This is a genomic window from Pseudomonas sp. NPDC096950, from assembly GCF_044762525.1.
Taxonomy (GTDB): domain Bacteria; phylum Pseudomonadota; class Gammaproteobacteria; order Pseudomonadales; family Pseudomonadaceae; genus Aquipseudomonas.
In genome coordinates this window covers 1-106247 of record NZ_JBIWEL010000005.1, presented here as the reverse complement: position 1 = coordinate 106247, position 106247 = coordinate 1, and the positions used below count along the sequence as shown (strand labels likewise).

The 106247-nt window shown below is 53.1% G+C and carries 153 protein-coding genes and 3 tRNA genes; 111 read left to right on the top strand and 45 right to left on the bottom strand.

Features of this window, described 5'->3' with window-relative positions:
• Positions 1-513: 513 nt before the first annotated feature.
• From ACIQY3_RS11365 to ACIQY3_RS11340, 6 genes are all read left to right on the top strand, one after another.
• The gene (locus tag ACIQY3_RS11365; protein WP_403019381.1) at positions 514-1056 is read left to right on the top strand and encodes a hypothetical protein; all 543 of its coding nucleotides are present in this window, start codon (positions 514-516) and stop codon (positions 1054-1056) included.
• A 2-nt stretch (positions 1057-1058) separates the two neighbouring features.
• Positions 1059-1466, top strand: a complete 408-nt coding sequence (locus tag ACIQY3_RS11360; protein ID WP_403019380.1) for a hypothetical protein — start codon at positions 1059-1061, stop codon at positions 1464-1466.
• A gap of 11 nt (positions 1467-1477) precedes the next feature.
• Entirely contained in the window at positions 1478-1852 is a 375-nt protein-coding gene (locus ACIQY3_RS11355) for a hypothetical protein (RefSeq protein ID WP_403019378.1), read from the top strand.
• Between the two features lie 19 nt (positions 1853-1871).
• On the top strand, positions 1872-2612 hold the full coding sequence (locus tag ACIQY3_RS11350) for a hypothetical protein (protein ID WP_403019376.1): 741 nt from the start codon (positions 1872-1874) through the stop codon (positions 2610-2612).
• 67 nt (positions 2613-2679) lie between these two features.
• Entirely contained in the window at positions 2680-3117 is a 438-nt protein-coding gene (locus ACIQY3_RS11345) for a hypothetical protein (protein WP_403019374.1), read from the top strand.
• A 64-nt stretch (positions 3118-3181) separates the two neighbouring features.
• Positions 3182-3661 carry a ParB/RepB/Spo0J family partition protein gene (locus ACIQY3_RS11340; RefSeq protein ID WP_403019372.1) on the top strand — a complete coding sequence of 160 codons (480 nt, stop codon included), beginning with the start codon at positions 3182-3184 and terminating at the stop codon, positions 3659-3661.
• Between the two features lie 85 nt (positions 3662-3746).
• Here ACIQY3_RS11340 and ACIQY3_RS11335 read toward each other — a convergent pair whose 3' ends face one another.
• Positions 3747-4391: a DNA-binding protein gene (locus ACIQY3_RS11335; RefSeq protein ID WP_403019370.1), complete on the bottom strand. Its 645-nt coding sequence runs from the start codon at positions 4389-4391 to the stop codon at positions 3747-3749.
• Positions 4392-5339: 948 nt separating this feature from the next.
• On the opposite strand from ACIQY3_RS11335, the gene ACIQY3_RS11330 reads away from it, so the two are divergent.
• The 14 genes from ACIQY3_RS11330 (at position 5340) to ACIQY3_RS11265 (ending at position 15345) form a co-directional block, all read left to right on the top strand.
• Complete coding sequence (locus tag ACIQY3_RS11330; protein ID WP_403019369.1) at positions 5340-5654, top strand: hypothetical protein; 315 nt, start codon at positions 5340-5342, stop codon at positions 5652-5654.
• A gap of 308 nt (positions 5655-5962) precedes the next feature.
• The gene (locus ACIQY3_RS11325) at positions 5963-6373 is read left to right on the top strand and encodes a hypothetical protein (RefSeq protein ID WP_403019367.1); all 411 of its coding nucleotides are present in this window, start codon (positions 5963-5965) and stop codon (positions 6371-6373) included.
• A 604-nt stretch (positions 6374-6977) separates the two neighbouring features.
• On the top strand, positions 6978-7511 hold the full coding sequence (locus ACIQY3_RS11320; protein ID WP_403019366.1) for a phospholipase D family protein: 534 nt from the start codon (positions 6978-6980) through the stop codon (positions 7509-7511).
• Between the two features lie 126 nt (positions 7512-7637).
• Positions 7638-8630, top strand: coding sequence for an SIR2 family NAD-dependent protein deacylase (locus ACIQY3_RS11315; protein WP_403019365.1), 993 nt, complete (start codon positions 7638-7640; stop codon positions 8628-8630).
• 72 nt (positions 8631-8702) lie between these two features.
• A complete protein-coding gene (locus ACIQY3_RS11310; RefSeq protein WP_403019364.1) occupies positions 8703-10646 on the top strand; it encodes a helicase in 1944 nt (647 codons plus the stop codon).
• A gap of 143 nt (positions 10647-10789) precedes the next feature.
• Entirely contained in the window at positions 10790-11323 is a 534-nt protein-coding gene (locus ACIQY3_RS11305) for a hypothetical protein (protein ID WP_403019363.1), read from the top strand.
• Between the two features lie 221 nt (positions 11324-11544).
• Complete coding sequence (locus ACIQY3_RS11300) at positions 11545-11820, top strand: hypothetical protein (protein ID WP_403019362.1); 276 nt, start codon at positions 11545-11547, stop codon at positions 11818-11820.
• A 44-nt stretch (positions 11821-11864) separates the two neighbouring features.
• Positions 11865-12083, top strand: coding sequence for a hypothetical protein (locus ACIQY3_RS11295; RefSeq protein WP_403019361.1), 219 nt, complete (start codon positions 11865-11867; stop codon positions 12081-12083).
• Positions 12084-12167: 84 nt separating this feature from the next.
• The gene (locus ACIQY3_RS11290; RefSeq protein WP_403019359.1) at positions 12168-12422 is read left to right on the top strand and encodes a hypothetical protein; all 255 of its coding nucleotides are present in this window, start codon (positions 12168-12170) and stop codon (positions 12420-12422) included.
• A gap of 479 nt (positions 12423-12901) precedes the next feature.
• Entirely contained in the window at positions 12902-13159 is a 258-nt protein-coding gene (locus ACIQY3_RS11285; protein WP_403019358.1) for a hypothetical protein, read from the top strand.
• Positions 13160-13198: 39 nt separating this feature from the next.
• Complete coding sequence (locus ACIQY3_RS11280) at positions 13199-13531, top strand: hypothetical protein (protein WP_403019357.1); 333 nt, start codon at positions 13199-13201, stop codon at positions 13529-13531.
• A gap of 12 nt (positions 13532-13543) precedes the next feature.
• On the top strand, positions 13544-13789 hold the full coding sequence (locus ACIQY3_RS11275; protein ID WP_403019356.1) for a hypothetical protein: 246 nt from the start codon (positions 13544-13546) through the stop codon (positions 13787-13789).
• Positions 13790-14113: 324 nt separating this feature from the next.
• Positions 14114-14509 (top strand): helix-turn-helix domain-containing protein, encoded by a 396-nt coding sequence (locus ACIQY3_RS11270; RefSeq protein WP_403019355.1) that lies wholly within the window; start codon positions 14114-14116, stop codon positions 14507-14509.
• Between the two features lie 77 nt (positions 14510-14586).
• Positions 14587-15345 (top strand): hypothetical protein, encoded by a 759-nt coding sequence (locus ACIQY3_RS11265; protein ID WP_403019353.1) that lies wholly within the window; start codon positions 14587-14589, stop codon positions 15343-15345.
• 37 nt (positions 15346-15382) lie between these two features.
• Here ACIQY3_RS11265 and ACIQY3_RS11260 read toward each other — a convergent pair whose 3' ends face one another.
• The 4 genes from ACIQY3_RS11260 to ACIQY3_RS11245 form a co-directional block, all read right to left on the bottom strand.
• Positions 15383-15736: a hypothetical protein gene (locus ACIQY3_RS11260; RefSeq protein ID WP_403019352.1), complete on the bottom strand. Its 354-nt coding sequence runs from the start codon at positions 15734-15736 to the stop codon at positions 15383-15385.
• A 34-nt stretch (positions 15737-15770) separates the two neighbouring features.
• Entirely contained in the window at positions 15771-16535 is a 765-nt protein-coding gene (locus ACIQY3_RS11255; RefSeq protein WP_403019350.1) for a hypothetical protein, read from the bottom strand.
• A gap of 79 nt (positions 16536-16614) precedes the next feature.
• Entirely contained in the window at positions 16615-17448 is an 834-nt protein-coding gene (locus ACIQY3_RS11250; protein WP_403019349.1) for a hypothetical protein, read from the bottom strand.
• Between the two features lie 44 nt (positions 17449-17492).
• Complete coding sequence (locus tag ACIQY3_RS11245) at positions 17493-18368, bottom strand: hypothetical protein (RefSeq protein WP_403019348.1); 876 nt, start codon at positions 18366-18368, stop codon at positions 17493-17495.
• A 266-nt stretch (positions 18369-18634) separates the two neighbouring features.
• On the opposite strand from ACIQY3_RS11245, the gene ACIQY3_RS11240 reads away from it, so the two are divergent.
• The 8 genes from ACIQY3_RS11240 to ACIQY3_RS11205 all read left to right on the top strand — a co-directional run bounded on the left by ACIQY3_RS11240 (position 18635) and on the right by ACIQY3_RS11205 (position 22757).
• The gene (locus ACIQY3_RS11240; protein WP_403019347.1) at positions 18635-19534 is read left to right on the top strand and encodes a hypothetical protein; all 900 of its coding nucleotides are present in this window, start codon (positions 18635-18637) and stop codon (positions 19532-19534) included.
• Positions 19527-20066 (top strand): hypothetical protein, encoded by a 540-nt coding sequence (locus ACIQY3_RS11235; RefSeq protein WP_403019345.1) that lies wholly within the window; start codon positions 19527-19529, stop codon positions 20064-20066. Before ACIQY3_RS11240 ends, ACIQY3_RS11235 begins: the two co-directional genes overlap by 8 nt.
• 208 nt (positions 20067-20274) lie before the next feature.
• A complete protein-coding gene (locus ACIQY3_RS11230; protein WP_403019342.1) occupies positions 20275-20565 on the top strand; it encodes a hypothetical protein in 291 nt (96 codons plus the stop codon).
• A gap of 78 nt (positions 20566-20643) precedes the next feature.
• Positions 20644-20853 (top strand): hypothetical protein, encoded by a 210-nt coding sequence (locus ACIQY3_RS11225; protein ID WP_403019341.1) that lies wholly within the window; start codon positions 20644-20646, stop codon positions 20851-20853.
• Positions 20854-21238: 385 nt separating this feature from the next.
• Positions 21239-21544: a hypothetical protein gene (locus tag ACIQY3_RS11220; RefSeq protein WP_403019340.1), complete on the top strand. Its 306-nt coding sequence runs from the start codon at positions 21239-21241 to the stop codon at positions 21542-21544.
• A 58-nt stretch (positions 21545-21602) separates the two neighbouring features.
• Positions 21603-21968 carry a hypothetical protein gene (locus ACIQY3_RS11215; RefSeq protein WP_403019339.1) on the top strand — a complete coding sequence of 122 codons (366 nt, stop codon included), beginning with the start codon at positions 21603-21605 and terminating at the stop codon, positions 21966-21968.
• A 90-nt stretch (positions 21969-22058) separates the two neighbouring features.
• Positions 22059-22301, top strand: coding sequence for a hypothetical protein (locus ACIQY3_RS11210; RefSeq protein ID WP_403019338.1), 243 nt, complete (start codon positions 22059-22061; stop codon positions 22299-22301).
• Positions 22302-22370: 69 nt separating this feature from the next.
• The gene (locus ACIQY3_RS11205; protein WP_403019337.1) at positions 22371-22757 is read left to right on the top strand and encodes a hypothetical protein; all 387 of its coding nucleotides are present in this window, start codon (positions 22371-22373) and stop codon (positions 22755-22757) included.
• Positions 22758-23279: 522 nt separating this feature from the next.
• Here ACIQY3_RS11205 and ACIQY3_RS11200 read toward each other — a convergent pair.
• Complete coding sequence (locus tag ACIQY3_RS11200) at positions 23280-23411, bottom strand: hypothetical protein (RefSeq protein ID WP_403019335.1); 132 nt, start codon at positions 23409-23411, stop codon at positions 23280-23282.
• 16 nt (positions 23412-23427) lie between these two features.
• A complete protein-coding gene (locus ACIQY3_RS11195) occupies positions 23428-24135 on the bottom strand; it encodes a GNAT family N-acetyltransferase (protein ID WP_403019334.1) in 708 nt (235 codons plus the stop codon).
• 592 nt (positions 24136-24727) lie between these two features.
• Here ACIQY3_RS11195 and ACIQY3_RS11190 point away from each other — a divergent pair.
• From ACIQY3_RS11190 to ACIQY3_RS11135, 12 genes are all read left to right on the top strand, one after another.
• Positions 24728-25153: a LexA family protein gene (locus ACIQY3_RS11190; protein WP_403019332.1), complete on the top strand. Its 426-nt coding sequence runs from the start codon at positions 24728-24730 to the stop codon at positions 25151-25153.
• Positions 25146-26420 (top strand): translesion error-prone DNA polymerase V subunit UmuC, encoded by a 1275-nt coding sequence (umuC, locus tag ACIQY3_RS11185; protein ID WP_403019330.1) that lies wholly within the window; start codon positions 25146-25148, stop codon positions 26418-26420. Before ACIQY3_RS11190 ends, umuC begins: the two co-directional genes overlap by 8 nt.
• 162 nt (positions 26421-26582) lie before the next feature.
• A complete protein-coding gene (locus ACIQY3_RS11180; protein ID WP_403019329.1) occupies positions 26583-26963 on the top strand; it encodes a hypothetical protein in 381 nt (126 codons plus the stop codon).
• A 38-nt stretch (positions 26964-27001) separates the two neighbouring features.
• On the top strand, positions 27002-27232 hold the full coding sequence (locus ACIQY3_RS11175) for a hypothetical protein (RefSeq protein WP_403019327.1): 231 nt from the start codon (positions 27002-27004) through the stop codon (positions 27230-27232).
• A 38-nt stretch (positions 27233-27270) separates the two neighbouring features.
• Complete coding sequence (locus ACIQY3_RS11170) at positions 27271-27873, top strand: hypothetical protein (RefSeq protein WP_403019325.1); 603 nt, start codon at positions 27271-27273, stop codon at positions 27871-27873.
• A gap of 403 nt (positions 27874-28276) precedes the next feature.
• A complete protein-coding gene (locus ACIQY3_RS11165; protein ID WP_403019323.1) occupies positions 28277-28690 on the top strand; it encodes a hypothetical protein in 414 nt (137 codons plus the stop codon).
• Positions 28691-28769: 79 nt separating this feature from the next.
• Positions 28770-28988, top strand: coding sequence for a hypothetical protein (locus ACIQY3_RS11160; protein WP_403019322.1), 219 nt, complete (start codon positions 28770-28772; stop codon positions 28986-28988).
• Positions 28989-29073: 85 nt separating this feature from the next.
• Positions 29074-29313, top strand: coding sequence for a hypothetical protein (locus ACIQY3_RS11155; protein ID WP_403019321.1), 240 nt, complete (start codon positions 29074-29076; stop codon positions 29311-29313).
• A gap of 364 nt (positions 29314-29677) precedes the next feature.
• On the top strand, positions 29678-30265 hold the full coding sequence (locus ACIQY3_RS11150) for a hypothetical protein (protein WP_403019319.1): 588 nt from the start codon (positions 29678-29680) through the stop codon (positions 30263-30265).
• 48 nt (positions 30266-30313) lie between these two features.
• Entirely contained in the window at positions 30314-31552 is a 1239-nt protein-coding gene (locus ACIQY3_RS11145; protein WP_403019317.1) for a DNA methyltransferase, read from the top strand.
• 90 nt (positions 31553-31642) lie between these two features.
• Positions 31643-32056, top strand: coding sequence for a hypothetical protein (locus ACIQY3_RS11140; protein WP_403019315.1), 414 nt, complete (start codon positions 31643-31645; stop codon positions 32054-32056).
• A 9-nt stretch (positions 32057-32065) separates the two neighbouring features.
• Positions 32066-32575 carry a hypothetical protein gene (locus ACIQY3_RS11135; RefSeq protein ID WP_403019313.1) on the top strand — a complete coding sequence of 170 codons (510 nt, stop codon included), beginning with the start codon at positions 32066-32068 and terminating at the stop codon, positions 32573-32575.
• A gap of 49 nt (positions 32576-32624) precedes the next feature.
• Here the strand turns inward: ACIQY3_RS11135 and ACIQY3_RS11130 are convergent, their stop codons facing one another.
• The 3 genes from ACIQY3_RS11130 to ACIQY3_RS11120 are packed head-to-tail and all read right to left on the bottom strand — an operon-like array spanning position 32625 to position 35615.
• On the bottom strand, positions 32625-33245 hold the full coding sequence (locus ACIQY3_RS11130; protein WP_403019312.1) for a hypothetical protein: 621 nt from the start codon (positions 33243-33245) through the stop codon (positions 32625-32627).
• Between the two features lie 3 nt (positions 33246-33248).
• Complete coding sequence (locus tag ACIQY3_RS11125; RefSeq protein ID WP_403019310.1) at positions 33249-33728, bottom strand: hypothetical protein; 480 nt, start codon at positions 33726-33728, stop codon at positions 33249-33251.
• Positions 33729-33785: 57 nt separating this feature from the next.
• Positions 33786-35615 (bottom strand): DNA cytosine methyltransferase, encoded by a 1830-nt coding sequence (locus ACIQY3_RS11120; protein WP_403019308.1) that lies wholly within the window; start codon positions 35613-35615, stop codon positions 33786-33788.
• Between the two features lie 423 nt (positions 35616-36038).
• Here ACIQY3_RS11120 and ACIQY3_RS11115 point away from each other — a divergent pair, with 423 nt between their 5' ends.
• Positions 36039-36653, top strand: a complete 615-nt coding sequence (locus ACIQY3_RS11115) for a hypothetical protein (RefSeq protein WP_403019307.1) — start codon at positions 36039-36041, stop codon at positions 36651-36653.
• A 7-nt stretch (positions 36654-36660) separates the two neighbouring features.
• A complete protein-coding gene (locus ACIQY3_RS11110) occupies positions 36661-37077 on the top strand; it encodes a hypothetical protein (RefSeq protein ID WP_403019305.1) in 417 nt (138 codons plus the stop codon).
• Between the two features lie 37 nt (positions 37078-37114).
• On the opposite strand, the gene ACIQY3_RS11105 is transcribed toward ACIQY3_RS11110, so the two are convergent.
• Positions 37115-38110 carry a DNA-binding protein gene (locus tag ACIQY3_RS11105; protein WP_403019304.1) on the bottom strand — a complete coding sequence of 332 codons (996 nt, stop codon included), beginning with the start codon at positions 38108-38110 and terminating at the stop codon, positions 37115-37117.
• Between the two features lie 441 nt (positions 38111-38551).
• Here ACIQY3_RS11105 and ACIQY3_RS11100 point away from each other — a divergent pair, with 441 nt between their 5' ends.
• The 5 genes from ACIQY3_RS11100 (at position 38552) to ACIQY3_RS11080 (ending at position 42308) form a co-directional block, all read left to right on the top strand.
• Positions 38552-39505: a hypothetical protein gene (locus ACIQY3_RS11100; RefSeq protein WP_403019302.1), complete on the top strand. Its 954-nt coding sequence runs from the start codon at positions 38552-38554 to the stop codon at positions 39503-39505.
• Between the two features lie 52 nt (positions 39506-39557).
• The gene (gene rdgC / locus ACIQY3_RS11095) at positions 39558-40478 is read left to right on the top strand and encodes a recombination-associated protein RdgC (protein WP_403019301.1); all 921 of its coding nucleotides are present in this window, start codon (positions 39558-39560) and stop codon (positions 40476-40478) included.
• 50 nt (positions 40479-40528) lie between these two features.
• Positions 40529-41605, top strand: a complete 1077-nt coding sequence (locus ACIQY3_RS11090; protein WP_403019300.1) for a hypothetical protein — start codon at positions 40529-40531, stop codon at positions 41603-41605.
• 162 nt (positions 41606-41767) lie between these two features.
• A complete protein-coding gene (locus ACIQY3_RS11085) occupies positions 41768-42070 on the top strand; it encodes a hypothetical protein (RefSeq protein ID WP_403019299.1) in 303 nt (100 codons plus the stop codon).
• A gap of 10 nt (positions 42071-42080) precedes the next feature.
• A complete protein-coding gene (locus ACIQY3_RS11080; protein WP_403019298.1) occupies positions 42081-42308 on the top strand; it encodes a hypothetical protein in 228 nt (75 codons plus the stop codon).
• Between the two features lie 58 nt (positions 42309-42366).
• On the opposite strand, the gene ACIQY3_RS11075 is transcribed toward ACIQY3_RS11080, so the two are convergent.
• A complete protein-coding gene (locus tag ACIQY3_RS11075; RefSeq protein WP_403019296.1) occupies positions 42367-43410 on the bottom strand; it encodes a hypothetical protein in 1044 nt (347 codons plus the stop codon).
• 381 nt (positions 43411-43791) lie between these two features.
• On the opposite strand from ACIQY3_RS11075, the gene ACIQY3_RS11070 reads away from it, so the two are divergent.
• Positions 43792-43974 (top strand): hypothetical protein, encoded by a 183-nt coding sequence (locus ACIQY3_RS11070; RefSeq protein WP_403019294.1) that lies wholly within the window; start codon positions 43792-43794, stop codon positions 43972-43974.
• A gap of 246 nt (positions 43975-44220) precedes the next feature.
• The gene (locus ACIQY3_RS11065; RefSeq protein ID WP_403019293.1) at positions 44221-44988 is read left to right on the top strand and encodes a hypothetical protein; all 768 of its coding nucleotides are present in this window, start codon (positions 44221-44223) and stop codon (positions 44986-44988) included.
• Here ACIQY3_RS11065 and ACIQY3_RS11060 read toward each other — a convergent pair whose 3' ends face one another.
• From ACIQY3_RS11060 to ACIQY3_RS11050, 3 genes are all read right to left on the bottom strand, one after another.
• Positions 44989-45450, bottom strand: a complete 462-nt coding sequence (locus tag ACIQY3_RS11060) for an RES family NAD+ phosphorylase (protein WP_403019292.1) — start codon at positions 45448-45450, stop codon at positions 44989-44991.
• On the bottom strand, positions 45447-45902 hold the full coding sequence (locus ACIQY3_RS11055) for an antitoxin Xre/MbcA/ParS toxin-binding domain-containing protein (protein ID WP_403019290.1): 456 nt from the start codon (positions 45900-45902) through the stop codon (positions 45447-45449). Before ACIQY3_RS11055 ends, ACIQY3_RS11060 begins: the two co-directional genes overlap by 4 nt.
• 266 nt (positions 45903-46168) lie before the next feature.
• Positions 46169-46753 carry a hypothetical protein gene (locus ACIQY3_RS11050; RefSeq protein WP_403019289.1) on the bottom strand — a complete coding sequence of 195 codons (585 nt, stop codon included), beginning with the start codon at positions 46751-46753 and terminating at the stop codon, positions 46169-46171.
• Positions 46754-47107: 354 nt separating this feature from the next.
• Here ACIQY3_RS11050 and ACIQY3_RS11045 point away from each other — a divergent pair, with 354 nt between their 5' ends.
• The 5 genes from ACIQY3_RS11045 to ACIQY3_RS11025 all read left to right on the top strand — a co-directional run bounded on the left by ACIQY3_RS11045 (position 47108) and on the right by ACIQY3_RS11025 (position 51298).
• A complete protein-coding gene (locus tag ACIQY3_RS11045; RefSeq protein ID WP_403019287.1) occupies positions 47108-48055 on the top strand; it encodes a ParA family protein in 948 nt (315 codons plus the stop codon).
• Entirely contained in the window at positions 48052-49194 is a 1143-nt protein-coding gene (locus ACIQY3_RS11040; protein WP_403019286.1) for a ParB/RepB/Spo0J family partition protein, read from the top strand. Before ACIQY3_RS11045 ends, ACIQY3_RS11040 begins: the two co-directional genes overlap by 4 nt.
• Positions 49195-49205: 11 nt before the next feature.
• Positions 49206-49619, top strand: coding sequence for a hypothetical protein (locus tag ACIQY3_RS11035; protein ID WP_403019284.1), 414 nt, complete (start codon positions 49206-49208; stop codon positions 49617-49619).
• Positions 49620-49640: 21 nt separating this feature from the next.
• The gene (locus tag ACIQY3_RS11030) at positions 49641-50027 is read left to right on the top strand and encodes a hypothetical protein (protein WP_403019283.1); all 387 of its coding nucleotides are present in this window, start codon (positions 49641-49643) and stop codon (positions 50025-50027) included.
• 68 nt (positions 50028-50095) lie between these two features.
• Positions 50096-51298 carry an acyltransferase family protein gene (locus tag ACIQY3_RS11025; protein ID WP_403019281.1) on the top strand — a complete coding sequence of 401 codons (1203 nt, stop codon included), beginning with the start codon at positions 50096-50098 and terminating at the stop codon, positions 51296-51298.
• 43 nt (positions 51299-51341) lie between these two features.
• Here the strand turns inward: ACIQY3_RS11025 and ACIQY3_RS11020 are convergent, their stop codons facing one another.
• From ACIQY3_RS11020 to ACIQY3_RS10990, 7 genes are all read right to left on the bottom strand, one after another.
• Positions 51342-52175: a restriction endonuclease gene (locus tag ACIQY3_RS11020; RefSeq protein WP_403019280.1), complete on the bottom strand. Its 834-nt coding sequence runs from the start codon at positions 52173-52175 to the stop codon at positions 51342-51344.
• A gap of 43 nt (positions 52176-52218) precedes the next feature.
• Positions 52219-52404 (bottom strand): carbon storage regulator CsrA, encoded by a 186-nt coding sequence (gene csrA, locus ACIQY3_RS11015; RefSeq protein WP_403019279.1) that lies wholly within the window; start codon positions 52402-52404, stop codon positions 52219-52221.
• Positions 52405-52488: 84 nt separating this feature from the next.
• A complete protein-coding gene (locus tag ACIQY3_RS11010; protein WP_403019278.1) occupies positions 52489-52842 on the bottom strand; it encodes a hypothetical protein in 354 nt (117 codons plus the stop codon).
• 46 nt (positions 52843-52888) lie between these two features.
• Positions 52889-53791 carry a hypothetical protein gene (locus ACIQY3_RS11005; protein WP_403019276.1) on the bottom strand — a complete coding sequence of 301 codons (903 nt, stop codon included), beginning with the start codon at positions 53789-53791 and terminating at the stop codon, positions 52889-52891.
• 211 nt (positions 53792-54002) lie between these two features.
• The gene (locus ACIQY3_RS11000; RefSeq protein ID WP_403019275.1) at positions 54003-54386 is read right to left on the bottom strand and encodes a hypothetical protein; all 384 of its coding nucleotides are present in this window, start codon (positions 54384-54386) and stop codon (positions 54003-54005) included.
• Between the two features lie 58 nt (positions 54387-54444).
• Positions 54445-55698, bottom strand: a complete 1254-nt coding sequence (locus ACIQY3_RS10995) for a type II toxin-antitoxin system HipA family toxin (protein ID WP_403019273.1) — start codon at positions 55696-55698, stop codon at positions 54445-54447.
• A complete protein-coding gene (locus ACIQY3_RS10990) occupies positions 55676-56020 on the bottom strand; it encodes a helix-turn-helix domain-containing protein (protein WP_403019272.1) in 345 nt (114 codons plus the stop codon). The genes ACIQY3_RS10995 and ACIQY3_RS10990 overlap by 23 nt, the downstream gene beginning before the upstream one ends.
• 127 nt (positions 56021-56147) lie before the next feature.
• On the opposite strand from ACIQY3_RS10990, the gene ACIQY3_RS10985 reads away from it, so the two are divergent.
• The 12 genes from ACIQY3_RS10985 (at position 56148) to ACIQY3_RS10930 (ending at position 66335) form a co-directional block, all read left to right on the top strand.
• Positions 56148-56474, top strand: coding sequence for a hypothetical protein (locus ACIQY3_RS10985; protein WP_403019270.1), 327 nt, complete (start codon positions 56148-56150; stop codon positions 56472-56474).
• A 58-nt stretch (positions 56475-56532) separates the two neighbouring features.
• Positions 56533-59880: a hypothetical protein gene (locus ACIQY3_RS10980; protein WP_403019268.1), complete on the top strand. Its 3348-nt coding sequence runs from the start codon at positions 56533-56535 to the stop codon at positions 59878-59880.
• Between the two features lie 14 nt (positions 59881-59894).
• Complete coding sequence (locus ACIQY3_RS10975) at positions 59895-60326, top strand: hypothetical protein (RefSeq protein ID WP_403019266.1); 432 nt, start codon at positions 59895-59897, stop codon at positions 60324-60326.
• Entirely contained in the window at positions 60323-60595 is a 273-nt protein-coding gene (locus ACIQY3_RS10970) for an HU family DNA-binding protein (protein ID WP_403019264.1), read from the top strand. The genes ACIQY3_RS10975 and ACIQY3_RS10970 overlap by 4 nt, the downstream gene beginning before the upstream one ends.
• Positions 60596-60694: 99 nt before the next feature.
• Positions 60695-61186, top strand: a complete 492-nt coding sequence (locus tag ACIQY3_RS10965) for a hypothetical protein (protein ID WP_403019262.1) — start codon at positions 60695-60697, stop codon at positions 61184-61186.
• A 20-nt stretch (positions 61187-61206) separates the two neighbouring features.
• Positions 61207-61575, top strand: a complete 369-nt coding sequence (locus ACIQY3_RS10960) for a hypothetical protein (RefSeq protein ID WP_403019261.1) — start codon at positions 61207-61209, stop codon at positions 61573-61575.
• A gap of 71 nt (positions 61576-61646) precedes the next feature.
• Positions 61647-62102 (top strand): hypothetical protein, encoded by a 456-nt coding sequence (locus tag ACIQY3_RS10955; protein ID WP_403019260.1) that lies wholly within the window; start codon positions 61647-61649, stop codon positions 62100-62102.
• A gap of 17 nt (positions 62103-62119) precedes the next feature.
• Positions 62120-62968, top strand: coding sequence for a hypothetical protein (locus ACIQY3_RS10950; protein WP_403019258.1), 849 nt, complete (start codon positions 62120-62122; stop codon positions 62966-62968).
• A 561-nt stretch (positions 62969-63529) separates the two neighbouring features.
• Positions 63530-64417 (top strand): hypothetical protein, encoded by an 888-nt coding sequence (locus ACIQY3_RS10945; protein WP_403019257.1) that lies wholly within the window; start codon positions 63530-63532, stop codon positions 64415-64417.
• 28 nt (positions 64418-64445) lie between these two features.
• Positions 64446-64748 carry a hypothetical protein gene (locus ACIQY3_RS10940; protein ID WP_403019256.1) on the top strand — a complete coding sequence of 101 codons (303 nt, stop codon included), beginning with the start codon at positions 64446-64448 and terminating at the stop codon, positions 64746-64748.
• A 37-nt stretch (positions 64749-64785) separates the two neighbouring features.
• Entirely contained in the window at positions 64786-65877 is a 1092-nt protein-coding gene (locus tag ACIQY3_RS10935) for a tetratricopeptide repeat protein (protein WP_403019255.1), read from the top strand.
• 107 nt (positions 65878-65984) lie between these two features.
• Complete coding sequence (locus ACIQY3_RS10930; protein ID WP_403019254.1) at positions 65985-66335, top strand: hypothetical protein; 351 nt, start codon at positions 65985-65987, stop codon at positions 66333-66335.
• 382 nt (positions 66336-66717) lie between these two features.
• Here the strand turns inward: ACIQY3_RS10930 and ACIQY3_RS10925 are convergent, their stop codons facing one another.
• The 4 genes from ACIQY3_RS10925 to ACIQY3_RS10910 form a co-directional block, all read right to left on the bottom strand.
• Entirely contained in the window at positions 66718-67317 is a 600-nt protein-coding gene (locus ACIQY3_RS10925; RefSeq protein ID WP_403019253.1) for a hypothetical protein, read from the bottom strand.
• A gap of 157 nt (positions 67318-67474) precedes the next feature.
• Entirely contained in the window at positions 67475-67909 is a 435-nt protein-coding gene (locus ACIQY3_RS10920; RefSeq protein ID WP_403019251.1) for a hypothetical protein, read from the bottom strand.
• Between the two features lie 14 nt (positions 67910-67923).
• Positions 67924-68163, bottom strand: coding sequence for a hypothetical protein (locus tag ACIQY3_RS10915; protein ID WP_403019249.1), 240 nt, complete (start codon positions 68161-68163; stop codon positions 67924-67926).
• A 54-nt stretch (positions 68164-68217) separates the two neighbouring features.
• Complete coding sequence (locus tag ACIQY3_RS10910; protein ID WP_403019248.1) at positions 68218-68499, bottom strand: hypothetical protein; 282 nt, start codon at positions 68497-68499, stop codon at positions 68218-68220.
• Between the two features lie 341 nt (positions 68500-68840).
• On the opposite strand from ACIQY3_RS10910, the gene ACIQY3_RS10905 reads away from it, so the two are divergent.
• The 11 genes from ACIQY3_RS10905 to ACIQY3_RS10855 all read left to right on the top strand — a co-directional run bounded on the left by ACIQY3_RS10905 (position 68841) and on the right by ACIQY3_RS10855 (position 75453).
• A complete protein-coding gene (locus ACIQY3_RS10905; protein WP_403019698.1) occupies positions 68841-69047 on the top strand; it encodes a hypothetical protein in 207 nt (68 codons plus the stop codon).
• Positions 68977-69492, top strand: coding sequence for a DUF6283 family protein (locus tag ACIQY3_RS10900; protein WP_403019695.1), 516 nt, complete (start codon positions 68977-68979; stop codon positions 69490-69492). Before ACIQY3_RS10905 ends, ACIQY3_RS10900 begins: the two co-directional genes overlap by 71 nt.
• Before the next feature lie 179 nt (positions 69493-69671).
• Complete coding sequence (locus ACIQY3_RS10895) at positions 69672-70082, top strand: hypothetical protein (RefSeq protein WP_403019247.1); 411 nt, start codon at positions 69672-69674, stop codon at positions 70080-70082.
• A gap of 9 nt (positions 70083-70091) precedes the next feature.
• Entirely contained in the window at positions 70092-70400 is a 309-nt protein-coding gene (locus ACIQY3_RS10890) for a hypothetical protein (protein WP_403019245.1), read from the top strand.
• A 294-nt stretch (positions 70401-70694) separates the two neighbouring features.
• Entirely contained in the window at positions 70695-71138 is a 444-nt protein-coding gene (locus ACIQY3_RS10885) for an Arc family DNA-binding protein (protein WP_403019243.1), read from the top strand.
• A 1-nt stretch (position 71139) separates the two neighbouring features.
• On the top strand, positions 71140-72243 hold the full coding sequence (locus ACIQY3_RS10880) for a hypothetical protein (RefSeq protein WP_403019242.1): 1104 nt from the start codon (positions 71140-71142) through the stop codon (positions 72241-72243).
• A gap of 3 nt (positions 72244-72246) precedes the next feature.
• Positions 72247-72816 carry a LemA family protein gene (locus tag ACIQY3_RS10875; RefSeq protein ID WP_403019241.1) on the top strand — a complete coding sequence of 190 codons (570 nt, stop codon included), beginning with the start codon at positions 72247-72249 and terminating at the stop codon, positions 72814-72816.
• An 88-nt stretch (positions 72817-72904) separates the two neighbouring features.
• On the top strand, positions 72905-73510 hold the full coding sequence (locus tag ACIQY3_RS10870; protein WP_403019240.1) for a hypothetical protein: 606 nt from the start codon (positions 72905-72907) through the stop codon (positions 73508-73510).
• Positions 73511-73678: 168 nt separating this feature from the next.
• Positions 73679-74047, top strand: a complete 369-nt coding sequence (gene mvaT, locus ACIQY3_RS10865) for a histone-like nucleoid-structuring protein MvaT (protein ID WP_403019238.1) — start codon at positions 73679-73681, stop codon at positions 74045-74047.
• Positions 74048-74474: 427 nt separating this feature from the next.
• A complete protein-coding gene (locus tag ACIQY3_RS10860) occupies positions 74475-74915 on the top strand; it encodes a hypothetical protein (protein WP_403019236.1) in 441 nt (146 codons plus the stop codon).
• 211 nt (positions 74916-75126) lie between these two features.
• Positions 75127-75453 carry a hypothetical protein gene (locus ACIQY3_RS10855; RefSeq protein WP_403019235.1) on the top strand — a complete coding sequence of 109 codons (327 nt, stop codon included), beginning with the start codon at positions 75127-75129 and terminating at the stop codon, positions 75451-75453.
• Between the two features lie 438 nt (positions 75454-75891).
• On the opposite strand, the gene ACIQY3_RS10850 is transcribed toward ACIQY3_RS10855, so the two are convergent.
• From ACIQY3_RS10850 to ACIQY3_RS10815, 8 genes are all read right to left on the bottom strand, one after another.
• Positions 75892-76389, bottom strand: a complete 498-nt coding sequence (locus ACIQY3_RS10850) for a hypothetical protein (RefSeq protein WP_403019233.1) — start codon at positions 76387-76389, stop codon at positions 75892-75894.
• A 43-nt stretch (positions 76390-76432) separates the two neighbouring features.
• Positions 76433-77446 carry a nucleoid-associated protein YejK gene (gene yejK / locus ACIQY3_RS10845; protein ID WP_403019231.1) on the bottom strand — a complete coding sequence of 338 codons (1014 nt, stop codon included), beginning with the start codon at positions 77444-77446 and terminating at the stop codon, positions 76433-76435.
• 98 nt (positions 77447-77544) lie between these two features.
• The gene (locus ACIQY3_RS10840; protein ID WP_403019230.1) at positions 77545-77997 is read right to left on the bottom strand and encodes a hypothetical protein; all 453 of its coding nucleotides are present in this window, start codon (positions 77995-77997) and stop codon (positions 77545-77547) included.
• Between the two features lie 96 nt (positions 77998-78093).
• On the bottom strand, positions 78094-78273 hold the full coding sequence (locus ACIQY3_RS10835) for a hypothetical protein (protein WP_403019229.1): 180 nt from the start codon (positions 78271-78273) through the stop codon (positions 78094-78096).
• A gap of 85 nt (positions 78274-78358) precedes the next feature.
• Positions 78359-78688: a hypothetical protein gene (locus tag ACIQY3_RS10830; RefSeq protein WP_403019227.1), complete on the bottom strand. Its 330-nt coding sequence runs from the start codon at positions 78686-78688 to the stop codon at positions 78359-78361.
• Positions 78689-79017: 329 nt separating this feature from the next.
• Entirely contained in the window at positions 79018-79656 is a 639-nt protein-coding gene (locus ACIQY3_RS10825) for a uracil-DNA glycosylase (protein WP_403019226.1), read from the bottom strand.
• Positions 79657-79691: 35 nt separating this feature from the next.
• Complete coding sequence (locus tag ACIQY3_RS10820) at positions 79692-80765, bottom strand: coiled-coil domain-containing protein (RefSeq protein ID WP_403019224.1); 1074 nt, start codon at positions 80763-80765, stop codon at positions 79692-79694.
• A gap of 76 nt (positions 80766-80841) precedes the next feature.
• Positions 80842-81240: a hypothetical protein gene (locus ACIQY3_RS10815; RefSeq protein ID WP_403019222.1), complete on the bottom strand. Its 399-nt coding sequence runs from the start codon at positions 81238-81240 to the stop codon at positions 80842-80844.
• Between the two features lie 116 nt (positions 81241-81356).
• Between ACIQY3_RS10815 and ACIQY3_RS10810 the strand changes: the two genes are divergently transcribed.
• From ACIQY3_RS10810 to ACIQY3_RS10660, 31 genes are all read left to right on the top strand, one after another.
• A complete protein-coding gene (locus ACIQY3_RS10810) occupies positions 81357-82001 on the top strand; it encodes a hypothetical protein (protein ID WP_403019220.1) in 645 nt (214 codons plus the stop codon).
• Between the two features lie 23 nt (positions 82002-82024).
• The gene (locus ACIQY3_RS10805) at positions 82025-82492 is read left to right on the top strand and encodes a hypothetical protein (protein ID WP_403019219.1); all 468 of its coding nucleotides are present in this window, start codon (positions 82025-82027) and stop codon (positions 82490-82492) included.
• A gap of 109 nt (positions 82493-82601) precedes the next feature.
• Positions 82602-82820, top strand: coding sequence for a hypothetical protein (locus ACIQY3_RS10800; RefSeq protein ID WP_403019218.1), 219 nt, complete (start codon positions 82602-82604; stop codon positions 82818-82820).
• An 80-nt stretch (positions 82821-82900) separates the two neighbouring features.
• Positions 82901-83473, top strand: a complete 573-nt coding sequence (locus tag ACIQY3_RS10795) for a hypothetical protein (RefSeq protein ID WP_403019217.1) — start codon at positions 82901-82903, stop codon at positions 83471-83473.
• Positions 83454-83789, top strand: coding sequence for a hypothetical protein (locus ACIQY3_RS10790; protein ID WP_403019216.1), 336 nt, complete (start codon positions 83454-83456; stop codon positions 83787-83789). Before ACIQY3_RS10795 ends, ACIQY3_RS10790 begins: the two co-directional genes overlap by 20 nt.
• Before the next feature lie 85 nt (positions 83790-83874).
• Positions 83875-84330: a hypothetical protein gene (locus ACIQY3_RS10785; protein ID WP_403019214.1), complete on the top strand. Its 456-nt coding sequence runs from the start codon at positions 83875-83877 to the stop codon at positions 84328-84330.
• Positions 84331-84378: 48 nt separating this feature from the next.
• Complete coding sequence (locus tag ACIQY3_RS10780) at positions 84379-84876, top strand: Arc family DNA-binding protein (RefSeq protein ID WP_403019213.1); 498 nt, start codon at positions 84379-84381, stop codon at positions 84874-84876.
• A 136-nt stretch (positions 84877-85012) separates the two neighbouring features.
• Complete coding sequence (locus tag ACIQY3_RS10775; RefSeq protein WP_403019212.1) at positions 85013-85639, top strand: hypothetical protein; 627 nt, start codon at positions 85013-85015, stop codon at positions 85637-85639.
• Positions 85640-85753: 114 nt separating this feature from the next.
• Positions 85754-86215: a GntR family transcriptional regulator gene (locus ACIQY3_RS10770; protein ID WP_403019209.1), complete on the top strand. Its 462-nt coding sequence runs from the start codon at positions 85754-85756 to the stop codon at positions 86213-86215.
• 226 nt (positions 86216-86441) lie between these two features.
• Positions 86442-87206 (top strand): GIY-YIG nuclease family protein, encoded by a 765-nt coding sequence (locus ACIQY3_RS10765; RefSeq protein ID WP_403019207.1) that lies wholly within the window; start codon positions 86442-86444, stop codon positions 87204-87206.
• A 154-nt stretch (positions 87207-87360) separates the two neighbouring features.
• Entirely contained in the window at positions 87361-88239 is an 879-nt protein-coding gene (locus tag ACIQY3_RS10760) for a phage Gp37/Gp68 family protein (protein WP_403019205.1), read from the top strand.
• A gap of 121 nt (positions 88240-88360) precedes the next feature.
• Positions 88361-88564 carry a hypothetical protein gene (locus ACIQY3_RS10755; RefSeq protein ID WP_403019204.1) on the top strand — a complete coding sequence of 68 codons (204 nt, stop codon included), beginning with the start codon at positions 88361-88363 and terminating at the stop codon, positions 88562-88564.
• A gap of 91 nt (positions 88565-88655) precedes the next feature.
• Entirely contained in the window at positions 88656-88919 is a 264-nt protein-coding gene (locus ACIQY3_RS10750) for a hypothetical protein (RefSeq protein WP_403019202.1), read from the top strand.
• Between the two features lie 109 nt (positions 88920-89028).
• Positions 89029-89442 carry a hypothetical protein gene (locus ACIQY3_RS10745; RefSeq protein WP_403019200.1) on the top strand — a complete coding sequence of 138 codons (414 nt, stop codon included), beginning with the start codon at positions 89029-89031 and terminating at the stop codon, positions 89440-89442.
• 226 nt (positions 89443-89668) lie between these two features.
• The gene (locus ACIQY3_RS10740; protein ID WP_403019693.1) at positions 89669-89959 is read left to right on the top strand and encodes a LexA family protein; all 291 of its coding nucleotides are present in this window, start codon (positions 89669-89671) and stop codon (positions 89957-89959) included.
• A gap of 388 nt (positions 89960-90347) precedes the next feature.
• Positions 90348-90587 (top strand): hypothetical protein, encoded by a 240-nt coding sequence (locus ACIQY3_RS10735; RefSeq protein ID WP_403019198.1) that lies wholly within the window; start codon positions 90348-90350, stop codon positions 90585-90587.
• A 1-nt stretch (position 90588) separates the two neighbouring features.
• Positions 90589-90927 (top strand): hypothetical protein, encoded by a 339-nt coding sequence (locus ACIQY3_RS10730; RefSeq protein ID WP_403019196.1) that lies wholly within the window; start codon positions 90589-90591, stop codon positions 90925-90927.
• 52 nt (positions 90928-90979) lie between these two features.
• Entirely contained in the window at positions 90980-91195 is a 216-nt protein-coding gene (locus ACIQY3_RS10725; RefSeq protein ID WP_403019195.1) for a hypothetical protein, read from the top strand.
• 55 nt (positions 91196-91250) lie between these two features.
• On the top strand, positions 91251-91802 hold the full coding sequence (locus ACIQY3_RS10720; protein ID WP_403019193.1) for a hypothetical protein: 552 nt from the start codon (positions 91251-91253) through the stop codon (positions 91800-91802).
• Between the two features lie 67 nt (positions 91803-91869).
• Complete coding sequence (locus ACIQY3_RS10715; protein WP_403019192.1) at positions 91870-91992, top strand: hypothetical protein; 123 nt, start codon at positions 91870-91872, stop codon at positions 91990-91992.
• A 49-nt stretch (positions 91993-92041) separates the two neighbouring features.
• Positions 92042-92314, top strand: a complete 273-nt coding sequence (locus ACIQY3_RS10710) for a hypothetical protein (RefSeq protein ID WP_403019191.1) — start codon at positions 92042-92044, stop codon at positions 92312-92314.
• Positions 92315-92496: 182 nt separating this feature from the next.
• Entirely contained in the window at positions 92497-92949 is a 453-nt protein-coding gene (locus tag ACIQY3_RS10705; protein WP_403019189.1) for a phage protein NinX family protein, read from the top strand.
• Between the two features lie 18 nt (positions 92950-92967).
• A complete protein-coding gene (locus ACIQY3_RS10700) occupies positions 92968-93303 on the top strand; it encodes a hypothetical protein (RefSeq protein ID WP_403019188.1) in 336 nt (111 codons plus the stop codon).
• Between the two features lie 349 nt (positions 93304-93652).
• On the top strand, positions 93653-93985 hold the full coding sequence (locus ACIQY3_RS10695; protein ID WP_403019186.1) for a hypothetical protein: 333 nt from the start codon (positions 93653-93655) through the stop codon (positions 93983-93985).
• A 150-nt stretch (positions 93986-94135) separates the two neighbouring features.
• Positions 94136-94492, top strand: coding sequence for a hypothetical protein (locus ACIQY3_RS10690; RefSeq protein ID WP_403019184.1), 357 nt, complete (start codon positions 94136-94138; stop codon positions 94490-94492).
• Between the two features lie 22 nt (positions 94493-94514).
• Positions 94515-94751 (top strand): hypothetical protein, encoded by a 237-nt coding sequence (locus ACIQY3_RS10685; RefSeq protein ID WP_403019182.1) that lies wholly within the window; start codon positions 94515-94517, stop codon positions 94749-94751.
• Between the two features lie 13 nt (positions 94752-94764).
• Positions 94765-95112 carry a hypothetical protein gene (locus tag ACIQY3_RS10680; RefSeq protein ID WP_403019180.1) on the top strand — a complete coding sequence of 116 codons (348 nt, stop codon included), beginning with the start codon at positions 94765-94767 and terminating at the stop codon, positions 95110-95112.
• A gap of 339 nt (positions 95113-95451) precedes the next feature.
• The gene (locus tag ACIQY3_RS10675) at positions 95452-95799 is read left to right on the top strand and encodes a hypothetical protein (protein ID WP_403019179.1); all 348 of its coding nucleotides are present in this window, start codon (positions 95452-95454) and stop codon (positions 95797-95799) included.
• An 11-nt stretch (positions 95800-95810) separates the two neighbouring features.
• Complete coding sequence (locus tag ACIQY3_RS10670; RefSeq protein WP_403019177.1) at positions 95811-96083, top strand: hypothetical protein; 273 nt, start codon at positions 95811-95813, stop codon at positions 96081-96083.
• Positions 96080-96256 carry a hypothetical protein gene (locus ACIQY3_RS10665; protein ID WP_403019176.1) on the top strand — a complete coding sequence of 59 codons (177 nt, stop codon included), beginning with the start codon at positions 96080-96082 and terminating at the stop codon, positions 96254-96256. The genes ACIQY3_RS10670 and ACIQY3_RS10665 overlap by 4 nt, the downstream gene beginning before the upstream one ends.
• A gap of 13 nt (positions 96257-96269) precedes the next feature.
• A complete protein-coding gene (locus ACIQY3_RS10660) occupies positions 96270-96497 on the top strand; it encodes a hypothetical protein (protein ID WP_403019174.1) in 228 nt (75 codons plus the stop codon).
• A 102-nt stretch (positions 96498-96599) separates the two neighbouring features.
• Here the strand turns inward: ACIQY3_RS10660 and ACIQY3_RS10655 are convergent, their stop codons facing one another.
• The 11 genes from ACIQY3_RS10655 to ACIQY3_RS10605 all read right to left on the bottom strand — a co-directional run bounded on the left by ACIQY3_RS10655 (position 96600) and on the right by ACIQY3_RS10605 (position 104504).
• On the bottom strand, positions 96600-98180 hold the full coding sequence (locus ACIQY3_RS10655; protein WP_403019173.1) for a hypothetical protein: 1581 nt from the start codon (positions 98178-98180) through the stop codon (positions 96600-96602).
• 47 nt (positions 98181-98227) lie between these two features.
• Entirely contained in the window at positions 98228-99346 is a 1119-nt protein-coding gene (locus tag ACIQY3_RS10650) for a phosphoadenosine phosphosulfate reductase family protein (RefSeq protein WP_403019172.1), read from the bottom strand.
• The gene (locus ACIQY3_RS10645) at positions 99343-100392 is read right to left on the bottom strand and encodes a type IV pilus twitching motility protein PilT (protein ID WP_403019170.1); all 1050 of its coding nucleotides are present in this window, start codon (positions 100390-100392) and stop codon (positions 99343-99345) included. The genes ACIQY3_RS10650 and ACIQY3_RS10645 overlap by 4 nt, the downstream gene beginning before the upstream one ends.
• Before the next feature lie 348 nt (positions 100393-100740).
• Positions 100741-101196 (bottom strand): hypothetical protein, encoded by a 456-nt coding sequence (locus tag ACIQY3_RS10640; RefSeq protein WP_403019168.1) that lies wholly within the window; start codon positions 101194-101196, stop codon positions 100741-100743.
• Positions 101193-102044 carry a TraX family protein gene (locus tag ACIQY3_RS10635; RefSeq protein ID WP_403019165.1) on the bottom strand — a complete coding sequence of 284 codons (852 nt, stop codon included), beginning with the start codon at positions 102042-102044 and terminating at the stop codon, positions 101193-101195. The genes ACIQY3_RS10640 and ACIQY3_RS10635 overlap by 4 nt, the downstream gene beginning before the upstream one ends.
• Positions 102045-102260: 216 nt before the next feature.
• Positions 102261-102713 carry a hypothetical protein gene (locus ACIQY3_RS10630; protein ID WP_403019163.1) on the bottom strand — a complete coding sequence of 151 codons (453 nt, stop codon included), beginning with the start codon at positions 102711-102713 and terminating at the stop codon, positions 102261-102263.
• Between the two features lie 142 nt (positions 102714-102855).
• A tRNA-Arg gene (locus ACIQY3_RS10625) sits at positions 102856-102932 on the bottom strand.
• A gap of 39 nt (positions 102933-102971) precedes the next feature.
• Positions 102972-103050 (bottom strand) — tRNA-Arg (locus tag ACIQY3_RS10620).
• 135 nt (positions 103051-103185) lie between these two features.
• Positions 103186-103249, bottom strand: a tRNA-OTHER gene (locus ACIQY3_RS10615).
• A gap of 107 nt (positions 103250-103356) precedes the next feature.
• Positions 103357-104172: a class I SAM-dependent methyltransferase gene (locus ACIQY3_RS10610; protein WP_403019161.1), complete on the bottom strand. Its 816-nt coding sequence runs from the start codon at positions 104170-104172 to the stop codon at positions 103357-103359.
• Between the two features lie 23 nt (positions 104173-104195).
• Positions 104196-104504: a hypothetical protein gene (locus tag ACIQY3_RS10605; protein ID WP_403019159.1), complete on the bottom strand. Its 309-nt coding sequence runs from the start codon at positions 104502-104504 to the stop codon at positions 104196-104198.
• A 425-nt stretch (positions 104505-104929) separates the two neighbouring features.
• Here ACIQY3_RS10605 and ACIQY3_RS10600 point away from each other — a divergent pair, with 425 nt between their 5' ends.
• From ACIQY3_RS10600 to ACIQY3_RS10590, 3 genes are all read left to right on the top strand, one after another.
• On the top strand, positions 104930-105502 hold the full coding sequence (locus ACIQY3_RS10600; protein WP_403019157.1) for a hypothetical protein: 573 nt from the start codon (positions 104930-104932) through the stop codon (positions 105500-105502).
• Positions 105503-105552: 50 nt separating this feature from the next.
• Positions 105553-105840 carry a hypothetical protein gene (locus ACIQY3_RS10595; RefSeq protein ID WP_403019155.1) on the top strand — a complete coding sequence of 96 codons (288 nt, stop codon included), beginning with the start codon at positions 105553-105555 and terminating at the stop codon, positions 105838-105840.
• Between the two features lie 175 nt (positions 105841-106015).
• The coding region (locus ACIQY3_RS10590) for a class I tRNA ligase family protein (protein ID WP_403019154.1) at positions 106016-106247 on the top strand (232 nt) is incomplete at its 3' end.

Genomic DNA, 106247 nt, shown 5'->3' with positions numbered 1-106247 from the left:
AGAAAGTAAATCTGTGCAAGGTCGCTATGGCTGTTTCTCCGGTGCGGGCGGAAGGTGTGCGACGAAAACCTGCGCTTATTCTAGTGCGCCAACCGATTAGCCTCAAGCCCATTTTGCAGAGCCGGGCGTAGTGCGCCGCCTTAGTACGAAAAGGGCTGCGCGACAGTTCTAATTCCCCGACACCACTGGTCTTGAACAATAAAAACAGTCGCAGAGTTGCCGTCTCAGCCTAAGGGGGGCGGTCACGTGGCAACCCAGCGGCAGACTCCATGCATTTGGAGGTTACCGCCGAACTAATAACGAAACCCAGCAAGCCCCTGATACTCAGGTGAGCTTTGCCCTCCCCGCCACTTTCTGGAGATCTAATTTTACTCGGGGCGCAGAGTTTTACGCTGCTAGGAAATATACTTCTTTACCGATCTGGAAATATACTTCACAATATTGAAAGTTCATTGGCTGTTCTCGATCTTGGACGCCCTGCCAATTCAACCCAGTTTGAAATAAGGATTCGCTATGCAGTTTCAAATCACTCTCGCCGGTAAACCAATTTGGGTTGAGTCCGAAAATGAGTCACAAGTTTTAGAAGTGATCAAGGATACTGCCGCCACTTATGGGCCGCTACCAGGCAACGAAGACGGCATTAGCGTCCACGCACCTGCGTCGGTAATCGACTATCGCTTGCCGATGGAAGCCAAGGGCTTAACGGCTGAGCTTGCCTCAATCAGTAACGTGCTTCTTCAAGATAGCGAATGCGCCTACGCCATCGCTTCAGGTTTGCCTGACGCCACCGAACGGCTCAACAAGCTACTCGCCGCATCGGTGGCATTCTCAGTCGCCCCGTTGCCTGAAGGTGAATTCCTTATCTCTGTAACTGAAGAGCATCACGAGCTGGTTCAGGATTGGAAACAGTTTCTGTACAACGATAGCCGCTGGGCTTTCGGCTCGGCCGAAGTAGCCGAATGGGACGAGGAAGAGAAAGAATTCCACTTTCACTCCTACCACGGGCTTTCCAAACCAAGCGTAACATCAGTAATTGAGTACCTTGCCGGGCTGTGAAATTGACGCTGCTGTCGGCATTGTCCGCCAGCAGCATTTTAGATCGACGAGACATGGTCGCCGCGCTTATGAAAATCTTAGCGAAACAAACGGAACATCCGAATTTCCACAAAGTAGGATTAGCGGTATCCGTTGCGTGTGTGCTGGCTGCCATCTTCTACGTACCAGTCTTGATCGAGGACGTTTTTCTTTACCGCGCGGTGGTGAGCCAGCGCAGTTGCTGTGGATTCGTTCCTGAATCGTGGCTTGAAAGGCCGATTACCTACCTGATGGTCGATGACTGGACAGCACCGGTTTGGTCTGTAAACGCAGCTAAGACACAGCGCTGGCTAACCACTGATGGACTGGTCAACGGCGAAACAAAATTCTGGCGGCTTTTGCAAAAAGAGCCCATTGAGAATCATCTCTAAGGAGCGATCAGATGGCTGGGGTGATTGGAATATACCTATTTGTAGCCGCTCTTATTGCAATCACAATCAACAATCTTTGGGTCTTTGCTGGCGCGTTGATTCTGTTGGTGCTTGTCGGGCTGTACACCGGAATGGTCTCACCGATTATCGAAGATCGGCAGCGAAAACGCCGTATCGCAGAGATGCAGAGGCTTGACCGCGAGAGCATTGATCTGCATTCCGGGTGGGTTAAAAAGCCATGGCAGCATGAAGTTGGTGAATGTACGCGGCAAAGGAAAATCCTGGATGAACGCATTGAGTCTTTTGCACTGAAGTCGGCGACTGCGGAAAGTTCCTGTAATCACCTCTTAGCTCCGCGATCCTCAGGCATTGACGGTTCTGAATAACTGACTTAGGGAATGAACCATGTTTTACGGAAGCCTCAAGGCGTCGTGGCTAGAAGGTAGAGTGAGGATCAGCCTTCCTCCATTTGGTTGTGACGGACACAGCACAATTGAGGCATCGGGCCTTTGCCGGCTTAAGGCCGTTTTCCTCAATCAATCAGAGCGTGAGCTGTTAGTCCTTTTGGCCAAGCTTGATGCTGTGTTGGTGATGCAATGCCAAAACCGTCCCGTTAATACCTGGACGACGGAGCAACGTGTAGCAGTCAAAAGATCAATACAAACTCATGGACTCGGAGACGACAGAAGTCCGCAGCGCGCGTTGATAGATCATATTGGCGTTCAGGTTTTTCAAGCACCGCGACACAGTGAAGGATTCGGTCGAGGCGGTGGCAAGGGAAAAAGCGATCCAGAGCTAGCCCATTTCAGCATGCTGCTTGAAGAATACCGGCATGCGCTAGTGAAAGGGCTGGGGGCTTCGGGAGCCGATTACAAAATCGCCTGCATTCCAACTCTCGCGGGGATACGCCACGCGGGCGTTGCGGTTCGCCTCGAAGATCAGCGCGCCTACCTGCTCATTGACGGGACAGATCAAGGCCTGCCGGAGTATTTGCCTGCGCTCTTGGCGAAGGACGTGTCAGCGTTTTTGCGGACTCGTGCCGTACCGGATGCAATTTCGAAAAGCCGGTGGCCGGGCCTGAATCGTGGCCCAATTATCGCGTACAAATTCAGGCTGACGGAGTTTCCAACTTGCCTGCACTTCTAGGCGATGCTTACCACTCGGCCGCGCGTCTTACTCATCACAGAAAAGCTAATTTAGAAGGTATTGAGTCATGCGAGTTGACCCCACCCAAGGGCAAGAAGCAAAGCAACTCCCAAGCGATTCACCATTCGGCTGGGTTGTGAACAGCCCACACAACCTGGAGCCCGTTGAGGGTTTCACACGCGATTTGCAGGAAGCTGAAAAGTATCGAGCGTCTGGCTGGACAGTGACTGAAGTGTTCAATCGCGAGACCTGCCATAAGCTTCAGACTGAACTCAGTGACTCCCACAGGGCTTACCACCGTCTGAATGAACATACCAATGAAACTGAGCAGTATTTGGATGAAGCTGCCGAGCTGCTACGTGCTATCGCAAATAGTGAACAAACCTATCGCGAATGCACCGACACGAGCAGCCCAACAGGCCAGCGAATCTCCCGAGTGGTGAATTACACAGCGCAGTTTCAACCTGAGACGCATGCAGTCGAGCCCACGTCCACATTGAGCTAGTGAACCCTGCTAGCACATGCCTGCATCGACCGTGGCGGGGATTTGATGATCCAGAGAGCATCGTATGACTAAAAACAATCACCCTACAGCTACACATATCTCCAAGCTGAGAAGAAATCCTCTCAAGGCACAGATCCCTTCAGAAAAACAAATTAATGCAATGGCTCGGAGCATAGAAGCGAACGGGATACTCGACCCAATTGATGTGCGGCCGGTGCGAGATGGTTTCGAGATCGTAAACGGTGAGGTTCGATGGCTAGGCGCGAAGTCACTGAACATTGATATCGTGCCGATCAAGGTGCTGGACATCGACGACGAAAGTAGCCATCTATCCTCACTAATGATTGACATGACCCCTGAAAAGATGGATCCGGTTGACAAGGTCAGCGGGCTAGAGCGTCTCGTTGATGCGTACGGAAATGATGCAGTTGAGATTGTACTTGAGAACATACAAGGGTTAATGAGCCAAGCTCCTTTTGACCCTAATCTTCAAACCCGCATTAACGCATTGCTTGCACGGTGTGGACTTCACCCTCTCCCGTAGACGTTTCTAGCCCGCACAGCGCGGGGTTTTTTCGTGCCTTGGTTCCAGCACTATCAGCTGCGTTCGTATCAGGCACCAGCAGCTGTCATTGGCCGATCCGTGTTTGAACTGCTGGATCGCTCTTTTCATGGCTGTCTCTACCCGGCGTCATTGCAGAGCGATCAGCAGCCTTGGGCCTGGCATCGTTACTCAGCAAACTTTGTTCGAAAGCTATGCATGCACTCAGCAGCGCGTATTGCTGGCGCTGAATTTTGATCCACTGGACTAATGCGTTTAAAAGCCAGGTGTTCATGGATAGCTGACGACTGCCAACCTTCTTCTTGGCCAGTTCTTTCAAGTCATCGCGTACCCTGTCGCGAATTTCATCTGGGAAGCGAACCACGAATTTTTTCCGTGTCTCGCAGAGACCAAGATCAAATGTCGGCACCTCATCGAGCACGTTCTGAGCAAGCTCATCACCAAGATTGCGCTTGAGTATCTTGGTTAAACCATCTGACCGGGTATAGCCGTCAATGGCTTCCAGAATGGCCGCGACTGTTTCTGAGTTTGCGCTGCGACCTTGGTAAATCCCTATCGCAGCCATTTCGTGAAACAGCTCTACGAATCCACGGATAACAAACTTATCGGCAGTGGTACTGAGCGTTTTCTTCCTGGGCGTTGGTGCTGTTCGGGAAGCACGAAGCGCCCTTGCATATGCTTGCTGTGCTATGGGGTTGGAAATCGACTTCATGCGTAATGCCTTGAATGCGTTTTAGCGCTGACGGCGCTTTATGGTGTGTTGTGCGCTTTTCTAACACATCATCAACTGCCTTGCTGATGCGATCATCGAAAATTCAGCGCCAGAATTTTGCCTTGGGGGAAGGACGAAACACATAGCGCATAGGAGCAGCCCTCCTCGGGAAGTATATTGCTTTACAGAAAAAGAAATATACTTCAGTATTCAAGCCTCCGAAATGACCAGGTTAAGACCCATGGCAGCGACAGAGCTCACAGTAGTCCCGCACCCCAAGTTGAAACGTGACTACAAAGGAAAACGCGTACGTACACTCAACGAGCTGGAGAATGGGTGGGGAATCATTCCTGCGGGGGCGCTCGCCATTATCAACTATCAGGGCCCGAAAGGTTCGTCTCTGACAATCGACCCTTGTGGCTGCTGTGGGGTCAAGGCGATCATTAGCGGAGTTCAATCCAGCGATATCGAATTTATCGAGTAACCGCCGCCGCTGAGCACGTCTGGGTAGAAATGAAGGCTTTGGCTACAGGTGAGTTATCTGCGGATGCATTTTCAAACGTCCTCTATGCCACGATCCCGGACGGTGAGACTTCTGCAATATGGAAGTCGTGCCACGGTCGCATTTTCGATCATGAACCGAGTTGAAGGAGTTCTAATGACAAATCAGGAAAATTCGGACGACCTGTCCGATGGTGAGCGGGCCATCCTCCGGCGACTGGCCAAAGCACCTTTAGCTTTGCGCTGGGGACGAAACGGTTGGTGTGCCGATTACCTCCCGAAACCTGCAAAGCGCGCTGACTTTGATAGCCTATGCACGCGCAGGCCGTCACTCGTTGAGATTCATACCGCATCTCTTCACTTGGCAAGCGAAGAAGACTGAACGGTTTATTGCCCGTAACCTCCGCCGCCTTTATTACTCTGCATTTCACTACCAAGAGAACGTTCATGACCTACCCGGCATTCAGTGATGAAGCGAAGCAACAAAAAATCAGCGAACTCAAGGCGGCCCTCGCCAAGCTTGAGTCCCGGAACGGGGTTACAAAGAAATATCAGCTGGGCATCTTTAAAGGCCGAGTCCACGAACTGGAATCTTTGGGGCTGCTGACCTGGGAAGAGCGCGCCGCGTTCGATGATGCAGCTCTGACAGTATGCGGGTTCCCTGTGTCGTCGACTCCAGCGGTTCAGTTGGTGCGAGAGCAGCTAACCGAAGCTCGCACCGCGTCGCTGGATTCCGTGGAAAAGCTTCTGGAGGCAGAGTGATGACCACTCAGCGAGAGCAGATTCAACGTGTCATCGCCAACGGGTTGAATGCCCGCCGAAGCAATCCGCAAAGCCACTCTCAACACTCCACCTTTTCTGCCCCGATTTATATTGTGAGCATGTGTGAGGCTCTACTCACGCAGATCAATGGTTCGAACAACCACCCGGTCACACTTCAAGAGCTCCTCCTGCTTGAAAGGACGTGCACTGGCGCTGACTACTCTGAAAAGCTCGCCTTACGGTGCCTCGCGCTGCTCGAAGGTGCATCCACATCCCAAGCCACACATTAACCTTGCCTAAGAGTTGCCATGCCCACGTCCAAACTTGCTAAAAAAACAGGGAAGTTGCTTGGCTGGGCAATCGCCCTTGGCCTGATCTACTACTCCATCTCCCCAAAGTCCACAGAATGGGTTATGGCCCAAGAAACCACCGCCGGGGGGTACGCCATTATCGCAAAGGAATACCCGACACTCTCACCAGGCAGTCAGGCGTTGGTTCGCTCCCATAACGACAAGGGATATCTCTCACGCAAAGATGTTTCCGACCTTCTAATGATCATCACTAGCGAGCGCCCCGGTGGTATTCAGGTTTACCCAGCGCCGGATTTCGGCGATCCAAAAGAAGACACAACTTCAGTGCTTTGGCGGTCATTCATTGGGGAACAGAGCACCTACAAATCAAAGGCGATTCTGAATGAGCTGATTGCAAAATCGCTGTGAACACAACGCCCCGGTGGAACCATATCGGAATGGCAGATTAGCGTTCTTTGCATATCGCAGACACAACACCAGCGCAGTGTTGATGCCAGATCTCTCGCGGAACATTTGATGCTCGGTTCGACGCCCCACGCCGCCGGGGCACCAGAACGATCTGGATATATAGCAGATGCTTCAGACGCTTGTGCTTTCACCTAAAAGGTTTTCGTCGAACGCATCGCAGGGAATCACTACCCCCCCACCATTCCAATGCCTTTTCCCTGAACATAGCCCACTCACTTCTACTCGGCTTTCCATGAGTGCACAGGCGGCACTGGGGCATACCAAGCATCTGCTCCGTCACCGTGTTATGGAGATCAACACCCATCTTCCCGAACCGGCCTACTGTGGATCCGTCCGAGGCATGTATCCAGACAGCGTCTCGACTCAGTGCGGTCTGAACTTCGTATCGAATGGAGGCGCTCTGGCCAGCCTTGGGCTTCATCATTTAAGCATCCTAAATGCCTATATTATCCCATGGGATAATTTTAGTTTGATTATAATTGCGCGCACAGATAATATCCTGAAAATCGATTCTGTTCGAACCCTTAATCAAACGAGACTCTCTATGCGCCTGCCTAACTTGCTCGCCACCGGCTTTCTTTGCCTCTGCCTGAATACCGTCGCACTCGCCAAGCCAGAAATGGAGGTCGGGTTCTCACCAGCGAACGGCGGTCAAAGCGCGGTCAACATCGTGCTGGACGGAATTTCGAACGCACAGAGCGAAATTCTGGTCGCTGCGTACTCGTTTACCAGCAAGCCAATTGCAGCTGCCCTCGTTGATGCTCAGAACCGTGGAGTTACCGTGCGTGTCTTGGCCGACAAGAAAGGCAACAGCGCCAAATACTCAGCGGTCACATTCCTTGCGAACAAGGGGGTTCCGGTTCGTCTGAATGGCAAGTACGCGATCATGCACGACAAGTACATGGTCATCGATGGGCTGCACGTCCAAACGGGGTCGTTCAATTACACCCAGGCGGCAGTCAAGAGCAACGCCGAGAACGCCCTGCTTCTTCGCGGTGTTCCTGACCTAGCCGCGACCTACACCCAAAACTTTCAAAGACTGTGGTCTGAGGGCGATACACTCGACGCTGCCTATTGATCAGGCAAAGGTCACTTCACCTCCACTCCGGCGCAACCGACGTGGTCGCCCTCCTGACTCAGCTTTTTTGAACCACCGTGCGGCCGTGGCAAATATGCGGCCCCATTGAATAGCGAAGAATTGGCGATGATCGAAAAAATCCCAGATCAACAAGATGCGGTGTACGCCCAAGCGGCTTCATCGTCCTTTTTCAGTGAAATTGCTTTGCTGATTGTGGTTCTCGCCGTTCTCCTTGGAGTCAGCTGGGTTATAAGAGCTCGGCGGACTCGGACAAAGGACACGCGACGCGAGGACGTCCCCCCTGAAGGACAAGCCGACTACCCTTCTAGGGTTCCGCTCGAAATACCTGAAACCATCGCCGAAGAAGTCCAGTTCGATTTTGCCATCGCTGCAATCAAACGAGCGAAGTCAGTTCTGATCATCACCGGGGCTGGTATTTCTGCTGACTCAGGCCTTCCCACTTACCGAGGCGCTGGCGGCCTCTACACAGGTTCATCTCCTGAAAGCAGTCCATTATCTGCAATCATGCTGCATCGGAGCCCAGACGCCGTTTGGAGGCATCTCAGCTCGATTGAGCGAGCAAGTCGCACTGCGCTTCCTAACTCCGCTCACCTGGCTATCGCCGAGTACCAACGGAAGAACCCCAACTGCTGGCTGATGACACAGAACATCGACGGCCTGCACCTCAGGGCTGGAAGCCCACCAGAACGGGTGTTAGAGGTTCACGGCAACGTTCGCGAGGTTTCATGCATGTCTTGCGGGGCAATATGCAAGTGGCCTGTAAACCTAGGCGACGCGGCCTACCCGCTCCCCTGCGCAATCTGCAATGGACAGATTCGCCCGTCGGTTGTCCTCTACGGCGAGATGATTCCTGAAGCCACACAGGACACAATGCAATCCAAGATTTCAACAGGGCAGTTCGATGTTGTTGTGGCCATAGGTACGACCTTGTCCTTTCCGTACATCAAACGTCCCCTACAGAAGACTCGTGCGAATGGCGGCGCGTGTATCGAGGTCAACCCCGGCGAAAGTGAGGGTGGTGCTTTGGTACACGCACACATCAAAGCCCGCGCAGCAGAGTTTGTCCCTATTCTGCTGAGTTATTCAGACCTCGGCTGACCTCTTTAAGCAGGCGCTCCCAAGGTAATGATGCATTAAGAAAACACTGACACAGGCAGCTCCATACCCAACATGGCCGAATACGTCCTCTATCTACCGATGTCTGAGGCGCAAGCTGATCTACTTGCTGACCCGACCGTCTCTATACACGAGACGCTGGGTCGGTGGGATACGCATGAGTTGGCAGCAGTGGCAGTCGTACAAAACCTCAAATCGCTGGCGGGAAAACCGAAGAGCAGCATGCTTATCGAAAAGGGTGTTGCAGATCTGATTGAGGCCGGCGCTGACCTCAGAGACACCCATACGCCTGGCACATTTACAGACTTGATCATTCAGCGCTTCAACCGCGAGGCCTTCATCGGCGGGCGGGCGCTCATGAGCAAGCTCAAACTACGCTTTATGGATGAGGAAACACTTGCTGGACGTGCTTACCTGGTTGGCAACTATTGGGACTTGAGGTTCTGCCAGCGTCATAGCGACCACTTGAACCCGGCCAAGGAAGAATTTCAAACTGTTACGGGGGATCGATTCACGCTATCCAGCCAACAGGCGCGAACCTTTCGAGTACTCCAAGCTGAACACGACGAAAGCATTCACATCCAAGCTCTCGCGGGCACTGGCAAAACCCACCTGATCGAGCGGATGATCAACACCCTCACTAACTGCCACCCATTGCTGCTGGCATTCACGCGAGTGCAGCTCGACTCGCTCATGCTGCGGGTGGGAGTTGACCGTGTTACCGGTATGACGTTCGGTGGATTCGCCAATCACGTTCTCAGGCGCGACCGATCAAAGCCCTATCGACATCCCGGCAGGCGCTCTATGCCGCGCCATCAAGTTACGCCTGAAGAAGTAGCCTTGCGCCTGGGTTTGATGGCCGTTGGCAGACTCAACCCCAGCCAAGTGGCTTCGGCCTGCGCGAAAATGGTCATCCGGTTCTGCCACAGCAGTGACTCCGCCATCCATGAGGGGCACATCCCTAAGCTTGGGTTTACCCTCGACACTGTTGAACAGGCGGTGCTGGCTCAGTACGCGCACGAGTTGTGGACTCAAACAATTGATCCGACGGATGCACGGTTCGATTTGCCCCTGCGCGGTTACCACTGCATCAAGCAAATGTCGCTCCTTCCGGATGCGTTTATCGGGCACGAGTTCACTCACATCATTGTTGATGAAGCGCATGATCTAACTTGGCCGATGGCATCTTTCCTTGATCGATGCCCCCAGCCGGTTATCTCCTTGGGGGACGCCTGCCAGCGGCTTGATGGCAATGTCAGCACGCGGGCGGGGAACATTCGCCACCGTGAAATTACTCACTCGATAAGGGCCGGGCGGCAGATCGAAGGCGTGATCAATTCTCTGATCGACAAAAACCCCCTGTTCCAACTGGGTTTCATTGAAGGTAACAGTGACAAGGACACGAAGGTCGAGTTCTACGACAGAGCTGAGATCCCGACTTCGCCAACCACCATTCTGGTTAGCTCCGAATGGGGTCTGTTCGAGTGGTTTCAGCGACTTGGCAAAGCTGGCGTAAGTTTCAGCCTTTTGCCTGGCGCGGTCTCCACGTTTCGTCGCTTCATCCTCGACTGCATTGAGTTATTCCACAGTCAAACCCGGCCGACCCACAGCGCCCTCTTCCGCTACTCAAACTGGGATGACCTGCATGCCGATATGGATCCCGGTAACACGAGTTTCCATCGCGTAGATCGGATGCTCAGGAAAGGCTACAGCGCCATTGACTTCGAAGCATCACTGCTGACGCTTGATACCTCGGGATGCGCCCCAATCAAGCTCGGGCGAGTTGTGGATGCAAAGAACATGGAGATCGATACCGTCATGCTCGCTCCGGATCTGCTTGGGGACGTTCGGCCGGGTGATCGAATCGCGACCGGCAGCGCCTTTGCGGCACTTTACACCGCCGGAACGAGAGCCCGCCATCAGCTTATCGTCCCAGGCAATCTGAAAGACTGGGCTTCAGATGCGGCCAGACCAGCGAACCGCAATGTCAAAGATTGAGCGCTTGGAAGTAGTGCCAAACGAAATATATTTCTTTACTGGCTGGGAAATATATTTCATTATTGAAACCATCTAAACCGCTTCACTCCAAATGGCGACGATGAGCGCCAATCATCCTATCGACACGTAAGGAGGCACAACTCATGCCGTTTGATGAAACCAACCAGGCCGAGTTCGATGAGCTGCACACGCAGATCCATGAGGCGATCCACGCCGACCATGAAGCTCGTTGGATGCAGACCGTAGGCGGTTTTTCCGGACGCCGCACGCCCAAACAAGGAATGTTCGTCAAGACCGGCCCGCATGGGGGCTCGAAGCGCGGCTCAATCGGTTGGGTTGCCCAGGTGCGTTTGAAGCAGGGCCAGTTCGGTTCGGACAACTACATCTTGTGTCATGCGGGGAACGGCGGATGGTTGATGCAGCACGCAAACAACGTTTTCTATCCGCTCACCCCTTCCGAGGTTGAGCTGGTGCGTCCTTTTTTTGCTGATCGTCTGCCAGAGAACGAGGATTTCACTCGTGGATATACCCTCGGCAGCGAAGAAACTCGCGCATTTGGCTTCCTGATCGATCCGCCTGAGGGGTTCCAGACTCGCGGCGGCGAAGGGGCACGGATGCGGATCACCACCATCGACGCAGATGGCAGCAAGACCCTTACTGACACCGTTTTCTTATAGGGACGATCATGGCAGTTCGTAAAAGTGGTTCGCCGGGTGACGTTGTAGCCCGTGAGTTGAGACAGTCGATTGCTCAGCAGGTCAAAGAGCGAACCGGGTTGGATCTGCCGAGCAGCCAGACTATTGACCAAATGGTCAGGACGGCCGCGAAACATGGTGTTCGATTCACTCTTGTTTCGTACATCGTGCAGTCCCATTCGGATTAAGAAGGAAAACACCGCATGACCGAGCTTGAGAAAACGGGACAACCTGAGTTCCTAGCACTTGATGTACAGAAGGCCAGCGCAAACTTTCCTGAGGGTTGGGACTCTTCCTTCGGACGATTTTCATCGCAGGACGAGGTAAGTGACTTCCTCAAAGGAAAGCGAATTGCCGCAGTCGAGTTCACTGGCCATCGCACTATCAAGTTTGTCCTTGAGGGCGGCGTGGCTGTCTCACTAACGCCTTCTGGCACTGAAGGTGATGACCTCGAAATGACGGTTGAAAAGCCGGCGTGAACAAATAGGAATTCGCTGCACTCCCCACCGTTGAGAAGAAGATTATGAAGTTGAAAACAATCGCCCATAAAGCAATTTCTGTACCGATTGGCCGCTGGGTTATTTCAACGATGCTGATGGCCATCATTTTGGGGCTGGTATGGCATTTTCTAGGCAGTGATCCGGAGCTGTACAAGAAAATCGCTATTGCGACCACCCTGATCATCGGTATTTCAGGGGGTTACCTTGTTCTCAGCGGCAAAGCTTTTGATCCGAACCGTTAAAGGGAACTAGCGTGCCCTCGGGCTTGCTGGTCGGTGCCAGCCAGGGCGACAAATCAACGATGATGACTTATAGGAAAGATCGCTATGGCTGTTTTCAAAAGGCAACGAAAAAATTCCAGTCGTAGCGTAACACCACCAGCTTTGGAAACTTGGCCATTTTGGGCAAATTGGTGTGCACTCGATCCGCTTGGCTATTGGATTTTCTTTGAAAACAAGCCAGCGCTTACAGACCAAGGTTGGCTGCCTGATGGGGTGAAATGGGGCGAGCCCCGTGAAGCCTCCGGCAATATTTCTGCCTTATGGAAATCCCTGTTGTTTTCGTCGCCGAGAGCGAGTTAGGAAAGATCGACTGCTGTACCTTAGCCCCAACTCTCTAAAAGCCGGTGGCGAGAACGTAGAAACTGTTTGGCGGATTGAAGCAGGTACAAGGCAAGCAACTCCGAACCATTTTCGCTGCAACTACCCAGAAGCAGGCAGCAGAACTTTTGGGTGTATCGGCTTCTTTTTTAAAGGACTAGTTCGCCGTCACCGGCACAAACGCCGAGGTTGCAGCTGCGTTGGCAGCTCTAGGGGTCGTTTTGCAGGCCACAGGTGAACGCAGTACGGAATACTTGCCAATCAATGCAGCTATCGAATCTCGGAGGAAAAAGATTACCAATTATGCCAATCGACATATTCGCCGTATCGGTCAAATTTCAAGAACTGTACGCTGCTTATCCCGGTGTCTTTCATAGCACAGGAATAGTGCTGACAGTCGTGTTCGCGTACTTCGCCGTAATCGAAATCGCGGCCCGCGTAGCCAAGCAGGAAAAGAGTCGATGACCATAAAAATCAATACAGCAGAGTGTAAGCACGTACAAGTTGATCCAGAAAAGGTCGAAAAGCTCGCCCGCCGCCTCGCCAAATGCGCGGCAGATGCCAACGCTTTGGGGCTGTCGATTTTTGGAAGTGGAATTGGTGATCTGCGCACAAAGGATGAACCTGGCTTCATCGTTGCTTACCTCGGCCCTGGGTTCGAGGGGGGAGCAGGACACACGAAAATCGATGAAAACGGCCTTACCCGTGGCGAAAGCTAAACCATCGAAGTCCAAGAAAAACTTACCGAAGGCTTCGGGATGATTATTACTCAATCAGATTTTATTGCTGGTTCAGCCATTTTTGTTGTGCTCCTTTTGGGCTACGTGGTCAAGATCGGATGGCTTGGAAGTCGGGAACCCAATGACGACGCGGATATTGAAGTGTTGACCTGGAGGAAGAGTCGGCTCGTTGGTAAGGCTCGGGAATCAAACAAGGTGGTTGTTGATTGCCTGAAGAAAGGATTGTCTTTGGAGTATGGCAATGCGCGGCGATCTCGCATTCGCCTGATGAAGGAGGCGCGCGATCTTGAATCTATTATCCGGAAGATTCGATCAGAGCGACCCTTTCCAAAAACCAAGATAGATGCGTAGGAAAATGCGCCAATGAAGAAGATCCAGCTCGACGCCATAAAGCAACTTGAGGGCGCGTTTAAGCTTTGCAAGCAATCAGGGCTTGCTTTGGTTGGCATTGACGGCAATCTCTTCGCGACTGTGGCTGACAGCGCGTTCAAAGCCGAGTGCCGCGCCATGTCGAGCTGTGAAGCTGTGCTGAATAGATCCAACGACGACCACGCTGGGACTGTGACGATTGAAACGCACAGGGCCTACCTCGATAGCGGCGCAACTTAGGAAAGAGATCATGGAAAACTCAATTTCGGAAAGTCACAAGCGATATTGCACAAGCATTGTGCCGGATGCAGGTGCAGGGCACCTTGCTCAACAGCCCCACGGAAATCCAGGCGAAGTTTACCCCTGCCCCGCGCACTCTGGCAGCGCCTGCGAGCTTTGCGGCGGAACCGGTTATCGCGCTGTGTGCGATAGTACCGCTTGCCACGAACATGGTTGCCAATTTGGTTCGTGCGGTCGGTCGAAGGATGATTTTCTACGTAGCCAAAATTCGGTAAGACCAGCCCACCCCAGCTAACGTAAACAACTGGCTCCAGGGAATCCAAATTGACCTTTTCGATTGAAGCACTTACCTCAGCTTGGAACCGTCTCGATGCTGCTGTCCGGAAGATACAAAGCGCGAAAATGAGCGAAGTGTCTGAAACACTGCATGAGCTTGAGCTTGCGCGTAAGAACTATGCGCATTTGCAACGATTGATTCCTCATCATTTAAGATTAACCGTACCAGTTAGTGACGTAGTCAATGGCGGTAACACGTTCGGCGAACGCCTTCTGTATTGGCGCTCCAAGGTGCAACTTACTCAGCTTGAGCTGGCCAATCTCAGTGGCGTCAGTCTTCCGCAATTGACGCGGTACGAGACTGGACGGTCGACACCGCGCTTAGGCGCAGTTATGAAGCTTGCAAAAGCCCTCAATATAGAAATCGAAGCCCTCCAACCATGATCAGCAAATTGCATTCGCTCGCAGATTTGCACCGAAAACCACGGCCCAAAAACTAACGGCAAACCTGGAGCACTCATATGCCTGACCACTACAAAATACCTGCCGAAATTCAAGCGGCCGTCGCAGCCCTAAAAGCGATTGAACCGGTTGTGACCTGCCTCCAGCATGCACGAACGATAGGCCTCGAAATCGTTGTACCCCAGGCAATCGAAAAAGCATATGTGGAGATTCATGGCGATGAAGGCCAGCGTTTTCTGGATCTTCTGCTCGGTCGAACTATTTCATTGGCGTCTTCTAACACCAAAATTTTCATGAGATTGGAGGATTGCGAAGGCAATGAACTAGCGCTACTGAACGAGCCGGTTGAAACCGTCAATCAGAAGACACACCCCATCCTCCCGCAACTGGAACAGACTATCGTTGATGTCGCCGGCGGCCACCTAGAATCGTATAAGCATGCGGTACGCAGCCCATACAACCATGAGTGGGCGAGCTCCATGTCGCAGGAATATTGGATGCTCAATTCGCTGCTGTTCCTGGGCCATCTGGCGAACAGCGGGCTAAGTGATTCGGCGAAGGACAAGCTCGGAGAGATCGAGCGAACGCTTGGCAAAGTCGACGGCAAGCAGGCTCTCGTGAAAGGGTCACCGCTATTCCATTTGCAATTTGAAGGCGGCGACTCGCTTCCCATACACCACGTAGAAAAACTTCCAAATGAAACGGGGTATTCAACACTGCTCAGCATTCAGCAATGGGAAGACGGCGGCACGTTACTCACGGTGAATGATTCCCTGTTTCCTAACCCCAATGCATTAAGCATCTCAGCGAAACCATAACCGAAGCGGGCCTGCGAGCGCTGCGGGCCCGACGGTTTCATTCAGCGGTAGTTTGAGCTTCCGACTTGATAGCAATCCCGAGCGAGCGCAGCCAGGCAACGATCTTCTCGTTGCAAAACTCAGAGCTCGATGCCACGGCGTAGCATTCGCCTGTCTGTAACAGAACCAGCTGACTGTCATCCTTGAAGGTGAAAATCGCGAGCTCGACGGCGATTTCAAGCCTGATGGCTTTTGCCAGTTTCTTTGACTCAGCCAAAAGCCAGTCAAACCCCTTTTCCTTTCGATCCGCTAGCTGATTAATTAGAGCAACAGAAATTGGGATTTGTGGATCCTCAACTGCTCCACTGAATAGCGCATCGATCCGCGCCATAACCTTGTGGCCATCATTCATTTGCTGCGTCCTCGTAGCCCGCTTCTGCGTGCGCTCATGGAAGGTGGGACTTTTGGTATTCATGGACGCGGATCGCGCGGTCTACGCCGAATTCAACTTCCAGAATTCCAGCCCGCGCAAGAAAGGTCCATTGCTGAGCTAAAGTATGAAGCTTGCTTAGCTGGTTGGCTCTTTTGTACGCCGGGTATTCGGCTAGAAGAGCATTGCGCCACATTGGCCAAAACGTCGTGTCGTCCTTAAACATTTTGACCATCTCTCTGGCCCAATCCTCAATTTCCGCGTCGGACATTGGTTCGTCAGCCTCCGTCACCAGAAGAGCGCCGTCGGCTTCAACCCCCACGTCTAAAAAGCCTCGCGAGGCGATACTTTCCCATCTCCCCGCAATCGTCCCCACCGTCATGTCAGGGAAGACAGCTTTGTATGCTTCATGAGCCCCCAGTACGGCCGACCGCCACACCATCCAAAACGGTGACTTATTTGGGAGCAACTCGGCGAGTCGCTTACATCCGGATACGAGCTTCCATTCCTCAAACCTATCGGGCGGGATGTCGAAATCGATCCCTCGTTTCCACGACTCAACAGCGCCGACAGTTTTCTCTTCATCGCTTGCGGTTAGCGAAATCCGGTTCCGGACGACTTCCATCCCGAAGGTTGGATCGTAGCCACATTTACAGACGAGAAAGACCTCACATTGCTCGGCAGTCATGGGGGCTGTCGTAACAATGAACAGCTGATCATTCCTGCAAATGGGGCACGCAACGACTTTCCCCTGAAGATCCGATTTCACCAGTTTACTCATGCCCTACTCCACGGTTGCCCCAAAGCAATAATGAAGTATATTTCCCTAGAACACCAGCGGAACGATTGCACTCGGTTATTCAAGGCAGTCCCATTTGTAACCGTCGCAAAAGCGTCCGGGCTGTAATCAGCGTGAGGTGGAGCTTGTATGTGGAGTGTTCCTCATCAGACAACCCCGGATGGGATCCGTCGCTATGCAGCATTCGAAGCAGGCCTTGTATGAAACCCTTGCCGTCCTCAGCCCATTCTCCGCGCGCCAGCGAAAAGAACCCTACTCTCCCCAACAGCTGAACCCGGTTGTTCATGGTAAATGTCGGCGCATCCTGTGACGCGAAGCCTATCGCAGTGATGTTGTTGATCAGTTGTTCCATGAATGTACGGAATTGCGCATTGGCGGCCGCCCAGTCTCCACGAGTGTGGCAATCGATTGCCTGATCCAGGTGAGCGGTGGCCATCTGCATGCCATAGCGCTTGAGCAAGGCGTGCAGTTCATCATCGCTCTTGGGCATGTCTACGCTCATTGGGAGCGCGCTTCGCAACCACGGTGGTGATCCTTGAGCGCATTCGCCAGCCTCCCACGAAACCACAAAACCATCTCTGGCTAGGCTTCGCCGAAAGTACTCTTGGCTGGGTTCATCTGCGCCGTTACTCATCAATGCAACAGCTTCGCGTACAAGCGCCTCTCCGAGCGAAACAACACCATCTCTTGTCAGCACCTGCTGCGTTGGATTCAGGAGCACCTGGTGACTTAGCTGTACGACCTTCTTCGGAACGCTCAACGCGTCCCCGAAAGGTATAACCGCATTGAGACCCAGCCTCTGAACCATCTGATCGAATTTCGCCTGCGTCATGCGCTCAAGCAATACTGCCGCCGCGAGCATCGTAGGACGCGTGAAGGTCAACACCTCTGACATTTTATTCTCCGTTGAGTGGGATCCGGCTTGTACACCGCTCCTCACTAGCTGTGCTCCGTATTCGCCGCACCTGACGCAGGGGTTTCCCTTAGTCTGCGCGGGTAATCCCCTACAGTCGAAACCCCTTTCCAATCCTCGTGACCAAAATCGTCTGGGAGCAGATCAATTTTTTGAGAGAGGTCGACGAGATCGATCTTGTTATGGTTACGCGTAAAAAGATGAATGCGGGCACCGCCGTCAGGGTTGTACATCCCCCTCCAATTGGGGCGATGCATAGTGAATTGGTTGACCCGGCACCACTCGGCACGCTCGGCGGCCAAACGCGGCTCGATTCTGTCCAGGTACGGTTCATCAGCAATCACGTAGCTTTTCGAATTCGGGTCAAACCAGATGCTCACGTGATCCTGACCAGGTATGAGTTGAGGGTCATAAAAGTTCGTGCCCAAGTACGCCTGCTTCTTGCGAGGGTATGCAAGCCCGGCTCGGTTCACAGGAATCAGTCCTGTAGCCTCAATGAACATCAAAGCGCGCAGCGCTTCCACCGCCCAGCCTCGGGCCATGTCCTGACTGGCTCCATACTCTTTCGTCGTGAGTACATCCGGACTGCCAAGATAGAACATAGCCAGTCGAGAGCCTGCCTTGCGTGGATCGAACATTTCGGTCACATGCTTGGCAAATGGATATGTGAGTGTCTCGACACCCTGCCGCCCGCCTTCAATATCCACCCAACGGGCTTCAATACGCGTTAATGGCATCGATTCAGGGAGTGTCCGCCGTGCAGCATTCCAGTTGGCTGCGCCAGCGAGTTGCGATGCGAGATTCAGTGCCTCGGCGCGAGTACAGCCTTCGGCTTTTGCAATTTGGGATGCGCGATGCTTGATCCCGTTGAGGGTGCGAGGCGTTAGAACTGAAGGTGTCATAGCTGCATTCTCTGGCCTCATGGCGAGCGTCACCCGTTTACCGCCCACGTCGGGCCCTTGAAAGCGCTAGACGCGAGATAGTGAGGTTGAAGCAGCAGGGTGCCGGAGGCACTTGGCGATAACGGGTGGCCGGCCACTGCAATGACCGCGCTCAGGGTGCCAGAGCTGAGTGCGCAGATCAACCAAGGCGGCGCTGTGTATGCATACAGCAAACCCCAAAAAGAGTTATTCTGCCACTATCAACTCCAGGCAAAAGGACATCGCAATTGGGCCAAGACATCCCCTTGATTCGTTCCTATGAAGATTTACTTCAGCGCCCCCTTTATGCGCCCTCACTCCACTTCCATCCGAAGGCGAGTCGCCGATTTGGAAGCGTGATTTGCCCGACCGACTTTGCTGATAGCGCACCATGCGGTATTGCCTCCTGCCGCACCCCGCACCTGCACGGCTACCTGATCACCACCAGCGATGGGCAGGAAACGAACATTGGAAGCCATTGCGGTAAAAAACACTTCGGCATCGAGTTCACGCAAGAGCGACGGCGCGTTGATCAAGCCTTAATTCGAACCCGGCGAATTGCATCGATCCGCGAGCTTCAAGCTGTTCTGCCAACCCTCATTGAACAACTGGACAGTCTTGAAGCTGGCCACAAGGCTTTGGTTGAATTGAAGCAGCGATTGATGGGGGCCATCGGCACTGATGTTTTTTCGGTGCTTAAAATCCGAGCTGACCGTGGGGACAACGTGGTTACACGCCCACGGCCGATGACTAAAAAAGAGGCTGACATTTTCTTTGAAACCTCGAACCGTCATCCCGGCGATGGATTGGGCTGGCCTACAAAGGATGAACCGGTGGCCACACTTGAAGGCCTCGCTTACATCAAAGCCAGAGCCAAAGACATCATCTTGCTCAACTTGGTGGAACCATTGAGAACGCTCGCGCAGATCAAGGGTACCGATCTCGAAACGATGAAATCGCGCGAGCTCGGCATGTGGTCAAAGTTGGTTGGTGATCTTCCTGTCCGCATTGCCCAAGCCCAAGACGTCGTTCAAGCTGGCTGGCGCTTCTTCAATCCAGCGAATATTGGGTCGTTGACCTTCATCGGAGCGGACGGGAAGACCTTGAAGCCAATGATTCAGGCGCTGGAGCAGGAAGTCCATGGGTAGCGCTGACGTCGACGTGTTCTACGCTCGGGGCATCCTGAGTAACGAGCAAGTAGATGGCGTTCTCTCGCTGGGTATGGCCGATTACCTGGACGCGTACCGAATTGATTCAGCGGAGGTGACGTCGGAACACATGTTTAAAGCCAAAACAGCTTGGGACGTGGAACTATCGAGGCACATCGGGGATATTCAGTTTCATGCTCAAGCGGGCACCGTAAGGCCCCCGGTCAATCTGATCCTCGCGCAAGACATCAGCTGCGCGGTCGTTGGCTTCCTTTTGGCGAACCAGCTCGACCACCCGCAAATTCGGGACATCCGATTTGTTGTCGTGCAGACGGAGTATCGACACCATGGGATCCTCAACAGGATGATTCGCGCACTTGTTGAGGAGTATTCTGTAATCACGCTTGATTGCAAAAACGAGAGTTACTTCCGCAGCGCGGGCTTTGTGGTTACCGGCAAACTTGGCAATCACACGACTATGCAGCTCGGCGCTTTGTCGGGCAGCGTAAGTCCGCCAACTTCAAATCTATAGCCCGTCAGATCGGATAACCACCAACCCAACTGGCCAGCAATTTAGGGGCATCCATACCGCTCGGCACTAAGGAAATATACTTCTTTACACGCAGAGAAATATATTTCAGAATCTGGCTTCAACGATTCACTCGGCTTTTAGCGTCTGACACCGGGGTGAACACCAAGTAGTGCCAAGATGGCGATCAGCCGGAACTGAAGGAGTTGTTATGATTATCCCAGATGATGAGCGGCAGCCGGCATCCCAAATAAACCTCCAGCACCTCAACAACTGCATTGCCCGCGCAGTGTCGTTCCGGCATTCAGACAAAAAGACTGCTCGCCGTTGGCTGCATCAGGGGCGAATCGCCGCCCTGCACGAGGTGTCCAGACTCGGGTCAGGTCACCCTCAGTGGGAAACTTTCCGAATCAAGCTCATTCGCTTCGAGAATCGCCGCGACAAACGTGTAGCTCGGGAATGGCGCAAACAGCAAGCCGCCAAAAAACGACTAGCAGCTTGAAGCTTGCGCCAACAGTTCAGAGAACTCTCTATGCACCTCCAAGCATCAAAGCACGTTACTGTCTCGGACGATGAAATCATGGCTGATCTGTTCCGACTTGCCAGAACAGAGCGCTTCAGAACCGTTGCTCCGCTTCTGAGTGAAGCCGGGGCAATGTACCCATTGGAGTCTCCAGAGCGCATCCATGCATGTTTGAAGCAGCTCGGCGAGAAGCTTTGGGATACCGACCATGGTGGGTATGCAACAGAGTACAAGCAACACCGCAGACCAAAAGCAGCAGCTCGCTGACACAACATAAAACTGCGTCCCCAACAGGCCTGTACGCCGATTAGGGGCGGGAGATGAAATACGTGACATTCAATATCCACACTGTTCTTAAACCGGCTCTTTGGGGAGCGCTATTCGGAGTAACTGCCTGTTTCGTGCTGAGCTTCTTTCCCGATATTGGCTCGATTCCGATTCCCACTGGCATCCCGTCTGGCCGCCTGGATTTAGGGCTTTTGGGGCAGACTCCGTTACTGCATGCAGCGCTTTTTGGCGCAATCGCAGGCGTTGTTGCATCAGTAATTCCGATTCCACCTATTCGTACGCGGAACTGAAAGCACATACCCGCTCGCGCAGATCAGACAACCACATGCAGGCACTGGAAAGCGCCTGTTAAAGGTAATGACACATGGAAATTTTAGCTCGCAACTTGTCGGGCGAGATCGTAAACGTCGATCTCGCGGCAAAACCAGCCCACCATCTGACGCTCGGTAATCCGCACGCAGTACCTGGGGTTGGTCAGCTGGAGTCAGCAAATCTCATCCGCAAAGACATCGAGAAAATCATCCGCCACTTCAGTGGTGACCCCGGCCAAGCCGCCATTCAAATTTGCGTCATGCTCGATGAGCATTTCGATCTGGCATCGAACGGTTTTTTTGAGCGTGATGAAGTCGTTGAGAAAGCAATTCTTGAAGCCGATCACGACTCCGACTGATTTGCCTGCACCGGCTCCAACAAAGCGCAATACGGCCACCAGCCCAAGGAAAGCTAGTTTGATCTTCAACGTCAGTTCAAAGCAGGTAGAAATCAGGGCGGCTAAGCGCTTTCGACTGGCTCCCAGTGGAGATCTATCGGTACCGGGTCACATCTTGCTGAACTGGCTGGGCGTGATGCTGTGCATCACTCCCCCGCCACCGATCCCGCAGCCCTCCTCCTGGAGCGACTATATCGTCACGCTTAAGGATGGTCAGGATTACCACGTTTCGGCATTCAACGAGCATCACGCAGCCTCCATGGTCGTGTACGGAAAGCTCAACGGCGACCCCTTAGCAATTGACGGTGCAACTGGCGAGCCATTGGGAGACGTGAAGGTTCATCGCGAAAACATTGCGAGCGTTTTTCTCAAGCCAAACAGCTGAAGCAGCAAATCGAACACCCCATGTGCCGGCCATCCAGCCAAACTTTTCAAATAGCCAATTTATGGGTTTCACTACTGAAGGATTGAAGACATGTCGAACAAAAACGCGATCACCACTCAGGTCTACGAACTGCCAGTAGATCCCGATGCTCGTGACAAATTCGTTAATGGCGTCAAAGCCCTCGCGGACGAGTGCAAAGCAGTTTGGGTTGCTGGATCTCATCACAATGAAATCGACTATGCAGACCTCCTCGCAGAGAAATTGTCTGAGCATGACGGCGAGTTGGCGGTAGAAGGGATTCGCCAAGAGTTCGAGCGGGCTCAACGTCGGTAAACCACCCGAGCGGCCGGCGGTACCAGGATTTCAGTTCACGCCCCCGACGCAACAACAGGAATGACGATCATGGGAAGAGCACAAACAGAGGCTGAATCGCTGATGGTGGAATACCGTCATGCTCTCGTTGACGGGCTGGGCAGCGAGGAGGCGGCTTTCACTCTCTCCACACTGCCAACGCTGCTTATCTATCCAAACGTCGGTGTCGCCTATTCGTTGCAGGATAAGCGCCTGTATGTACTCGTAGACGGGACTGGTGGTATCGATAAGCCAGGTTATCTGCCGTGCCTATTGCTGGATTTTGCGAGAGAGTTAACAGTGCGTCTGAAGACTTTCGTTGTGCCCGATCAGACCTCGAACGGCCAAATCATTTGGGGCGGCAAGCAGCGGGGGCCCATTTATGCATATCGCTTCAAGTTGATGGACTCGCCAACCACGATGCCTACATCCAACTGATCGAATCAGCCTGCGCCCATGAAAGCCCGCCTTGCGCGGGCTTTTTCATCGCCATGGTAGGCTGTCAGCATTGAGCTGCCGAACTCCCCCCGGCCAGCTCACCTAGCAACTCTTCTACGTGCGCATCTACCGTCGCTTGGCAACCTGGAATGTAGTCACCGCGTGATGACTCTATCTTTCGGATCTGTACTGGTGGGAGCCCGAACTGATCGCCAGTGACGTCGACGACATAGCGCTCATCGTCAATCACCGCCTCCATCCAATAATGCCCATGCCAGATACCTGAGACACAGATTCCGCCGTCCCCTGCTCCGTCGCCGCCACGTACTGTGACGCGGGCTGGTGAGAATTTATTCAGGATCCGAGCCCCTACGCTCGCCGCGTACAAGCATGTGCCCGAGGTGCTCTGGCCATTGAGTGACTGCCGAACTATCTCGACGAACATTTCACGGAGTTGCTGTACCTGGGCACTGAGTTGAGTGAAGGCAGACTCCTCAACGGTCACCGCGTGGTTCGCCCTGCTCACTGAACCTTCGCGTACTTCGCGATCTCATCAAATATTTTCGCAATATCTAACAGTGATGCGCCAGGCGCTTTGGCCATTGCTGCCAAGTTTTCCAGGTACACCATCACGTGCTGGTTGTGTTTGACCATTGGCTTGCTCCGTGGATCATTCAGTGCTCGTTGCAGTGGCCATGCGCTCATTCACGAACGCAACCACCTTGCGCTTGATTTGCTCTACCTGCCTTTCAATTTTTCTTTCAGCATTCACCAGCGCTTTGCGGCCGTGTTTCTGAAGCAAGCCCTGGTGAATAGCCAGTACCTGAGGCATTTGGTAAATCTCCGCCACATTCAAAACTGCCATCACTCCCTCGGCAGTGTGGTCGCGCGTATTCATCCTGACCTGAGTCTCTCGGTACCCGATCACCTGAAAACCCATAGCCTCGTAGACTGGTACTTTCTCCACAAAGCAGCTGAGCTCAGCATGCGGGTACCGGGCGAGCATCTCGTGGATCATCAAGCGACCGATTCCCTGCCGCCTGTTACTGGCTCGGACGATCATATAAGAAACGCCACACGCATCCGCAACGCCTGCCAGCGGCTGATATAGGAGGTACCCAATCACCTGGCTAGGTTTACTCGGCTCCGTCGCCACAATCACTTCAGAGCAACGCTCAGGCGAATACCCCATTGAGGCAAGGTACTGACCTACCTCAATGGCCAAAGTGGCCTGGTAGAGCGGAAACAGCTCATTGCTGAACGGAACAGCCCGCGTTCCGAGCGAGGTGAGATTTTCCCCAGTCATTTCCACCAGTTGATCAAGGATGACGCCTGGTGGCGGGCGGTTGTAGTGAGTGATTGTAGGTACGTTGCTCATCATATTCCCTTGGCTTGAAGCGGCATTGGAGAGCAGGCGCAGATCAAAATGGAACTGTCACCCGCCATCAAGCATCTGTGCCTACTCTCCAAAACCTCCTCTCCACGTTGCTTTAAAACTGCAAGGGTTGAAGTCGCGCCGATGTTGAGACTTTCAGAGTCCATATGCACCGCACTCAACAACTTCGCGAGATGATAGCCATATGCCTGACATGCCACACTATTTCATTGTCTTTTTTGCTTTCAAAGGGCTCAAGCGAAAACAACTCTACGCGCAATAAAAACCCCGCCTTGTTGAGGGGCGGGGTTACAGCATCGCGGCAGGGCGAAGGGGAAAAACATTGGCCGGTACATACCCTACAGCGGATCAACCACTTCTAATGCTGCACACTGAGTCTGGGCCATATCTCCATGCATAACAACCACTCGACCTGACGGAGCCAGGCCACCTCACTCCCGACGCGCCCTTCTTGCCGGAATCTCATCAGCACCTGGAAGCATGGTCACTCGTCGAAATTCTGGTCAGGCAATTGACCAGCACTGAAAGCCTTAGTTAACTGTACATTCGTACAGCATTTGGCAAGGCGAATATCATGAGTGTCACCATTCTGGGCCCCCTGACCGAAGCCGGCATCAAACTGCCGCTTTTTTCACACAAGGTACCGGCGGGCTTCCCATCACCAGCAGCTGATCATGTTGAACAGAAAATCTCTCTGGATGAGCTGTTGAACATCAGAGCACCTCATATCTACCTTGTGCGAATCGGCGGTCAGAGCATGCAAGGGGCTGGGATTTTCGATGGAGACTTGGTGATCGTAGATCGCTCCATTGAGCCAAAGCATGGTCACATTGTGATTGGCTGCGTGAATCAGGAGCCCACCTGCAAACGTCTTTTGATGCGCGAATCGAGCATCATATTGATGCCAGAGAACACGGAATTTCCTGCTCGCCATATCTTGGAAGGCGACGAGTACACAACATGGGGCGTTGTTACCTTTAGCGTGCGCAGCCATGCCTAACCCTGCACAGGTATTCAGCCTCACGGATTGCAACTCGTTTTATGCTTCGTGTGAGAGGGTGTTCCGCCCCGACCTGGCCAAGACGCCAATCGTGGTCTTGAGCAATAACGATGGCTGTGTAATCGCCCGAAGTTACGACGCTAAACCCTTCGTGAAGATGGGCGCACCGTATTTTCAAATCAAGGACATAGTGCGCCAGCGCGGCATTCAGGTATTCAGCAGTAACTACGCTTTGTACGGCGACATGAGCGAACGCGTTATGACAATCGTCGAGTCGATGACTGACTCCTGCGAAACTTATAGCATCGACGAAATTTTTTCGGACTTAAGCGGGATGCCCGGTGACCTTGATGCACTGGGCCGCCGGATACGAGCCACAGTTTTGCGCTGTACTGGCATTCCCGTTGGTGTTGGGATCGCGACGACAAAAACACTCGCCAAACTCGCAAACCACACGGCGAAAAGGCTGCAAACGCAAACAGGCGGCGTGGTGAACATCTGCGATGATTTCAAGCGTGATTGGGTGCTGCGCAATACCGACGTGTCCGAAGTATGGGGTATTGGTCGCAGGCTCAAAGCACACCTTACCGAGCTCAGGATTAACTCAGCGATGGATCTGGCACGCGCGGATCCACAGATGCTGCGAAATAAATTCAGCGTAGTTGTCGAGAAGACCGCGCGCGAGCTTCGCGGTACCGCGTGCCTGGAATTGGAAGAGGCTGCGCCCGCTAAACATGAAATTTGTTGCTCGCGAGCATTTGGAAAGCGCCTGACAGACTTGCAGCCGATCAAAGAAGCGGTGGCCACCTACATGATGCGCGCATCTGAAAAGCTTCGCGCTCAGCGGTCGCTGTGCAGAAAGATTCGCGTCAGTATTCGGACAGGCATGTTCAACCCCAACGAAGCAAAGTTCGCCAATGGCGCGCTGATCGAACTGCCCTATCCGACAGACGACGTCCGGATTCTCACGAAAACTGCTCTTGGCGCGGTCGAGCAAGTTTTCCGGCCGGGGTTCAATTACAGCAAGGCGGAGGTTCTTCTACTCAACCTGTGTCGACGCGGCGAGTTCACCGAAGATCTGTTTGCTACCTCACAGCCCGAATCCACTGATCGCATCATGGGTGTAATGGATCAAATCAACGGCCGCTGGGGGCGGGGCACACTGCGTAGCGCCAGTGTTCCAGCAGCGCCAGAGTGGGCCATGCGCAGGGAGTTCTTGAGCCAAAGCTACACCACGCGCCTAGATCAACTTTGGCAGGTTTCGTAGGGCGATCACCGTCGACTTAGACTCAAGCAAGACACTTTCCACAAATCTCCTACCTGCATACTAATTAGCCATACATATAGGTTAGATTGCCATTTATTATCCCTATGGTTAATATCGTGGAATTGGCCGCTGATGGCTCAACTTTTAAGCAGGATCAACGTGATGAGTAAGGGCCTGGATGACGAGGTCGTTCGAGAGCTTAATGTGAAGATCTTGGATGAGATGGTCGTGCACCCGAGAAAGGAAGTGGCGGCTCTCGCCCTTAAAATCAAGCACGGTGAAAACCCGAGTGCCAGCGCGCTAATTTTGGCCTTAGCAGATCTGCTCCCTGTTCCTCGCGCGCCGACGGATCCACGCTTGACGCCCGCTGAGTTCAAGGAAGAATACCGGCGGCGTGGTTGGAATGGGTTGAACCTGGCGGCACGCTGGGGACGCGGCCCAGTCTGGATGAGTCGAGTTGGCTCTAAAGCAGACCGCGACCTTTTTTTGGATGATGCGGTCATGGGACTGCCAGATCTGACTAAACAGCCGGATGACTTATGAGTGCTGTAACCCCAGCTCTCAGCACCAGGCGATGATGAATGGCCCAAATCTACCAACTCACGTTCCGTGACACAGAAAGCACCACTCAAGTGACCTTGGCTGGCGCGAATCCAAGAAACGTAGTCGCTGTTTTTTTTAGTTCGGGGATCGGTCGCAGCAAGGCCGCTGAGAAACAGATACGGCCAACGATTCTCGCCCTGGTACCACCGATGCTGGACGAAGCATTCACATTGGCTCAGGACGACTGGCAGCTACAGATCCTTCGGTAAGATCCTCAACACATCACGCCAGAAGCAGGATGTAAAAATTGGTTGAAATCACTGAGCTACCACCGGACGAACTGCCCAAGTCACTCACAGCTCGACATGTGATTCAGGGCTTGGGCGAACACCTGACAGCTTTTTTGGCTGCTAACAATATGACTGGCTGGCAAGTTGCTGAGGACTACGTTCTCCGTGATGACCACCTTGGCGATCAGTTGCTCCTTATAAGCCAATCAACGGGCTTATATGTCGTACGACTCAAAAGAATCGCCAAATATCTCACCAAGGTCGCTCGTGCCAATGGCGCTGAGATACAGCTGGCGAATGTACAAGAGATGCTTGCTCGTGCTCTTGGCTACAGCGGGTACCACATCGCCGTACATTGCCGCACTGTTGATGATTTCATTGAAAATATCTGGCCGGCCGGGGCCGCAATGAGTCTTACAACGCTGAATGAGGAAGCGGGGCTACCCATGAATCCCGAACTCATGGATCGTCTCAGGGAGCGAATCAAATTCAACGAAAAAAGAGACCTCCTCCAAAGTCAGATTGAAGATCCGATATCGGCAAAGAAATTAAAGATCGAACTTAGAAAGCGTGATCGCCCAAAGGGGTGGGCACCAGTGATCTCAAGGGACGGGGAATAAGTACTTGCTAGGGACAAAAGCATGCGCAGTCATTCTCACGTCGGCGCAGGCAACCACGATATCGAGCACGACTCTTGTAGTCAGGGAGAGATGATGGCGCAGGAAAAGACGGCAGTCACTCGGGAGGTCGAGGCCGTGTATCGCGATGCCAGTTGGTACAACAACCCAGATGTCCGAACGCCAAAAAAGGCTCACATTTTGAAGCCGGATGGCAACCCCGCGTGTGGACTGGTAGCCATTATGTGCACTCCGGTTCCCGCTGACTCGATCCCCGAAATTCTCCGCTGCAAACGAGCCGGATGCAGCAGTGGCTGGCCCCTAGTTGGATAACTCGCCAGAACGGCTATCGAAGCCCTCAACCATAGCCCACCCTTTTCCCCTGCGTTCCGGAGACATTGATTTTATGGCGATGCAGCAACGCTTTTACATTCAAACGGATGCGCCACGCGAGGTTGAACACCTGGTGACCCGGATTGCGCGGACGAACCACGCTGGCGCATATTTGCAGCCGATCGTTGTTCATCCTGGCCCGCATAAAGGCACTATTACCCCCAAGCGCGACATCTTCTTTGAGGTCGTTTCACCCGCCGATCAAAGTGATCACACGGGATGGTATTACCTGAAGACACCAATCACGTTCGGTACCGAATCTGCAAACTGCGTAGCTGAAGCGCTCAATGATAGTGAGCTGGTCATTGCCTTCGCTACGGACACCAGCAACGCAGCGGATGAACTTGAGCCCCCAGCGCGATTGGTTGAGGTAGGCGACTCGCTGTTGCGCCACGCAGCCTTGAGGCGAACAAGCTATACCTCCTGAAACAACCAGCCTGCCATGAGCAGGCTTTCGCGGTATCAGAGCACGCGATTCGCGTACTCAGCAGCGAGGGAAAGCAGCTATGTCCTATGAACAATTCAAAGAAGTTTGCGAGGAGCATTCGCCTGAGTCGGCCAACCAAAGACTAGCTGAAGGCTGGACTCTCTTAGGCGTCGTGCCTGGGTTCGACCCTTCAAGCGGCCGGGGCTATACCTGTTACGTGCTTGGCAAGGCCCTAACAGAATTGGAAAAAATCAAGCAGCTCATGGGAAATCACGCTGAAGGTGGCTCAAAAAGCTGATCAGGAACCTGTCCGGCGGCTCAAGAGCTTGAGTGGGCCGCTACGTTACCGCATATCGCGTTGTTGCAGACTTGGGGGCTGAGTGATGGCTGTTATCGGATTGAGCGAACTGCAAGAGTCCCGGTGGATTGCTCTGATCGGGCTCATCGAGGTCTCCGATGGTATAGGTGCCGCTCTTGATGCTGGCGGCCGCGCCGATGGCTATGCATTAGGCTTGCTGGATGCCAAGGTGATTACTGAACCTACACGTGATCGACTAGCGCGAATAGTCTCCACGGCTACATCATCAAGGGTCAGCCAAATTGAGCGCGAGTCCAGCGAATAAACCCTATTCGAGCAGTGCCTGTTAATCCGCTCACAAACCACCACTCTTTCCGTTCGTGTTGAGCTACGCCCTCCTCTAGCACTACTCGCCGCCCTATAACTCGCTCTACCCCAACGCCCCCAAAGTGCGCAGTGCCACGACAGCCAGAGTCTGAGACAGGCTTTTCGCGCGTCGTTGCGATGCAAGTGCCGGCCTCCTCGGCCAAATATGCGTACTTCCTTAAAAAAAGAAATCCGGCATCACTCAGCAAAAGTGGCCTCCGAGCAGCCTGATCGCGGCCATGTGTTTTGTACAAACCACATGCTAGACAACCATTAAAACTTCTTTATAATGTACCTATACCGTAGTTTTATTGGAGAGTGCCATGCAGCCACATACCAACAAAGAAGATGTAACTCGTTTCTGTGGCCATACGGCTGCATTCACCTTTGATCGTTCGAAAAGCAGCAAAGACTCGATGGTTCAACGGTCGGAGGCGCGCAAGAGCTTGTGCCCTGACTGTGTTGAAAAGTTGATTGGCTGGCTGTCTACCGCTGAAATCAAGACCTATCCAGTTGAGTTGCCTGAGATCAGAGGCACTGTTAAAACAGCCCCTTGGGCCCGCCAGATACGCGCAAAGGAACTGGCGAAGTACGCCCCAATTATGCAGGTGCTCAGCGAGAACAGTACTGATCCGCTGGCACGTGCTGCGCTTGCTGCATACAGCCTGCTGTTCACTATCGAGTCTGCAAAATTCTGGATCGATAACCGCATTTTCAAATATGACCGCTGGTGGCTTACCAGCGAGATTTCATCGTTGGTCAAGGAAGAAGGCCGTTTCGGCAAGACCTACGCCGCCTATTCCGCATACGGCCATTACCGCAATTCAGGCCTCAACCACATTGCCCAAGCTCGCCAGGCGGCGAACTGGGACTTGGGTGAGCCTGAATTGAAGGCAGTCTCGGGCCTGTGAAGGCCCTTCAGCCTTTTGGCATCGCACTCCAACCCTACGGACAACAATATGCAGCTTGAGCTCTTCAGCGCTGGCCAGGTCGCGGCCTTGTACAAGGCAAACCCTGATGTAGCGCTCGACAACAAAACTCTCTATTCGCTCATTTCAGAGCGCTACAGCATTTCAAAGGACAGTTTGGGCCGGAGAGTCCCCATCGGAACGGCTGCAAGCCTTCACAGCCCTCTTAAAAGGGGGATTCGCTGGATGCAGCAAACCCTGAAGCAGGCCCGAATTATTGAGCGTGTAAAAGGTGAGCGGGGGGTCTGGCGACTCACGGAAGAGGCTAAGCGCGACCTGCATCCAGCCAAGCCCGGCGTGAAGCTGCTCGCGTTCCGGACTGACCTCGGAATGGCCGTGTGGGGCGCGAGTGAAGACATTTTCAAGCGCCTGACTGTCCCTATTACATTGTGTTTCACTTCGCCCCCGTACTGCCTGCGCGAGCCTCGCGCATATGGAAATCCAGACGAGCGCGAGATCGTCGACTTCATCTGCACCACCCTTGAGCCTGTCATCGAGAATCTCGCTGAAGATGGCAGTCTCGTACTCAACGTGACACAAGACGTTTTCCTCGCTAAATCACCTGCGCGCTCGACGTACCTAGAACGCTTGGTGCTGACCATTTGTGACCGGTTCGGTCTGTCATTGATGGATCGAATTGTGTGGAATAACCCCTCCCGACCACCTGGGCCGGTGCTTTGGGCAAGTCGCACACGGCAACAACTCAACTTTAGCTACGAGCCCGTTTTGTGGTTCGCGAAGAACCCCATCTTGGTGAAGGCAGATAATCGGCGAGTTCTTGAACCGCACTCTGAACGACACATCAAGCTCATGGAAGGTGGTGGGGAGAAGCGAACTGCCGAGTACGGTGACGGAGCATTCAAGATTCGTCCAGGTAACTACGGCCGCATCACCGAAGGCAAAATTCCCCGTAACGTTCTTGTACGTGGCCACCGATGCGCATACGGAAATCAATATCGCCATGCGATTGCAGAACTCGGGTTGCCCGCCCACGGCGCTGGTCAGCCATTCTCCGTCCCGGAGTTCCTCATTCGGTTCCTGACTGAAGAAAAGGATCTCGTGGTCGATAGCTTCGGCGGCCGGATCATGACCGGCTTGGCTGCGGAGTTGAACGGCCGAGCTTGGATGTGTGGCGAGAAGATGCTCGAATATGTTCGCGGCGGTGCGGAGCTTTTTAGAAACCGCCCAGGTTTCTGGCTGAACCCGCACCTTGCAACGATACGTCGCTGATCGTCGTCGCATAGCCAGGCGCAATCAAGTCTTGCCGGCGAAATATGAGACCATTGGCGCTTTTCAAAACCTCCCACAGGACATCACGGCATGCAGCCCCAACAAAACTCCACAACATTCAAAGTCACCACTCATGCAGGAAGGATGCTGACGGTTACTGTCGCCAGCGGCGAGGAGTGTTCCGCGTCCGAAATCCAATCCGATTTACGTGGTGATTTTCTTGTGGAACCGGTGATTGAACCATCACCCCAGGCGACACTTGATAGCTTTACAACAACACCCATTCGCAACGCCCTGAAATTCGTGGCTGTGTGGGTGGTCGTTCTGATTGTTGGTTTTTTTGTGGCGATGTTGATTGATCTCTTCATCGATATGGCAAAGCTCGGTGATGGTTTGACGTCTGAACGCCTGCGGCTTTTGTCGCGCGGCTGGCTTTACCTCCTCATCACTGGCGTCCTGATCTTCTTGGCACCAGTGTTTTTGCGCTTGAAGCGCAACTCATAGGGTTCATCAATGACACGGAATTTTGCGCTTGCGCTCGCCGCCCCTCTATTGACGCTCTCGATTGGTGTTGGAATCGGTTATGCCCTGAACCAGCAAGAGCCACCCACTCAATCCGAGGTGACACCGCCTTTTACGGTGAAATCAGCAGGTAAGCAGTGGTTGAGAGAAATCTGTGGCCGCAGTGATGCCTATGCCAGCCTGACCAAAGGCGACCGACAGACATTGAAAGTTCTGCGACTTGATGGCCTGGAGGCGATAGCGTTTTCAGACAGGGGTGTCGCTTGCCTCGTGGAAGGCTCATTGCGCACAAGGGTTGAGCATGGTTCTGGCGCGAGCACTACATCTGACGAGCAGATTCACCAATTCATCTTGGTGTCCATCACCGGTGAGTCCGAGCTCGTATCTGAAGAGTTCTTTAAAGCGACGCTCAAATCCCGAGCAATAAGTGCCATGGCATCGAACGTCGGGAATGACGGGACTGTCACGCCGAAGATCGAGCTGAAACCTCTTTCACGCTGAAAGACTTTGATTCACGGAGTCAACTCGTTCGAAAACTATTCAGCATGTCTCACTGCTCACAACCTGGCGGCACAGGGCCAATCACTTTCCCGTGCGCCACACCGGTTAGGAATCGCAGGCACGTTTCCAGATCCGGAATACCGCAAAGCCCTACAGTGACGCTGTACGGGTTATCTACATAGGTCACGCCGTCGTCGGCATCATAGTCGACAAAGTTGTCTTGGACGCGCTGACCATCTCCAGACATGAGCTGCTCAAACAAGGTTTGGGGACTTGGCAATCCGAGTTCATCCCATCGCCCAGATTGAATCAGGCGGCCAATACGTTCAGCCTCAGCCGCCTTGATGATTTCTTGATCCTGTTTAAGCTCAAACTCCGCTTGCAGCCTCGCTTCAAGCTCTGCATGCAGGTTCCGCTCAATGACAGCCAAGTCAAAGTATTTACGGTAATTCGATGTCAGCTCCTCAACGTCAGCGAAGAGCGGAGGTGTATTCGCACCGTATCGCGGCTCGGGACTCCAAGCCTCGTTTTCAGCGATCTCGAAGACCTCGGCCATTACGATTTTCTTCCAATGCTCGGCCTCCTCTTGGCAACCTGGCAACTTGAGCAGCACCCGGACATGTAGCCAATCCAACCGAGCCTTCAGACAGCGAGAAAATGCGCCATGCATTGCCTAGCCTCCGACCGCGACAGCGGTATTTTGAGCCGATGATTGTGCCTCGACTGCGGTGGCCACCAGCTCAACAAAATCAGCAAGTAATGCCCCATCGAAGACCATCTTCGCGTACGAGTGGAACACCCTGAACCCAGCTGCTTCGAAGAGGTTTCCTCGATCTCGGTCTTTTTGATATGCGGACTTTGATGAGTGGTACCGGAAACCATCGAACTCGATAATGGTATTCGGGTGGATGAAGATGTCTGCCCGGAATTTTCGCCCAGGTATCAGTCCTTCCTTCTCCCATTCCGGCATACCGGGGAGACGAACTGACAGCGCGTCAAACAAGATCTGTTGAGGATCGACCTTCTTCGCTGAAGAAGAGCGAGCGCCCGCATGCCCTTTTGCTTTTCGGCTGCTGGACTTTATTTCAGCAGCGGCCTCTTTGGTTATCCAACCATTCATTGCCGCAACGTCTGGGTGAAATCTGAGGCTCATCGGGCGACCCTAAACTACGATATAGATTAACTATACCGCAGTTCAAGTAAGGAGTAATTACCGCATCCGCAGACCAGGCTGCGACCGTGGCGGTACCTGTGCTGCTTCCGGAGCCAGCGCAAGGGAAAACTGCTCCATCTCAAGCTCTGCCTGGTGCACCTGTTCCTTGTGTTCCTCAATAGCCACAACAGCTTCCGGCGTGATGGCCGGAGCATTGTGCTCAAAGCGAATGACCTGAGGGACGGATTTGGCTGTCGGGTAGCGGATCTTGACTGCCTCTCCCAGCTGAATATCACCCAGCGTCAGAGCCTTGTGAAGAATGCCGACTCCGTTCCCGATATCCTGAATGGCCATGCCGAGATCGTTCATGCTGATCCGCCCTTCGTACGTTACCCCAGCCAAGGGTTTGCGGATTTCACTCACCACCATCCCGGCGGTATCACCAACCTCGACATTGATGGCTTCGATCAATTCTCCGACATTGCTGGGGCGCTCAGGCAACCGGTCAACGAAGCTCAAAAGTGATTCTGCGATCAGCGTTCCAACTTGCTCAAAAGGGTCATAGACGATGCCCTGTCCCAGGACTTCATGAGCAATGGTGGCTGACAGGCCTTCGATCAATTTTTCAGGCACTTGCTTGAAGCGGGCGTGCTCAACCTCGGTAAATTGCCTGAGCAAATCTGGATCCGTCGGGTGCTTCAGTTTGGGGTCAGTGCTTCGAACTTTCATGTACCCTTTCGTTAAGGTGCCGACTTTTGTTGCATCGGCATCGAACAACCTCATCGCGAAGTTGCTTCCCTTCTCCATGTCCCGCTTCATCTTGTCTTTCAACCCCTGCATATCGCTCCATGCAGGATCGTCAGGCGGGATTGCCTCAAGGTATTCGGAAATCGGGATCGGGTTTTTCACGGGCCGTTGCAGCATCGACCAATCAAAGGACATGCCCTCCGTCACAGCCACCATTACCCACCTCTTACGAGTATCAGCTGCGTTGTAATCTTCGCCGTCCAGAACTGTTTCATGAATGTTGTAGCCAAGGTCTTTGAGTTGCGTTCGCAGAATGGCGGCTGATGCGGTGTTTGCGTATGGGATGACATTTTCAAATGTCCAGAAGGCGGGGTTGACCCGCGCAAGGATCACCAAAGCACTTACGATCAAATGACCTACTTCTGGGTGTTCTTCCGGCACACTCGTCTGCCGTTTAGCTTGACCCGAAACAGATGCGCCCGAGCACGGCAAGCCGCTTTCCCCGCCCTCGCACAATGGAAGCTGTTCAAGCGCCTTCTGATCGAAGGCTACGTACTGGAGGGGAGCCCCAAGCGGGATGGTTTCCTTGTCCCAGGCATCATTAACATGCGACGCATGTTGAAGTAACCCTGTTCGAATTTCGTTCGCTATGGCAAGGCGTGTTTTGACTCCACCAGCTTCCATGCCTTTGTGCAAAGCATGAGTAAGGATCCCTCCGCCGTGTGATAACGAAGCAATATTTAATGCCTCACCGGTCTCAAGTTTTCTACGCAATCGATTGAGCCGTTCCTTTTTCCGGACTTCTGTCGCAAGTGGAAGGATAAACACCTGGCCTTCTCGTTGCACCAGCCGCACCGCAGACATGCCGTCAAACAGAGCCAGCATCTCAGTGCTGTTCAGGTCGATGACCGGCAATTCGCGGTCTCCTCGCTTTTTCGTGGTTACCACACGCGAGCCATCCGGATTGGCTTGAATGACGATGGTGCCACCCTTCATGTGCACGTCGTACCGACTACCTGGTGCAATCGAGGCTGTGGTCAATGGAAGCCCTTCCAGCCAGATCCTAGGCCTGCCTCTGTTGCTACCAATTTTGCTGACAAAGTAGCCAGACATGCTCTGTGATCGGTTCGGCGCGGCCATGGACTTGTTCCTCACATCCGGGTTGCTGGTGCAAATTACATTGGTTGATAATGTTATACCGAAGTAAATTTAAAACCAGGTGTGAAGTGGAATATTGTTCCCATTGACAAATGCGCAGAATCTGCGTCTATTTTCTTGCAAAAAGACTTCTTTTAAATATAATCAAATCGTAGTTTTGATTTCAGTCCTGGGAGCACACATAAATTAGGGCCCTGACTGAAACAGGAACTGCATTAGCTAACCAATTTGCTCCAGGGCTGCGCGGCGCAAGCGCTGATCCGGCGAAGCAACCGAATACCTGGCGAGTTGATCCAGATACACAAGGCATCAGCAATAAGCATCAAACCATTGACCTGGTTGACCCACGTTTTATGGGTTGAAGGTCGGCGACCACCATAAGGGATTCAATTTGAGGGAACTGAAATGAGCAACGTACACGCACTGAAGACCAGGCAAACCACCCAAGGCGTTTTGGCTGAACGCGCAATCTCCTCGTTCAGGGAGTTACTGTCGCGCCCGATGGACGCTGCAAAAGGCAACTCGATACCGCAAGGGATGCCAGCGCGTGGCCCCTATGGCGGCCAGATCCTGTATCTCAATGGGGGCGCTCCGCATTTTGGTGCTTATTGCGAAACGGACAACCTGCGAAAGAACAGACCATTCACCGCAAACGCAGTCGAGCTCCGCTGTGATGCACTCGCTATCGCGATCTACTTGAGCGGAGTCGTGCAATACCAGGTAAATACTGCCGAGGATCGCATCTCAACTGGAAACAAGGTTTCTACCTACGGCGGGATCCGCATGCTTGCGTTCCGCCACAAGGATGTTCAACCCTGCATGCAGGCGACTATCAAGGATCGAACCGCAATGCTCGCTACGGTGCACAGCTGCTTCGTTGAGATGTACAACGACCTGGCGCGCACCTACAACATCTCGGGCATGCCCTACGAGTGGCTCACATTGAAGTCATCTCATCAGGAAATCTTTCCGAGCCTGACCCTGCGCCTGGAAGATGCCGACAGGATGCTAGACCGGTGACTCATCAATGCTGATCATCTCGCATAACGAGCAAGACCAACATTCCGCCGCCCCCGTCTTAACGAGCGATGAAGCGATCAGATTCATTGCTGAAGGACTGAAGCCCAGTGGCTGTCAGTATCTTGAGGTGCCCGTGGGGAAACTTATTCGGGCGAGCGGTTTCTGGCTTTTACCTGGCATTAGCTCACACTCAGTTGCCAGACTTTTCCTAGTATCGAGAGATCTCACGACACCTCTTCTCAGTGATCCGAAAGTGCCCGGTGTGAAGGTGTATTTCAGCGAGCGCGCGTCGACATTTTATGTCGGAATAGTTTCGGAGCACCAAGCTGGCGCCCCGCTGCTGATACCGCTCATAAAGGATCTACACCCCCCGCTGCCAACGCTGCACCTGACATTCATCGGGCATGTGATTGCTGCGATCTGAGCACCTCAGGTAGCACATCTCAGGTAGCTTCTACGCATCATGACTTGGGCGGCAAAGAGTCCTTGGGAATGAGGCTAGTGAGTCGAGTGATTTCCTTCGCGTGATCTGCGCGCATCAGATCGCGAGTCTTCTTTTCATCGACAAATTTAGATTCAAACGAGTTGATTTTCTCCTGTAGGACAGCCAGCTGCGTCTTCTGCGCGTTGTTCAAGTCAATGACGGCGGCGTTTGATACCTCCAATTGAGAAAATGCCTTGGCTCTTTTCTCTAATTCATCACTATGAGCTTCTTTGATCTCTTTGAGTTGATGTTTGTGATCAGCACGCAAGCGATCCAGCTCTGATTGATGTCTTGTCTGAACTTCAGCCTGGCTATCCCGATGATCTTTCCGCAATTGCTCAAGTGCATCACGGTGGCGCGTCTCGGCCTCCTCCATAAGCTTGGCATTATGAGCCGTCTCAGCACGCAAGGTATGGAGTTCCTGTTGCAGGCTCGCAACTTGCTTTTCGAGGTCGTCAGCATCAGCTGCACGCTCGCGGGCTTTTTCGAGGTTGGATTCCATCACCGCTGTTTTCGACGAATGCTCAACACCCAAACGCTCATACCTTTCGATCTCCGAATGGCATTTTTCCAGGTCACCCTCCAGCTCTTCGATAGTGCTGGACGCATCCTTAAGCTCGGCAGCTGCCTGCTCGTTTGCAGCGATGGATTGCTCAGTAATTTCTTTTACACGCTTTTCATGGACACGATTCGAAGTCTGGTTGATTGAATGGGCAAGCTTAAGGATCTCGCCGCCGAAATTCTCAATCAACTGTCCAGTAATGGTTTCAACCTCCACCGGCAACGCAGGCACTTCTGCGGGAACCGCTGAGCCTTGCCCCTCCACATAGGCCTCCCACGTCCGCTTCATGCGCTCGACGTTGCCCTGCCCCAACAGCTTACGAATTGCCGAACCAGTGACTCGGCCGCCTGCTTCCTTAATTTGAAGGCCGGCCTCGATAACCTGCTGGTCGGTCACTGACGATGGGCGCATTGGGGATTCCTGCTAATTGGGCTGATTGGGGTCGATGAACCACAGAATAGCGAAATCTGGTTTGTTTTCAATAACAAACTAACTAACTAACTAACTTTGTCCGCAGCGATTGATGTCGCGCCCCTCAGCATTGGCAACAACAGCCACCTGTAGAGGCCGAGGGCGTTGGTGCAGCAGAAGCAGACCTGCAAAAGCAGTAGGCCCCACGCCTGGATCTGCACTGCGAAAACTGCCAAAGATAGGCTGCTGACACTGAATCCAACCCAGCCGTATTTTGAGTAACGTGTGTTGCTGGCGATCATGACCGCCCCCACGATTCCGGCAGCTGTACCAATGCACTCAAACCCGTTAAGCATGGCGGTCTCCGTTGATTTGTTCGGTATCATGTACTAATATCGTAGTTTATTGATTCCGTCCACAACTGAGAAAAAGGAAGCGGTGATGGCGAAGATGTTCGGCGGCACCTACACATTGGACGATCTGCGAAAGCTTACGCCCCCTACGACGGATGCCGCCGACAAGTCGGAAATGAGTTTTTCCGCTTGCCTCGCTGCGGGAGCTGCACTAGGGGATCTTATTGACGAGATCGAACGACTACAGCGCTGCAAGCCCACACCAGAGCCAGAGTCAGAGCCATCCCGGCTCACCATGACATCAGGTGAGATGTTCGATCAGTTGTATTCCGACTTTGGCCGCGCCCTTCTTCTCAAAGGCAAAGAAGCCCTTGAGGCCGACGACTCCTCCGACAACTGGCAAAACAATGATTGGCAAGAACAGCTCAATCATCAGATCAAAGAGAGTGTCGCGAAAGGCGATCCCGTGCAGATAGCGATGCTTTGCGCGTTCTCCTGGCATCACAACTGGCTGGTTGATCTGTCCGAAGCTGAATCGCAATCCGGCTTATTGATGATCCCCCCAGCGTCCATTCAGGCCATTGAGCCCAATTTGGCCATACAGGACGCATCCAACAGTTACGAAAAGCTCGAACGCAAGGTATTGGCCTGGACATCCAACGGCGATACCGGACTTTCAAGCCTGTGCATGGCTTATACGGCTATCGGCATCGAGTGCGAACCGGCACACCCGCTGGACTTGGACGATCTTCAACGCTGCTTGCTGCTTCTCGACGCTGTCCCGGAGCTACGCAAGGGACTCAGCGCCATGGCAACCGTCAGCCCTCATTGGCTATCCCTGACAGAGCGCTGGGATGAAGTCGAAGCAAAAGCCATTGCTGAACTTGGCTGGGAGTTCGGGAAAGGGTTCATCAAACCTATAGACGCAGCAAAACTTTCGTGCCGAGCACTCCAAGCGTGCCTTGCAAAGGGTGACGAGGTGCAAGCGCAGCTGAACAAAGCCGCCGACTATGAGCACTGCCAATACGACCAAACGGCCTAACACTTCCCCAAACCCGGCCGAGGGCCGGTAATTTCAGAAGGATCAATAATCCATGTGGTTCAACAACCTGCTCGCCTATACGTTCACCCAAGAAGTTGCTTTCGACGCAGAGACGCTAGAAGCAGCCCTCGAAACCAAAAAGGCACGTGCGTGCGCAAATCAAGAGATGAGCACGTACGGTTTCGTCGCACCTTTCGGCAAGGGTGAGGATGCTCCTCTCGTACACGTTAGCGGCGAGTTCATCCTCATCTCTGCACGAAAGGAAGAACGCATTCTGCCAAGCAGTGTTGTTCGTGACGCGCTCGCGGAAAAGGTCGAAGAGATTGAGCTCGAACAGAGTCGAAAGGTTTACAAAAAAGAGCTCGATCAGATCAAGGATGAAATCATCCAGGCCTTCCTGCCTCGCGCCTTCATTCGACGCAAAGCGATCTTCGCAGCAATTGCGCCAAAGCGCGGGCTGATCTTGGTGAACTCCAGCAGTCCGGCGCGAGCAGAAGATCTGCTTTCTACGTTACGAGAAGTCCTCGGGACTCTGCCAGTTCGCCCGGTCAACGTGAAAGCTTCCCCTACCGCATCCATGACCGACTGGGTCAGAACGAAGAAGGCTCCTGACAACTTCTTTGTCCTCGACCAATGCGAATTGCGTGACACCAACGAAGACGGTGGCGTTGTTCGCTGCCAACGCCAGGATCTCACCAGCGACGAAACTCAGGTTCACCTGGATAGCGGAAAAATCGTCACCCGTCTGGCAGTTGCCTGGCAGGACAAATTGTCATTCATCCTCGACGACAAACTGGTCATTAACCGGCTGAAATTCGAAGACCTTCTGCAAGACGAAGCTCAGCAAAATGGAGGCGAAGAAGCATTAGGTCAGCTCGATGCCAGCTTCACCCTCATGATGCTCACGCTGATGGAAATGCTCCCGCAGCTTTGGGAAGCTCTTGGCGGCATCGAAACCCCACAAGGCATCTAAATCTTTTTTCTGCGAGGAATCAGCTCTTCGCAGGCTTTAGGGCAAGCATCATGACGTCTCCAGCATTGACACATTCCGCGCTTTGCGACACTGCTAAAAAGTGGCTGACGCGATCCAACAGCCAGCGCGGCCATGGTTGCCACGTGGCACTCTCCGAATGCAGATCTGGCTGGGGCGGCGAGATGCCTGATGCAATAGGTTATCGGTCGATTTCAAGCACAGTACCCAGAACTGAGACTGTGGTCGTTGAAGTAAAGGTCTCACGGGCCGATTTCCTTGCGGATGCCAAGAAGCCGCACAGAGCAGACGGTGAAGGAATGGGGCTTTACCGCTACTACATGTGTCCAGAAGGGCTCATAAAACCTGAAGAAGTCCCGCCCCGGTGGGGCCTCCTATGGGTAACCGCAAGGGGCAACGTCAAACCAATCCTAGGGCCGGTTGCTCTTTCGAACAATTGCGGGACATTCGACGCAGCGTGTTTGGAATGGCAGCACGCTCGAAATACTGAGCGAGAGATTTGGTTGCTTGTTCGTGTCATGGCTAGGATCGATGATCCAGACAAAGTGAAAAACACGATCAACGCGGCTTTGCGTGAACAGAAACGGCTTTCTGAAATCGTTGTTACACAAGACGAGAAAATTCGAAAACTGCAAGCCTCCCAGGTTATGCAATCCTTCGAGCCAGTGAGCAGTACTGAATTGCTCGTCGCCATTCGCAGAAAAACCAATCCAACATCTACCCCCCAACAGCGCCAACCCAAGCAGCTTCAAACCCAGGAGATGACCATGCCAGATGCCAAACCAATTCAGCCGGTCGAAGTTGTCCGCGACCCCAGTGGCTATTTTTGCCATCCCTCATTTCAATGGGATCACTTGACCACCTACGAAGATATCCGTAAGTGGTTTGCCGATCATAAGCTTGAGCACGTCATCGTCTCGATGCAAGACCAACTGGATGCCGACGAGTATGAGGCGCGCCTCGAAGCTGACAATCATGATGCTGATGGCTGGAACCCCAAGCCACCTGATGACGGCCCGTGGTTCATCCTGTCGATCCACTGCGCCGATGACGGCCCGTGCTGTGTGATGGCAAAACCTGCTTTATCAGAAGCGCAGCGCGTAGCATGAGCAAGTTGTAAAAAGAAAAACAGTCCGTTTCTGCGCCTATACAGCAGAGCCAACGGATCACGGGATCGTCGCCAGCACACCCCAAGCCCAGCCGTCAAAACGCTGGGCAGCGGTAGTAGAGGAGTCGCGGTTTTCGCGTCCAGCAAATTGGAAGGAATTTAGATGGCCAACAACACCCAAACCCCAGCCCAAGAAAGTCGTAAGGCTTATTTGCACTACGCATTCCAGTTCGGCCAATCGTTCGTTCGCGAACCGAATGGAGCCGCTTTAAAGGCGGAATTCAATCAGAAGTTTGGCGACGATCCAGAAGCATTTGAACAGTTCAACTCCGGGATCAGAGAAGAGGAAACCAAACGGTCGGAACTCGGCATGACACCGGAGCAGTACCACGCGCACCACGAAACGAATATTCGTGCGTTGAACGACCGTCGCGAGGCGATCCATGTCGCATCCCTCGGGCGATAGGAAGAGAATCATGAACACTGGAAATGACGTTGATCACGCGCGGATCGCTGCGGATCTCTGGAATGCAGGGGCCGATGAGTTCAACCAATGGGATGCTTTGGGCCAAGATGAAAAAGATGAACTTATCGCAGAGCAGAAGCTTTTGCAAATCGTGAAAGCGATGACGGCAACTCTAGCAAGGCCTGACGGCACGGAAAGATCGCTGCACACCACAGGCCCGCATGCGGGCTTTTTTTGACCATTTCGGAACCCGACAAAAGCCGCGATACCTAAACGGCATCGCGGCTACATTGGGGTTATCGTCTCCATGGAAGGGCAGCAGCTGGAACCATGTACTTGCGAAGCACGATCCCGTCACGCTCACGATCCATGATTTTGAAGGTTGAGACGGTCATATCCATGACCGTCTGCACCAAGGAGTCGAAGTTTCGGACTGCCAGCTCCAACCCCGCGAGCGACAGCCCGTTGACCGCGATGAACCTTCCAGTCCCCTCGTAGTAACAGTAATCGATACGAACCCAGCTTTCTCCGGTGGAGGGGGCGTAAAGAGCCAAATCCCCATTGGCATCAGAACTCACTGGCACGAGATCGACGTACCGACCGAACTCGGTCACTCTCCCCGTCCATGGCCATCCAGGCAGCCTAGTCAGCTTCAACCGCCATTCACTTCGCCAAATCACGCCATCCTTATCAATCCGCTGATCCGGATTAGCACGAATATCACGCTCCAGATCATCGCACTCAGCCGAGAGCTTTACGTTCGCAGCCTCCTGCCCGAGCGACCGCACGTACCACTCACCATACATTTCACGATGCTCGTTGAAGCGATCTGCGAGGGAGACGTGTTTCATCCAGTCGCGCCAAAGCTTCCACCGAAGCGGGTATTTAGGCCACGAAACCACGTACTCCTGATCGGCAGCAACTATCGTTTCAACCCGCCAGCTATCACCTTCAATTAGAATTTCGCTTTCCATATGCGCACTTTCAGCACCAGGGATATCGAAATGCAGCGGGGCAACGTGCCTCACTGAGACCGTAAATAGGTCTTCAGTTTCGATGACTTCGTACCAGGGCGATCCATTACGAGTTGGCGGCCGGTGGCGCAGAGGCGGGATACCTTCAAGCAGCCTGGCATGCAGGGCAGAGTTCGACGCAAGGGGGAGATTTCTAAGCCGTTCAACGGGATCTTTTGACTCACGCTCGACTATACGATTCCAGAGCGCAGCGGCCCTGATGATCTTATTGTCACTATCGTCTCGTTTCACTACAACCTCTACAACAGAAAGCTGGGAAGCATTCCTGAGAAAGTACAGAGCACTGACTACTGCTTGCTCCTTCATCCTTGTAGGGCTGCTCAAACGCTGGCGATAACTTGGCGCCAATTTTTAATCTATGAGCAACGCAATTGAAAGTCCACTGCATTTTCCGACTTTAGTCGGAATTATTAAATGACTGTAAGTGCCACTGATGTGCCATCAATGCACTGTTTAATCCATTGCGAATGTTCATATTATACGATAGCCATCGGGCTTGCTGCTGCCCGATTAGCGGATTTGTAACTTCGTCTAGCGACCGCTTCCAAGTAACAATGAGCCGAAATCTCTGGCCAGCTGCATTCCGAGAAACCGGAAATCTATCGACACCCGGCAGTTGCTCAAATACCATGAAGGATATTTCCTGTACAAAAAGGGTATCCCGTGGCAGTAAAAGAGCTCGTCCCCATGACACCAGACCAATTCAAGGCGGAGATCAAGTCCCGTGGCTGGGACGCTGGGCGGATCAGCCTTCGGTGGGGCATGACCAAACGCCGCGTCCTTCAAATCGTTGCTGATGATGACAGACCGCGCTATTACGATGACGCCATTCGTTCCTTACCGCTCATTGTTTCTGATGAAGAAGTTTGATGTGAAGTTTGATTCACACTTTTAAGCCTGCTTGTAGGACAACTTTACCTTTTCGGTAATTGGCTAAACAAAAAGTATTAGACATGGAGGTGGGCATTCACCTACCTCCAAATCCCCACTCGTTTTAAATGTTTGAAAATTGCTTTTCTCATAAGCAATCTCGCCTTAACACCTTGTAGAATATGGCTCATAAGTGTTGCACCACATGCCCGAACTTGAGCCCTAACACCTCTACCTGGTTACCCTATGACCAATCGCAACAGCCGCTCTGTCGATATGCAATACATCTCTTCTACAGCGAAGGGATTCCTTGTTAAGTTCTTTGGAAAAGCTGGCGCAGAAGGCACACGCCCTCTTGAGGCTTACCAAACTTTCCTGATCCGTGAATACGGATCAACCGTGGCAGCGCGGGAAGCCGCTCAACGCTGGCGCGATGATAAAAAGGCCGTTCTTCGCCGACACCCAAGCGCCATAACGGCGATTATTGCGCTAACCGAATCCGGCCTGATCCAGGCAAGATGGACTGTTGCCTATGCAGGCAAGCGCCGGGAGCTCTCTATGCGCAAATTTGGGTATGCCGGCGCTTACAAAAAGGCTCTGACTGCGCTTGAGCTACTCATGGGAAGTCCACTCTCTATCAGGCCATCTCCACCGCAACCCACCCCTGAGCAAGTCAATTTGCTGGCAGCTCATCAAATTCAAATTGGGGAAGTGATGGATCTCCCTCCTGAAGGGATACGGTTGAGCGTTCGGAGAACAGGGGACGGATTTGTCAGAGCTGAATGGCTTGTCGACGTGGATGATGGCAAAGGCGGCACGAAAATCCGGACGGTATCAATGCGCAAGTGCGGTTTCCAGCCATCCTACAGTTCGGCCGTGGCGATTCGAGAAGCCAGTACAGGGAAACCAGTCACCGGGATGATCCCGCTGCCTGATGATGGCGAAGCAGAAATGCTCGCTGAGATTGGCGTGGCGCTCGTGGTCGAGGACAAGCGCCGCAGATTGGTGATGTGACTACAGCTTCAAAAGCCGTTCATCAAGCGGAAATGAGCCTACTTCAATTTCAGCCAGGCTCGCTTCTTCATGAAGCGGATTGAACAAGTAATTGGATGTGAACGGGACAATCGCACTCGGTATTTTGAGAAGCAGACTGTTCTGCTCCCTCAACCAGTTGTCACCCACCGCGCGAGTTACCCGCTCATCCCTTTGCCATCCATCAGCGAGAGGCGGGCATGTCTCCTGCGAAACGTTTGACGGCATGGTTACCTTCAGAAGCTGATACTTACTTGGCATGTCCTCGACATCGATCTCCAAGTGCACCAGCGTCTCAAGAAGCGCACCGGGTGGATTCTCAGCCATGTACACCACTGGCTGACCTTTTGTATGCCATCGTGCGCCAGCCATCACCCCGCCGGTACCGGAGAGATCTGCAAAGTTGCTTATGCGCCACAACTCCAGCTTCTTTTCATCACTCAAGCTGCGAATCCTTCTTGCACTTGATAAAGCATCTCCTCGACGAGAGATGCGCCCTGGGAGGTGCTGACCATGTCCAACGGTGTCATTCCGTCGAAGCGGCGTTTGGGCTTGTTCAACCAACGCATAGCTTTCGCTTCGTCACCGAATGATGCCTCCGCCAAAGCCGTGATATGCGCAACACGAAACAGACTGTCGCTTTCACTCGGGCTGAGCGGCTCGCCTTTCGCTTTGCGGTGATCGAGCGTCCTTGGCTTCACAATCCGATCAAGTACTAGCTTGCCGATACCTTTGGCCGCAAGAAGACCGTAGGCCTCAACATTCAACCCTGAGGCTACTGCTTTGTGTCGCTCGATGGCGGTCATAGCCAAGGGGAGCCTGGTGAGTTCAGCCAACGCATTGTTGTAAGCCGCGATTGCCGACGAGCGATCTGCTTTTTCAACGACTTTATTCATGAAAGTACTCCTTTCGCAATATGCCGAGTATAGCCGGCATATTGCGAAAGAGGTATTTTTTGTAACGTCCATTTGAAATGAAAATGGGTCATCAGATTTTAAAATGGCGCACATCTGTTGCATGCTCATAAATTACCAGTGCCCCCACGCCTAGCAACGCCCCGACTGTCACAGCCAACGCGAATACCGCCATTACTACGGGTTTGTCCTTCAACATCTTTGCACCACGTACGGTTAAAAGCTGAGACTTACGCCTCAGCCCTGTTTCAACCCAGTCTCGGGCTACTACTGGCTTTAACACCAGGACGCTCATCCTGAGCTACCGCCTGACGAGCGCGCTGCTCTTGCTCCAGACGTTGCTGCGCTTCAAGTGACTGAGCTAAGCCTTGCTGAGTTCGCTCAACGTGTTGCTTGAACTCAAGGCTTGGCACATAACCCTTCTGCTCAGCCGCCTGAATCTCTTCCCTCACTTCCTTGTACGCTTGGTTGATTTGCTGCATCACTGGCTTGGCTTTCTCAAGGAACTCCAAGTTTTTTTCCAGATCCGCTGCACTCTTCTTCGCAGCCCGCTCGGTGATACTGCTACCGACGAGGACTCCGGCTGCTACGCCAGACACAATGAGGGCAACCGGTACAGCTCCAACAGCGGCAGCTGTAACCGCACCCAGCACAGCAATACCAGACCCAATCCTGCCCCATTTGCCGACACGCAAAAGATCAGCCGGCTTGAAACCTTGCTGATGGGTCTGAACAACTTTTTGGGATACACCGATTTGTCGCTGGATTTTCTGCGCCGTTTTCTGGAGCCAGAGCATTTGTTCCTGCGGCTGTTCCCTCGGCGAAGCATTCATATGAAGTACTCCTTCAGTGGTTGATGACACGGGATCAGGGCAACACGCGAGCGAGGCCTTTCACCCATTGGCTTCCCTTGCTACCAACGAGCAGCGAGGAGAAGTCGTTTACTAGCCAAACAAGCCCCTTCCTGAGGCTAGATCACGGCCCAGCGAATACCCTAACTGACGTGGAAAAGTAGCTTTGCCTTCACCACTGGACGAATACCCAGTACATGCAAACCGGGCCTCTCGGCGGCAATAGATCCTAATAGTGTATTTATACCAGAGACGTAAATAACCGATGCGTATAATTTGCGCGACTAATTTCTCTCGTGTATTGTTTGCTGACTAATCAACCGAAGGGCGAGAGTAATGTCCGTTTTGATCCCTTTCTACCCTCACCCCGTTGTCCCTGTGATCATCAGCTTTAACTACAAGGGCGGCGTGGGCAAAACTACAACCAGTCGCGTCTTGGCCCAAGGTGTGGCTGATCTGCCCGAGCTTAATAAGGGCAAGCCGATACTGATTGTCGACCTCGATCCGCAGGCAAACACTACTCGCCGCTGGCAGCTTCATCGTATCAACGAGGACGGTAGTCTTGTTCCCAAGGATCACCCGGCCTTGATGGAAGATGACGTTAAGCACAGTTCAATTTGCGACCTGTGGCTTGATGTTATCGGTGTACGTGAAAAGCCGCTTGTGCCAGTCCCCTACGAAACATCGAACCCATTGATCCATGTGATTCCAGCGCATGAAGAGCTGATGGCAGAAGTCATGCGTGTGCCGCGTGATGAAGTCGTCAAACTTGGCCGCAATATGCGTAAATGGCTGCGAGACCCCGCTCTCGCTGAGCAGTACTGCGCGGTGGTGCTTGACACCCAACCATCTAAATCCTCCCTGATTGACGCCGCTCTCGCCTCCGCTACTCATGCCTACATCCCATTTGTCCCAGAGCCGCAGAGCGTGGATGGTGTGATGTCCATGATCATGTACGCCGGTCGCTACATCAAAGAACGACGCGAGCAACAGAACGACGTTCCGCTGCGACTTGTCGGCCTGCTGCCGAACATGGTTCAGCGCACACGCCTGCACAATCAGCACATTAAAATCATTCGTGACCACGAGGTATTCAGCAAGTACCTCATGCCTGTGAAGCTTCATAAGCTGATTGGGTATGCCGAAACTGATGATTGGCGCAATAGCCCCGACCAAGTCACCGCTTTGGATAACACTAACATCGCATTAGAGGCCAAAAAATTCGTGAAGTACCTCTGGAATGATGTGATGCAAGATGCAGAGATACTCGGAGGTGGCGCATGAGCTCCGATACACCCCCTGCTCCAGTAACTGCCCCACGGGGGCGTCGTGAGCTTGGAACAAGTTTTGACAATGATCCGCAGGCTTCAGGCGCAGCGAAAATGCTGCGCGACATCGAGGACGGTGCAAGTCTGCCTTTAACCCCAGATGAGCGGTTTGAGCCCCACTACGACCTGTCAATTGTTAAGCCATCGCCGAATAACCCGCGTCGCATCAGCCTGGATCGCGCTGGTGTTTCGGATGAGCGTATTCGCAGCCTGATTCACCTGCCTGGCGAGTCCTATGAACGCTGGGCTAATCGCATTGATACGTTCTCTGACTCCTTACACGTTAACGGAACGCCGCCAAGCGCCATTGCCACGTGGGAAGAACTCTTTGAACTTGCAGTCTCCATTTTGAGAAATGGTGTACTTCAACCCATAGTCATCCGACCTGACAACATCATCATTGCAGGGGAACGTCGCTGGGTTGCATCAATGCTCGCTGGCAAGCCTTTTGGCCCAGTACTCATCAAAAAAACCAGCGACCAGCAGGCTGCAAAACTGCGGCTGATTGAGAACATTCATCGTGAAGACCTTTCTCTTGAGGAGAAGGTGCTCAGCTGCCGCGCAATTATGCTGATTGAAACTGGCATGGCGCTCGGGCCGGACAATCCGGGCCTCACCATGGAGGCAATCCAGAACTCTATTGGTTGCCGCCATACTCAGTCCTCCTACTACTCATCCATGTGCAAACTCCCTGATGGAGACCCGCTGCTAGAACGGATGATGTCGGGCGAGTTCACTTCACTGAAAGCCGCTTACGCTGAAGCGAGTAAGCGCGTACGTCAATTGTCTGCGCCTCCCGGTAGCCAACAGCTGCCTGCGCCTGGCGGTGACGGGCAAGACCCCGATAGCAACGCTCCCAAGACTCCTCAGCCACCAAAACCTGGCGCTCCGCAAGCGAAAATACGTATGCCCGGTACCGCTGGCGGACAGAAGTTTTTGGCCGTGCTGAAAAAAATGGATGGTCTACCACCAGAAATCGTCACACAGCTTGAAAAGACCTCAAACGCTTGGACAGGTGCGCCGGAAAAGGTCAGAAAAAAAATGCTGATCGACACCCTCGAATCGTTGTTCGCCGCAATTGATAGCGAAGAATAGGAATCAGCAAAATGACTTCCCGCCGCGTACTCGACACCACCGCGAATACAACCAAAAAGACTTCCAGGTCTTACCCTATGTGGTTTGATGTGGATGAAGCAGCCAATGTCAGGAAGGCTCTTGCCCTTCAAGATATGTCGACCCCAGACTGGGCAGCTGCTGCTTATGCTCGACTAATCCGAGAAACGGATCAGGAGCTCGACTCCCTCCTTCATGGCCGGAAGTACAACAGCAAGGTCGGGAAGGAGATGGTCAGCATGCGCGTCCGCCAGGACACCATCGAAGATGCGACCAAGCTTGCGGAAAAGTATGACGCAAGCATACAAACGGTGCTGTCTACCGCTTTCGCTATGCACGCTCTCGCGCCAGATCTCAGCAAGGCTAGCGAGTTGATCGCCGATGGCCAAGCGCACGATCCCGAATAATCCGCAGAAGAAGCCATCGTTATGAAGCAGTTGTGGATCGCGATTTCAATTATCACTGCGTTTCTTGCCGGGTGTGATGGTGCGGACGACTCTGCATTTTTGGTGCTGGACGAAAGAGGTCTGGCCACCATTCATTCCCCAAGAAACGACGATCCTTCAACTGCCTCAGGGCCTTACAAGATAGAATCAAGCCGTGAGGATCACCGAATAACGGTTGATACCAAATGCGGTCAGTTACAGTTCATCTACAAGCGCGCTTCTGGCCTCAGATTCGTTGATGATGAGCAGTCCAACAGTGCCGCCTATCAATGTGGATTTGGCACGCAATCAAGCAGCGCTCAATGGAAGGTAGCCTTAAAACCTTTAACTGGCCCTAGCCTTCCACCAACTGCTGATTGGCCTAGATAACGCGTCTTTTACAATCTGAAGTGACCCAAAACGTTCTGGGTTAAACACACTAAAATAAAAGAAAACCTATGAGCGCAAATAAAAACATAGAAATCGAGTACCTGCGCGGTATTGCTATCGTCATGACGGTACTGACCCACGCCAATCTGCTATTACCGTTCCATTCTGAGTTCTTCGTAAAACTCTACAATGTCTACTCACCGTGGTCTGGGGTAGACCTCTTTTTCTGCATCTCTGGTTTCGTGGTCAGCAAAGCCTACCTCGACTACTTCGACAAGAATCGAACTGAGGGTAGATTCGGTCTGGCGGCCGCATCTTTCTGGATTCGTCGCGGATATCGACTTATTCCCACCGCTTGGCTCTGGGTGCTTATCCCGCTTGCATTCTCCATGTTGTACAACCAGTCCAACGCCTTCGGGTCATGGTTTGACAACCTGCGCAGCTTTACAGCCGTAGCAACCTTCACCGGCAATCTAGCCAATCAATATGGCCTGCTGCTCGGGCCAAACTCCGTTTACTGGAGCCTGGCCCTTGAGGAGCAGTTTTACTTCGTCTTCCCTTTGTTCCTGCTTCTAGTCACATCGACCCGTTGGCGTGTGATATCTCTGCTCGCCATGATCGCCATTCAATTTGCGCTGGATCGAAATGCATTTGCCGCGCCGCCGGCTGGCATGCTTTTCTCTTTTAGGGTCGATGCGATGATGTGGGGGATTCTGCTATGCCTTTTCACCCGCACGTCTCTTTACAGGGAACTGGAGCCCACCGTTTTAGGCGCAAGCACAATAAAACGATTTGCTGTGACGGCATTCCTTGTCTACATGCTGGGGGCTATCGCCGCTCAGATGATTGCGACTCCAATTGCGGTCGGACTAATAGCGATGACCGCCCTGATCATCGTGTGGTTGGCAAGCTACCAGAAAGGTTACATCTACTGCCCCGGCGTGCTCAGCAAGACGCTCCAGTGGTTCGGCGCTCGCTCATACGGGCTCTACGTCATCCATATGTTCGCGTACCACTTGAGCACCGAGATCTGGAGCCGCGTTGCAATGGAGCGCGGCTTGACTCTCGCACAAGGATTTACGACAGAGCTGGTGGTCACGTCGATCCTGATCATGCTGGTGCTGAGCGAGCTGAACTTCCGCTTTGTTGAGTCACCGCTCCGGCGGAAAGGGGCTGAAATCGCCCGACGGAAAATGGCCGGTGTCGACACAGGTTCAGCTGGAGCGATAAAGTCCAGCGAATTAGCGGACGCACCTGGGCAACGGGTGTAATGGAATGAAGGGGCTGTTATGGGTAGCCCCTTCACTATTGCCCTCAGCGTGAGCCAGGGCAGCGTGGAAAAGCAGCGCAACCCAAGAAAGCAGTACCCGCACGAGGGCCACTTTTTACTGTCCTACTCACAAGAGGCCCCAAGCAGATTTTGCAGATCCCTTTTGAATTGATACGTGGCTGCGCAGGTGCCTGTGCGGCATCCATCACGCTTTCCGGCTTCAACCCCTTCCCCTCTCTGATCCATCGAGCAACTATCACTCCGTCTATCAGGGCGATGTTTTTCCCTTGGGCAAATGCTGCCGCACTTTTAGTGAAGGCTCCAGACGTCACGACAAATCCACCGGTCGCTCCTCGACCAGCCACGACGCCATAGAGCTCCCGTACTGTTGCTACACCAACGCGGGCTGAGCGCCACTTTTTGCACTGAACCAGGTAACGCCCGTCACCCCTCTTCAGCTCAAGATCAACCCCACCATCAGCGCCCTTAGGAGTCTCCTCCACGATGAATCCCTGACGACGGAAAGCTTCGGCCATCAGTTGCTCAAACTGGTACCAGGTTACGCCCTCAATGGCTGCCTGATCCCCGCCATGCTTCAACACCTTGCGATAGACAGACCGGGGGCCGGCGTATCCAAAAGCCTTGCCGATGATGAGATAGACCATGTAGATGGGGACGAGGTATTGGGAAATGAGCAAGACATACTTCGTGAAGGTCATGACGACCAATTCGGCCAGCGCGGCCAAATTGGGCGCGCCTCTCGTGATCGGCAATAGCAATTGGAGGTGGTGAAATGCCAGGTATGCAGTTACAGCAATGACAATCAGTACCCAAGCGGGCAATCGTGCCAGCACAGCCCCATTTGCTTTCACTGGCATTTCTTGCGAGCACCTTCAGGTAGGGCTTGAGAACGCTGCCAAATCAACGCGAGGAGTCCGCTTGCTTTGGGCCATGGATCCGCTCGTAGATCTCCTCGCGGTGCACCTCAACCTCCTTAGGCGCATTGATGCCCAACCGCACCTGCATCCCCTCGACACCCAAAACAGTGACAGTGATGTCATTTCCAATGTTGATGGTTTCATTCACTCGACGCGTCAAAATCAACATGCATTCGTTCCTATCAGACAATAATTTGGTTGGGCTAACTGTGGGCTCACCCGGTTTTGCAAAATCAGCTGGTTGAAGCTGCGGTCACCGGATCGGACGGCGTTGATAACCAGGCAGGTACTCGGCGATCAGTGGCATACAGATCCGAACATCATCCTGCATTTTTTCAAAAGGGCGCTCGCCGCTGAAGCGCTTCATGAAGAGGTTCCAGGCGGTAATCAAACGGCATTCTGGCGGGGCTTTTTCGATTGTTCGCTTCAGAGAGGTCACGGTTCGCATACCTTGCTGGTAAGCGCTCGACGACTTGCAAAGCTTCGCAATCGCCGACACATGAGACTCTCTTTTTACTAAGGCCGAAGATATCGCATCAGCCTGCTCTGCTTCGCCGATGTGGTCGAACAGCTGAGCCATTAGTGTGTCGATTTGATTCTTCTCCATTTTAAAAAACTCCATGCTTACGTGGGTTGATCTAAACAAACAATCTTTAACCTCGCCGTTCAGACTGATATTGAACAGCAGCGAGGTCTGTGGAAATTGACTGGGAGGGTTCGGACAAAAAGTACTTTTTCACATCTCGCGAACACCAACCCAGGCCTAACTGCGCTGGCAGACATTCCTGAAGATGTACGCCGCTGATATAGCCCGACTGGCAGAGCTGCGCGATGGTTCGGTAAAGGAGTTGGCGATTTCTGACTGGAAGCGTCCAGCGATGCCACACCACTGGAGCAGCCCTCAAGCTTGACCCGTTTGCAGGCCTTGCATAATGAAGTTCTAGCCTCGACTGGCAGGCAACAATCAGCTGACGCTCACGCATCAGCAGCGCAGAACCCGAACTTTTGCAGGTGAGTACAAGCGAGTAATCCGGTCGTTCAAGGCAACCCGCGAATCCGAGTACATCACCCGTTCGCACAAAACTCGCTACGTCGGCAGAGAAAATTGACTCCGTAGAATCCATATGGACTTCACGCCGTTTAGTCGTGTCCACCGACATTCCAAGTGCATCGCCCATTTTGACGAAGCCCCACAAGGCTGCGGTTTTAACTGGATCGGCAGAGGGTATGTGGCTTCGTTCCTGCTTACTAGCCTCCGCCCGCCGGCCATACGCAGAAGCCCATGAGAACGACTGATTAGGCTCAGAGGCGGAATAGTTGGCGAAGCTCTCTATCAGCGCGGGAGGAACGTTTTCGCCCCTCACATACAGAAGATCTAAGCCGTGTTCGGTGCAGACCCACTCCGGATCTAGGTCAATGATTCGACCTGATCCACACCCATCTGCAAACTCCGACGCTCCTGCCTCTGAGTCACGAACGGAAGCGACCAGCACTTCATCAACAAGCCTTGGATATGAGCCATGAGTGAACTGAGGGTTTTCTGGCATCGAATTCATGGCGATCCTTTGATATGGCGGCGCAGCGCACCGCACGTCATGCCACACGAAGGTTTGATAGGATCCAAATATTAGACGGTATTGTGTGTCTATACCATAGTTTTGATGCTCACCCGACGAACGCTTCTTGGCGACGTTGGAATGGACGTTGAATAGAATTGGGTTAAGCGGTGCTTCTGGGCGCTGAGTCACAGAAGCACGTCAGATCGAATCAGGCCGGTGCTTTAATTTCGTGATTGACGGTGACGTCAATGAGCGCGCCCGACAGCGTTTTGACCTCGTCTTCAGTGAGGTAATAGGCGACACCTGGATAGTCTTTTTCACTGGTGTGCAGAACGATCCGAACTACGGGGTCTGCGCCGCTGTTGGTGATTAGCCGATCCGCCTGCACAAGCAGTTCGTGGAAGCACTCATTTTTGCCGCCTGGCGGCGATATCAGACGGGTGTAGTGAACTGACTCATAATCCTCAGCCGCCTTGGCCTTTTCAGCAAGTTGAGGGCACCAGGTACCTGGGCCCATCTCACTTATCCCGGCCTGGTGAAACGCACCATTTCTTGTAACCAGCGTAAATTCTTGCGTACGACCATATTGCATGTGAATCTCCATAAACATATTGGGCATACCTCCAGCAGGCACACCCCTAGAACCCTACTCATCGAGAAGGCCCTTTCAACGGCTTCGCAGTAGGTACCTCCAATGCCTCAGCCTGTCTTTCGAAACGACGACAACAATTCGACAGCATGGAGATGTCCAAAGTCGACATCTCAGCCTGCATGAAGAAGTCAGCCGCGTTCCGAGTCACTTCGTGAAGCTCCTCGACAATACCTTTTGCCGTTTCAACGTCAATGCCAAATTTGTGCGGCATGCTCACGAGGTTTGAAATTGTAGACGCGGCTCCCTCACGGCCGACTATCAAGGCTTGATGGGACACGCTTCCAGGATGTGGCAAAAGGTCAAACGCAGGGGAAAGCCGGTACCCATTTTCTCCCAATAAGAAGCCGGTATTGCGAAGGTGGTCGTCGGTATTGCCGACAAGAACGTTGAACACCATCCGCCGGTACAGATCCAGCAGATCTGCCTCGGCATTGGCGCTGATTTTTTGGATTATCTCAGCCAGGCGCAGATAACTCACCGAGCCCTCAACATCGCCAACTCTCATGCGCTGTGGATTTATGAGAGCGTTGGCACTGAGATAATGTTGGCGAAACCCATCCCCTCTATCGAAACGCTTCACCAGCAGCACTGAGCGCTCTCCGAACGAAATGAGTTCATGCTCTGGCGTTTCGATGCCGACAGCGTTCGCCATCTGTAGAGTTGCGAATTCGGCCTGTGGCTCATTGAACAAATCCACATCACGACTGAGCTTCGCCAGCCAGTCCCCTCCTTTGTATTTGACTGTGACCTTGGGCCGAGCGCCGCCCATAGAGGATCCGTGCCAGAGCAGCCGCGCCAGCGCCTCATCAGGGATCAGTTCACCTTGATCGATTTCGTGAGCGGCCAGCATGAGGTGCTCAAGCTCCTCAAATGCAGGGGGTTGGTGCAGCTTGGGCAGTTGGTTCCGAGAGCCGCTGAACATCAAACACCCAACACCAGCGCCACGCGTTGCGAGCAACCACTCTATGTCGTTTGCGGGGTGATGCTGATGGGTCGCCAGTAAAACCTTGCGACCCCAGTTGTCCGGAGTCGCATCATCAAAGCACCCCCACATTCTCTTGGACGAGAACTGCTTATCGCTCAGCGGGAGGTTGATTGGGTCGACGGCGAAACTGTCCGGGCGACTCAACCAACTGTTAGCGTAGCGAAAGAGAAATCCGCCATTGTGATAGGCGATCTGGCCGACCGGCCGCGCATCACCTTCGTGCTTTTGCGCAAAGACAAAAGCATTACCAATCGGCTGCCAAGACATCACTTCCCTCCCCGTTACCACTTACTCGGTCTGGTTGAGCAGCTCGCTCCATAGCGATGCCCACCTCATCTGTGTCCGGCGATGCCACCAGCGCAAAAGTTGATTCAAGATCGAGTGCCGACAAAACATTCATCACCACGGCCAGGGTTACACCCTCCTCGCCATTCTTGAGCCGTTGGTAGGTTTGACTACTGATCCCAGCACGACCGCAAACGGTGGAAATTCGAAGCCGTCTACGCACGCGCGCCAAGTCGATGTTCTCCCCAAACCTTTTGAGGAGGGAAATCGACTCCTCTGACATCAAACCTTTATGCTTTCGCATGATTTATCACCTCTAAAACTATAGTAGAGATGATATATCACTTAAAAGGATTTGCCTAACACGCAGATTCTGCGTACAGTGGTTTTGCGTCGTTAGAAACTGAATTTGTAAGTCATCAGATCCTGAAATGCTCATAGGCGTCGATCACACAATGCGCACTGATAAGTCCCACACCGCCGGCTTGAAGCTCGCCAGAAAGGCTTTGAAAGGTGCTACCACGCTACCGGACGGACGTAAAGCGATCGACACTCTTCTCAGTGATTCGAAAAAGTCGACGGGCAATGAGGAACTCGGCCTCTCAAAGGCTGAGATAGCCGCTGGAGCCCACTTTTTCTGGGACATTGCGACCAGGAAAAACCTGAAGCCCGCAGAGCTGGCAGAGGTGATCAGGCGACTGGCATCGGGAGAGCACGTCCATGACGTCCTTCCACAGCGGTTTTTGCCACTCGAATGATGATCAGCACACGATAATTGCTCAGGCACAGCACATACACGGAATTTGAGTACACACCATGACCGACTTGACCTTGCAGGATGCCAACGAAAAGTTTGAACGAGTTGAGCGCTTTCAAAGCCTCAAATCCGGTGAGTACTGCTCCGCTCGCGAGCCCGTGCCTGAGGAAGCTATTCTGGAGAAGGACACCCTCCTAATCTTGTCCATCGACTGGGTCGATAACGCACCACACACAATCACCTTACGGGCTCATCCCAGACACTACGGAAAATCTGTTCGTGTCGAGGTGGAGGAAGACGGCAAGGTCGTATCAAGGTTTCGAGATATGCGCACCCATCAGTTCCTGATCAAGGACTTCATGGACATTTTCGAACACCAACCGGATGCAGAGAAAGTACGCGCGCAAGAGCTTGCGGAGACCCAGGCGCAGATCTTCGCTCTACAAAACGAATTGGTGGAAACACAGAAAGATCCAGCCAAGATGCAGGCCATTATTGAAGAAGGGCTTGCCGAGCGTCAGAAGAGCAATCCAAAGTCAGGTGACCAGCTCCCGGCGGTAATTGACTATTCGACGCCCACCGTCACTTCAGTTAGCCAGGCAATAGCAAACGGCCTGAGCGAGGAGTCGATCAGCATCCTTAAGGGACAGGCTGAACACGTACACGCTGTAGCCACCATCCAGTCCAAGTGGATCACGAACAAAAGTGCCGAAATCAATCAGGCGATCTCGGCCATGACTCCCTACTTCGAAGAGAAGGGGGCGGCCGCGCTTGCTCACACCGAAGAGATGAGCAGGTACGTTAAAAAAGTTATCGACGGTGTGGCCTCGCTGTCGTTATACGTAGGCACGAATGTCAGCGTCACCACAATCAGAACCGGCAAGAGTGCCCCCGCCTCAGCACCGCTGACAATCGTCCAAAGCAAGCTCATCATGATCGAAGAGCTATGCGTATTTGAGGACGTATTTGAATCTACTGACCATCGCGGGCTTGAACGCTTTGAGGAGCTCTTGGCCACCGACCTGGCCTTAGTCGAACAGATTTTCCCAGCACCACGCTGCATCATTTGCATGGCAGCAACCCGCCGAGACATCGCATACAGCGATCCATGGGAGTCCGAGCAACGAAATTCCGAAAACAAGAAGGTGTTCCTGCTAGTACGTGATGGCGAGAATGTCCACATGGTGCTTTCGCCTATCGAGAGCCACCTTGGTTCGGCGCGACTTTTCCCAAGTCGAAACGAGGTTGATAAAGTCTTCACCGGGTGGGAAGGCGAAGAAATCACCTTCCAGAGCCTCCAATACACCAAAGCGTTGAAAGCGTTTGAGGTTCAAGCGCTTCATTACAAACGACTACTGATTTTGCTCTGCGGGCTCGACCATCGCCTAAAGCTGTTCGGGGACTTTTATCAGGGCCCGCCGTCATTTCACTTCATTTCTGAAGCGTTCCAACGAGAGCACTTTCACTTCATTCACGATGGCGACGAATCAACACTGCTTGAAGGCGGAGATCGTCTCGAACCGGTCGAGCAGTGGTTGTCGAGGATGAATCGCTATCTAACGTCGGGAAGTCGTGTCCTTGGCCTCTGGCAGACGCTGAGCACAGACAGCGGTTCCGCACCAGGTGCATGTCGAATCGACGCGAGGTTCTACGGCGAGCCGGACACACGGATTGCGTTTAAATCTGGTAAAGACATCTGTGTAACTCTCCCGGTGAAGAAGTCATCCATTCATGAGGAGACCTTTAACGTCAAGGTCATCCCCAAGCGGTTCACCGGGGAGGACACAAGTCTTACCCCATACCTGGTGATGGACGCTGTTGATCCCGATCTTCTTTATCAGTACATCCACGACCGCAAATCGCGCACTCACCATCTTAGGTACATCCGGCTTTTCAAGCAGGCACTCGAATTGGTTAAAGCTGAACGGATGCAGGAAGATCCTGCGCGAACCTATCTGCAAGACATGCTTGTGGCTGGCCGAGTGGTCAAGCCGGAAGATTGCGAAGAACTGCTAAACCACGGCATTCGACTTTGGCGGGCGGCCAACAGAGGCGAACCACTGCCATCCGTCTCCGCTGATAAGGCATCAGCAGAGTGGACAAGTTTGATGCTTGTGATTTACCTGCTTAGCAACGCGGCGACCACCCAGCTCTCGCGTATTCAAAAATATGCTGAGCAGCAGAATATCGAACCGGTGAGAATTGCCGTGTCGGGTAAGGGCCAATTGATCATATACGCTGCGCCACCAGAATCTCTGCGGGATAACCGAGTGACCCCGCACGCTTGGGTGCACCGGACTGTTCTGCGCCTTGGTGAGCGTTCAATTACGGCCGCGTCGAAAAAATGGGCACGCGTGCCGGTGCTCAATGCATCTGAGCACAGCGTGATGGACAGTCCAACGGCGCATTACTGGCAAACCGTATTCGCAGGTTTCGAATCGCCTGATCAGAAAAAAGCAGTGCTCTATGCTTGCGAAAATGGGGTCAAGTTTCTTCGTGAGCTAACGCAAACTGACACTGCATTTGATCAACTGGTCAACGAATATCTGAGTGCGCGTGAATCAGCGAGCACAAAAAAAATGGTTGGAAATCCAGGCCTCGCCATTCCAATTGGCGTTTATGTTAAGAAAGGCGCGCGCCGCACAACTCTCGGCGTCCTGACTCTGTACAGCGAAAATGCAATGAGCTTTATCGCGGCGATGGCACCTACATCGGTTATTCGTGAAGCGCTGAAAAAGGTTTTCATAGACCCGTATGAGAACAAGGATCTTTGGGCAGAACGATTCGAAAATTACCCTATCCGAGACGCCATTCCAGCGTGCGTAAGGTTGAAACAGATCCGGAGGGCCGACAGCTTCAACGAAGCGGTGGTGCCTTTGCATGCACCGGGACAGCTGAACTATCTCGATATCACGGGTGATTTCTCCAAGGTTCCCTCATTCAACGAGATGGTTTTAGGTGTGATCCAGGCTAGTCCGGACTCTACGGTTTGGCTTGCGGGCGGCCTTCAACCCAACGGCAGTAAGAGCCTTGATGCTCTATTTGGGATCGAAGATGCGGTGGCGCGGTATGAGCCTGGCAGGATCTATCGCTACACCTTTTTCCGAGGAGCCATGGGGAACAAATCGCCGTACGAGGAAGTTTTCGTTGCGGTTCCGGAAAGTCGCGCACGCTCCAGCAGGGGAATCATGGCCGGCATGGATCGTCCTCGCTTGGACTTCGCCAGCGAATATAGCTCGGAAGGCAGCGAAAGCTGGTTGCTGCCTGAGCAGTTTGAGGCGATCAAAGAAAAATTTGATGCGACCTACCTGACAGCCGAACAGCTTCCAGAGGGGATGCCCGTCGTTAACCCAGAAGGCACGCTCGGCTGTTGGTACCGAATCTATAAGCCGAGCAAAACGAAATGACTTTAGAGCCCAATATGAACGATCAGATTCGCAAGCTGTTCGAACGCAAGCTACGCGAACAAGGGACGGATGAGGCGAAGCTTCAATTCAATGGTCTCGACTATCCAGATCAAGAAGTTAATATGCTCTTCCACGGCTATCGGATGGCCGTTGAGGATCTGTGCGACCTTTCGGGCCATCTGATCCACCCAGCAGGCAGCAAACCTACGACAGACCAAATCAAGGAGCTCCGCCTTGCAGCTGGCGACAGCCAGATCCAGGCAGCTCAACGGATCTATTCACCCAGTCGCAGTTGGCAGGCTTTCGAAAGTGGCGAGTACATCAAAGGCATGCCTCCCGCTCTGTGGGAGCTGTACCAAATGAAGGTATCTCCCTTGATCGCCAACAATCGCGCAATCACTAACCCGGCCGAACAACCGGCCATAACACCTGAGGTAGAAACATGAATAAGCCACAGCTCGTAAACGCAATCGCAAGTGATGCGGAACTGACCCAGGCTGAGGCTGGGCGCGCGTTGAATGCCCTGATCGAAACCGTCACTGAGGCACTCCGGAAGGGTGACACCGTGACACTGGTAGGCTTCGGTTCTTTCTCCGTATCCGACCGCCCTGAACGTATCGGCCGCAACCCGTCTACCGGTGAAGCGATCACCATCCCTGCCGCTAAAAAGCCAACCTTCAAAGCTGGCAAGGCGCTGAAAGAAGCCGTCAACTAACCAGCCCCCCATAGTGAGCGAACGATCAGTTTTTGAACGACCTCGCTCACTATGGTATTGGTATATAATTCCGACAGAATGATGGTTTATCCCCGCTGCATGACCATCAAGATGAAAACAACCGTTTCCCTCCGAGCGAGGCTCTCGATGAACCAGAGTGGTATTGACCAAGGCTGGCCAGAAAACTCAAAGGCCGCTGATGTCGCGCATAAGCGAAACCGATACTTGCTCAAAGTAACGGCATGGATCGGCGGCATTGCAGCTGTCTGCGTCGTCCTGAATGCAGTTGCTGGCCCATTAATCGAGGAGCACGTAAGGAAATCCAAAATCGCCCAAATGGAACCGCTGATGCGTCAGCTGGGCGCTGCGGGGAAACCTTCTGCGATTGTGTGGCTCGCCCAAACTTTTCCGAACGAAAGTCTGGAGCCATTGCAGAAGCTTGCCGACTCCGGCAACGGGGAGGCGCTTTTCACCCTGGCATGGATCAAATACCGCTCCGACCCCGACGCTCGCGACGCGATGATCAAGCGCTCAGCCGATGCCGGGTATCCACCTGCCATCACCTATCAACTGCGAAAGTCGGAAGCCTGACTGCTGCGAAAGGAATATTTATGAGTAATCCTCAGCGTGAATTCAAACTGCCTGAAGAACTGGCTGACGCCTTAGATCACTATCGCTTGTCAGTCAGTCCAACCGGACAGGCTGCGCCCGCAAACTGGTTTTCCTTCGCCTTTGATGGCCTTCAGGAAGATGAACTGAACGCGTTTGGCAGTTCTCCGGCCGAAGCCGTTGCCAATGTGATCGCAAAACTGAACTCACCGCACGTGAGTCCGGCGACGAGTTCTGACACGCCTTTGTACCCAGCCCCCAGCCAACAAGTGCAAGACGCCCTGTGCCGCCAGCCCCGCGAAATCGCCGTTGGCGAGGCGCGCGACAAAGACATAAGCAATGCGGCCTCAAAGCCCAAAGACCAGCGCTAAGCTGGCGACCGGGTCAGACGGTTCGTAATCAATGGCGGAGAACGCCAGCAATTTTTTTAGGGAGAGGAATGATGGACGTTGACGTCGAACCTACACCAGGCAGCGCAAAAAAGTGGCTTGCCGTACTTGATGCCAGTGCAAAGTTGCTTGCTGTAATAGTGGTGGGCGGACTAGCCATAGCAGGAATATTCGGGATTAAAGACCTTGTTGACCAGCGAGCAAAGCCCGATGACGGCTTGAAGTCTTATGCAGTGAATTTGCCACGCATATCAGTTCCAACCTTTCGGGAAACAACATATCGGGAGCAGTCGACTGGCCTTTGTGATGGGGACGAAACCATTTGCACCACCCTCATCTCCACTACGCCGGCAGAATCCCTTCAGAGCTTGATTGCCGCGATACCTAAGGGCGATGCCAAGCGTTACAAGATTCAACTTGCGGTCGTTCCAATCGAAGAGTTCGACGAGACCCTTCCTGAGGCGCATGGTGAACCTGTACTGACGCCTATGCCTACTGATAGCCACTGACAGACTGGACATACAGCATGGCATTCATCCGTAAAGATGAGCCAATACTACTGGCACAGCAGACCGGCGCAGCTAAGACAAAAGCGAAGCGCAAATCTACGCCCGCAATCTTCACATGCGAGGCCGACCTGTGCGCGCTTTTCATTCGTGAGTTCAACGCCCTCCCAGGATGGACATGCTATCCGGAAGCGGCTGGGTTCGACGTACTTGTCGTACACGACGACGGTCGCCAGATCGGGGTGGAAGCGAAGTTGCTGCTCAACGCAAAGGTTGCTGACCAGATCCTGCCCTCCCTTGCGGATGACCTAAATTGTGTGCCCGCCCCTGATCACCGAATGGTTATTGTCAGCAAGATTTCGGATGCGAACGCCGGAATTGCAAAGATGCTAGACCGCCAAGGCGTCCACGTTCTATACCCAATTTCTACAGACGGTATAACTTTTTCGTTTCGCATTGATCGCCATGGGGTTGATAGAGCCCCCATTCCGCTTTATAGCGAGCAGCACCTTTTCGACTGGAACCCCCCGGCGCGTTGCCAGGTACCTATGGTGGTGTCTGATTTGCCAGCAGGGGTTGCAGCTCCGATCAAGTTGACGCCTTGGAAAGAGGCTGCGCTAAAGGTCATTGCGCTTATGCGCAAACAGGGGTTCATAACGAACAAGCAAATCGCGGAGCACGGCATCGGCACTGGTTACTGGACGCAACCCAAATTTGGGCAACCTGCTTGGTTGACTAAGGGCACTGTTCAAGGATCCTGGCTCGAAACAGAGCACATGCCGCCATTCGATAAACAGCATCCCGAAGCCTATTCAATAGCCGTGCAGTTGCTGAAATTAGCGCCACAGCACGAGCTTTTATTGGCGTAATCATGAGAGTGAATAAGCAATGAGTTTCAACACTGCCCCACAAGGATCCACCCCAGCAGTGCAGCCTACCTTTCGTGAGCACCAACGCGCACTCTGGCGAGTTTGCCCCGTTTCAATGGGTCTCCTAATCGCCTCCGCTATCGTCACATGCACACACGTATTGATTGCTGGGCTGAATGACCACTTGCCCGAAAACGCAGTCTTCACCCCAGTGTGCCTGGTGGCTGTGGTAAGCGGTTACTTCCGCTATATCAAAGAGGATGAGGTGAGCACTTTATCCGGCCAGTTAGCCCAGGAAAGAGTAGACCGTGCCGCCGGCATCAATACTCAGCCTCATAGAAGTTGACCATGGGGATCATCGTAATCAGCTGCTTCGTTGGCGTCCTGTTCCTCATTGCTTGGGTCAAGGTAATGCGAAGGCATCTGAAACTGAAAACAGCGCCGGGCGTGCTCTATTGGCTGTATGGCACTTGCAGCGGCCTCTTTTTGGTTACCGCCGCAACCATGCTTTACGCCGTTCTAACACAAAGCTAAAGCCATGCAGGCCTCTAAGGATTTATTTTGAGCAAAACAACTCAACCACGCATGTACAAACTGAACGCCACCGGGCTCTACCTCAACGAGGTACTGCTGGAAAAACCGGGTGCTGCCGATCTGCGCGCGCTAGCCCAGTCAACAGCCCTTTCGATCTCAACACTGATCGGCCAGCTCTTCCCTGACGACACTTTGGAGTTGAGGTTCAATGCTGCTGGCGCACTCGAACTTGTTGAAAGCGAAGTGTCGCCAGCTGCCCAGTATCTGAATCTCGCTCAGCGACTCGATGACGACAAGCAATCTCTTCAAATCGTTATTGCATGGTGTGTTCTTTGTACGCTGGCGATTAGCCTGGTACCGCCAACCGAACAAACAAAAGCGGTGGCCCAGGCCTTTTTTATTGCAACCGCGAAATGGCATCTTGCACCCGCCGACGACGATCTGGGTGAGAACGTAGGTGACAATTCGGAGGTGCTGATGCTGCCATGGCCATCCGGCCTTTCGCGCCTGCAAAACATCACCCCCGCCTTGATTGCTCGGGCAACCAACTGCGAAATCCACCTCTCAAACGATGGAGAGCTTCGCGCGTTCTTTCCGACCCGTCACGGCATGCAACTCGCGGTCGAACCACTGTGGCGTTCGCATATACCTGCATTCAACACGAGTGTGGCCCGCTTTGACGTTCTCATCGAGACTCCTGATGCGGGGCCCATGAACTTCAAAGTCAGCTCGATTTTAGGCGGCGATTCCGTGTTCAAGCTGAAGACCGCTCTCTCCACGCCGGTCGACTTGTTTGAAGGATTGGCTGGCTACGAGTATCAGGCGAGACATGGCAACAATCTGGATCGTGCTAAGCCGTCAAACACTGATAACGATCCAGGCACATCTGGTGCAGGTAAAACCTCCGCCACATAGCAGAATCCAGAACTGAAGGAGTACGCAAATGAGACCGCAGATTTCTGTAACCGGGCACCCTACCGTCAGTGTTGATGTTGAAGCTCAACTGGAAATGCTCATGGACATCAAAACGAATGGCTACTCGGTGCACAACGCAACTGCACAAAGCGTGTGGGCAGCAGCAGAGGCCTGTCAAAAGGAAAACATTCCATATGACATCGTGCTTCTGCGCCTGCCCGATCAACGTGTTACCAGCGTCATTGTGAGGATGCAGTCTTATACAGGCCCCGTAACGAGCCAGACCGACCTGCACACTGAAATCATTGAAAGTGTCCCTCCACGAACTTAATCAGTTCTTTCACCTGACACCCCACGGAAACCATCGCATGCGCAACTCACTTCTCCTGATCATCGCGGCCGCATCCGCGCTTTCTGCATGCAGCCTCACGCAGAACGAAGCTATCCCCTTGTCCAGCTCCCAGCCATTGGACGACTCGGGTACCGAAGCGTATCAGCGTGCGAATCCAGAAACCGGCAACACCAGCCAGGCAGTCGAGTGGCAATCGGGGCCATCAACGATTCAGCCGATGACACCGCCGGATCAGATTTCAGACCAGCAATTAGTTCAAACCAATGAGCCTCTTCGGATGGCGTATGAGGCGCAGCGCTCAGGGGCGTACCCTGAAATGATCGACCTCTTCGAGCAGGCAGCAGCGCAAGGTAGTGTCCATGCCCATTACGAGCTGGCTAAGTTCTACCTTCAAGGCAAATTTGCACCGAAGAACCCGCAGCTGGCAGTCGACCATCTCCAACAGGCCAACGCATTGGGATATGGCCAGGCAACCCGCGTACTTGCCTGGCTGTACCTGAAGGGTGAGGCAGTACCCAAGAATATCGAGTACGGCACACAGCTTATGGAGTCCGCCACAGCGGGCAGCGTCCGCGCTAAACGTGAGGCTGGGTTACTGTTTTCGAACATCTACCAACCGCATCTGAACGATCCAGCCAAGGGCCGCATGTATCTTGAACAGGCCTACGAAGCGGGTGACGCGGAAGCTGCCTATTACATGCATCAGATCCTCGTGCGCGAAGGCTACCAACAAGCCGCTCAGCAAGCGCTGAACTTTGCCGCCACTCAAGGCTTCTCCAAAGCGCTTGCGACTGAGACAGCACGCCCTCAGGCCTCACAAGCCCCAGTCGATGCGGAAACGCGTGCGGAGCGGATCAAGATGGCAGCGTTGAAGGGTGATACCGATGCGATGTACCAGTACGCCAACAACGTGCTGCTCGGCCGCTTCCCCTCTATCGACAAAGATCTTGAAGCATATGCATGGTTTTCGATTGCAGCAGAACGAAGTGAACCTCGCGCTCAGCAGGAGCTTGCTGCACTTGATGGGGTGAGAAAAATCTTGGATCGCAAACAACCAGGACGCGTGTCCAGTTACATTGCTGATATCCGAAGCGCGATCAGCGAGTGATCGAGGTCTCGCAACCTGCGAAGGAATGTCACAGTCATTCGCACAAGCTCGAAAAACCCTCCTAAGCTCAGTCTGTCCGCCTGCGATAGGTGCTTGGAGGGAACTCGATGGCGAAGCTTTTTGGTGCCCTGCTTGGGTTGAGCAGCCTTATCGCCACCTGGCTCGTGATAGCCAGCCATTGGCACGCCATGAGCACCAGCCTCAAGGTTTACGCCCTCGTAATCCCCAGCATCTTTTTGACGATCGCACTAGCTGTTGTGCTCATTGCTAGTAGGATCCTCTTTGTCCGGCTCTACCACCGTTTCAAGGGCTCAGCTCCAGTCAATCAGTATGCGTTTCTCGAAGAAAGAAAAACGGCGCATGGGGCAACCATGAACAAGGGACATGGGTGGATCCTAATTCTCTGGTTATTGGTCGGTACCGGACTTTACGCCATGCTCGAAAAGCTGCTTTCATGAGAATAAAGCCCGCTTAAACCCATTTCCCTGAGCTCTTCACATGACCCAACAATATCCCTTTCAAGCCCTTGTTCAATTAAAGCTATATGGGAAAACTCCCGAGGATGTACAGGTCGCACTCCGGGATGCCTTTACGCAGCTCGCTGCGAATGCAAGAGAAGGCCAAGCATTCACATCTGACAAAGCAGGGGCTTATTCTTTCTCTGTGGGTTCGGTCAATGCTGACGACGACAGACCGGCCCCGGCGATTCCGCCACAAGTGTAAACGCGTAGTGTGCTAGAGCGCGTGATCACCATTACCTGATGAGCTGTTTTGGCTCACCACCATGACTAGCACGCAAATTCAGCCATTGATCAAAGCGGCCGCTGCTACCCGCCATGCTCAGTTAGGTGACGCGCCATCATCAAAAGGCATTGGAATTCGTTCAGGATCAATTTCTTGCCAATCCCCATCATCACAATCGCCGCCTTCGCCCATTGAAGCCCAGCGGTTTCTGCCGGCGCCGTACTTAGCAACCGTCCACTTGCCGTCATCTTTCACGCGGTAGAAACCAGTACATCGCGGCACGACCTTAGGTCGGGAGTCAGGTAGGGTTGAATCCACGCCCTGGCCGTCTATAGCTGATGGGCCGTATCGAAAACCGATGCTGTCGAGCCTAATCGCGCAACTGGCCATTTGCTCAATCAAACGATTGCGAAGCGAGTAGTCCTCGGCGCGCTCAGCTGCATCAGCGGCCGCTCGGTAGAGCGCTCCTGCACGCTCAAGGTTGCGCTGGCGAGTGCGTGGCTTCCAGCGCTCAGCCGGGAACGGCCAGATCTCAGGCTGTGAACTGCTTTGATCAGCTGCATTGAGGTAGCACTGCGCAGCAAGCACCAAAATTTCTGCGCCAACCTCATCATCTCGCTCAGCTGTCCAACCCTCACTTTCGATTTGACGTTGACGCTCTGCGTCGATCAGCTTGTATCCGGACATCATTTTCATCGTTCAACTCCTGCTCGATCTGATCACAGTTGCCGCATAACAACTGCAATCCCCCACGGGCAATATCCCATGAAACTGCTGTTCCAAGCGCGGTGGACTGGTATCGTGCATTGGCCGTTATCTGTAACCACCAATGTTATTTTGGGCTGTCCGGGTTTTACTGCATCGTCATGCCGGCGACTCCTCGCTGAGAGATCAGCTCTGTACGGAGAGCCTCGATACCTTCCAGATGCTGATACGCACGCTCATTCGTTTCAGGGGTCAGATACGCAACCAAGAAGCTTGAGCGGATAATGTTCAGCAATTGCGCGGCGTCATGCTTGTTGGCCTGGGCCATCACGCAAAACTGTTCGAGCAGCACAGCAGGCGTTTCAAATAGCACCTCAAGTCCGGCGCGCAGGCCAACGTCGGTAAAAAGCTCGCCAAGTGCAGTACGCTTTTCTGCTGGCGACCAGGCGGCCCCGTTTCCATCAACGCCTGCGAACTGTAACTGTCGACCTGTCTTTACACCGAGTTCTACACCGTCAAGCTCAGCAAGCTTCGATTCAACGACATGTGCAATCAGCGCAAGGTACTGGGCATTCTTTTTCATTGATTCTTTCCATCCTAACTGGATTCAACTACGGCCACCGGAGCACACCATTCGAGCCCAGATCCAGCGATGCGGGCCGCTGCCGACTTGGCACCTTTCACCGTCTGATAACTGCGTGGAAGCTCTAGATAAATACGATTGCCTCGACGATCATGATTGCACTCAAGTGTGAACGGCTTCACTGAACGATTCGCCACTTCGATGCGCAGCTCATCCGCACAACCTTCATTGGCGACAAACAGTACTTCACTCATAGTGCGATTACCTTTTTAAACACAAACGGAAGGTTCCAGGCGGGGTAACCCCCCCTACCCCTCCAAATAAACACTCAACGGCATATCACCGCCTTTCGCTCGATAATCGAGGTATGCAGCCTCCTGTGCCGAACACCCCGAACCGGCACGCTCTACGACCTCAATGTCCGCAACCACACCGCGCTCTTTCATATGCTTACGGAGCACGTCGAGCGCGTAGGCTTCAGTGGGCCCGCTGTACACCAATGCATCACCTAGCAAGCGATTGGACTCCTTGTCCAGAGTGACTTCAAACGTCCTTTTGTGATGCAGCACACTTGCTTTGATGGTTGACATGGTCACTTTCCATTTGGCGAATTGACGAGCTTTTTCTGCGATTCATTACAGACCTTCTACCTGCATTCGAATGATGAAGTATGTTTCCCTGCACGTAAAGAAATATGTTTCTCGCTCTTAAGATGTGACTTCAACGATTGTTGCGAAGCCATTCAATTCAGCTTACCGGTCTGAGGTAGCGCACTCACAAATTCGACATTTTCAGGAACGCGGTTGCAATTATCCAATTTGATGATATTTTGCGCCATATTACATTCATTTTGAAACAGACGTTGTTGCCAGGCCTGAATCCATTCAAAGCATCGAGCCTGACAATGTCGGCCAAGCCACAAGGGGCATAAATGACCGGATTAGAATTCAAAGCTTGCCTAAATGATGTCGGACTTACCCAGCTTAGTTTTTCTAAATTAATGGGGGTCAGCAACATCACCATCAACCGACTGTGCAAGAGTGAGCGCGTGGAAAATCACTGGATATATGCGCTTGCGGGGTATGTTGCCAGCCAAGCCACTGGCAGCATCACGGCACTGGTTTCTGAGTGCGTTTAACCTCACCCGAAGCGGCAAGGAGCACAGAGTGAGTAAAGCCGAGACCATAAGGACACGCCCAGCTGGCGATGATCACCAGGTAGTGACCGTCATCGGGGGAAAGGGGCTGTACCGTAAAAAGCCCTGCCAGACCTGCCCATGGAGAGAGGATGCTGTGGGGGAGTTCCCTGCGGAGGCTTTCAGACATTCTGCGGAGACCGCTTACGACATGTCCGAGCACCAGTTCTCATGTCACCAATCAGGCAAAACAAAGCCGGCGGTGTGCGCTGGGTTTCTCCTGAGAGGAGCACAGCACAACCTTTCTGTACGGCTAGGGTTTATGCGGGGGCGCTACAAGGATGATGTTGAGGATGGTGGCCACAAGCTCTTTGATAACTATCGAGCGATGGCTATCGCCAACGGTGTAGCTCCTGATGATCCCGTGCTTGCCAAGTGCCGGGACTGATACCAACCCCAGAGCTTTTTTGATGTCCTGCCAGCCACCGCCATCAACCCAACAGCCCTAATGCTCGCGCCCTGATCTGTAACATTCTCTCCGCGCTCTACGCCAAACCGTGAACTATCAATACTGATATTGGCCACTAGCCATTATTCGGTATTGTTGTATCATAGCGATGTTTTTCGTTGACCGGCACGCAGATTCTGCGTATCGTGACTTTTCACGATTTTGGAATTATTCAAATGAGCAATCAGCAACGGATCGCAGACATTTCGCAAATGGACAGCAGCTCGGCAGGTTCTCCCCCACGAGTTCGGCTTGCTAAATTCCACGCATCGAGTGTTCGAGCCAGTGCCCGGAAGATACTTGGGCCTGACGCAGTAGCTGCGGTCTGCGGCGATGGCGTCGTGCTGTATTTCGCGCCAGGCACAGGCCGCCAGGGCAAAGAAAATGCCGAAAAGTACCTGCAAGCGATCAGCACCGACTTTTCGGTAACTCTCACGCAGGCGGAACGTCTTGGATCAGTTGCACAAAAGGAAGGATGGGCTGCGACGGGTGACGATTTCCAGACCTTTGTAAACATCAGGAAAAGCTGAGGAGCGCTCATGGCTGACTTCGTGACTGCATCGGCACCCAACGTAGTGGCGATGGGGATTTTTTTCGTACCGATTAACTACCGATTCCAAATGCGCCAGCTGGATCAGTCGTTAGCACTCAGCTGCGATGTCTGCGGTGAGCTGGCAGAGGTTCCGTACTCCCGTGTTAAGCAGTCCTTTTTTTCATTTTCGATTGTGGCTCCTGCAACAGCAGGCTGGCTTGATACCGACGAGAGAATCGCTGGCCACAGGTCTTGCTTACGCTACGCACCTGAAGCTGCTCCAACTCACACCGACAACCCTTGGAATGCAACGTGATGCCAAAGACAGCCTTCAACCCGATCTATTTGCTCTTCTGCGTATGTATTTGCGGTGGAACGCAGTCGGCTTTGGCACAAGAAGCTTCCAATACCCCTCGCTCCTTAGCGGTTGACCTGACACAACAATTCACTCGTGCGCCAGGCAACTCAGTTCAGGTGCTTGAAACACGTAACGCTGACGCTTCGGTTGAGGTGACGGCTCAAACGTCAAATTCATCATGCCGATTCCTCGCCCGCCAAGTAGCTGATCAATGGGCAGCTGAAAATTTCGAATGCAGTAAGGATGCTCAGAATGCTTACAAGTAACTTTGATTCTCGAATTGCCGACAAGTTTGTGGTGCGCTTTCCTAAGTCCATTCATCAGGGCTTGCTCGAAATGGCTGCGGCTGGGGACAGAAGCTTCAACTCGGAAATCAAACAAGCTGTCGATAATTGGTTTAACGACGAGTCTCTGACTCGCAAGATCCACACTACGCTGGTGTCGATCCACTCAGATGCATCGAGAGCACTGGCAATCAGCAGCATGACGCCCGACCCTCAAGGTCATGCTGAGGGAACTAAAAAGTACGTAGCCCGTTTTTCTCCGGGTGTGCGACAGGAAATCGGCGAAAAAGCACAAGAGTGCAAAATGTCGATGAATTCGCTGATCATCCTCGCCACAACCTGGTGGGTGAATACGCATCTGGAGATCAGGGCATTGGTCTCCGGGGCACGCCCAACTAAGGAAAAGATCTGACATGGCCAACACATCGCAGAATGCCAGATTAGATCGGCTGCTGGCCGTCGGTGAGGCCAATATTGATCGGGCTGAGTCTCAGGCTGACCTATTGAAAGAAATCCAGACATTCGCCAACTTTGACGGCCCACTCAATTTCAATTTCAAAGGGGCGTGGTGGTTTTTCACCGCCGGCATGCTTTTGATTTCGAGCGCCGCCGCCCTCTTCTGGTTTCAAAACAACTACCTCATAGCCTCATTTTTTTACCAGCTACGCATTGACCCTTACCTGATCACATGGGCGGTAGGTTTGATTGGCTTGGGAATAGGGGGCGGGAGTCTGGCTTGGATGAGTTCGACATCTGACCGCCTGCCTTCACTCAGCAGCAAAATTGCTCGACTATCGTCGTTCTATCACAACGGGTTGGCCCACCTTGAAGAAGATCCGCGCCAGACCCTCAATAGATTGAATGCGCAGTTCGGCGACTACAAGCGGGGCAACTACAGTCGCGAGCTGGTGGAGTCTATACGGGGCGTATTCACCGGTTGTCTCCGAAACCTCGCTTACGAGTACCACCAACTGCACTACGTCGACCAACGAACGGAAGTGACCGTGGTTCCCGATGGCAAGGGAGGCACCAAGACGGTGACTCGAATCGTGTATGACCATTACGACCGGTACAGCCTGGTAATCGACTTCCCATGGGTCACTGGGATCTCGGTGTGCTCTGATGGACATTCTCAGAACGATTATGCATGCAGCATGGATACCGCATCTCCGGACTTCAACAGCAGTTTTTGCTTAACCGGACGCAGTGAAATGCAGTGCGCGAAATTCATCAGGCCTTCGACAGTGCTCCACCTGCTTAAGCTTTTTGACGTCCTCAGCCGACCGAACCTTGAGTTCTCAGAGAGCGGAAAGCTTTGCATGAGCTTCGCCAGCAGCGACCTACTGTCGTTCGGTACCCAGTTTTCGCTATACGCACCTGAGCAGTTCTACACAGAAATCTCTGAGGGTGTGGAGTTGCCGCGCCTGATGTCAGCACTCCGCTGGGCCCACTCCCTGAGTGAGCTTCACGACGACAACTTCAGCTCTTCCCCTACTTCAACAAACCGAGAGAAATAAGCCATGGAAATCCCTTACATCGTAGCCGCAGTAATCATCGCTGTGATTTTCGTAGCTGGTCTTTCCATCTACAACGGCATTATTGGGGGAGGCAATCGAGCACAACGTGCTTGGGCAGATGTCCTCGTTTACGAACGTCAAAAAACGAAGGTTCTCGATCAGCTTCAAAAAGTGCTCGAAGACTTCAAGATTTATGAGTCGAGCCTCCTCCAAAAAATCACCGGCCTTCGAAGCGCGATTAAAGACCTTCCAGCGAGTGCCGATGGCAATGCGCTGGCAAGCGTTGAAAGCGCCTCCAGAGAACTGATGGGCGGCTTGCGCATCGCAGTTGAGGCTTACCCTGAGCTCAAAGCGGCCGAGCCGGTGAACAACATGATGCGAGAGATCGCCGAGCAACAGGAGAACGTGGGCGCGGCGATCACCATCTATAACCGCAACGTCGAGCTGTTCAACAACTCCATCGAGATGTTCCCAGGCTCGGTAGTCAATGGACTCTTCAACAAGAAGACGCCTATCACTCCCTTCTCTGATACGGAAGCTTCGAAAGGGTTTGATTACACCCCAAATCTGTAATTCCAGCTCAGAACTGTTCGGGCAAATCTCAATCTCAAGTTATAGCCCTGTCGCAGAGCAACAGGGCGTTCAAATTACGGTAACCACATTGAAAAAAAGTACTGTATTACTCGCCCTCACCTTCGCGGCGTTACTCCCTCTGACTGGGCAAGCAGAAGAAGTTATACCAGCGTCTCCCCACGCACCACGGTTTGCAGAGCCTCCCATTCAACCTTTGGTGGAATACCGAGTTACCCTTTTAAAACTCAAGAGTGATGCGCCAAGATTGGTTGAAACTGGTGTATTTGAGGGGTTGGAAAGCGCGCAGGATGAAACGCTGGAAAGCCGATTCGGTACCGTCGTTGAGCGCTACCAGGGTTCTGTAAAAAATGGCACGAGCCTTACTCACTCGCTGACGAAGTTCACGAAAGAAGGCAATGTCGGGTATGACCTGGATATCTCTCCTTTAATCGAAAGATCCTCCAAGGCCAAGGAATTCGTTCAAGTACGAACAACGATCCAATACGAACAACGTCTTCCTGGTAAACCCGGCAGCAAGGACGTGGAAAGTTTTGCGAAGGTTAAGACGAATCCAGTCATGTCAGTTGGAGAGATCTCAGTTCAAACCTGGGAAAATAGCGGTACCCGTTTTGTACTGGTCGTCAAGCTCACCAATGTAACGGGTGCAACGTTTAAAGAAAGAGCGGATGGTTGAACGCAAGAATAAATCAAGCCCACACGACTGACTGTTTGCAACCCAATTTCAGATAAACATTTCCAAATATTTTCAAAAATTATTGAGTTTTATACTTTTTTTTGCTTTTGTATGTGCAGCTGTCGTTCGACAGACCGAGCGCTTGACCTAATATCGCTGGAGTTAAAAATGTCGCTGATCAACGAATATCGCGCAACCGAAGAAGCCATCAAGGAGCTGCAATCCCGCCTTCAACAGCTCTCTGAAAACGACTCCCTGAAAGTAGAAATGGAGTTTGAAAAAAAACTCCGTGGACTGATGGGTGAGTACAGCAAAAGCCTGCGGGACATCATCGCGATCCTCGATCCTGAATCCTCCCGTGGCGGCCGCGCCAAAGTGGTCACTGGTGAAAGCAAGACCCGACGCGCTCGCGTTGAGAAGATCTATACCAACCCGCACAACGGCGAGAAGGTACACACCAAAGGTGGCAACCACAAAGTGCTGAAAGACTGGAAAGCGCAGTACGGTGCAGACGTTGTTGAAACTTGGGTTGGCTGAGCCTTACCAGCAGTAAAGCCCGGCCACGCCGGGTTTTTTTTTGCCTGCCACTCCCCACCTCGACCTCTATGACCATTCGCAGATCGCCGATTGAGCGCACTTCTGATATGCGTGCGCGGCCATACATTGATTAGTAGCTTGGGGTATCAGCGCCACCGGGTCATCAGGGTATGACGCGATAGCTCAGCCAGCTCCAGCAGGGAAATATATTGCTTTACATCGCGAGAAATATATTTCACAATGCGCTCATTGAAGTGAACCATTGAGGGCAGGAAGATGGAATATTTGGTGACTCTCCACACCGCTGAGGGCGATGTCTGCACCCGCTACCCGAGCGTCATGCAAGCTGCGGCGATCGCCTTGTGGAAGAGCTATGTCGACGCAGGAAAGCTCGCTACTTTGACCACGGACTAATCGAGGAAAGATCATGTCTCGGAGACCCCCGTTTGACGTCGGAGTAATCAATAACGAATTTGAGGTTCTGGCGAAGCACCTCGGAATCGCTGACGACGACGACAAAGAGCGCTCTAAAATTGAAGTGCTCGGCAACCAGGATGGTATTGGCCAATTCAAATTTAATGGGGAGCTGTACTGCGTTGCACGCAAACAGCTGCTGAATGATGTGAACACCGTTTACGAGTTCAATAGCAACTGGTACGCGATTCAGAAGCATGAGCAAGTAAAGGCCAAAAAACGCAAGCTTCCACGTCTCGATTTCATCCTCTCGGGACTATCTATGCAAGTTGCTTTTGAGGTGGCCCGCGAGCGTTGGCCAGTTGCGAACCTCACCTACGTCGGTACCGACCGCAAGACGTTCCAGCATTATTTTCAAGAGTGGGGTAATTCCGAGCCTTTGATACTCGGCTGAGTTGAGCACCCAATGCCCCGGCACAGCCGGGGCTGTACGTTAAAAGGAATCGGTTCATGGCGTCCATTGACCACACCCAGCTGCTCGAACTCGAATGGGATTTCCCCCATTGGCCGAACCACGATCCGGGGTTATCTGTGTGCTCTAGAGGCGCTGATCGCGTCACTTATTGCGGCGATGGCCCATCCACACACATAAAAGGAAAACGTGCTTGAAGACAACAATTGTTCTTTTGGCCGCAGCGCTGGCGGTACTCGCTGGTTGCGACCTGGACAAAAAGGCTAATGTCAGCGGGGCCGCCACCCTGATGGATGGCGGTCGCTGTAACTTCGATGTGAAGGAAGAGGAAGGCCGGATGGTACCAATTGATCGATCAACCGGGGACGTGATTGGCCTTTTCGAGCGCCATCAAAACGGTGATGTTCAACTGACGACCCCAGAGGGTTATGCACCGCTTGTGAATGAATGCCTGACCGAAAAAGGGTTTGGAGCTAAGCTCAGCAGCGTTGAGGCCTACTGGGTACCTCAGAAACAATAGCTCCTCAATTCAAGAAGACCTCACCTCCAGCTGAACAACCGTGCCGGTATGGCGCAGAAATAGAGCCGCTTTCTACACGCAGTACCACGGTTATATTTTTGCCTCACTACCAGCACGATCCATAACGACAAGGATCTGCGAGTCGCCTTTCAACTGGAAGGCAAATCCGGCGCGCCAGTCAACGAGGTACCCGAGAGACTTTATCCACGCGTCCGCCTCAGATTTCGACACAAATCCTCTATCGAATCTCGTGGTCGCGCCATGGCGCACGAACCAACGGCATCCCTTGTGCTGTGGTACCAGGTCGAATGTGAAACCCGTGGCGGAGACAGTCGACAGACTGATCTTACCTACCGGGCAGCTGGCGGACTCAGTGGTGCCTGTATTCAACGGCGAGCGCCTATCGGTCATGATCACCCCCTACGCAACTCTGGCAGGTTAATGCCCGGCAACCTCGGCCGAGCACCAAGCACATACGCTTTTACCATCGCGTGAAACGATCCGGTTGTTCTCTCGAAACATTACCCTGTGATCAGTATCGATGGCGCAGCGGCCCCTGTCGATGTACTGCTGCCAGAAGCCTTCAATTTCCTGCAACTGGGCAAACAGGCCCGCGTGACAGTGACGCGGAGCATCGCGGCCGAAGGACAACGTCCCCATCAACAGCGCACCAGAAAAATCGGTGTCGGTCGCATCATCCAAACTGAATTTTTGCCCTACAAACATAGCACCTGAGCCATAGACCCGTTCGAGCTTCGCTCCAGCCCTCAACCTGAAAACACAGTCCCCGTCACGGCCGTTGGCCTTCAGCCACTTCACCAGGTTAGAGGAATAAGCATCCCACGAAGCAGGATCGATCTGCTTCACCAGCGCCCTGATCGGCTGCGCGGCCGAGGTGACGGCCGCCCCCTCTTTAGAAACTTGCTCGCAATTCATCCTGACCTCCGGGGAAGGTGGCGACAATGTCGCCACTTACACATCAATTATCAGCGTTGCGGCGCAACTGAGCAGCCAAGTCGGCCGGAACGGATTTGATCAGCAAGGTGCCCTTCTCAGGGTCGAATTCGACCCCTTGACCCAACAAGTGCGACTCGAACGATATCGAGATACCTGCCGCCCTCCCAGTAAATTTCTGGAAGGCTTTCATGACTTTGGTATCGGCCGGTATCTCAGGAGACAACCCGTAGTCCTTGTTGCGGATGTGATCGTAGAAGGCCTTAGGACGTTCTTCGTCGATGAGCTCGGAGAGTTCTTCCAGGCCCATTGGCTCGCCGAGCTTAGCCTGGCTGCTGGCGTAGTCGACTAGGGTCTTGGTCTTCTCGCGGGCGGAATCTTCCGGCAGATCTTCGCTCTCGACGAAATCGCTGAAGGCCTTGAGCAGCGTGCGGGTCTCGCCAGGGCCGTCGATCCCTTCCTGGCAGCCGATGAAGTCGCGGAAGTACTCCGAAACCTTTTTACCGTTCTTGCCCTTTATGAAAGAGATGTACTGCTTGGACTGCTTGTTGTTCTGCCACTCACTGATGTTGATCCGCGCGGCCAGGTGCAGCTGGTTCAAATCCAGATGGCGCGAAGGCAACACATCCAGCTCATCCGTAACCGCGACCCCTTCATTGTGATGAAGGAGTGCAACGGTCACGTAGTCTGTAAGTCCCTGCTGATAATGCACAAACAGCACGTGCCCGCCGACCGTCAAGTTTGATTCTTCCATCAATCGCTGTAGATGTTCTACCGCATCGCGACTGAAGTCGACAAACCCGTAGTCGCCGCCTTCAAAGTACTTCTTCAGCCAGCCACTGAAAGGGAATGCTCCTGATTCAGCATGGAATAGCCCCCAAGCTTTACCCTGCTTGGAGTTGTAGCTCTCATTGAGGTCGGCGAGCAAACTTTCGGTGGCACTCGACTCCGGCAGCTCGTGGTCACGAGCGTGCAAAACCGCTGGCGAACCATCCGGTTTCTTATCAATGTAATGAACTACACAATGTCGAATCGGCATACAAAGTTCCTTTTTTAAACATGGCTAATCCACCGCCCATATAAATTGGGCGGCAATATTTTAGAATCTACTTAAGGAAAGGCGGCAGTTGATCCAAGTTAGTTCAGATCGATTACTGCGTTAACCGGCACATGGAACGGTTTTCCACAGTTGTCACAGTCATACGTCCCACCGCGAGGATCGTTGATGAAATTCATTTGGGAAGAGCTACATTCTGGGCAGTCGACATATCCCACGCTGCAAACTACCTTAAGGCCCTCACCTTGAGCCGCAATAGCGTGCTGCTCCTCGCGCCATTCAGCCTTATCCAACTCACGCAACAGGCGAACAATTTTTCGAGACAATCGGCTAGCTATGTGGATTAAGTAAACAACTGACAGGGCAAGTGCTACGAAGCAAACCCAGTCAACCACGCTGCCATTCTCAAGGCGAATGTACATGATAGGCAAGCCAATCGACCCCATTAACCCTGCCGTAATCGATGTCGAACTTAACCAGAGTGGAAGGTTGTCATTACGCCCACCGACATCTTCGATGCGATCTGTACTCATAAACTAAATCCTCACCACTGGAAAAGGCTGATATTGATATATTATTCCGTTGCGTGATCCGGCACACTGAGTTTTTGCTTAGTAAATCAACTACCTTTAACCGATCAGCTTGACCGATTCATAAGGAGGTACATCGTTGATGGTCTGGTTATTGACCGGATTCAGCCACTCACGATTCATGTACTTATTGAAACCTAATAACTTAAGCGTCAACTTTTCCTTGTTGGCGAAAGTAAACTCATAAGTCTTGCCGATTTCCCAGGTCATAATGCGCATCGAATAATCCGTTTGCTCGTTTCGGTACTGCGCCAGCGGCCAAAGCGTCTGCTCACTGACGACGACAGCTTCCCGGCGTCATCACCTAAGGCGCGATCTTCTTGGGCTGGCGCTTGCCTTTTTGAGCGCCATGGGAATCATGGGACAAAGCCCTGATAGCATCGTCGTAGTAACGCGGACGATCAGCGTCAGCGATGATTTGGTTTACGCGGCGCTTGCTCATCCCCCAGCGTTTCGCGAGACGCTCAGCGTCCCAGCCGGAGCCGAGGAGAGCAGCCTTGAATTCGTCAGGGGTGATCGCAACCAACTCTTCAACATCAGAGACGTCTGCGGCGCTTTCATTGGTTCTTTGCATTCTGGCCCTACTTCGGTCGAGTGTGTCAGCGATGATCTGGTTTACTTTTGGATTACTCATTCAACACCGTTTCGCAAATCACTCAGCGTCCAGGAGACACTGAGAGGATGTCTATAGGATTCGCCTGGGCAATCCTCATGATTCGCTGCAAATCCAAAACGCCCCGGCGGTTTGATCGGCCCCATGCATCTAAGTCTCACCATCGGCGGGCGGGCTCGCACGTCAATATGTAGAGAACCACAACGACACCAGGCACCGAACCTTGCTAAATGACGCTTGCTGAGGCCATTCAGTCTGGTTTGAAAAATCCCGCATGGATTATGAAATATACTTCCCCGAAATACAAGAAATATGTTTCCCCAAGAAAATCCGCCGCCATATCTTGTTTTTCATCTGTTGCGCAGGGCATTCTCCAGCCCCCGCGCGAACTCGTTTGCCCCACCGTTAGCAGGATGCCTGATACCTGCCTCGTAACTGATGTCGCATAGCGCCAACGCTTGCTCCGCATTACGGCCGACAGCTATCAGCAACGCGCCAGGGTATGCGGCTCGGAGCAGCTTCAATGCGCTACTCCCCAGTTTCAATTCTGTTGGGGTTGGCGTCCTGTTGCTCCACGGCATGCCCGGACGAAACGGGTGAAGCTGGAGTGCGTTCCACAACACCGTTTCCTCCGCCACACCCAATCGATACAGCGCCTTCCAAATCAGCGTTGAGCTGGGCTCGGAAAAAGGCAACGGGCGTTTCGACAATCGATCCGGGATAGCTGCAATTCGAGGTATCGCTCCGGCCATGAGAAGCTTTTCACTTGTAAAGCCCACACCGCTATATCTAGCGCCCTGGTAGCCGGGCGCTTCACCGACAAGAATAACTCGCGCATCGCAATCTAGGTGCTGCGCCAAACGTGTCAACCGTTGCTTTGGCCCGTTCGTTTCACTGTCGAACTCACATCCCTCCCGCCATGGGTTGAATAGGACAGTGCTGGCGCTCGGCATCGTAGCAATCAACGATTCTGCAAGGTCGACGTTCATCTGAAGTCCCAAGGAGTGACATTGAATACTGGGGTTTATGACTGCTTCAAGGTCATGAATGCGAAAGCTGAGACCACAGCAAGCACAACCCAGAGAAAGCCCATCACAGATCGCCCCAGCTCTACGCGAAGAATACGGGGGTGAGCATCAGCAGAAAGCTCAGTGGACGCAGGAGGTACAGGTGGCAATTCCACGGCTTGCGCTACGCCAACCAACTTTTGATCCTGCTGAAGCACCTCAGCTCTCAACGCTGCAATGGTTTCTTCGTCCGCCTGTTTTTGGGCCTTCAGTGATTCGGTTTGCGCATCGTGATCGCGCTGCTGTCGTTGGAGGGCCTGCCGCTCACGCTCCAGCTCCCCACGGGCAGACTCAAGATCGTCCTGCGCTAAGCGAAGTTCATCCTTAGTCTTGATTAAGGAGCTCGCCGACTCGACTCCTTCACTCAGCCAGATCGACGCATTTTCAGCCAGCTGTGCAGGGTTCATGAACCAGATCTTGTCGAGATTCCATCGACTCTGGAGATCCAGCGCTTTACGCGCACCCACGACCAAGCCTGCACCAACAGGAGAAACGTAAAACCCCGCGCGGCGAAGCATGGCCTCGCATCGAAGAGAATTTATCTGCTGTTCATCACCAGGCAGAACGCCTTCTACCGACAGAGGCATCTTGAATTCATGAACTTTGAAGCCGCCGACAGAAACGCCTGGATTCACTAGACGAATGAGCTGGCCAAGGATGTAAGAACCGATCCCCTCAGAACGCTGACGTATCAACATTCCCCGCTCAGGCCCAAAGAGCACTGTCTTGGAGCGAGGGTCAACCAACGCCCATGCCATGTCTTCAGTTGGGTGGTACCGACACATCGGATCTGACTCATCACCGATGAACCGAAAAGAAACCTTGTGCAATGTCGAACCCTGGCCAATTCCAGAATGCGGATAATTGACACTAGAGATGCCCGTCATTGCCATGCGTTTAGATCCGTCGGCGCTTTTTACCAAGCAAGCTCGTTCGGACACAGTCATCGCGCTCTGAGAGAGTTCCTTCGCGATTTTGTACAGCACTTCACGCGGGTCTCGGGGGGAGACAACCGCAGACACTTCACTCATAGTTTTCGCCTGACCTGGAGTTTATGTACCGGATGATTCGGCATGCATCAATTGGAAGCCGTGAAATCCGGCTACTTCAAAAAAGCCGCAACTGCCCTACATATGGAGCGAATTGCATGTAAGAGCCCGCGTAACCCAGTGACGCGATTTCTTCGGCCGCCTCAATTACAGAGCTGTATCCCACTGCATCGGCCATTTCTGCTGTGGCTGCACCTTGAATGAAGCCAGTCGAGTAGACAATTTTCTTCACATAGAATCGAAGTCCATTGCTCCCATGCCAAAATCCAACGTAGGGCTTTTCGGGGCTCACCTTCTGAATGGCAACCCCCATTGCTGGATGCTTCTTCGCATCAAGAATTGCCACCTCAACCTCGCCCATTACTTGCACAACAGCACCCTCAGAACCGGTGTAATGACACTGAATTGCAGTGAAGCATATTTCCAAGCAGGATGCATTGCCAAGACATTTCTTCATTTTGATTGTTTATACGGGCAAATTTGAGGCAATTTGAAAAAGAGCGCTTGCAGGGAAGGATATTTCCCAATACATTATTGTGAAATACAGTTACGCCAAGGTACTGCGAGGCCACCATGAATGCCCAGGTAAGTCAGGCAAGCCCACTCTCTGGCAACACGCCTATACATCCACTCGATCCTCTCGATTTATCACTGCTCAGCGAACTGTGTGAGTCTGTGCCAAACACGTCCTTGTTTGTGCCAGCCATCGAGGATGGCAAGCCGCCGGTTATCGTTATCGCAGATGGGGGGCGCGCTGTTTGCCGATATCGAAACGATGCAGAGGGCGCTGCGTACGCAAAACTCATTGCCGCAGCGGCCTCCTCTCTCCCTTTTCTTCTAAATGCCTTACGGGGACGAGGAGACATCTCAAATGAGATCGACGCTCCGTCTCCAGTCGGTGCAGCGAGACGGGGCCAGATCGAGAAAAATATCGAAAAGATCTTGTCTGTTCAGCCCGGCTTTCGCCCGGCGACAGCTAAAACTTTCTCCAAGCTGGTTTACGCCGCAGTTGAACCCTTCGTTGCTCCCGAGACAGGAACCCCATCGGACTCAACTGATGTCGGGGCAATCGCTTCGCCAACCGACACTAAAGCCTCTCGTGAAGACGCTGTCGTCAGCTTCTGCGCATTTTTGAAGGCTCAGGATGACTCTGACTCGATTCCATCAGACGCAGCACTGGATCACTACCTGGGCGAATGGCTCGCTGAACAAGGTTGATCGACAACTAACGGGTGACTTTCATGACCTCTACGCTGCACCTGTACCGCCAACAAGCTGATGCATTTCGTGCGGGAAAGCTCAGGCAGTACCGCGTCCCCGTTACACCCCAGCCGCTGACATTCGCGGCTGCAAGTGGCGACCTCTTCGACGATACCGATAAGGTCGCTGTGGATCTATTTAAATGGCCACCTGAAAGTGAAGAGCTTCTTTCTCAAAAGCGTTTCAATCAAGCGTGCCCGTTTGGCCGGGCAAGCTCGCAAGTCGAACTGGTAGAATGCCTCCCTTACAACAAAAAGCAGTCACTGGGATACGCGACCGTCAAAGCAGTGTCAGTTGCGCGCCTTAAAGGCATTACTGATGCGGAGATTGTAATGGAGGGGTATCCCAACTGGACTCAGTACGCCTACGCCTGGAATGAGCACTACGCGCGATTAGGATCGCCATGGGACATTGATCCCTATGTATGGGTCGTTGAGTTTTCTCCCTGACTGTGTGAGGAAATATACTTCTTGACCTTAAGGTGAAGTATATTTCATAATTCTCACATCAAGATATCAACGCAATGCGTACTTGCTCAACAGCCAAGGGAATCTTCTGATGACTACTGCTTTCAACCATTCGCGTAGTGACGGGTATAACCCGAACCATGCTGGCAACCAGCTGCTCGCGTTCTGCACCAAGGCACGGGCGACCCTTCGTGATCGACTGGTAAAACCACATATCTCGGATGTTGCGGCTTTCGAGAAATACATCGCTGATAAAGTCTCGATCCGTAACATGGATCATCGGGAACTCAAAGTCGCTTTGTGCAGCTAGTCAGACCTCTCAAATATCATCAACCAAGGCCCGCAAGGGCCTTTGCCGGTAATGGCATCTCAACTCAATTCGGTACACACATGCGAAACACACCATTTTCAAAAGGTCTGGTAATCGGCATTGCCCTCGGCGCAGCCCTAACTGTTGCTTTAGGCGCTGGTGCAATGGCTCTCAATAGCCGGGGTGACTCTCACATCGCCGACATGACTATACCCAACTACGGCCCAAAAACTGGCCCACTACAGCTGATCAGCCTGGAAGATTACGACTCCACACAGCAGGGCCCGATGCGCTTCCGCGATGAAACGTGGAACTGCCTGTTTTATGGAGAGATGGTCAAAACCTTGTCTCACGATGGCCAAGTCATCAAGATTGAACGTGTTGCGTGCCCGTCAGCAAACGGCGGCTCCTACGAGGATTCGATTGCTCTGGCCATCCCGTTGGAAAACTCAACGCTCCCAATCCGCACCGGCGACAAACTCAACGCCTATCACCTGATCAACACCGGCCTCGGGGCGCAAATGATCGACCCATTGTATTTTGCGGGCAAAACAGTTGAGGCTATCAACAAGTGCAAGAAAAGCGACGGCACGCCCTGCTTTGTGACACCGCAAAAACAACAGGGGGATGCTCATGACGAACACCAACAATGACCTTGTCCAAGCCATTGCGGGTCTGATGCCCCCAGCAGTCGACGAGAAGAAAATGTGGCTTAACTACAAAGCCTCATATCTGGATTTATTAGCGGAAATGGATCAAGAAGCCCTGATCCACGCAGTTAGTAACGCGCAAACATTTGAAGCTGAATTCGGCAAACTCAACGTCGGAGTGCCTGACACTATGAAAACCCCAGATGAGTTCTGGGAGCTAGCCGTTAGCTTCGCCAAGGTCGCCCCTGAAGAGCGGAAAAAGGTTTTGAATTATATGGCCAATGCAATTCGGAACTTGGGAGAAGCCCCCAAGACTTGATTGCACTATCTCCGGCGGCCAATCGCCGCCGAGTTGACTTATCAAAATGGACAATCACCACGGTTGACGTGGTTAGGGATAGAAGATGCTCTCGCAATACCAAGAACTGCTACTCAAAATTCGAAGAATCGCCCATGAAGCCGCCATCTCATCTGAACCTGATCCGAAGTTGGCAGCTTCAATCGTTGAGCTCATCGACGAGCAGATTCAAAGTGAACACTCAGAAGCCCCTGGAGAAGCAAGCTCAGCTGGCCATCTGATGATGTACGCCGATGAACCGAGCTTGTTGCGGCTTGATGGTCAGTACTTCAGCATCGAGACCATCCGTGGGTCATTGAAGGCCTCCGGCTATAGCGTGACCACGGACAACCTGGGCATTCACTGGCTAGCCCATGACCTCGTGAAAGGACTTGTGGATCTTGCACAGTCACCACGTCAAGGCGACTCGAAGGTGGATAAAGAAACCTTTCTCCTGCTCGCCGCCGCAGAGCGTATTACGCGACTGGAGCGGATAAAAGAGAACCGAGTCCAAAAGGCATAACGTCGCTTCAAGTGCACAGCCGCTAACCTGCTAGAAGAAGGCCCTGTTTTGAAACCGCCTGCCAAAACCTCTACCGTAAAATGCCCGGACAGCTTCGTCGTACGGGTGCCCAAAAACACGCATTCGGCAATGAAGCGACTTGCGAAGCATCACGGGCGGAGTGTGAACGCGGAGTATCTTCAGGCCATTGCAAACGGGCTCAACGGCCATGACCGGGTTGAACTACTCAAGACGATCATGGCTGATCGAGCAGGCCCCAAGCTGGCAGACACAGTGCTGGCTGGGGTAAAGCACATCAACGGCCATGACACTGCCTCAGGCATCATGAAGTTTGTGATTCGCTATGAAGATCCCTTACATCGGCAGGTAGAGAGTGCGGCGGACATCATTGGTCGACCTCGCATCTTTGTGATCATTTGCTGCCTGACCTGGTGGCTCAATATCAACGCTGAGATAAGCGCTCTTTTCGCAGCAATTGAGGGAAATAAACTGCCCCCATTGACTTCACACAGCTTGGGCCACCTAACGAACGCATTCAGCACTTAGACCTGCGTATGCGCCCTGCCCCGCCCCGATAATGAATAAGCGGCCATATGGCTTTTAAGCGCTTTAAATTTCGGTATAAGTACATTATAAATGAGCCTTGCTTGTCAGGGACTGCGATGAATTTATAGGACACGGAATGAACATCACCCTTTTAACCAGATTCGTAATGGTTGCAGCTCTGTTGGCGAGCCTGGGCGGTTGCGCCCCTTTCGGAGCATCAACATCGCCGACTCAAGCGAATTCGCCCTCACTGATTCCTCAGAGCCTCTCAGTCGAGACATACGTCATCTTCAGCGGCGCGCTGTTGCGATTCAGTGACCCCAACGCTGATTTGGATTCAAGACTGCAAATGAGCGCTTCCGCACTCGCTGACTCTCCAGAAATGACGTTGGATGAGGCCACCCGATTCGTTGGCGGTGATTCGGTGTATTCCAAGGTGCATCGCTTTCAGCTCACAAGCACAACGCTGGAGCCCGGCCGGGTCGAGTTACTCGACATCGGCTTCTCGCCAACGGCAACCCGCGCGCCGGTTAAAGCCAAGATCCAGGTTCAGATCGAAACCACGATCAACGCCAACCACGCGGGCAAGCCGGTGGTAGCCCACGTGAATGTTGACCATTTCACAGAAGGCGGCGTGATAGGTGTTGAAAAAGCCAGCGCTGAGAACTGGCAAGAAATGGCAGCGGGTGATTTCCAGATTCTTAGCTGGAGGAACACTGGAGATCTGTACGTGCTGGCGCTGCGCCTGAAACAAGCAGGCTGACACACCGTTTTTGCAACTACTCCCGAGTCCACCCCATCGCGTGCGGCTGAGACTCAAAACACTGACTTCAACTGTTTGCGTGAAAAGCAATTTCAAAAAAGGAGGTTACTCAAGATGAGTGAGGTTTTGGTTAAAGCACTCGGGCCTCGCCCCGACCACCCAGTGAACGGCTCTTTCATCGCCGCACAGCTGTCACAGGCCGTGTTAAGGGGGGATTTGCCTATCGGTACGAAAGTGAGCCAACAAGTGATTGCCGACCACTATGACGTGAGCCGCATGCCCGTCCGTGAAGCGCTCCGCTGCGCGCAAGCGCAAGGCCTCATCAGCCACGTACCGAATCATACGTCGGTGGTGATCGCGACCTCCCCGAGCGATGAATCGGAACTGGCCAAGTCACACGCCCGTGAAGCAGCGCTTCAATCAAAACTCAGTCAAGCATTGCGACTGATGGGCCAAGCCATGCCGTATCTGAGCGACACCCCGGACATGGTGCAATCCGGCGCAGACGATCTGGCGCTTGAATTTACTGCTTTCTGTTCGGCGCACGAAATGGAGGTGGCCATTGATCGCACCTAACGCATTCCCGTGGTCAGTCGGCGGACTCATGCTTCAAACGCGAGGAGCACTTGAGGGGGCTATTGAGAAGCTTGCAAACGGCGGTACCAAACAGCATCTGACCGCAGCTTACGATTTGCTGAGCGAAGCTCGAACACAGCACAAGCTTACCTCAGACCAAGTCGCTGAAATCAAAGAGCGACTTCATCTATGAAGACTCACAAGCCAAAAGGCCAGGTGCTACGCCATGCCTGACTACTTCTACCAGATCAAAGGGCGTGAATCTGATGTTCACGAAGGCGGCTCCGGCTGGGCCTGGCCACCGGTTTTCAGTGGACTTGTGGTTGCCCCAGATCGTAAACAGGCAAAGGCGCTGATAGAGGACGAGTACAGCCGGGTATTTCCTGTGCGCGTGCTGAAGAAGGACATGGAGCAGCATGCGTACCTTCTACTTATCCGCGAGGTCAAACCGCACGAGGACTACATCCTTCGCCGGTTTCGCGATACCGAGTGCAAGGAATGCCAGGCAATCTTCAAACCAATCGACAAGTACAACGACCCTCATTGCGACCACCTGGGTGGTGAGTATTGTTCAGCCAAATGCTCGACGGCGGGTAAAGCTCGCGACCTCTTAGAATTCAAGCTCGCAGGCTTGGGGAAATCACCGCCCGTGATTTACCAAGTTCGGCAGAAGTCCACCGGCAAGGTCTACATCGGCCAAACAGTTCGCTCCTTCACACTGCGATGGTGGGAACACCTCTCGGTTTCCACCGGGTGTAAATTCCACGAGGCACTGCGAAAAACTCAAATCACAGACTGGGAATTTTCAGTGGTTGAGGTGATCGAGCCGCCGAGCGACTGCGCCGACAAGACCGCCTACATTTCAGATCGAGAGCGATACTGGGTCGAAGTAAAAAACTCGGTGCTTGAAGGCTTCAACTCGGTACTGCCGACGGGTGTAAGCCCACAGCAGGATCTTGTTTTAGAAACCGTGGCTGAGGAGGTGTGGTGATGAATTCCATCACGTCAGATCTCGACAAGGTTCAAACACAAGATTCAGAGCCCCCACCCTCCACTGGCTGATAACCATGATTGATGTCCTCGCGGTGGATCCTCCCCCACCGCAATTCTGAAATGTCGATTGACCACGTAAAGCGTAGGTAATCATGAGCGAACAGACCAACATCGAATGGTGCGACAGCACCTTTAACCCATGGATCGGGTGCGCCAAAGTGAGCCCGGCGTGCGACGACTGCTACGCGGCGCGCAGTACCCCAGCGCGGACAATGAACGTTGTCTGGGGGGCGAAAGAACAGCGCCGACGCACCAGCGCCAGCAACTGGGCGCTGCCCCTTCGATGGAATGCAACTGCCGCCCAGTTTCAAGCCAAGCATGGAAGACGCCAGCGGGTGTTTTGCGCAAGTCTCGCCGATGTTTTCGATAACCAGGTACCGACAGAATGGCGTGATGATCTGTGGCGTCTTATCGAAGCAACACCTAACTTGGACTGGTTACTTTTGACGAAGCGCATCGGTAATGCCGCAAACATGCTGCCAGACTCTTCGGACTTCGACAGGTTGTACCCACATGTCTGGCTCGGCTCAACCATCTGCAATCAGGCTGAGGCAAACCGCGACATTCTGAAACTGCTGGAGGTGCCGGCGCGTGTGCGATTCCTAAGCATAGAGCCGCTGCTTGGGCCTGTTGACCTGATGAGCACGGCAAAGGATTGCTCCGAGACGATGGGCCTTCAGCATATTGACTGGGTGATCGCAGGTGGCGAGAGCGGGCCTCGCGCTCGGCCCATGTCTCCGGACTGGATCCGTAAACTTCGCGACCAATGCTCGGCCGCAGGCGTACCGTTTCTCTTCAAGCAGTGGGGTGAATGGATACCAATGCTCGGCCAGGCAGAGGGCCTGACCGTCCGCCCCAATAAGGCCACCACAGAGGATGGCTGGGTGATGGGTTGGGCGGGCAAGAAAGCATCCGGCCGACTTTTAGATGGTGTCGAGCACAACGAGTTTCCACTTGGTCAGGGCAACTGAACAAGCCCTGCAACTAATGCGCGAGGTCAGGTTTTCTCAAGAACAACAAAGCGCTGCCGTCAACGTGGGGCAAGTGCGTTGGAGTTGCGATTATCGCGTCCGAGATTTTATGGAATGTGTGATGAGTCAGATCGGTAAAACGTGGTTCCCCTTCTTCAAAGGAAGCGATCCAGCTGTTAGCGAGGTTCAAGCGGTGGAAGCGATAAACAGGATGGTCAAAGAAAGCGGCGTCAGGGTTATCAGCATTGAAACTATGTATCAGCCGAAATGGCACGGCTTGCACAAGGTACCAGTTGGGCTTCAGGTTTGGCACGAAGGTGAATAGGTAAAACCGCCCAGGTACAGAACTAGCCCGGCAGATGCTGGGCAGGGCCAGATGAGAGGTGCGGTTCTCGCGCCCAAAAGGGGAATAATTGATGAAATGGTTTTTTAGAAAATTTGACGCTGATGCTAAACGCAAGCCAATTCCGCGTTTGGTACTGATTTGGATGCTGGGTATTCAGTGCGTACTTCAGTTGACAGCTGTGGTTTTTTTAATTGCGACTCCAACCATTCCGTACTGGGTTGTGCTTGGGGTGATTGTTTGCTTTAGCTTTTCACTACAGTTCTTCATACAAGTGAATGATGGCTTGATTACCCCGGCTGCATTGCCAACTAGCCCTGAAAAGCAAACTAATTGATTACGTAAAAGACGCGTATCTGCCGTCCAAGTGCCCTCATCCACAGCCCATACGGGGCTAAGGCAGTGGGAGGTACAATTTGAGTTCCTCAATCAATTTGGAAAGAAGCATGAAACTGGATCGCATCACAGGGAATAGAGAAAACTACGGCGGGCACCTACAGGCGTTCTGCACTAATCCTGCTTGCTCAAGCGGCGCCTTTGGTTTCGCTGTGGCCGAGCAGCCCCAAGGCACCGAGAAGCTACCTGCCAACGTTCATCTGTATGAATGCCGAACCTGTCTGCATCGTTTCGAAGTTGAGGAAACGTCCACCCTTCCAGCAGAGATCGCTCCTGTTGTTTCACTAAGCGCCACAAGCATTACGACTTCATGCCCATGGTGCGGCGAGAGAAACGAGCACAAAGCCGAGAGCTGGCCATTGGTGAATGTGGACGGCTTTTTCAAGGTTTCACCCGCAACAACGTTCGGTGTGAATTGCAGCGTGTGCCACGCCGTTTACGTGCTCCGGCCGCAAGCTGATTAGATCGTGAAAAGGGATGCAAAAACTTGGTTTGAGAGCATCCAAGCCCTGCTGGTCGTTGGGCCAAACCAGTTAGAGAGAAAAGCTCTCGCCCTCTCCCCAATTCTCAGCGGCTTTTCAGGTGTGGCGGCCGCTGGTTCGCGACCTTATGCCGGTAGCTTTGACGGTCGTGATTCACGGTTGCTGGCCAGCCAGAAACGAATAGGTAAAAGACCATGAAAACCTCTCTATCGAAAGCATCAGCACCTTCAACGAGTGGTCAGAAGGAGCTAAGCGCTGCTGTGATGCGCTGACACCAGCACAGCGGCGCACCTACCAAAATATTGCCGACCACCTAAAAAGGGACGGTAAAAGCCCGACCATGGTGGAGCTCGCCGCATTGGAAAACGTAACCACCGGAACGATGGCGATACGAGTAACTGCCCTGATCAAAAAAGGATTCGTGAAGAAAACCCCTTACGTTCGTGGCGGCCTCTCGATTGTGGATGCGCCACGGTCGGAAGCATCAGGGCATATCTGACGCACCTAGTTTTCCCTGAGCACACCGAAGTGCGGGCCTCTAGGTCTATCGAAGAACCGAACGCCCACTCTCTCCAGATCCAGCACACTTCCCGTGCAGCAATCCTGTCGGAGAGGCTATAGAACACCTACCCCGCCCCCCTCCTCGCCTAAAGCAATTCAAAAATCCGATCCGCGCTGTATCCGTCACTTGTCGCATGCCTGGACGTGATGTCCTGTTCCTGAGCCCTACAACCGGCATTCGAGTAGTGACCGTACGCTCTACTTGTCTACTAGTTGCGCGGGTCTCCAAAAAACCGCCGGAACGGGAAATATATTGCTTTACCGTAAGTGAAATATACTTCATAATTTACACATCAAAACGAGAGCCCCACCCCCCGGAGTAAACGATGCTCGCTGACCTAAAAACCAACATTACAATCTTTGTTGTACTTGAAGTCCTAGACCTCATGGCAACGAAAGCAGGGGTTAAGCCGACGGTCATCATGGATGCCATCGTTGCAGATCCTGAAGGCAATACTGCTCGCCACTTCAATGAACTGGTGCAGGTAGGTGTAGGCGAAGTACCAAAGCTGCTTGGGACTGATCAACCTGCCCAGTTCGCCGCGACAACACTGCAAGGAGCTTGAGATGTCACTTGCATCTCCGTGGACTGTTTACGAAAAGTTGCAACGGCTTACCCACAGCCTCGACGCTTTCAAATCACGCGTTGAGTTCGTTGTCTTGGCGTTCAAGTACCGTGTGGTAAGCGAAATCACCACCTACGAGTTGTGGGATCGTGGTTACGAAGGGCTTGGAGAGCGGGAATTTGATACGTGCTTTGAAATGGGTGATTCGGAAGACGTGATTGCTGAACTTATCAAAACGGCTCGCAAGGAAGGGTTTATCGACAGCGTCAAGGAGTGGTGCGGGAATGAGAGCTTTGACCGCTGGTGTTCGTATGCCGATCGTCAAGCCGAATTGTTCTAACTCACATCGGCCCGGTTCGCCGGGCCACACCCTCACCTCAAGGAAACCCGCAATGTCCCAGACAACTACCCTAAAACTCGCTCTTGAAGCGCTCACACTGGCGGCTGAGTGTGGCGGCGAGACTGATCGCGATATCTACTTGGAAGCTAAGCAGAAGCTCGAAAAAATGGTGCAGCAAGTAGTTGCGTACGGCGTGGAGATGGATAGCGCAGAGCGCCCACCTGACGGCGACGATTACAACCGCCTGCTGTCAATCCTCGAAATCTAACGCTGATACAGGTGCCCGGTACGCCGGGCCCTACCACCAGAAAAGGAAACTCACCATGCTCGGCCATGATCGCTCTACCGCTACCAACACTGCCCAGTTTGTAAAACCGAGGCTGAACACCGCCCAGCGCAATCAGCTCATTACCAAAGCTATCTTGGACGCGATTACCGCTGGGCACGGTGAGTGGGTTACAGGGATCGTTCCAGCCGTGCGTAAACTGAATGTCGCGAAGTCGACTGATGGTTTGAAAGTCCGTAACTGCCTTCAAGCCTTGATCGACAAGGGGGTGATTTATCGGGTTTGGTTCACCGATGCCGGCGAGCTATACGATTTGACTGCGAACAAGGTTAACCCTGTAGCCCCGGCAGGTGGTTTCACCATTATGGATGGCCTCTATAAGGGGCAGCTGGTGAACCTCATTTGTGCTGCTGAAGGCGCTGTTTTTGACGATGACGAAAAATTGCCTGAGTCGGTTACCTGCAAAATCACTGACATTCAAGTTTTCTTGAAGGTCGAGAACGGACGAACTGTAGTGGCGCTTAAAGACGGAACGAACGTAACTGAGCTGTTCAACAGAGCGCTTGATAAAGCGGTCGGAATGGGCTGACAACCACGCTCGGCCCGGTGAAGCGGGTCACACATCGAAGGGGATGACAATGCGTCGAGAAATGCTAATGAATCTGCAAGGTATGACTTTCACCGAACAGCAGGCCCGTGATTACTACGGCGACTGTTTCGACACCGCCCAATTGGTCTGGGTAACAATCGATGAAGATGGCCAAGTTGTCGAAGAATAGCAACTCATGCCCGGTTCGCCGGGCCTTGAAGGAAAAGGGAGAGCGCCGCATGGGTGAGCAAACTGAACATCTGGATAATCACATTGTGAGCCCACTGGCGCTGGATGATGTGATGCATAGTGTGCGTAGTGGTTTTCGACATCTACGAACTATGCGGCCGACGGCGGCGCTAAAATTGAAATGTGTGATCACCGGCCAGCTTAGTGCGTTGCGTACGCTGGGTCTGATCTCGGAAAGTATCGAGCGTACGCTTAAAGAAGAAGCTGACGCGGCCTACCTGGAAGGTAAGCAAGCCAGAGAAGCCGCCCGCGCGGCCAGTTGAGGATAAGACCAGAAATGCCCAAGCCCAGCCTATCAAGCTGGGTTGAGGCCGTAGAGGGATAGCCTATAGCGCGATTCCCAACGCCTTCCATTGCGCTGGAATTGTGCTTGCGGTCGTGTTTCTGTACTTAGCTGCGATCTAACTTCCGGCTCACGTAGCCAAGTAGAAAAAGGAGAACGACGATGAGTCATTCCGAAATCATAATTCAAATCGACGAAAGCGAAGGCGCGGCGCTGGATTGGCTTGTTGCGCGTGTTGAGCAGGTAAAAGTGTTCGTCTCTACCTCGGCGAGCGGGACTACATCTTGCTGGCGGCATGACAAGCCCAAGCAGCAATTCTCACCTTATTCTCGCTGGCGCGAGTGCGGCCCCCTTCTTGATAAATACGACGTGACCTTTTCAAAGTACGGTGGCCATATCGAAGCCTTTTGCCCAACTGGCACAGGGAACAATCAGGTGTCAGCCCTTGGCTCTGATCGCAGAACCGCTGCCTGTCGCGCAATCGTGAAATCCTTCCTCGGGAATGTGGCGGTTATTCCATTCGTGTTGAGTAGCGCACACGCTGGCGGAGCTATCGCTCAGGGCAAAACTGAATGTTTCGACAGGCTTGCTGATCATTCCACGCAGCCGAGTTAAGAGCAGAAAGGAACAGCAATGAACGAGTCCAGAGAATTATTGCAAAGCAAGATGAGTGATACCCAGATTAATGAAGGTTTTCAGCGCATCCTGGCAGCTGTTTCGGAATATGGGCCAGACCTCTGCCGTAGTTACGAAGGCGTCGCTGAAACGGCAGCAAACATCAGATCCGCACTATTAGAATATGGGTATAGCGTATCTCTTGGCCAAGCTGAGGAGGTCTATGCCTTCTACTCACAAAGCAGGTGGGCAAGCTGGCTGGTGGGCGGCTGCCTCACAATCGATGAGGCAAAGCAAATGCTGGCTGAGTTCACCAGCGACATTCTCTTCGGTGAAAATCACGCTGAACTCTGATCCATGCTTTTCAGTGAAACAATGGATCTCGACGTGATGCCGCCCTGCCCCTGCCACATCAGCAGGGGCCGTCTGACACTGGAGGGTGGTGCGATTTGTTGGCCGGGACATCACCAGTCAGAACTGCATCACGCCGCTCAATCGCATTGCCAGGGCTTATGGCTCGTTGTGAAGACGGTCAAGCCGGCGGTGCCCCACGGCAGTAACCTCGTGACGATCTCGCCAATTACTGCCGTGTAGGAATGGTTTATTGCCGTACCTGCCGCTCCACAGATGGGAAATATGCTTCTTTACAGACAAGGAAATATATTTCAGAATAGGAATCCAAAGCCTTCGCGGAAGCATGACCATGAACCCATTTGAAGTATCGCTCTGGGCGGCGCGCAAAACGAGCTGCGGTTCGGCGTTCCGCTTTGACGGCATCCTGGCGAACGCTTTCGTTATGCGCGTCGCGGTGGGCAATGCTCACGATATGGAAGATGCGGAGGGTGGTGTTTGGCATCGCACCGCCGAGGTTGTGCGCGTCGACTCGCTGATTGATTACGACTTCATCGAGACTGCTGACGGTAAACGAATTTTGATCCTCAGCCATGAATGTGCTGAGGCCAAGCGCTCCTTTGAACAAATGCGCCGCGTGATCGAGCTGAATGCTGATTATTTCGCGGCCAGGCGCGCCGCTTAACGAAACTGCCCCCGGTTCGCCGGGTTTCCTGCCAGCTGGCGTGCGGGCTTTGCCAGAGATGCAGACCACTAGGAATTCTCATCGGTTCACCATTAGCCCCCGCCTATCCGCCGGGGCCGAGGTTGCTGGAGAGACGCGGTGGACGTACCAATGAATCCCAACCCTTTAAAGCGAGCCGAAACAGTGACTATCGAAATCGACAAACCAAGACTCAAGGCGCTGGCGTTAGCAACCAAAGGTTGGGACTGCATGAATGAATGCTGGCCAGAAGAGGTCGATGATGGAGAGGATGCAACCAAAAATTGGTGCGTTGGCTCTGTAACCGAGGATGGCGACAAGTCCCAAGTCTTGACGGTGAATACCGCTCAGTGGGATGCAGATGGTGATGCTCAAAAGCTGGCCGAGTATTACGCCGCTGCCAACGCACCTACTATCCTGTCCCTGCTTGCGGAGATCGACCAACTCAAGGCTGACAACGAGGCGTTGCGCCAAGGCGCAGAGCGATAGGAATTGATCGAGGGGGTACGCCATGTCTTCCGAGCAAGATGCAGCCGCCCGTGAGCTTTTGGAAATATTCGCTGATGCTCTTGAGCAGTCACACGGGCCATGCTTTGCCGGTCGAGCAGCATTGATGGATTGGATTGATGACCAGTTTTTAAGGCTGGCGCGGCTGGACGTTCCAGATCAGATGGCAGACCCGATGATCAAAACTGCCTATTTGCTTTGGCAGACAGAGACCGCAGGTCTCGGCGATAACCAGGACTAGAAAGAAAAATCGTATGAGCATGATCGACGGGAAAATCCCAGTGTTCGAGCATCCGCCATTCGGTGAATGCTCGCTGGATGAGTGCTTGGGCTGGGTTAGTGATGGGGCAGAAGCATGTGAACTTCTGCTTCGGGAAAGTGAAGTTGTGAAACGGGAGGACGGTGTAGAAATTCCCGGTATTGGAAAATCCGTTTTCGGGGGAGTCGAATTAGGACAGATCCGTGTGGCGACAGACAGTGGGCCATACAGGGACGCGAGGGGACTATATCGCTGGCAACCTTGCTTTTCTCCATTTTACGACTCGGTTGAAAATGCCGGAAAGCCTACTCCACTTGACCACCTTTATATCTATAAACGCTGAGTTCTGGGGATTGGATGCCCCCCCCTTTGGCATCCTCTCAAAACCAAAGGATTACCGCCCATGAAAACAAAATCAATAGCCCGGATCATGCTAAGTCAGGTCGAGATTGGCCTCTTCGAGACTTCCCCTATGCCTTGTGGCAAGCACAAGCAATTTTGGGTTATGCGCTTGCGCCGTCTCCCAAGTAAAAGCTGCTTGCCACGAGGGTTTTCTAAGAGCGCCCGATTCGTATAGGAACGGGATCGCTGCTTACTACTATCGGCCCATGAATGAGTCTTTTGCAGTACCGGGGCGCGGGACTCGCGTCAGCCACCATAGCCCTTGAACCAGGGAGTTAGCGTGCCAATTTTCGTTATTCAGTTGAGCAAAGCCGAGATACAGCATCGCTGGGATCTGGCTTCGGCGGCAAAAAAAGCAGAGTTGAAGCGGTCACTACGTGATCCCAAGGTTTGGCTTGAGCAGGCGATGAGCTTCACTGGGGCCGCGATCAAAACGTTTTGCTTGATGTTGGTCGTCGACAGTGTTTTCCGGGATCAGGGAATCACTGCCCCGATGAGCCTTTCCTTCTTCTTGTGCACGCCAATCGTTGCTTTTAATCCGTGGCAAATGTTTTGGCGGTATGTGCCCCTGGATCGCGCAAGTGCCGCGTTTCAGGAGGTAATCAAAGAACTTAACGACAAATTATAGGACATCCGCCCTTGGCCACCTGGATCGAATACCGCTGCGAAAACAGATTCAACAAATCGTCAGGAGATAGCCTTCCTGAGAACGAGCGCTGCTATTCGCACGACAATAGGGGGCCGATGGAGATGGCCGAAGACACCAGGGCGAGCGTTATTGAAACATTGCAGCAACTGGACGATGAAGCCCGCAGTGGTGGCTGGAAAAAGACGCGCGAAGGCTGGTTATGCCCCTTCTGCGTCGAAGCGATAAAAACCACGTCACGAACTGAACACGGTGAAGAGTCATGACCGACCGCACGCTGGAATTGAACCTTGCCCAAGCAGCGCAAGACCTTGCCGATTACCTCAAAGATAACGAGCTGACCACGGAAAATTACCTCGCGGTGCAGTCCCTGTTTCACAGCGTAAGCTGGATGGGTGAAGCCGCACTAAAGCTTTGCAAAGAGCGCTCAACGATCTGATCGCGGAGAATCCATGTTCAAACGCATTAAAGAGATTTTCGTCAAGATCACGGAGAGCGACCGAAACCTGCTGCGTTTCGTAATGTACGTTGCTCTTTACGGCTTTCCGCTCGGAATGCTGTCCGGTTTGATCTTCGACCACTACGGCTTGGGCATGCGCCAATATTTGCTCGTGATGCCTATCGGCTATGTGATCGGGGGGCTTCATGGCTGGAAAGTAATCAACAAGAATACAGGATAGGTAGAGGCTCGAACTGCCGTCCATGTACACCAAAGCCCCGGTCGAAAACCGAGTCGATGGCGTACCAGGCCTTGCTTCTACGCGAGGGCCGATGTTGTTCCTTCAGCCCTTTCTTTCTGCACGAAAGACGATCTTCATAGAGTGGTTGCCCAGCAGGGCTTGTGGATCAATATCAAGTTTTTTGACCTGGGAAACATCCGAAACTCCTGTGATCACCTTGTAAAGAACGCCGCAAGTACAGCGGTACTCGGCAACCAAAATTGCCTGCGTTGACAGCCCCAAAGGCTCACCACACTTCGCACACACTGTGGAGCGCATCAGATGCTCTCGGCTCCTGTCCGCGCATTGCGTTGGCTTCCTGCCTAGCCTGATAAGGTTCCGAAACCACGGCACATGGCTAGCCCGAGCACCAGCATAGAGCGCGTTGAGAGCGTGGACTGGTCGTGTTTTGACACCCGGCATTACGGCGATAGGGTTGTAACGAATTACACTGTAGTGAGCCCCCCTCGCCCCGCCCCCACCCACCAGAACTGGCGATTTCAGAAGTGGGTGGAAGTAGTCGAAAGTCTCCTTCTCATCGGTATGCAGCAGCAGTAGCGCTGATGATGCAAGGATCCTCTCCCAGTGTTCTGGATAGCACAGTTGCAAGCGTGGCAGTTCGATCTGCCCGCCCAGCCAAATTGCCGTGTTGGTAGCTGTCCCGGAGCAAATGGTTTCTGCCAGCGGCGTAACCTCCCCCAGCTGGAGCGCGCCATGGAGAAAGAAACCCACAGGTTGAACACTCACCTTGGCGCTGCTCGCAGCGTGCAACATCAAGCCTACAAGTGCCCGGTACCGCCGGACACAAAGCTTCTTTTCCCAATCACCGCCGACGATGAAAACGGTCGTCCTAACGCCATTGAAGATTTCTGGCGTGAACGTTTTCGGTGCAGGCGCGATTGCGGGTGAAAGTGTTTGATGGTTGCCCGGCGCGCTGTTGGTGCCTTTATCCAAATCACTTTCAAAAAAATCAATAAATTTGGTCTGGCTTTCCGCCAGGCGATAGAGGATCGCTCTGTCTGTCCCGGATAGCGCCTCAAGTACACTTAGAGCGCTGCTTACAACGCTCGTAAGCTGAGCAGTGTCGGCAACAGCGCGCACTGCACGCTCAATCGCTTCACAGCCCTCTCTGAATAGATCGCGGAGACCAGTCATTGAACGCGCCTCCTCGTGCAAACCAGCAACGTGGTAGACAGCAAGCGCAATGATGGACTGCACAATTTTGACGTGATGGTCGAGATACTCCCCGCCGTCCGCTACCACCATCATTTCCGCCATACGTGTAGCGGCCTGGAACGCATAAGGCTGGGAGGGGATCACAAAGTCCAACAAGTTGAAATCAATGCCACGCACATCAAGGACTGCATCGGGATCGATCACGATCACTCGATTACCCTTCGCCAAAAGCGCAACAGCGGTAGTGCTGTACAAGTCACCTCGGCCAGTGGTGTCTAGCACCACGGAAGAACCTTCGTAATCGATGATATTGTTCGCGGTCAGGGCCACTTCGCCTGCCCCCGACGTCGCAAATGTAACAACATGACCAGCGTGCGTTACCGGCGAGTTGCCGATACGTAGTCTTTTTGAGGCATAACCGAACGAGAATGCCGGGAGACGAGTGTTTCGCGCTGATTTTTGGTTCATGAGTAGCGTCCGTGTCGGATGGTTTGGCGATCAGCCATGGCTTTGAATTATTGCTTCGACGCCTGGATTTCCAACAACTGCTGGTAGCGGCCAAGCACCGCACTTGCATCGCGGTACTGGATGGCTAGTCCAATAGCTTCAGCAACCTCACAGCGCACGGCGGCTAGCAGTTGCGCATCAGCAAACGTTGGCAGGCCAGATGGCCAACCTTTGGTGTACAGCAGATTTTTTGGGATACGTGCCTCGGCGGCCTGTCGCTGCTGCGCAGCCGACTTTGCGCGAGCGATTTTCATGGCCAGCTCTTCACCGAGCAGATCCGGACGCACGTCGGCGAGCCACTTGTTGCTTTGAAACGCAAAGGTTGAGGTCGCTTCGAGCTCCACCATCTCGCGGTAGATCTGATGGTTGTCCGGACAATCGGTGGAGGCACGCATATCCGGCCCGGACGACATAATACAGAAAGCACATGACACCCTAGTCATGCCATAGGTTGTGTAGGCCTCATGAAGGCGCAATCCACGACGTTCAATGATGTGGAATACGTCGTCTATCGACCAGTCAATAATCGCGTTCCACGTTGCACCGACGCCCCCTTTATTCACTATCTTTGGGTCATCTTTGCTGACGGGCATTTTGCTGCGGTTGGCGCTTTCCTGGCGTCGTATGCCGGTCACGTTGACGACGTTCTGACCTGGGAATCGTTTGCGTAGCGCACTCGCACTTAACTGCGTTTTCCCCTCGCTGGTGCAGAAACGCATAGAAGGCGTAGACCAAGGGAGGATCAGTTGAACGCAGGACAGATCTTGATAACGTTCGACGTTATTGCGCCAGCGGACGAGCCATCGATCCATCATGTCCCCGGCGTTCCGCTTCAGGATTATCAGCTCCCAACCGAGTTCCTTGGCGATCTCTTCGCACTTGTCGATGCTCTGTTTCCATTCAACCCGTCCGAGGTCGCAGTGCACCAAGCAGCGCACACCAGTGTGGCCAATACGATCCAAGTGTTCCTGGACAGCCAGTGCACACGCCTGGCTATCCTTGCCTCCGCTGACGCTGACCGCTACAACCGGATCTTGCGCCAGCAGCTGCTCGATCTCCGGCGTTATGGTTACAGCCTGGCTTTGGCGCGACATGGTAGTGATAGGGATCAGCTGTTGGTTGGTCATGTACGTACCCCGCCGCCTTGATTGTCTGCGTTACCCAGCACCGAGTCCGCTGTAGCTTTAGAAACCTTCCCGGCCGTGACGAGTGCTGTGAGACCCATTTGCAGTGTCTGCATACCGACATTTGAACCGGTCTGAATTGTTGAGTAGATCTGGGCAACCTTCCCTTCGCGGATCAAATTGCGAACCGCTGGTGTGCAAAGCATGATTTCGTGCGCTGCGACACGGCCGCCGCCAATTTTTTTGACGAGCACCTGGGCAACGACGGCCTGAAGCGATTCAGAAAGGATTGATCGAACCGCTTGCTTTTCATCAGCCGGGAACACGTCGATTATTCGATCTATCGTTTTTGCCGCCGACGAAGTGTGTAGAGTTCCGAAGACGAGATGCCCTGTCTCGGCCGCCGTGAGTGCAAGGCGAATGGTCTCCAGATCGCGAAGTTCACCAACCATGATCACGTCAGGGTCTTCGCGCAGTGAGGATCGCAGGGCGGCATGAAAGCTCAACGTGTCGCGATTCAACTCGCGCTGATTGATCAGGGACATTTTGGAGGTGTGGACGAATTCAATCGGGTCTTCCACTGAAACGATGTGATACGGCTTGGTGGCATTCAGGTAATCGATCAAGGCCGCAAGCGTCGTGGACTTGCCAGACCCGGTCGGCCCGGTGATCAACACTAATCCTTTCGGTGTTTCGGCGATATCTTTGAATACATCGCCCAAGCCCAGCTGCCCCAACGTCAGAATTCCCTCGGGAATAATCCGAAAAACCGCACTGACGCCCCTGCTTTGCGTAAAGGCATTGACTCGAAAACGGTTACCTTCTGAGGCATAGGACAGATCGAGCTCAAGTGACTTTTCAAACAGAGCTCTCTGAGCGTCATCCATCACCTCAACCACCAGGTCGCGAGCTTCAGCTTGATTGAGCGCCGGTAGGTTTATCTTTGTGATGTCGCCATCGATCCTGAGCATCGGCGGCATGCCCGCAGAGATGTGGAGATCTGATGCGCCATTTTTGATCGCGAAGGACAAAAGCTCAGAGATTTGCATAGGGCCTCACGGCAGCTTGAAGGGGTACTTGGATACCAGTCATTGACTGGATGCTTGCTTCAGCACCCAGTGGGGGTTGCATACGTTGAGAGCGCTGACGCAAGGTCGTTTTTGCAACACTGATCCGCCCCTTGAGGCAGCTTTGAAGCACTAGCGTCGAACTGAATCTCGCTACATCATCTTCGGTCTCGCTGCCTTCATCTTCGGCCAAAGCCAAACCGACAGATCGCAACCGGTCTGCTACAACGCGCTCCAGCATTTGGTAGCGCTCAAGGCGGCGGCTGAGCCTGCCGGCATGAAGTGTTTGCAGTTCTGTATATCGGAAGTGACGCGGTGCTTTTGAGCAGCTCATTGGGAACACTCGCCGGCCTGATCTGGAATTTCCGTTACCGGGGCTTTCAGGAGCGGGCCAAGAGCGTCGCCATCGTGGGCGGCACGCATGAACTCGAAAAACTCATCACGAGGAAGATCATCAACCCACTGTCCGTATTCGTCCTCTGACATGCTGTCGATGGTTTCGGATAACCGCGCCAGCTTGGGCTTGAGCCTCTCAAGTGCCTCTGGGTTATCTGGCAAAACATCGCTGACCGCTCTGCCTTTTTGGCTGCGTTCCCTAGCCTGAATACACCTGCTGCTTCGGCAAGCCTTCAGGCTGGATCGAAGTTCATTCAGATCCGCAATCATTTCCGGTTGACCAGACGCCGCCAGCAGGTCAATCGCTGCTTTGAGTCCCGCATCAACCATGTCCAAGTGTCCTTCGACTCGTGCAGATGAAAGACTCAAGTCGGATTTATTGCTCTTCATCGATCCACTCCCCAAACGACACTGATCAGCGCAAGACAAAACAGGTGGCCGGGGTAAAACAGATAGCCCCAGCGCGTCACCCTTGGTACCGCAAATCTGACTTGCTGGCGCGCCAACCAAATGCCAAATACGGGTGCGGCACTGGCGGTGAGCATCACAAGGATCGAATACTCGTCGAGCGCGAGAAAACCTTCGAGGCGACCGCTACCACTAGTCATGAAGAAACACAGTGCGGCAGGGATAATCAGCGTCCAGGTCGAACCGCGTAACGCCAGAAGGAGGCTGGCTGGCAGGAGGACACCAAGGAGGCCATAGTTCAAGGATGTGTGCGAAAGGACAGCCGTAGTCGCAGCGAGGATTGCGATTATCGCGCTTCCCCAGGTGCGGTAATGCACACCCCAAACCACCAGCAGTCCAAGCACCAATGTCGGAAGGATGTTCAACGTCACCGCGTGCGCACCAAAGGCGAGCTTGTAGGGGACTTCCGAGACGAGCGCAGCGGATAGCAGCAGAGTGAGATATCGGAAGTTGGCGGCCGAGAAGTAATTGCCACTGCGCTGGCGGTAAACGTTCAACGCCATGGCTAGCGCGAACAACGGAAATGCGAGCCTACCGGGTACGAAAAGCCCCATCAGACTTGGCGAAATAAAACGGACGTGGTCGAGCACCATGGTCACCATGGCGATCCACTTGATGAGATCTATTCCACGGCATCTTTCGTTAATTGCTTGGTCGCTTACGGCTTGGTGACTGCTGGTGATTGTGTCGACGACATAGTGCACGAACTTCAGAAGCACTAAGGCTATTGCTGCCAAAATCAGCATCTGAACGGCTGAAGTAATTTGCATCGCCCGGTCATTCCATGCCAATGGCGTCAGGCCCGTTTAAGCGTTCGCGCCAGCGCTTGTCTTATGAATAATGCATTGCTGAGTGTTCTGGCCCAGCCTCCCTTTATGCGCCACACCATGAGATGGCGCAGGCATAGGGCCAGATCACTCAGCAATTCATTCTGGCTGTACCAGACTCACCAAAAAGGAGGTCTTTGGAGACCTCCCATCCAGCGGTTATTGAGATTCGATCATGCTCGTAACGGGAGCGGCCGAAGAAGCACGCTTGAGAAGAGCCTTCTCGTGAAGTTGCTCCAAACCGACGTCGCCTTTTTTCGCGCGGGTGACCTTCCAGGCAGCGAATCCATGTTGCGGCAGTGGCGGCATCCCACGCACTTGAACTTGAACCTGCTGACCGAAGCTTTCAACGCACTCGAAATGTTTGTTGCCTTTCACAACGACCGCGCCTTTCGAGTAGGCGAGATCATCCAGAAAACAGATATTTTCTTTGATGAGCTGCGATTGCTTTTCACCCTGATCAACCGAGTTCTTCGCTACCAGCTGAAGCTGGATGGACTGAAGATTGTTGTTTGTGTTGCGGAGAAGCGCATTGGTCTCCTCCTGGTGTTTCTCAGTGGCACAGCCCGACACCAGGCCAGCACAAAGCATGACAAACAGCAGTTTTTTCATTGGTCGAACTCCATGGTTTTATGCCTGCATTCGTGTAGTGACAGATGGGGCGACCAACGTGGGGGGGTTCATTAGGGGAACCACCTGTCGCTACACGAATGCAATCTCTTGCGAGATTAGGGTTTTAAACACAGGTTCGTCGTGGCGCACCCGGCAGGACTTGAACCTGCGACCATCCGCTTAGAAGGCGGATGCTCTATCCAACTGAGCTACGGGCGCTTTGACGAAATAATTGAGCTAAACCAAACAGCTCAAATCTGGTGCACAAGGCCGGATTTAAGAACCGGCGACCTGTCGCTTAGGAGGCGACCGCTCTATCCAACTGAGCTACTAGCGCATAAACCTTTAGGAATTGGGATGACTACTTCTGCTTGCGCTCTTCGAAACAGCAGTAGGCGAATAAAACTGACGATGCAGACTCACAAAAGCAGTCATTCCAATTCATTCCGCATTATGCGGAGGGTCTTAAAACTGGTGGGCCCACGGAGATTCGAGCGTTATGAATTTTCTGCTCTCACCAACTGAGCTATAGGCCCGTTGTTGCCACCGCACATGCTGTGGCTTCGAAGTGGTGAGGATCTTAGGAAAAAACAAAAAATGAGTCAACGGTTTTCTTTGTTTTAATATACTTATATCACAGTCCTCAAAGCGACAAGCTTGCTTGGGAGGGTGATGCGTATTTCCCTCGGCCAGTTCGCCGAGCGCGCTTTTGACAAACCTTGCGGACTTGCTCCTTCCAGAAAGGGTTCGAGGTGGGCCTCCGTGAGCTCACGTATTCATAGATCTCGGCGAGATCCGCCTCTCCACCGCAGTGGTTTATTGCGGCAATCGTGAGCTCCCCCCAGGTGCAGGGGCCATTCACGAGTGCAGCTTGAACGTCCTGGGGCAGACCGCTCACAAAGTCCTGTTCGTGATACAAGCTGAACCCGACCAACGTGCGCTTTGAATCCTTTGTGAAGATTGCGAAGCAAAGAGGCTTCTCAAGACCAGGGTAGATGTTACGCGGCACCATCTCCTGATAAAGAGACCACTTCTCGCTGTACCTGACCACGCGACTCGCTGTCTGGAAAAAATAACAAGGCAACAGCATGCCTATGCGCCCATCTCTCACCAGCGCCCGGTGAGCGATCTCCAGAAACTCATCGAACAACCCCGTTTTGAACGGGGGATTCCCCAGAAACAAAGTAGGTTGTACGGGAAAGTCCACGTCTCGAATGTCAGCAGCAATCACGCTGCGGCCAGTCCGCCTGCGCGCTTCATCCGCTTGAATTGGATCGATCTCTACTCCGAGAGCTGGTACGTGCGCGGGTATGGCCTCCAAGAAGCGGCCGGGGCCGCACATTGGATCAACCACGAAATCGGCGCTTGTGAGATCGGCAAAATGGTGACGCGTTAACGCCTTTGCCACCCACGAAGCGGTGAAGTATTGGTCGAGCAGTCTTGTGTTGTCGGTCGGCACCGGTTGCTCCTGAAATCTGCTGTTCAAGTCTTTTCTCGCTGAATGGCGACAGCAGGGGAACTGGACGTTGGCGAACCGCCCGCAGAGTGCTTACGATCCATTTCACTTACCAAATCAACACACTGCAAAACAACGCCCAACATAAGCGCCACCCCCCAGACCTGATCCACCCAGGTCACTTCGCCGAACAAGGGCCCGGCATTCGCCTGTATGGTCAAACTATTTACGGCGTCAAACAGTTTCCAAGCCATCGCGAGCAAAAGCAGGTACCAGCCCAACAAGAGCGATTTCATCACCAATCTTTTTTGGAAAAAGCAGGAAGCGTTCAGCATTCCTCACCCCTATTAACTTTAGAAACGTGGACACCAGGTGAGGCGGCTCACCTCCAAAACCAGCAACTTGCACAGGGATCCCTATCTCAGCTATTTGATTACGTACCGACTGTGGGTTGTATCCCAGATTGCGCACTTGCCTAATTTGCAGCTCCAGCAGGGCTCTTCGCCTGTATCGGCACCATAGTGTGTTGGAGGAGTTTTGATCAGGCCTCGGTCTTCACAGATCAAGCAATCGAGCCTGAACTGCTCTACAGCTGAGGCTGATTTCAATCTAGCTGTCAATCTGTTCATAACGCGCCCTGTGGCTTCTCGACGCAGGCAATGTTGAAACATATTTCACACGCAGTAAAGAAGTATATTTCCTTTATGGCAAAATACTTGTAAGCTCAGCCTCCGCCATCCATCAACACGCAGGATAAGTTATGCCCTCACCACTGGCTGCATTATCCGAAGCCCTGGAACGAGTTTTACAGGATCCAGAAGTCGCGAAGCTTTCCCCTCAGGAGCAGGCTGTCAAAGCTGCCCTTCTGATCATCGCTGAATCAACGAACAAACGCGCTACCGAGGTGATAGAGGGAAAAGCCTTTCTACGAGATATCAAGGCAGTCGCAGCCCAATTAGGAAACATAGGTAGGCAAGATCCGCCTGAGCGAATCTTGATGTTGCAGGATGAGTATCTGTATCCCTCCAAGATTGCAGATTCCGTGAGCGCTGTGGAAGATCATCCGCATAACGTTCTAGAAACTGATGCACCCACAGGTCTGGGTAACCAAGATCTTGTTCATGCTATTCGCGGTGCATTGCCACCAGAACGAGCTGACGAGGTGGCTGAAATAGATTTTCTTGATGTGCTCCGCCCCCAGTACGAGTCAGGCAAGGGAGTCATTCAGATCCTTTCATCCATGACTGATTTCGAGATCGCGTTTGCTATCAAGTCCTCATTGAAGCTAAGCAAAGGCAGGCCGGTTCAAGTGTTCTCTCGCAACGAAGACTAATGATCACTTTACTCGTATCCCGCACTACACCAATTCTACAAGGACGATTTATGAACAAAGCATTTTTGATGGCTGCACTTTTATTGGGATTACACGGTGTAGTACAAGCCGATGAACCGGTTTCAGCTCCTATTGGTAAGGACGCAAGCACCAGCTCACTGATTGATTTTTGTCAGCAGCTGAAAACAGGCGACCTTAGCACCGGCCGAATTTACTCTCTGACGACCATTGCTAAACGTTCGCCTTCGGCGACTGAAAGCGTTGATGCGGCATTGAAGGAAGGAAAACTGACAGCAGAATCGCGGTCGCGCATCTGCGATTCGATCCAAGGTTCGTAACTGTAACGCGTACTTTTCATCATGCGTTCGCCTGTTCGTCATACTGCCTCGAATGGACAGGGGCACAGACGGACTTGTGGGAGCCAATTCGCCACGGTTCGTACAGGTTTTGGTGAAAAAAAGGAGGACGGGCTTTATAGTGGCCGGTCTCCGTTTCATCAAGTAGCCAACTCACATGTCCGAACCACGCAAGATCCTCGTCACCAGCGCCCTGCCCTACGCCAACGGTTCGATCCACCTTGGCCACATGCTGGAATATATCCAGACCGATATGTGGGTGCGCTTCCAAAAGCATCGCGGCAATCAATGCATCTATGTCTGCGCCGACGACGCCCACGGTTCGGCGATCATGCTGCGCGCGGAAAAGGAAGGCATCACCCCGGAACAACTGATCGCCAACGTGCAGG

Excerpts from the sequence above, each read along its gene's own strand:
- ACIQY3_RS11310 (WP_403019364.1), top strand. The coding sequence starts at position 8,703 with ATGGCCGAATACGTCCTCTATCTACCGATGTCTGAGGCGCAAGCTGAT.
- ACIQY3_RS10990 (WP_403019272.1), bottom strand. The coding sequence starts at position 56,020 with ATGCGAAAGCATAAAGGTTTGATGTCAGAGGAGTCGATTTCCCTCCTC.
- ACIQY3_RS11105 (WP_403019304.1), bottom strand. The coding sequence starts at position 38,110 with ATGCGCCCATCGTCAGTGACCGACCAGCAGGTTATCGAGGCCGGCCTT.
- ACIQY3_RS10875 (WP_403019241.1), top strand. The coding sequence starts at position 72,247 with ATGGAAATCCCTTACATCGTAGCCGCAGTAATCATCGCTGTGATTTTC.
- ACIQY3_RS11070 (WP_403019294.1), top strand. The coding sequence starts at position 43,792 with ATGACACCAGACCAATTCAAGGCGGAGATCAAGTCCCGTGGCTGGGAC.
- ACIQY3_RS10640 (WP_403019168.1), bottom strand. The coding sequence starts at position 101,196 with ATGAAGAGCAATAAATCCGACTTGAGTCTTTCATCTGCACGAGTCGAA.
- ACIQY3_RS10605 (WP_403019159.1), bottom strand. The coding sequence starts at position 104,504 with ATGCTGAACGCTTCCTGCTTTTTCCAAAAAAGATTGGTGATGAAATCG.
- ACIQY3_RS10820 (WP_403019224.1), bottom strand. The coding sequence starts at position 80,765 with ATGAGTGAAGTGTCTGCGGTTGTCTCCCCCCGAGACCCGCGTGAAGTG.
- ACIQY3_RS10745 (WP_403019200.1), top strand. The coding sequence starts at position 89,029 with ATGAAACTGGATCGCATCACAGGGAATAGAGAAAACTACGGCGGGCAC.
- ACIQY3_RS11055 (WP_403019290.1), bottom strand. The coding sequence starts at position 45,902 with ATGAATAAAGTCGTTGAAAAAGCAGATCGCTCGTCGGCAATCGCGGCT.
- mvaT (WP_403019238.1), top strand. The coding sequence starts at position 73,679 with ATGTCGCTGATCAACGAATATCGCGCAACCGAAGAAGCCATCAAGGAG.
- ACIQY3_RS10920 (WP_403019251.1), bottom strand. The coding sequence starts at position 67,909 with ATGAAAAAGAATGCCCAGTACCTTGCGCTGATTGCACATGTCGTTGAA.
- ACIQY3_RS10910 (WP_403019248.1), bottom strand. The coding sequence starts at position 68,499 with ATGTCAACCATCAAAGCAAGTGTGCTGCATCACAAAAGGACGTTTGAA.
- ACIQY3_RS11325 (WP_403019367.1), top strand. The coding sequence starts at position 5,963 with ATGCCCACGTCCAAACTTGCTAAAAAAACAGGGAAGTTGCTTGGCTGG.
- ACIQY3_RS11085 (WP_403019299.1), top strand. The coding sequence starts at position 41,768 with ATGGCCAACAACACCCAAACCCCAGCCCAAGAAAGTCGTAAGGCTTAT.
- ACIQY3_RS10665 (WP_403019176.1), top strand. The coding sequence starts at position 96,080 with ATGACCGACCGCACGCTGGAATTGAACCTTGCCCAAGCAGCGCAAGAC.
- ACIQY3_RS11025 (WP_403019281.1), top strand. The coding sequence starts at position 50,096 with ATGAGCGCAAATAAAAACATAGAAATCGAGTACCTGCGCGGTATTGCT.
- ACIQY3_RS11180 (WP_403019329.1), top strand. The coding sequence starts at position 26,583 with ATGAGTAAGGGCCTGGATGACGAGGTCGTTCGAGAGCTTAATGTGAAG.
- ACIQY3_RS11280 (WP_403019357.1), top strand. The coding sequence starts at position 13,199 with ATGATTATTACTCAATCAGATTTTATTGCTGGTTCAGCCATTTTTGTT.
- ACIQY3_RS11250 (WP_403019349.1), bottom strand. The coding sequence starts at position 17,448 with ATGTCAGAGGTGTTGACCTTCACGCGTCCTACGATGCTCGCGGCGGCA.
- ACIQY3_RS10935 (WP_403019255.1), top strand. The coding sequence starts at position 64,786 with ATGCGCAACTCACTTCTCCTGATCATCGCGGCCGCATCCGCGCTTTCT.
- ACIQY3_RS11100 (WP_403019302.1), top strand. The coding sequence starts at position 38,552 with ATGGCGAAGATGTTCGGCGGCACCTACACATTGGACGATCTGCGAAAG.
- ACIQY3_RS11340 (WP_403019372.1), top strand. The coding sequence starts at position 3,182 with ATGACTAAAAACAATCACCCTACAGCTACACATATCTCCAAGCTGAGA.
- ACIQY3_RS10765 (WP_403019207.1), top strand. The coding sequence starts at position 86,442 with ATGCCTGACTACTTCTACCAGATCAAAGGGCGTGAATCTGATGTTCAC.
- ACIQY3_RS10900 (WP_403019695.1), top strand. The coding sequence starts at position 68,977 with ATGCGCTTGCGGGGTATGTTGCCAGCCAAGCCACTGGCAGCATCACGG.
- ACIQY3_RS10655 (WP_403019173.1), bottom strand. The coding sequence starts at position 98,180 with ATGAACCAAAAATCAGCGCGAAACACTCGTCTCCCGGCATTCTCGTTC.
- ACIQY3_RS11155 (WP_403019321.1), top strand. The coding sequence starts at position 29,074 with ATGGCTGTTATCGGATTGAGCGAACTGCAAGAGTCCCGGTGGATTGCT.
- ACIQY3_RS11005 (WP_403019276.1), bottom strand. The coding sequence starts at position 53,791 with ATGAATTCGATGCCAGAAAACCCTCAGTTCACTCATGGCTCATATCCA.
- ACIQY3_RS10925 (WP_403019253.1), bottom strand. The coding sequence starts at position 67,317 with ATGAAAATGATGTCCGGATACAAGCTGATCGACGCAGAGCGTCAACGT.
- ACIQY3_RS11350 (WP_403019376.1), top strand. The coding sequence starts at position 1,872 with ATGTTTTACGGAAGCCTCAAGGCGTCGTGGCTAGAAGGTAGAGTGAGG.
- ACIQY3_RS11120 (WP_403019308.1), bottom strand. The coding sequence starts at position 35,615 with ATGGCCGCGCCGAACCGATCACAGAGCATGTCTGGCTACTTTGTCAGC.
- ACIQY3_RS10965 (WP_403019262.1), top strand. The coding sequence starts at position 60,695 with ATGACCATCAAGATGAAAACAACCGTTTCCCTCCGAGCGAGGCTCTCG.
- ACIQY3_RS10715 (WP_403019192.1), top strand. The coding sequence starts at position 91,870 with ATGAATCTGCAAGGTATGACTTTCACCGAACAGCAGGCCCGTGATTAC.
- ACIQY3_RS11135 (WP_403019313.1), top strand. The coding sequence starts at position 32,066 with ATGACACGGAATTTTGCGCTTGCGCTCGCCGCCCCTCTATTGACGCTC.
- ACIQY3_RS10930 (WP_403019254.1), top strand. The coding sequence starts at position 65,985 with ATGGCGAAGCTTTTTGGTGCCCTGCTTGGGTTGAGCAGCCTTATCGCC.
- ACIQY3_RS10860 (WP_403019236.1), top strand. The coding sequence starts at position 74,475 with ATGTCTCGGAGACCCCCGTTTGACGTCGGAGTAATCAATAACGAATTT.
- ACIQY3_RS11300 (WP_403019362.1), top strand. The coding sequence starts at position 11,545 with ATGACCGAGCTTGAGAAAACGGGACAACCTGAGTTCCTAGCACTTGAT.
- ACIQY3_RS10905 (WP_403019698.1), top strand. The coding sequence starts at position 68,841 with ATGACCGGATTAGAATTCAAAGCTTGCCTAAATGATGTCGGACTTACC.
- yejK (WP_403019231.1), bottom strand. The coding sequence starts at position 77,446 with ATGCCGATTCGACATTGTGTAGTTCATTACATTGATAAGAAACCGGAT.
- ACIQY3_RS10985 (WP_403019270.1), top strand. The coding sequence starts at position 56,148 with ATGCTCATAGGCGTCGATCACACAATGCGCACTGATAAGTCCCACACC.
- ACIQY3_RS10735 (WP_403019198.1), top strand. The coding sequence starts at position 90,348 with ATGCTCGCTGACCTAAAAACCAACATTACAATCTTTGTTGTACTTGAA.
- ACIQY3_RS11365 (WP_403019381.1), top strand. The coding sequence starts at position 514 with ATGCAGTTTCAAATCACTCTCGCCGGTAAACCAATTTGGGTTGAGTCC.
- ACIQY3_RS11220 (WP_403019340.1), top strand. The coding sequence starts at position 21,239 with ATGGAAATTTTAGCTCGCAACTTGTCGGGCGAGATCGTAAACGTCGAT.
- ACIQY3_RS10645 (WP_403019170.1), bottom strand. The coding sequence starts at position 100,392 with ATGCAAATCTCTGAGCTTTTGTCCTTCGCGATCAAAAATGGCGCATCA.
- ACIQY3_RS10880 (WP_403019242.1), top strand. The coding sequence starts at position 71,140 with ATGGCCAACACATCGCAGAATGCCAGATTAGATCGGCTGCTGGCCGTC.
- ACIQY3_RS11260 (WP_403019352.1), bottom strand. The coding sequence starts at position 15,736 with ATGAATGATGGCCACAAGGTTATGGCGCGGATCGATGCGCTATTCAGT.
- ACIQY3_RS10955 (WP_403019260.1), top strand. The coding sequence starts at position 61,647 with ATGGACGTTGACGTCGAACCTACACCAGGCAGCGCAAAAAAGTGGCTT.
- ACIQY3_RS10980 (WP_403019268.1), top strand. The coding sequence starts at position 56,533 with ATGACCGACTTGACCTTGCAGGATGCCAACGAAAAGTTTGAACGAGTT.
- ACIQY3_RS11320 (WP_403019366.1), top strand. The coding sequence starts at position 6,978 with ATGCGCCTGCCTAACTTGCTCGCCACCGGCTTTCTTTGCCTCTGCCTG.
- ACIQY3_RS11075 (WP_403019296.1), bottom strand. The coding sequence starts at position 43,410 with ATGAAGGAGCAAGCAGTAGTCAGTGCTCTGTACTTTCTCAGGAATGCT.
- ACIQY3_RS10705 (WP_403019189.1), top strand. The coding sequence starts at position 92,497 with ATGAGTCATTCCGAAATCATAATTCAAATCGACGAAAGCGAAGGCGCG.
- ACIQY3_RS10825 (WP_403019226.1), bottom strand. The coding sequence starts at position 79,656 with ATGAACGTCGACCTTGCAGAATCGTTGATTGCTACGATGCCGAGCGCC.
- ACIQY3_RS11145 (WP_403019317.1), top strand. The coding sequence starts at position 30,314 with ATGCAGCTTGAGCTCTTCAGCGCTGGCCAGGTCGCGGCCTTGTACAAG.
- ACIQY3_RS10830 (WP_403019227.1), bottom strand. The coding sequence starts at position 78,688 with ATGAGTAATCCAAAAGTAAACCAGATCATCGCTGACACACTCGACCGA.
- ACIQY3_RS11225 (WP_403019341.1), top strand. The coding sequence starts at position 20,644 with ATGGCTGATCTGTTCCGACTTGCCAGAACAGAGCGCTTCAGAACCGTT.
- ACIQY3_RS10850 (WP_403019233.1), bottom strand. The coding sequence starts at position 76,389 with ATGAATTGCGAGCAAGTTTCTAAAGAGGGGGCGGCCGTCACCTCGGCC.
- ACIQY3_RS10790 (WP_403019216.1), top strand. The coding sequence starts at position 83,454 with ATGACGAACACCAACAATGACCTTGTCCAAGCCATTGCGGGTCTGATG.
- ACIQY3_RS10690 (WP_403019184.1), top strand. The coding sequence starts at position 94,136 with ATGAATCCCAACCCTTTAAAGCGAGCCGAAACAGTGACTATCGAAATC.
- ACIQY3_RS11200 (WP_403019335.1), bottom strand. The coding sequence starts at position 23,411 with ATGGTCAAACACAACCAGCACGTGATGGTGTACCTGGAAAACTTGGCA.
- ACIQY3_RS11255 (WP_403019350.1), bottom strand. The coding sequence starts at position 16,535 with ATGAGTAAACTGGTGAAATCGGATCTTCAGGGGAAAGTCGTTGCGTGC.
- ACIQY3_RS10760 (WP_403019205.1), top strand. The coding sequence starts at position 87,361 with ATGAGCGAACAGACCAACATCGAATGGTGCGACAGCACCTTTAACCCA.
- ACIQY3_RS10960 (WP_403019261.1), top strand. The coding sequence starts at position 61,207 with ATGAGTAATCCTCAGCGTGAATTCAAACTGCCTGAAGAACTGGCTGAC.
- ACIQY3_RS10975 (WP_403019266.1), top strand. The coding sequence starts at position 59,895 with ATGAACGATCAGATTCGCAAGCTGTTCGAACGCAAGCTACGCGAACAA.
- ACIQY3_RS10755 (WP_403019204.1), top strand. The coding sequence starts at position 88,361 with ATGAGTCAGATCGGTAAAACGTGGTTCCCCTTCTTCAAAGGAAGCGAT.
- ACIQY3_RS10685 (WP_403019182.1), top strand. The coding sequence starts at position 94,515 with ATGTCTTCCGAGCAAGATGCAGCCGCCCGTGAGCTTTTGGAAATATTC.
- ACIQY3_RS10970 (WP_403019264.1), top strand. The coding sequence starts at position 60,323 with ATGAATAAGCCACAGCTCGTAAACGCAATCGCAAGTGATGCGGAACTG.
- ACIQY3_RS11245 (WP_403019348.1), bottom strand. The coding sequence starts at position 18,368 with ATGACACCTTCAGTTCTAACGCCTCGCACCCTCAACGGGATCAAGCAT.
- ACIQY3_RS11035 (WP_403019284.1), top strand. The coding sequence starts at position 49,206 with ATGACTTCCCGCCGCGTACTCGACACCACCGCGAATACAACCAAAAAG.
- umuC (WP_403019330.1), top strand. The coding sequence starts at position 25,146 with ATGCCTAACCCTGCACAGGTATTCAGCCTCACGGATTGCAACTCGTTT.
- ACIQY3_RS10635 (WP_403019165.1), bottom strand. The coding sequence starts at position 102,044 with ATGCAAATTACTTCAGCCGTTCAGATGCTGATTTTGGCAGCAATAGCC.
- ACIQY3_RS11040 (WP_403019286.1), top strand. The coding sequence starts at position 48,052 with ATGAGCTCCGATACACCCCCTGCTCCAGTAACTGCCCCACGGGGGCGT.
- ACIQY3_RS11065 (WP_403019293.1), top strand. The coding sequence starts at position 44,221 with ATGACCAATCGCAACAGCCGCTCTGTCGATATGCAATACATCTCTTCT.
- ACIQY3_RS11110 (WP_403019305.1), top strand. The coding sequence starts at position 36,661 with ATGCTGATCATCTCGCATAACGAGCAAGACCAACATTCCGCCGCCCCC.
- ACIQY3_RS10890 (WP_403019245.1), top strand. The coding sequence starts at position 70,092 with ATGGCTGACTTCGTGACTGCATCGGCACCCAACGTAGTGGCGATGGGG.
- ACIQY3_RS11295 (WP_403019361.1), top strand. The coding sequence starts at position 11,865 with ATGAAGTTGAAAACAATCGCCCATAAAGCAATTTCTGTACCGATTGGC.
- ACIQY3_RS11020 (WP_403019280.1), bottom strand. The coding sequence starts at position 52,175 with ATGCCAGTGAAAGCAAATGGGGCTGTGCTGGCACGATTGCCCGCTTGG.
- ACIQY3_RS10885 (WP_403019243.1), top strand. The coding sequence starts at position 70,695 with ATGCTTACAAGTAACTTTGATTCTCGAATTGCCGACAAGTTTGTGGTG.
- ACIQY3_RS11345 (WP_403019374.1), top strand. The coding sequence starts at position 2,680 with ATGCGAGTTGACCCCACCCAAGGGCAAGAAGCAAAGCAACTCCCAAGC.
- ACIQY3_RS11140 (WP_403019315.1), top strand. The coding sequence starts at position 31,643 with ATGCAGCCCCAACAAAACTCCACAACATTCAAAGTCACCACTCATGCA.
- ACIQY3_RS10950 (WP_403019258.1), top strand. The coding sequence starts at position 62,120 with ATGGCATTCATCCGTAAAGATGAGCCAATACTACTGGCACAGCAGACC.
- ACIQY3_RS10805 (WP_403019219.1), top strand. The coding sequence starts at position 82,025 with ATGACCTCTACGCTGCACCTGTACCGCCAACAAGCTGATGCATTTCGT.
- ACIQY3_RS10835 (WP_403019229.1), bottom strand. The coding sequence starts at position 78,273 with ATGCGCATTATGACCTGGGAAATCGGCAAGACTTATGAGTTTACTTTC.
- ACIQY3_RS11330 (WP_403019369.1), top strand. The coding sequence starts at position 5,340 with ATGACCTACCCGGCATTCAGTGATGAAGCGAAGCAACAAAAAATCAGC.
- ACIQY3_RS10810 (WP_403019220.1), top strand. The coding sequence starts at position 81,357 with ATGAATGCCCAGGTAAGTCAGGCAAGCCCACTCTCTGGCAACACGCCT.
- ACIQY3_RS10800 (WP_403019218.1), top strand. The coding sequence starts at position 82,602 with ATGACTACTGCTTTCAACCATTCGCGTAGTGACGGGTATAACCCGAAC.
- ACIQY3_RS11160 (WP_403019322.1), top strand. The coding sequence starts at position 28,770 with ATGTCCTATGAACAATTCAAAGAAGTTTGCGAGGAGCATTCGCCTGAG.
- ACIQY3_RS11050 (WP_403019289.1), bottom strand. The coding sequence starts at position 46,753 with ATGAATGCTTCGCCGAGGGAACAGCCGCAGGAACAAATGCTCTGGCTC.
- ACIQY3_RS10695 (WP_403019186.1), top strand. The coding sequence starts at position 93,653 with ATGAACCCATTTGAAGTATCGCTCTGGGCGGCGCGCAAAACGAGCTGC.
- ACIQY3_RS11045 (WP_403019287.1), top strand. The coding sequence starts at position 47,108 with ATGTCCGTTTTGATCCCTTTCTACCCTCACCCCGTTGTCCCTGTGATC.
- ACIQY3_RS11265 (WP_403019353.1), top strand. The coding sequence starts at position 14,587 with ATGCCTGACCACTACAAAATACCTGCCGAAATTCAAGCGGCCGTCGCA.
- ACIQY3_RS10710 (WP_403019191.1), top strand. The coding sequence starts at position 92,042 with ATGGGTGAGCAAACTGAACATCTGGATAATCACATTGTGAGCCCACTG.
- ACIQY3_RS10915 (WP_403019249.1), bottom strand. The coding sequence starts at position 68,163 with ATGAGTGAAGTACTGTTTGTCGCCAATGAAGGTTGTGCGGATGAGCTG.
- ACIQY3_RS11090 (WP_403019300.1), top strand. The coding sequence starts at position 40,529 with ATGACGTCTCCAGCATTGACACATTCCGCGCTTTGCGACACTGCTAAA.
- ACIQY3_RS11235 (WP_403019345.1), top strand. The coding sequence starts at position 19,527 with ATGGGTAGCGCTGACGTCGACGTGTTCTACGCTCGGGGCATCCTGAGT.
- ACIQY3_RS10730 (WP_403019196.1), top strand. The coding sequence starts at position 90,589 with ATGTCACTTGCATCTCCGTGGACTGTTTACGAAAAGTTGCAACGGCTT.
- ACIQY3_RS10995 (WP_403019273.1), bottom strand. The coding sequence starts at position 55,698 with ATGTCTTGGCAGCCGATTGGTAATGCTTTTGTCTTTGCGCAAAAGCAC.
- ACIQY3_RS10840 (WP_403019230.1), bottom strand. The coding sequence starts at position 77,997 with ATGAGTACAGATCGCATCGAAGATGTCGGTGGGCGTAATGACAACCTT.
- ACIQY3_RS11285 (WP_403019358.1), top strand. The coding sequence starts at position 12,902 with ATGACCATAAAAATCAATACAGCAGAGTGTAAGCACGTACAAGTTGAT.
- ACIQY3_RS11205 (WP_403019337.1), top strand. The coding sequence starts at position 22,371 with ATGGGAAGAGCACAAACAGAGGCTGAATCGCTGATGGTGGAATACCGT.
- ACIQY3_RS10720 (WP_403019193.1), top strand. The coding sequence starts at position 91,251 with ATGCTCGGCCATGATCGCTCTACCGCTACCAACACTGCCCAGTTTGTA.
- ACIQY3_RS11000 (WP_403019275.1), bottom strand. The coding sequence starts at position 54,386 with ATGCAATATGGTCGTACGCAAGAATTTACGCTGGTTACAAGAAATGGT.
- ACIQY3_RS11080 (WP_403019298.1), top strand. The coding sequence starts at position 42,081 with ATGAACACTGGAAATGACGTTGATCACGCGCGGATCGCTGCGGATCTC.
- ACIQY3_RS10795 (WP_403019217.1), top strand. The coding sequence starts at position 82,901 with ATGCGAAACACACCATTTTCAAAAGGTCTGGTAATCGGCATTGCCCTC.
- rdgC (WP_403019301.1), top strand. The coding sequence starts at position 39,558 with ATGTGGTTCAACAACCTGCTCGCCTATACGTTCACCCAAGAAGTTGCT.
- ACIQY3_RS10595 (WP_403019155.1), top strand. The coding sequence starts at position 105,553 with ATGAACAAAGCATTTTTGATGGCTGCACTTTTATTGGGATTACACGGT.
- ACIQY3_RS10775 (WP_403019212.1), top strand. The coding sequence starts at position 85,013 with ATGAACATCACCCTTTTAACCAGATTCGTAATGGTTGCAGCTCTGTTG.
- ACIQY3_RS10815 (WP_403019222.1), bottom strand. The coding sequence starts at position 81,240 with ATGAAGAAATGTCTTGGCAATGCATCCTGCTTGGAAATATGCTTCACT.
- ACIQY3_RS11150 (WP_403019319.1), top strand. The coding sequence starts at position 29,678 with ATGCAGCCACATACCAACAAAGAAGATGTAACTCGTTTCTGTGGCCAT.
- ACIQY3_RS11305 (WP_403019363.1), top strand. The coding sequence starts at position 10,790 with ATGCCGTTTGATGAAACCAACCAGGCCGAGTTCGATGAGCTGCACACG.
- ACIQY3_RS11030 (WP_403019283.1), top strand. The coding sequence starts at position 49,641 with ATGAAGCAGTTGTGGATCGCGATTTCAATTATCACTGCGTTTCTTGCC.
- ACIQY3_RS11355 (WP_403019378.1), top strand. The coding sequence starts at position 1,478 with ATGGCTGGGGTGATTGGAATATACCTATTTGTAGCCGCTCTTATTGCA.
- ACIQY3_RS11190 (WP_403019332.1), top strand. The coding sequence starts at position 24,728 with ATGAGTGTCACCATTCTGGGCCCCCTGACCGAAGCCGGCATCAAACTG.
- ACIQY3_RS11175 (WP_403019327.1), top strand. The coding sequence starts at position 27,002 with ATGGCCCAAATCTACCAACTCACGTTCCGTGACACAGAAAGCACCACT.
- ACIQY3_RS11115 (WP_403019307.1), top strand. The coding sequence starts at position 36,039 with ATGAGCAACGTACACGCACTGAAGACCAGGCAAACCACCCAAGGCGTT.
- ACIQY3_RS11125 (WP_403019310.1), bottom strand. The coding sequence starts at position 33,728 with ATGAGCCTCAGATTTCACCCAGACGTTGCGGCAATGAATGGTTGGATA.
- ACIQY3_RS11290 (WP_403019359.1), top strand. The coding sequence starts at position 12,168 with ATGGCTGTTTTCAAAAGGCAACGAAAAAATTCCAGTCGTAGCGTAACA.
- ACIQY3_RS11230 (WP_403019342.1), top strand. The coding sequence starts at position 20,275 with ATGATTATCCCAGATGATGAGCGGCAGCCGGCATCCCAAATAAACCTC.
- ACIQY3_RS11010 (WP_403019278.1), bottom strand. The coding sequence starts at position 52,842 with ATGGAGAAGAATCAAATCGACACACTAATGGCTCAGCTGTTCGACCAC.
- ACIQY3_RS10660 (WP_403019174.1), top strand. The coding sequence starts at position 96,270 with ATGTTCAAACGCATTAAAGAGATTTTCGTCAAGATCACGGAGAGCGAC.
- ACIQY3_RS11210 (WP_403019338.1), top strand. The coding sequence starts at position 22,059 with ATGTCGAACAAAAACGCGATCACCACTCAGGTCTACGAACTGCCAGTA.
- ACIQY3_RS10630 (WP_403019163.1), bottom strand. The coding sequence starts at position 102,713 with ATGAAAAAACTGCTGTTTGTCATGCTTTGTGCTGGCCTGGTGTCGGGC.
- csrA (WP_403019279.1), bottom strand. The coding sequence starts at position 52,404 with ATGTTGATTTTGACGCGTCGAGTGAATGAAACCATCAACATTGGAAAT.
- ACIQY3_RS10700 (WP_403019188.1), top strand. The coding sequence starts at position 92,968 with ATGAACGAGTCCAGAGAATTATTGCAAAGCAAGATGAGTGATACCCAG.
- ACIQY3_RS11315 (WP_403019365.1), top strand. The coding sequence starts at position 7,638 with ATGATCGAAAAAATCCCAGATCAACAAGATGCGGTGTACGCCCAAGCG.
- ACIQY3_RS11130 (WP_403019312.1), bottom strand. The coding sequence starts at position 33,245 with ATGCATGGCGCATTTTCTCGCTGTCTGAAGGCTCGGTTGGATTGGCTA.
- ACIQY3_RS10940 (WP_403019256.1), top strand. The coding sequence starts at position 64,446 with ATGAGACCGCAGATTTCTGTAACCGGGCACCCTACCGTCAGTGTTGAT.
- ACIQY3_RS11335 (WP_403019370.1), bottom strand. The coding sequence starts at position 4,391 with ATGAAGTCGATTTCCAACCCCATAGCACAGCAAGCATATGCAAGGGCG.
- ACIQY3_RS10650 (WP_403019172.1), bottom strand. The coding sequence starts at position 99,346 with ATGACCAACCAACAGCTGATCCCTATCACTACCATGTCGCGCCAAAGC.
- ACIQY3_RS10750 (WP_403019202.1), top strand. The coding sequence starts at position 88,656 with ATGAAATGGTTTTTTAGAAAATTTGACGCTGATGCTAAACGCAAGCCA.
- ACIQY3_RS10785 (WP_403019214.1), top strand. The coding sequence starts at position 83,875 with ATGCTCTCGCAATACCAAGAACTGCTACTCAAAATTCGAAGAATCGCC.
- ACIQY3_RS10680 (WP_403019180.1), top strand. The coding sequence starts at position 94,765 with ATGAGCATGATCGACGGGAAAATCCCAGTGTTCGAGCATCCGCCATTC.
- ACIQY3_RS10600 (WP_403019157.1), top strand. The coding sequence starts at position 104,930 with ATGCCCTCACCACTGGCTGCATTATCCGAAGCCCTGGAACGAGTTTTA.
- ACIQY3_RS10770 (WP_403019209.1), top strand. The coding sequence starts at position 85,754 with ATGAGTGAGGTTTTGGTTAAAGCACTCGGGCCTCGCCCCGACCACCCA.
- ACIQY3_RS11165 (WP_403019323.1), top strand. The coding sequence starts at position 28,277 with ATGGCGATGCAGCAACGCTTTTACATTCAAACGGATGCGCCACGCGAG.
- ACIQY3_RS11195 (WP_403019334.1), bottom strand. The coding sequence starts at position 24,135 with ATGAGCAACGTACCTACAATCACTCACTACAACCGCCCGCCACCAGGC.
- ACIQY3_RS11275 (WP_403019356.1), top strand. The coding sequence starts at position 13,544 with ATGAAGAAGATCCAGCTCGACGCCATAAAGCAACTTGAGGGCGCGTTT.
- ACIQY3_RS10725 (WP_403019195.1), top strand. The coding sequence starts at position 90,980 with ATGTCCCAGACAACTACCCTAAAACTCGCTCTTGAAGCGCTCACACTG.